General features: G+C 63.1%; 126 protein-coding genes (2 of these 126 only partly in view). 74 read left to right on the top strand and 52 right to left on the bottom strand.

What is annotated here, in order from left to right:
- From WG907_RS05290 to WG907_RS05275, 4 genes are all read left to right on the top strand, one after another.
- Window positions 1–142, top strand: the 3' portion of a protein-coding gene (locus WG907_RS05290; RefSeq protein ID WP_340231603.1) for a phage antirepressor KilAC domain-containing protein. It extends 101 nt beyond the left edge of the window; 142 of the gene's 243 nt are visible here — the last part of the coding sequence; the start codon falls outside the window, past its left edge; it ends in the stop codon at window positions 140–142.
- 181 nt (window positions 143–323) lie between these two features.
- The gene (locus tag WG907_RS05285) at window positions 324–944 is read left to right on the top strand and encodes a hypothetical protein (RefSeq protein ID WP_340231602.1); all 621 of its coding nucleotides are present in this window, start codon (window positions 324–326) and stop codon (window positions 942–944) included.
- A 173-nt stretch (window positions 945–1,117) separates the two neighbouring features.
- Window positions 1,118–4,234, top strand: coding sequence for a hypothetical protein (locus WG907_RS05280; RefSeq protein WP_340231601.1), 3,117 nt, complete (start codon window positions 1,118–1,120; stop codon window positions 4,232–4,234).
- A 12-nt stretch (window positions 4,235–4,246) separates the two neighbouring features.
- Entirely contained in the window at window positions 4,247–4,423 is a 177-nt protein-coding gene (locus tag WG907_RS05275) for a hypothetical protein (RefSeq protein WP_340231600.1), read from the top strand.
- Between the two features lie 76 nt (window positions 4,424–4,499).
- Here WG907_RS05275 and WG907_RS05270 read toward each other — a convergent pair whose 3' ends face one another.
- Window positions 4,500–5,312 (bottom strand): DNA adenine methylase, encoded by an 813-nt coding sequence (locus tag WG907_RS05270; protein WP_340231599.1) that lies wholly within the window; start codon window positions 5,310–5,312, stop codon window positions 4,500–4,502.
- Between the two features lie 176 nt (window positions 5,313–5,488).
- Window positions 5,489–6,346 (bottom strand): phage portal protein, encoded by an 858-nt coding sequence (locus WG907_RS05265; RefSeq protein WP_340231842.1) that lies wholly within the window; start codon window positions 6,344–6,346, stop codon window positions 5,489–5,491.
- Between the two features lie 170 nt (window positions 6,347–6,516).
- Here WG907_RS05265 and WG907_RS05260 point away from each other — a divergent pair, with 170 nt between their 5' ends.
- From WG907_RS05260 to WG907_RS05220, 9 genes are all read left to right on the top strand, one after another.
- Complete coding sequence (locus WG907_RS05260) at window positions 6,517–7,182, top strand: phage terminase small subunit (protein ID WP_340231598.1); 666 nt, start codon at window positions 6,517–6,519, stop codon at window positions 7,180–7,182.
- 121 nt (window positions 7,183–7,303) lie between these two features.
- A complete protein-coding gene (locus WG907_RS05255) occupies window positions 7,304–7,537 on the top strand; it encodes a hypothetical protein (RefSeq protein ID WP_340231597.1) in 234 nt (77 codons plus the stop codon).
- Window positions 7,534–8,016 carry a head completion/stabilization protein gene (locus WG907_RS05250; RefSeq protein ID WP_340231596.1) on the top strand — a complete coding sequence of 161 codons (483 nt, stop codon included), beginning with the start codon at window positions 7,534–7,536 and terminating at the stop codon, window positions 8,014–8,016. The genes WG907_RS05255 and WG907_RS05250 overlap by 4 nt, the downstream gene beginning before the upstream one ends.
- Window positions 8,016–8,243 carry a tail protein X gene (locus tag WG907_RS05245; RefSeq protein WP_340231595.1) on the top strand — a complete coding sequence of 76 codons (228 nt, stop codon included), beginning with the start codon at window positions 8,016–8,018 and terminating at the stop codon, window positions 8,241–8,243. The genes WG907_RS05250 and WG907_RS05245 overlap by 1 nt, the downstream gene beginning before the upstream one ends.
- A gap of 4 nt (window positions 8,244–8,247) precedes the next feature.
- Entirely contained in the window at window positions 8,248–8,580 is a 333-nt protein-coding gene (locus WG907_RS05240) for a hypothetical protein (RefSeq protein WP_340231594.1), read from the top strand.
- 105 nt (window positions 8,581–8,685) lie between these two features.
- Window positions 8,686–9,036: a D-Ala-D-Ala carboxypeptidase family metallohydrolase gene (locus WG907_RS05235; RefSeq protein ID WP_340231592.1), complete on the top strand. Its 351-nt coding sequence runs from the start codon at window positions 8,686–8,688 to the stop codon at window positions 9,034–9,036.
- 20 nt (window positions 9,037–9,056) lie between these two features.
- Window positions 9,057–9,428 (top strand): hypothetical protein, encoded by a 372-nt coding sequence (locus tag WG907_RS05230; RefSeq protein WP_340231591.1) that lies wholly within the window; start codon window positions 9,057–9,059, stop codon window positions 9,426–9,428.
- Window positions 9,429–9,560: 132 nt separating this feature from the next.
- The gene (locus tag WG907_RS05225) at window positions 9,561–10,034 is read left to right on the top strand and encodes a phage tail protein (protein ID WP_340231589.1); all 474 of its coding nucleotides are present in this window, start codon (window positions 9,561–9,563) and stop codon (window positions 10,032–10,034) included.
- Window positions 10,031–10,702, top strand: a complete 672-nt coding sequence (locus WG907_RS05220; RefSeq protein ID WP_340231588.1) for a phage virion morphogenesis protein — start codon at window positions 10,031–10,033, stop codon at window positions 10,700–10,702. Before WG907_RS05225 ends, WG907_RS05220 begins: the two co-directional genes overlap by 4 nt.
- A 182-nt stretch (window positions 10,703–10,884) precedes the next feature.
- Here the strand turns inward: WG907_RS05220 and WG907_RS05215 are convergent, their stop codons facing one another.
- Both WG907_RS05215 and WG907_RS05210 read right to left on the bottom strand, forming a co-directional pair.
- Complete coding sequence (locus WG907_RS05215; RefSeq protein WP_340231586.1) at window positions 10,885–11,697, bottom strand: hypothetical protein; 813 nt, start codon at window positions 11,695–11,697, stop codon at window positions 10,885–10,887.
- A 330-nt stretch (window positions 11,698–12,027) separates the two neighbouring features.
- Window positions 12,028–12,672, bottom strand: coding sequence for a hypothetical protein (locus tag WG907_RS05210; protein WP_340231585.1), 645 nt, complete (start codon window positions 12,670–12,672; stop codon window positions 12,028–12,030).
- A 312-nt stretch (window positions 12,673–12,984) separates the two neighbouring features.
- On the opposite strand from WG907_RS05210, the gene WG907_RS18195 reads away from it, so the two are divergent.
- From WG907_RS18195 to WG907_RS05170, 9 genes are all read left to right on the top strand, one after another.
- Complete coding sequence (locus WG907_RS18195; protein WP_445326764.1) at window positions 12,985–13,380, top strand: lysozyme inhibitor LprI family protein; 396 nt, start codon at window positions 12,985–12,987, stop codon at window positions 13,378–13,380.
- Between the two features lie 168 nt (window positions 13,381–13,548).
- Window positions 13,549–14,442 (top strand): baseplate assembly protein, encoded by an 894-nt coding sequence (locus WG907_RS05205; protein ID WP_340231584.1) that lies wholly within the window; start codon window positions 13,549–13,551, stop codon window positions 14,440–14,442.
- A complete protein-coding gene (locus WG907_RS05200; protein ID WP_340231583.1) occupies window positions 14,439–15,080 on the top strand; it encodes a phage tail protein I in 642 nt (213 codons plus the stop codon). The genes WG907_RS05205 and WG907_RS05200 overlap by 4 nt, the downstream gene beginning before the upstream one ends.
- Complete coding sequence (locus WG907_RS05195) at window positions 15,080–16,132, top strand: gp53-like domain-containing protein (protein WP_340231582.1); 1,053 nt, start codon at window positions 15,080–15,082, stop codon at window positions 16,130–16,132. Before WG907_RS05200 ends, WG907_RS05195 begins: the two co-directional genes overlap by 1 nt.
- Before the next feature lie 8 nt (window positions 16,133–16,140).
- Window positions 16,141–16,569: a hypothetical protein gene (locus WG907_RS05190; RefSeq protein ID WP_340231581.1), complete on the top strand. Its 429-nt coding sequence runs from the start codon at window positions 16,141–16,143 to the stop codon at window positions 16,567–16,569.
- 3 nt (window positions 16,570–16,572) lie between these two features.
- Window positions 16,573–18,591, top strand: a complete 2,019-nt coding sequence (locus WG907_RS05185) for a hypothetical protein (protein ID WP_340231579.1) — start codon at window positions 16,573–16,575, stop codon at window positions 18,589–18,591.
- Window positions 18,592–18,600: 9 nt separating this feature from the next.
- Window positions 18,601–19,350 (top strand): LamG-like jellyroll fold domain-containing protein, encoded by a 750-nt coding sequence (locus WG907_RS05180; RefSeq protein ID WP_340231578.1) that lies wholly within the window; start codon window positions 18,601–18,603, stop codon window positions 19,348–19,350.
- A 43-nt stretch (window positions 19,351–19,393) separates the two neighbouring features.
- A complete protein-coding gene (locus WG907_RS05175) occupies window positions 19,394–21,019 on the top strand; it encodes a hypothetical protein (protein WP_340231577.1) in 1,626 nt (541 codons plus the stop codon).
- Entirely contained in the window at window positions 21,019–21,303 is a 285-nt protein-coding gene (locus WG907_RS05170) for a hypothetical protein (protein WP_340231576.1), read from the top strand. The genes WG907_RS05175 and WG907_RS05170 overlap by 1 nt, the downstream gene beginning before the upstream one ends.
- A gap of 93 nt (window positions 21,304–21,396) precedes the next feature.
- Here WG907_RS05170 and WG907_RS05165 read toward each other — a convergent pair whose 3' ends face one another.
- Window positions 21,397–22,038: a hypothetical protein gene (locus WG907_RS05165; protein WP_340231574.1), complete on the bottom strand. Its 642-nt coding sequence runs from the start codon at window positions 22,036–22,038 to the stop codon at window positions 21,397–21,399.
- Window positions 22,039–22,159: 121 nt separating this feature from the next.
- Here WG907_RS05165 and WG907_RS05160 point away from each other — a divergent pair, with 121 nt between their 5' ends.
- The 10 genes from WG907_RS05160 to WG907_RS05115 all read left to right on the top strand — a co-directional run bounded on the left by WG907_RS05160 (window position 22,160) and on the right by WG907_RS05115 (window position 29,973).
- Window positions 22,160–22,696: a phage baseplate assembly protein V gene (locus WG907_RS05160; protein ID WP_340231573.1), complete on the top strand. Its 537-nt coding sequence runs from the start codon at window positions 22,160–22,162 to the stop codon at window positions 22,694–22,696.
- Entirely contained in the window at window positions 22,693–23,043 is a 351-nt protein-coding gene (locus WG907_RS05155; protein ID WP_340231572.1) for a GPW/gp25 family protein, read from the top strand. The genes WG907_RS05160 and WG907_RS05155 overlap by 4 nt, the downstream gene beginning before the upstream one ends.
- Before the next feature lie 28 nt (window positions 23,044–23,071).
- Window positions 23,072–24,097 carry a phage tail sheath subtilisin-like domain-containing protein gene (locus WG907_RS05150; protein WP_340231571.1) on the top strand — a complete coding sequence of 342 codons (1,026 nt, stop codon included), beginning with the start codon at window positions 23,072–23,074 and terminating at the stop codon, window positions 24,095–24,097.
- Between the two features lie 192 nt (window positions 24,098–24,289).
- The gene (locus WG907_RS05145; RefSeq protein ID WP_340231570.1) at window positions 24,290–24,802 is read left to right on the top strand and encodes a phage major tail tube protein; all 513 of its coding nucleotides are present in this window, start codon (window positions 24,290–24,292) and stop codon (window positions 24,800–24,802) included.
- A gap of 58 nt (window positions 24,803–24,860) precedes the next feature.
- On the top strand, window positions 24,861–25,175 hold the full coding sequence (locus WG907_RS05140; RefSeq protein ID WP_340231568.1) for a phage tail assembly protein: 315 nt from the start codon (window positions 24,861–24,863) through the stop codon (window positions 25,173–25,175).
- Window positions 25,176–25,183: 8 nt separating this feature from the next.
- A complete protein-coding gene (locus WG907_RS05135; RefSeq protein WP_340231567.1) occupies window positions 25,184–25,300 on the top strand; it encodes a GpE family phage tail protein in 117 nt (38 codons plus the stop codon).
- A 9-nt stretch (window positions 25,301–25,309) separates the two neighbouring features.
- A complete protein-coding gene (locus WG907_RS05130; RefSeq protein ID WP_340231566.1) occupies window positions 25,310–27,694 on the top strand; it encodes a phage tail tape measure protein in 2,385 nt (794 codons plus the stop codon).
- A 12-nt stretch (window positions 27,695–27,706) separates the two neighbouring features.
- A complete protein-coding gene (locus tag WG907_RS05125; RefSeq protein WP_340231565.1) occupies window positions 27,707–28,114 on the top strand; it encodes a phage tail protein in 408 nt (135 codons plus the stop codon).
- Window positions 28,111–29,121 carry a contractile injection system protein, VgrG/Pvc8 family gene (locus WG907_RS05120; RefSeq protein ID WP_340231563.1) on the top strand — a complete coding sequence of 337 codons (1,011 nt, stop codon included), beginning with the start codon at window positions 28,111–28,113 and terminating at the stop codon, window positions 29,119–29,121. Before WG907_RS05125 ends, WG907_RS05120 begins: the two co-directional genes overlap by 4 nt.
- Before the next feature lie 96 nt (window positions 29,122–29,217).
- Window positions 29,218–29,973 carry a DUF5131 family protein gene (locus WG907_RS05115; protein WP_340231562.1) on the top strand — a complete coding sequence of 252 codons (756 nt, stop codon included), beginning with the start codon at window positions 29,218–29,220 and terminating at the stop codon, window positions 29,971–29,973.
- On the opposite strand, the gene tcmP is transcribed toward WG907_RS05115, so the two are convergent.
- From tcmP to WG907_RS05100, 3 genes are all read right to left on the bottom strand, one after another.
- Complete coding sequence (gene tcmP / locus WG907_RS05110) at window positions 29,930–30,877, bottom strand: three-Cys-motif partner protein TcmP (RefSeq protein WP_340231561.1); 948 nt, start codon at window positions 30,875–30,877, stop codon at window positions 29,930–29,932. The two genes, WG907_RS05115 and tcmP, sit on opposite strands and share 44 nt — an antisense overlap.
- A 201-nt stretch (window positions 30,878–31,078) precedes the next feature.
- Window positions 31,079–31,339, bottom strand: coding sequence for a BrnA antitoxin family protein (locus WG907_RS05105; protein ID WP_340231560.1), 261 nt, complete (start codon window positions 31,337–31,339; stop codon window positions 31,079–31,081).
- Window positions 31,332–31,580: a BrnT family toxin gene (locus tag WG907_RS05100; protein WP_340231559.1), complete on the bottom strand. Its 249-nt coding sequence runs from the start codon at window positions 31,578–31,580 to the stop codon at window positions 31,332–31,334. The genes WG907_RS05105 and WG907_RS05100 overlap by 8 nt, the downstream gene beginning before the upstream one ends.
- A gap of 339 nt (window positions 31,581–31,919) precedes the next feature.
- Between WG907_RS05100 and WG907_RS05095 the strand changes: the two genes are divergently transcribed.
- On the top strand, window positions 31,920–32,315 hold the full coding sequence (locus WG907_RS05095) for a hypothetical protein (protein WP_340231558.1): 396 nt from the start codon (window positions 31,920–31,922) through the stop codon (window positions 32,313–32,315).
- A 512-nt stretch (window positions 32,316–32,827) separates the two neighbouring features.
- Here the strand turns inward: WG907_RS05095 and WG907_RS05090 are convergent.
- Window positions 32,828–33,496, bottom strand: coding sequence for a helix-turn-helix transcriptional regulator (locus WG907_RS05090; RefSeq protein ID WP_340231556.1), 669 nt, complete (start codon window positions 33,494–33,496; stop codon window positions 32,828–32,830).
- Between WG907_RS05090 and WG907_RS18190 the strand changes: the two genes are divergently transcribed.
- The 7 genes from WG907_RS18190 to WG907_RS05060 all read left to right on the top strand — a co-directional run bounded on the left by WG907_RS18190 (window position 33,431) and on the right by WG907_RS05060 (window position 36,129).
- Complete coding sequence (locus WG907_RS18190) at window positions 33,431–33,727, top strand: carph-isopro domain-containing protein (RefSeq protein WP_445326763.1); 297 nt, start codon at window positions 33,431–33,433, stop codon at window positions 33,725–33,727. The two genes, WG907_RS05090 and WG907_RS18190, sit on opposite strands and share 66 nt — an antisense overlap.
- Window positions 33,728–33,741: 14 nt before the next feature.
- Window positions 33,742–33,963 (top strand): hypothetical protein, encoded by a 222-nt coding sequence (locus tag WG907_RS05085; RefSeq protein ID WP_340231555.1) that lies wholly within the window; start codon window positions 33,742–33,744, stop codon window positions 33,961–33,963.
- Window positions 33,964–34,072: 109 nt separating this feature from the next.
- Window positions 34,073–34,243: a hypothetical protein gene (locus WG907_RS05080; RefSeq protein ID WP_340231554.1), complete on the top strand. Its 171-nt coding sequence runs from the start codon at window positions 34,073–34,075 to the stop codon at window positions 34,241–34,243.
- Between the two features lie 255 nt (window positions 34,244–34,498).
- Window positions 34,499–34,993 carry a hypothetical protein gene (locus WG907_RS05075; protein ID WP_340231553.1) on the top strand — a complete coding sequence of 165 codons (495 nt, stop codon included), beginning with the start codon at window positions 34,499–34,501 and terminating at the stop codon, window positions 34,991–34,993.
- Window positions 34,990–35,325 carry an ogr/Delta-like zinc finger family protein gene (locus tag WG907_RS05070; protein ID WP_340231552.1) on the top strand — a complete coding sequence of 112 codons (336 nt, stop codon included), beginning with the start codon at window positions 34,990–34,992 and terminating at the stop codon, window positions 35,323–35,325. Before WG907_RS05075 ends, WG907_RS05070 begins: the two co-directional genes overlap by 4 nt.
- Before the next feature lie 124 nt (window positions 35,326–35,449).
- Window positions 35,450–35,890, top strand: a complete 441-nt coding sequence (locus WG907_RS05065) for an acyl carrier protein (protein WP_340231550.1) — start codon at window positions 35,450–35,452, stop codon at window positions 35,888–35,890.
- Window positions 35,887–36,129, top strand: a complete 243-nt coding sequence (locus WG907_RS05060; protein ID WP_340231549.1) for a DUF2312 domain-containing protein — start codon at window positions 35,887–35,889, stop codon at window positions 36,127–36,129. The genes WG907_RS05065 and WG907_RS05060 overlap by 4 nt, the downstream gene beginning before the upstream one ends.
- Here the strand turns inward: WG907_RS05060 and WG907_RS05055 are convergent.
- Window positions 36,102–36,311 (bottom strand): hypothetical protein, encoded by a 210-nt coding sequence (locus WG907_RS05055; protein ID WP_340231548.1) that lies wholly within the window; start codon window positions 36,309–36,311, stop codon window positions 36,102–36,104. The genes WG907_RS05060 and WG907_RS05055 overlap by 28 nt on opposite strands.
- A 109-nt stretch (window positions 36,312–36,420) precedes the next feature.
- On the opposite strand from WG907_RS05055, the gene WG907_RS05050 reads away from it, so the two are divergent.
- The 4 genes from WG907_RS05050 to WG907_RS05035 all read left to right on the top strand — a co-directional run bounded on the left by WG907_RS05050 (window position 36,421) and on the right by WG907_RS05035 (window position 39,688).
- Window positions 36,421–37,113: a hypothetical protein gene (locus WG907_RS05050; protein WP_340231546.1), complete on the top strand. Its 693-nt coding sequence runs from the start codon at window positions 36,421–36,423 to the stop codon at window positions 37,111–37,113.
- A 12-nt stretch (window positions 37,114–37,125) separates the two neighbouring features.
- On the top strand, window positions 37,126–37,293 hold the full coding sequence (locus WG907_RS05045) for a hypothetical protein (RefSeq protein ID WP_340231545.1): 168 nt from the start codon (window positions 37,126–37,128) through the stop codon (window positions 37,291–37,293).
- Window positions 37,232–38,806 (top strand): recombinase family protein, encoded by a 1,575-nt coding sequence (locus WG907_RS05040; RefSeq protein ID WP_340231544.1) that lies wholly within the window; start codon window positions 37,232–37,234, stop codon window positions 38,804–38,806. Before WG907_RS05045 ends, WG907_RS05040 begins: the two co-directional genes overlap by 62 nt.
- 222 nt (window positions 38,807–39,028) lie before the next feature.
- Window positions 39,029–39,688 (top strand): L,D-transpeptidase family protein, encoded by a 660-nt coding sequence (locus tag WG907_RS05035; protein ID WP_445326762.1) that lies wholly within the window; start codon window positions 39,029–39,031, stop codon window positions 39,686–39,688.
- A 25-nt stretch (window positions 39,689–39,713) separates the two neighbouring features.
- On the opposite strand, the gene fabG is transcribed toward WG907_RS05035, so the two are convergent.
- Both fabG and fabD read right to left on the bottom strand, forming a co-directional pair.
- Window positions 39,714–40,454 carry a 3-oxoacyl-[acyl-carrier-protein] reductase gene (gene fabG, locus WG907_RS05030; RefSeq protein WP_340231543.1) on the bottom strand — a complete coding sequence of 247 codons (741 nt, stop codon included), beginning with the start codon at window positions 40,452–40,454 and terminating at the stop codon, window positions 39,714–39,716.
- Between the two features lie 17 nt (window positions 40,455–40,471).
- The gene (gene fabD, locus WG907_RS05025; RefSeq protein ID WP_340231541.1) at window positions 40,472–41,407 is read right to left on the bottom strand and encodes an ACP S-malonyltransferase; all 936 of its coding nucleotides are present in this window, start codon (window positions 41,405–41,407) and stop codon (window positions 40,472–40,474) included.
- A gap of 174 nt (window positions 41,408–41,581) precedes the next feature.
- Between fabD and WG907_RS05020 the strand changes: the two genes are divergently transcribed.
- The 7 genes from WG907_RS05020 (at window position 41,582) to WG907_RS04990 (ending at window position 47,850) form a co-directional block, all read left to right on the top strand.
- Window positions 41,582–43,033 (top strand): efflux transporter outer membrane subunit, encoded by a 1,452-nt coding sequence (locus WG907_RS05020; RefSeq protein ID WP_340231539.1) that lies wholly within the window; start codon window positions 41,582–41,584, stop codon window positions 43,031–43,033.
- Entirely contained in the window at window positions 43,023–44,504 is a 1,482-nt protein-coding gene (locus WG907_RS05015; RefSeq protein ID WP_340231537.1) for an efflux RND transporter periplasmic adaptor subunit, read from the top strand. Before WG907_RS05020 ends, WG907_RS05015 begins: the two co-directional genes overlap by 11 nt.
- A gap of 4 nt (window positions 44,505–44,508) precedes the next feature.
- Entirely contained in the window at window positions 44,509–45,210 is a 702-nt protein-coding gene (locus WG907_RS05010) for an ABC transporter ATP-binding protein (RefSeq protein ID WP_340231536.1), read from the top strand.
- Entirely contained in the window at window positions 45,210–46,415 is a 1,206-nt protein-coding gene (locus WG907_RS05005; protein ID WP_340231535.1) for an ABC transporter permease, read from the top strand. Before WG907_RS05010 ends, WG907_RS05005 begins: the two co-directional genes overlap by 1 nt.
- 107 nt (window positions 46,416–46,522) lie before the next feature.
- Entirely contained in the window at window positions 46,523–46,699 is a 177-nt protein-coding gene (locus WG907_RS05000; RefSeq protein ID WP_340231534.1) for a hypothetical protein, read from the top strand.
- 246 nt (window positions 46,700–46,945) lie between these two features.
- Complete coding sequence (locus tag WG907_RS04995) at window positions 46,946–47,353, top strand: RcnB family protein (RefSeq protein WP_340231533.1); 408 nt, start codon at window positions 46,946–46,948, stop codon at window positions 47,351–47,353.
- 92 nt (window positions 47,354–47,445) lie between these two features.
- Complete coding sequence (locus tag WG907_RS04990; protein WP_340231531.1) at window positions 47,446–47,850, top strand: BLUF domain-containing protein; 405 nt, start codon at window positions 47,446–47,448, stop codon at window positions 47,848–47,850.
- 10 nt (window positions 47,851–47,860) lie between these two features.
- On the opposite strand, the gene WG907_RS04985 is transcribed toward WG907_RS04990, so the two are convergent.
- Window positions 47,861–49,264, bottom strand: a complete 1,404-nt coding sequence (locus WG907_RS04985; protein WP_340231529.1) for a GntP family permease — start codon at window positions 49,262–49,264, stop codon at window positions 47,861–47,863.
- A 304-nt stretch (window positions 49,265–49,568) separates the two neighbouring features.
- Here WG907_RS04985 and rpsF point away from each other — a divergent pair, with 304 nt between their 5' ends.
- From rpsF to rplI, 3 genes are read left to right on the top strand one after another with little or no spacing between them, the layout of a single operon-like run.
- A complete protein-coding gene (gene rpsF, locus WG907_RS04980) occupies window positions 49,569–50,021 on the top strand; it encodes a 30S ribosomal protein S6 (protein ID WP_340231528.1) in 453 nt (150 codons plus the stop codon).
- 12 nt (window positions 50,022–50,033) lie between these two features.
- The gene (gene rpsR / locus WG907_RS04975; RefSeq protein WP_004212076.1) at window positions 50,034–50,258 is read left to right on the top strand and encodes a 30S ribosomal protein S18; all 225 of its coding nucleotides are present in this window, start codon (window positions 50,034–50,036) and stop codon (window positions 50,256–50,258) included.
- A gap of 13 nt (window positions 50,259–50,271) precedes the next feature.
- Window positions 50,272–50,868, top strand: a complete 597-nt coding sequence (rplI, locus tag WG907_RS04970) for a 50S ribosomal protein L9 (protein ID WP_340231527.1) — start codon at window positions 50,272–50,274, stop codon at window positions 50,866–50,868.
- Window positions 50,869–50,945: 77 nt separating this feature from the next.
- Here the strand turns inward: rplI and WG907_RS04965 are convergent, their stop codons facing one another.
- Window positions 50,946–51,236, bottom strand: a complete 291-nt coding sequence (locus WG907_RS04965; protein ID WP_340231526.1) for a plasmid stabilization protein — start codon at window positions 51,234–51,236, stop codon at window positions 50,946–50,948.
- Between the two features lie 120 nt (window positions 51,237–51,356).
- Here WG907_RS04965 and WG907_RS04960 point away from each other — a divergent pair, with 120 nt between their 5' ends.
- The 5 genes from WG907_RS04960 (at window position 51,357) to WG907_RS04940 (ending at window position 54,820) form a co-directional block, all read left to right on the top strand.
- A complete protein-coding gene (locus tag WG907_RS04960; protein WP_340231525.1) occupies window positions 51,357–51,674 on the top strand; it encodes a hypothetical protein in 318 nt (105 codons plus the stop codon).
- A gap of 12 nt (window positions 51,675–51,686) precedes the next feature.
- Complete coding sequence (locus tag WG907_RS04955; protein ID WP_340231524.1) at window positions 51,687–51,935, top strand: hypothetical protein; 249 nt, start codon at window positions 51,687–51,689, stop codon at window positions 51,933–51,935.
- Between the two features lie 97 nt (window positions 51,936–52,032).
- Window positions 52,033–52,983, top strand: a complete 951-nt coding sequence (locus WG907_RS04950; RefSeq protein WP_340231523.1) for a DUF808 domain-containing protein — start codon at window positions 52,033–52,035, stop codon at window positions 52,981–52,983.
- A 40-nt stretch (window positions 52,984–53,023) separates the two neighbouring features.
- Window positions 53,024–54,415 carry an MATE family efflux transporter gene (locus WG907_RS04945; RefSeq protein WP_340231522.1) on the top strand — a complete coding sequence of 464 codons (1,392 nt, stop codon included), beginning with the start codon at window positions 53,024–53,026 and terminating at the stop codon, window positions 54,413–54,415.
- A gap of 84 nt (window positions 54,416–54,499) precedes the next feature.
- The gene (locus WG907_RS04940; protein ID WP_340231520.1) at window positions 54,500–54,820 is read left to right on the top strand and encodes a hypothetical protein; all 321 of its coding nucleotides are present in this window, start codon (window positions 54,500–54,502) and stop codon (window positions 54,818–54,820) included.
- Between the two features lie 9 nt (window positions 54,821–54,829).
- Here WG907_RS04940 and WG907_RS04935 read toward each other — a convergent pair whose 3' ends face one another.
- The 5 genes from WG907_RS04935 to folE form a co-directional block, all read right to left on the bottom strand.
- Window positions 54,830–55,600, bottom strand: a complete 771-nt coding sequence (locus WG907_RS04935) for an ABC transporter permease (protein WP_340231518.1) — start codon at window positions 55,598–55,600, stop codon at window positions 54,830–54,832.
- Complete coding sequence (locus tag WG907_RS04930) at window positions 55,597–56,529, bottom strand: ABC transporter ATP-binding protein (RefSeq protein ID WP_340231517.1); 933 nt, start codon at window positions 56,527–56,529, stop codon at window positions 55,597–55,599. Before WG907_RS04930 ends, WG907_RS04935 begins: the two co-directional genes overlap by 4 nt.
- A 62-nt stretch (window positions 56,530–56,591) precedes the next feature.
- Window positions 56,592–57,221: a class I SAM-dependent methyltransferase gene (locus tag WG907_RS04925; RefSeq protein ID WP_340231515.1), complete on the bottom strand. Its 630-nt coding sequence runs from the start codon at window positions 57,219–57,221 to the stop codon at window positions 56,592–56,594.
- 121 nt (window positions 57,222–57,342) lie between these two features.
- Window positions 57,343–58,182 (bottom strand): SDR family oxidoreductase, encoded by an 840-nt coding sequence (locus WG907_RS04920; protein ID WP_340231513.1) that lies wholly within the window; start codon window positions 58,180–58,182, stop codon window positions 57,343–57,345.
- Window positions 58,179–58,787: a GTP cyclohydrolase I FolE gene (gene folE / locus WG907_RS04915; protein ID WP_340231512.1), complete on the bottom strand. Its 609-nt coding sequence runs from the start codon at window positions 58,785–58,787 to the stop codon at window positions 58,179–58,181. The genes WG907_RS04920 and folE overlap by 4 nt, the downstream gene beginning before the upstream one ends.
- A 149-nt stretch (window positions 58,788–58,936) precedes the next feature.
- On the opposite strand from folE, the gene WG907_RS04910 reads away from it, so the two are divergent.
- On the top strand, window positions 58,937–59,539 hold the full coding sequence (locus tag WG907_RS04910) for a nucleotidyltransferase family protein (RefSeq protein WP_340231511.1): 603 nt from the start codon (window positions 58,937–58,939) through the stop codon (window positions 59,537–59,539).
- Between the two features lie 3 nt (window positions 59,540–59,542).
- On the opposite strand, the gene WG907_RS04905 is transcribed toward WG907_RS04910, so the two are convergent.
- Window positions 59,543–61,213 carry an MFS transporter gene (locus WG907_RS04905; RefSeq protein ID WP_340231509.1) on the bottom strand — a complete coding sequence of 557 codons (1,671 nt, stop codon included), beginning with the start codon at window positions 61,211–61,213 and terminating at the stop codon, window positions 59,543–59,545.
- A gap of 171 nt (window positions 61,214–61,384) precedes the next feature.
- Between WG907_RS04905 and WG907_RS04900 the strand changes: the two genes are divergently transcribed.
- The 6 genes from WG907_RS04900 (at window position 61,385) to pgl (ending at window position 67,719) form a co-directional block, all read left to right on the top strand.
- Entirely contained in the window at window positions 61,385–61,798 is a 414-nt protein-coding gene (locus WG907_RS04900) for an EthD domain-containing protein (protein ID WP_340231507.1), read from the top strand.
- Between the two features lie 284 nt (window positions 61,799–62,082).
- Window positions 62,083–63,291 (top strand): acetyl-CoA C-acetyltransferase, encoded by a 1,209-nt coding sequence (locus tag WG907_RS04895; RefSeq protein ID WP_340231506.1) that lies wholly within the window; start codon window positions 62,083–62,085, stop codon window positions 63,289–63,291.
- A 21-nt stretch (window positions 63,292–63,312) separates the two neighbouring features.
- Window positions 63,313–65,487: a 3-hydroxyacyl-CoA dehydrogenase NAD-binding domain-containing protein gene (locus tag WG907_RS04890; protein ID WP_340231505.1), complete on the top strand. Its 2,175-nt coding sequence runs from the start codon at window positions 63,313–63,315 to the stop codon at window positions 65,485–65,487.
- 63 nt (window positions 65,488–65,550) lie between these two features.
- Window positions 65,551–66,555: a UDP-glucose 4-epimerase GalE gene (gene galE, locus WG907_RS04885; RefSeq protein ID WP_340231503.1), complete on the top strand. Its 1,005-nt coding sequence runs from the start codon at window positions 65,551–65,553 to the stop codon at window positions 66,553–66,555.
- Window positions 66,552–67,028: a YbaK/EbsC family protein gene (locus tag WG907_RS04880; protein ID WP_340231501.1), complete on the top strand. Its 477-nt coding sequence runs from the start codon at window positions 66,552–66,554 to the stop codon at window positions 67,026–67,028. The genes galE and WG907_RS04880 overlap by 4 nt, the downstream gene beginning before the upstream one ends.
- Window position 67,029: 1 nt before the next feature.
- Window positions 67,030–67,719 (top strand): 6-phosphogluconolactonase, encoded by a 690-nt coding sequence (pgl, locus tag WG907_RS04875; RefSeq protein WP_340231500.1) that lies wholly within the window; start codon window positions 67,030–67,032, stop codon window positions 67,717–67,719.
- Window positions 67,720–67,731: 12 nt separating this feature from the next.
- Here pgl and WG907_RS04870 read toward each other — a convergent pair whose 3' ends face one another.
- On the bottom strand, window positions 67,732–67,995 hold the full coding sequence (locus tag WG907_RS04870) for a hypothetical protein (RefSeq protein WP_340231840.1): 264 nt from the start codon (window positions 67,993–67,995) through the stop codon (window positions 67,732–67,734).
- Window positions 67,996–68,059: 64 nt separating this feature from the next.
- On the opposite strand from WG907_RS04870, the gene WG907_RS04865 reads away from it, so the two are divergent.
- Window positions 68,060–69,208, top strand: coding sequence for an aminotransferase class I/II-fold pyridoxal phosphate-dependent enzyme (locus WG907_RS04865; RefSeq protein ID WP_340231499.1), 1,149 nt, complete (start codon window positions 68,060–68,062; stop codon window positions 69,206–69,208).
- Here WG907_RS04865 and WG907_RS04860 read toward each other — a convergent pair.
- Window positions 69,203–70,702 (bottom strand): peptide MFS transporter, encoded by a 1,500-nt coding sequence (locus WG907_RS04860; RefSeq protein ID WP_340231498.1) that lies wholly within the window; start codon window positions 70,700–70,702, stop codon window positions 69,203–69,205. The genes WG907_RS04865 and WG907_RS04860 overlap by 6 nt on opposite strands.
- Window positions 70,703–70,828: 126 nt before the next feature.
- Here WG907_RS04860 and WG907_RS04855 point away from each other — a divergent pair, with 126 nt between their 5' ends.
- Window positions 70,829–71,407: a nitroreductase family protein gene (locus WG907_RS04855; protein ID WP_340231839.1), complete on the top strand. Its 579-nt coding sequence runs from the start codon at window positions 70,829–70,831 to the stop codon at window positions 71,405–71,407.
- Between the two features lie 59 nt (window positions 71,408–71,466).
- Complete coding sequence (locus tag WG907_RS04850; RefSeq protein ID WP_340231497.1) at window positions 71,467–71,811, top strand: GntR family transcriptional regulator; 345 nt, start codon at window positions 71,467–71,469, stop codon at window positions 71,809–71,811.
- Window positions 71,812–71,820: 9 nt separating this feature from the next.
- Here the strand turns inward: WG907_RS04850 and WG907_RS04845 are convergent, their stop codons facing one another.
- The 10 genes from WG907_RS04845 to WG907_RS04800 form a co-directional block, all read right to left on the bottom strand.
- Window positions 71,821–73,860, bottom strand: coding sequence for a tetratricopeptide repeat protein (locus WG907_RS04845; RefSeq protein ID WP_340231496.1), 2,040 nt, complete (start codon window positions 73,858–73,860; stop codon window positions 71,821–71,823).
- A gap of 3 nt (window positions 73,861–73,863) precedes the next feature.
- Entirely contained in the window at window positions 73,864–75,228 is a 1,365-nt protein-coding gene (gene prsR, locus WG907_RS04840) for a PEP-CTERM-box response regulator transcription factor (protein WP_340231494.1), read from the bottom strand.
- Window positions 75,228–77,321, bottom strand: a complete 2,094-nt coding sequence (gene prsK / locus WG907_RS04835; RefSeq protein ID WP_340231493.1) for an XrtA/PEP-CTERM system histidine kinase PrsK — start codon at window positions 77,319–77,321, stop codon at window positions 75,228–75,230. The genes prsR and prsK overlap by 1 nt, the downstream gene beginning before the upstream one ends.
- A 7-nt stretch (window positions 77,322–77,328) precedes the next feature.
- Window positions 77,329–78,717 carry a TIGR03013 family XrtA/PEP-CTERM system glycosyltransferase gene (locus tag WG907_RS04830; protein ID WP_340231492.1) on the bottom strand — a complete coding sequence of 463 codons (1,389 nt, stop codon included), beginning with the start codon at window positions 78,715–78,717 and terminating at the stop codon, window positions 77,329–77,331.
- 190 nt (window positions 78,718–78,907) lie between these two features.
- Window positions 78,908–79,459, bottom strand: a complete 552-nt coding sequence (locus WG907_RS04825) for a pseudouridine synthase (RefSeq protein WP_340231490.1) — start codon at window positions 79,457–79,459, stop codon at window positions 78,908–78,910.
- Between the two features lie 28 nt (window positions 79,460–79,487).
- The gene (locus WG907_RS04820; protein ID WP_340231488.1) at window positions 79,488–80,639 is read right to left on the bottom strand and encodes a ribosomal protein uL16 3-hydroxylase; all 1,152 of its coding nucleotides are present in this window, start codon (window positions 80,637–80,639) and stop codon (window positions 79,488–79,490) included.
- Between the two features lie 121 nt (window positions 80,640–80,760).
- Window positions 80,761–81,021, bottom strand: coding sequence for a hypothetical protein (locus tag WG907_RS04815; RefSeq protein WP_340231486.1), 261 nt, complete (start codon window positions 81,019–81,021; stop codon window positions 80,761–80,763).
- A 55-nt stretch (window positions 81,022–81,076) separates the two neighbouring features.
- Entirely contained in the window at window positions 81,077–81,724 is a 648-nt protein-coding gene (locus WG907_RS04810) for a sigma-70 family RNA polymerase sigma factor (protein WP_340231484.1), read from the bottom strand.
- A 98-nt stretch (window positions 81,725–81,822) separates the two neighbouring features.
- Window positions 81,823–81,954: a hypothetical protein gene (locus tag WG907_RS04805; protein ID WP_340231483.1), complete on the bottom strand. Its 132-nt coding sequence runs from the start codon at window positions 81,952–81,954 to the stop codon at window positions 81,823–81,825.
- A gap of 80 nt (window positions 81,955–82,034) precedes the next feature.
- Window positions 82,035–82,829: a response regulator gene (locus tag WG907_RS04800; protein WP_340231838.1), complete on the bottom strand. Its 795-nt coding sequence runs from the start codon at window positions 82,827–82,829 to the stop codon at window positions 82,035–82,037.
- Between the two features lie 330 nt (window positions 82,830–83,159).
- Between WG907_RS04800 and WG907_RS04795 the strand changes: the two genes are divergently transcribed.
- Entirely contained in the window at window positions 83,160–83,363 is a 204-nt protein-coding gene (locus tag WG907_RS04795; RefSeq protein WP_340231482.1) for a NepR family anti-sigma factor, read from the top strand.
- A gap of 103 nt (window positions 83,364–83,466) precedes the next feature.
- Window positions 83,467–84,975, top strand: coding sequence for a sensor histidine kinase (locus WG907_RS04790; protein WP_340231837.1), 1,509 nt, complete (start codon window positions 83,467–83,469; stop codon window positions 84,973–84,975).
- Between the two features lie 5 nt (window positions 84,976–84,980).
- Here the strand turns inward: WG907_RS04790 and tgt are convergent, their stop codons facing one another.
- Both tgt and WG907_RS04780 read right to left on the bottom strand, forming a co-directional pair.
- Window positions 84,981–86,111: a tRNA guanosine(34) transglycosylase Tgt gene (gene tgt, locus WG907_RS04785; protein WP_340231481.1), complete on the bottom strand. Its 1,131-nt coding sequence runs from the start codon at window positions 86,109–86,111 to the stop codon at window positions 84,981–84,983.
- Window positions 86,112–86,172: 61 nt separating this feature from the next.
- Window positions 86,173–86,313, bottom strand: coding sequence for a hypothetical protein (locus tag WG907_RS04780; protein WP_340231479.1), 141 nt, complete (start codon window positions 86,311–86,313; stop codon window positions 86,173–86,175).
- A 273-nt stretch (window positions 86,314–86,586) separates the two neighbouring features.
- Here WG907_RS04780 and WG907_RS04775 point away from each other — a divergent pair, with 273 nt between their 5' ends.
- The gene (locus WG907_RS04775) at window positions 86,587–87,543 is read left to right on the top strand and encodes a crotonase/enoyl-CoA hydratase family protein (protein WP_340231478.1); all 957 of its coding nucleotides are present in this window, start codon (window positions 86,587–86,589) and stop codon (window positions 87,541–87,543) included.
- A 39-nt stretch (window positions 87,544–87,582) separates the two neighbouring features.
- Here the strand turns inward: WG907_RS04775 and WG907_RS04770 are convergent, their stop codons facing one another.
- Both WG907_RS04770 and WG907_RS04765 read right to left on the bottom strand, forming a co-directional pair.
- Window positions 87,583–89,547, bottom strand: coding sequence for a putative bifunctional diguanylate cyclase/phosphodiesterase (locus WG907_RS04770; RefSeq protein WP_340231477.1), 1,965 nt, complete (start codon window positions 89,545–89,547; stop codon window positions 87,583–87,585).
- Between the two features lie 115 nt (window positions 89,548–89,662).
- Window positions 89,663–90,100 (bottom strand): MarR family winged helix-turn-helix transcriptional regulator, encoded by a 438-nt coding sequence (locus tag WG907_RS04765; protein ID WP_340231476.1) that lies wholly within the window; start codon window positions 90,098–90,100, stop codon window positions 89,663–89,665.
- Between the two features lie 60 nt (window positions 90,101–90,160).
- On the opposite strand from WG907_RS04765, the gene WG907_RS04760 reads away from it, so the two are divergent.
- Window positions 90,161–90,850 (top strand): GNAT family N-acetyltransferase, encoded by a 690-nt coding sequence (locus tag WG907_RS04760; protein ID WP_340231475.1) that lies wholly within the window; start codon window positions 90,161–90,163, stop codon window positions 90,848–90,850.
- A 216-nt stretch (window positions 90,851–91,066) separates the two neighbouring features.
- Here WG907_RS04760 and groL read toward each other — a convergent pair whose 3' ends face one another.
- Both groL and groES read right to left on the bottom strand, forming a co-directional pair.
- On the bottom strand, window positions 91,067–92,713 hold the full coding sequence (gene groL / locus WG907_RS04755) for a chaperonin GroEL (RefSeq protein ID WP_340231474.1): 1,647 nt from the start codon (window positions 92,711–92,713) through the stop codon (window positions 91,067–91,069).
- A gap of 46 nt (window positions 92,714–92,759) precedes the next feature.
- Window positions 92,760–93,047 carry a co-chaperone GroES gene (groES, locus tag WG907_RS04750; protein ID WP_340231473.1) on the bottom strand — a complete coding sequence of 96 codons (288 nt, stop codon included), beginning with the start codon at window positions 93,045–93,047 and terminating at the stop codon, window positions 92,760–92,762.
- 308 nt (window positions 93,048–93,355) lie between these two features.
- Here groES and yghU point away from each other — a divergent pair, with 308 nt between their 5' ends.
- Window positions 93,356–94,231, top strand: a complete 876-nt coding sequence (gene yghU / locus WG907_RS04745) for a glutathione-dependent disulfide-bond oxidoreductase (protein WP_340231472.1) — start codon at window positions 93,356–93,358, stop codon at window positions 94,229–94,231.
- Window positions 94,232–94,246: 15 nt separating this feature from the next.
- On the opposite strand, the gene ligA is transcribed toward yghU, so the two are convergent.
- The 14 genes from ligA to rimP form a co-directional block, all read right to left on the bottom strand.
- Window positions 94,247–96,382: an NAD-dependent DNA ligase LigA gene (gene ligA / locus WG907_RS04740; protein ID WP_340231471.1), complete on the bottom strand. Its 2,136-nt coding sequence runs from the start codon at window positions 96,380–96,382 to the stop codon at window positions 94,247–94,249.
- 86 nt (window positions 96,383–96,468) lie between these two features.
- On the bottom strand, window positions 96,469–96,843 hold the full coding sequence (locus tag WG907_RS04735; protein WP_340231835.1) for a putative quinol monooxygenase: 375 nt from the start codon (window positions 96,841–96,843) through the stop codon (window positions 96,469–96,471).
- A 15-nt stretch (window positions 96,844–96,858) separates the two neighbouring features.
- Window positions 96,859–98,520, bottom strand: coding sequence for a DNA repair protein RecN (gene recN, locus WG907_RS04730; RefSeq protein WP_340231470.1), 1,662 nt, complete (start codon window positions 98,518–98,520; stop codon window positions 96,859–96,861).
- 195 nt (window positions 98,521–98,715) lie between these two features.
- The gene (locus WG907_RS04725; protein ID WP_340231469.1) at window positions 98,716–99,507 is read right to left on the bottom strand and encodes an outer membrane protein assembly factor BamD; all 792 of its coding nucleotides are present in this window, start codon (window positions 99,505–99,507) and stop codon (window positions 98,716–98,718) included.
- 255 nt (window positions 99,508–99,762) lie between these two features.
- The gene (gene pnp / locus WG907_RS04720; protein WP_340231468.1) at window positions 99,763–102,066 is read right to left on the bottom strand and encodes a polyribonucleotide nucleotidyltransferase; all 2,304 of its coding nucleotides are present in this window, start codon (window positions 102,064–102,066) and stop codon (window positions 99,763–99,765) included.
- 267 nt (window positions 102,067–102,333) lie between these two features.
- Window positions 102,334–102,603: a 30S ribosomal protein S15 gene (gene rpsO, locus WG907_RS04715; RefSeq protein WP_043154400.1), complete on the bottom strand. Its 270-nt coding sequence runs from the start codon at window positions 102,601–102,603 to the stop codon at window positions 102,334–102,336.
- Window positions 102,604–103,524: a tRNA pseudouridine(55) synthase TruB gene (truB, locus tag WG907_RS04710; protein WP_340231467.1), complete on the bottom strand. Its 921-nt coding sequence runs from the start codon at window positions 103,522–103,524 to the stop codon at window positions 102,604–102,606.
- Between the two features lie 46 nt (window positions 103,525–103,570).
- A complete protein-coding gene (locus WG907_RS04705) occupies window positions 103,571–104,467 on the bottom strand; it encodes an alpha/beta hydrolase (protein ID WP_340231466.1) in 897 nt (298 codons plus the stop codon).
- A 69-nt stretch (window positions 104,468–104,536) separates the two neighbouring features.
- A complete protein-coding gene (gene rbfA / locus WG907_RS04700; RefSeq protein ID WP_340231465.1) occupies window positions 104,537–104,932 on the bottom strand; it encodes a 30S ribosome-binding factor RbfA in 396 nt (131 codons plus the stop codon).
- A gap of 47 nt (window positions 104,933–104,979) precedes the next feature.
- Entirely contained in the window at window positions 104,980–107,541 is a 2,562-nt protein-coding gene (gene infB / locus WG907_RS04695) for a translation initiation factor IF-2 (RefSeq protein ID WP_340231464.1), read from the bottom strand.
- A 60-nt stretch (window positions 107,542–107,601) separates the two neighbouring features.
- Window positions 107,602–108,267, bottom strand: a complete 666-nt coding sequence (locus WG907_RS04690; protein ID WP_340231462.1) for a DUF448 domain-containing protein — start codon at window positions 108,265–108,267, stop codon at window positions 107,602–107,604.
- Window positions 108,268–108,330: 63 nt separating this feature from the next.
- Complete coding sequence (locus tag WG907_RS04685) at window positions 108,331–108,567, bottom strand: tautomerase family protein (protein ID WP_340231461.1); 237 nt, start codon at window positions 108,565–108,567, stop codon at window positions 108,331–108,333.
- Between the two features lie 5 nt (window positions 108,568–108,572).
- A complete protein-coding gene (gene nusA / locus WG907_RS04680) occupies window positions 108,573–110,144 on the bottom strand; it encodes a transcription termination factor NusA (protein ID WP_340231460.1) in 1,572 nt (523 codons plus the stop codon).
- Window positions 110,145–110,157: 13 nt separating this feature from the next.
- A protein-coding gene (gene rimP / locus WG907_RS04675) for a ribosome maturation protein RimP (protein WP_340231459.1) crosses the window boundary here: on the bottom strand, window positions 110,158–110,167 show its final stretch. 515 nt of this gene lie beyond the right edge of the window; only the last 10 of its 525 coding nucleotides appear in the window; its start codon lies off the right edge, out of view — the gene reads right to left on this strand; the stop codon is at window positions 110,158–110,160.

Raw genomic sequence — 110,167 nt, 5'->3', positions numbered from 1 at the left:
GCAACAGGGCTTGCTGGAGCACAAGACGACGGTCGTCACGAAGTCGGACGGATCAGAGAAGACCACAACTCAGGTTCGCGTGACGGCAAAGGGCCTGACCCGACTGGCGCGGGAATTTGAACCGGCAGTTCGCGCCGCATAAACCTACAGGGCGGCTCTCGGGTCGCCCCATTTCCCCCTTCCCTCTGCCACCGATTGTGCTACATTGGCCTCATCAGTCGGGAACTGAGCCCCTGCCATAGGCAGCGCGCCAACCATCCCTAATCCCACATCGCGAGACAGCAGCGGACCTTCCGCTTCTCGCCTGGATTAGGAATTAGAGGTTGGCTTTCACGGATTGGTCCACGAACCCCAACGACAACACGTCGATTGCCGGGATAAATATCGGCGAAAACTGTCCAGCGGGGAACATCAATAACGCCTTGCGCGAGATGATGGCGCAGTTGGCGCAGTGGCGGCCGGTGGCTGGTTATCAGCCGGCTAGCGAGACATTGAGCAGCCTGACGGCGATGACCGGTACAGCGAACGCCTTCCCGGCGTTTAACGCGTCCGGTGATATCGAGCTAGCCGGGATTACCTCATATATGAGGGGGGTCCTTAACAGTGTCGATCCCACCGAAGCAGCGGCTGCTATCGGCGCTATCGTGCTTGCCGGGGCAACGCTGGGGAACCCTGGCCATGTTCGATTCAAGATCGGCCCGTCAACCTTTTTCCAAGTGGCATGGGGCACGTTTTCAATAGGCCCCAATTCGGGCGGAAACACGCTCTACAGTACGCCATTCCAGAATGTTTCGTTCCCCGTTATGAGTGGCACCGGACTGGTATCGGCGGCCCAAAGAAATACGCCGGCCGTGGTGAGCGGGTCCGCCGCGACGAACGGCTTCTCCTTCTTCAACGCTGAGAGCTACACCATCTCCGGCTATTATATCGCGGTCGGCTTCTAATGGCGCTGCTGCACGCCTACGATACGGTAGTAAACCGCTCGACAGGTCAACCTTTAACCGGTGTAGTCGTCAACGCGCTGTATCAAGTCTCAGGACTGCCTGCGCCAATCTATGCAGACGAGAACGCCACCCCGTTCGACCCGCCCAATCAAGCGGTAACGGACGCGGACGGGATGTACAGCTTCTATATGGAGGCCCGCGATCTCTACCGGCTTCGCCTTTACCACGGCGGGACGCTCTATAAGGAAATAGAAAATTTCGGGCCGAGTGTAATCGAGGGGCCGACCGGGCCAGCGAATAGCAGCTATGCCACAACATCCGACCTGGCGTCCGCTTTAACATCAAATTTGAGCGCGATCCTGGCCGAACCGGGGAAGGCTGGCACTTTCACGGTAAGAGAATATGCTGACTTTGCTGAGGCTGTCGCGGCAGACACCGAGCAGGTTAACTTCATCCGGTCGGCCGGGACTCCGTCTCAGGTGTGGGTTCGGACATCAATTCTATCGTTCGGCGCGGGGCAGACTGGCTTCGACGCGCAGTCGCCCTATATCTCCGGCACCGTTGGCGATCGGCTGACCAAAGAAGTCTGGCTAACCGATCTGCCTTATGATGCTTCAATCGACGGCAGCGATATCACTACGGAGTTGCAGCAAGCGATCAACAAAGGGGCGACCCGCGTTGTCATCCCTTCGAAAAGCGCGGGCACGCTTTATACCGTGTCCGACACGATCGAAGGCAGCAATTACGTCGAGGTGGCGGCTCACGGGAAATATCCCACGGCCATTCGCGGACTCGTCAACAACATCCCGATACTCTACGGCGACGGGCTGGAATATTTCAAAACGAGCGGCCTTCATCTTCAATATGACGGCACACCAGTAGAAGGCGCGGACGCGGTCTGGCTCAACAACTGCTTTCAGTGCGATGTCGACATTGTAAATCTGGGCGCATGGAATGCCGTACTTTTAACAGGCGGCAAGGAATGTCGGGTCGGGCTTGACGCCTTTGGCTGGGAAAGCTCGGCTATTCGCCTCGATGCAGCAATCGACACAGTTATTTATCGTGCCACAGGATCGGCGCTTGATCGTCCCGGTGCGGGCGGTTCGCTTCGTCTGCATGGCGGCGTCGAGGGTCTTGAAGCAAACGATCTGAAACTCACGCTTGGCAAGCATGGGCTGGTCCTGACCGGTATCGGCGGCAGCTCCGCGCGCGGCCTGTCGCCTTGGTTCAATACGATCATCGGCGGGTTTTTCGACAGCACGGCCGAGCAGGTTGCCCTGTTGCAACAGGGTTTCCAGCTCGAAATGATAGCGACATGGCTCGCATCGGCCGGGCACGACCCTGCCGATGTCGGTTTCACCAGCATGGCCAATTTCGCAGGCCTGGAGGTGATGCCGGGCTTCTCGCAACTCGATTATCAAGGCGGCAAGATCTACGGCAATGGCGGTGCTGGAGTCATCATCCACAATGACGCGGGCCGTCGCGGGATCAATCTCGATGGGACGCTTGTGGAGCGCAACCAGCGCAGCCGCAGTGTCGATGGGCCGGGTATTCTGGTCAAGGCCGGGACGCAGGGCTTCAGCCTGCTCAACATCAAGGGCGAGCGCGACGCGGACACAGCCACCTATCGCCAGACCGAGGCGGTGCGGATCGAAGCGGGGGCAAGCGACCATTACAATGCCAGCGTCCTCACCAATTCGCTGACGGTATTCGATGGCGGCACTGGCACCGATAAAGAAGTCAGCATCAACTACGCGGGCCCCAACGCGCGCAAGACCGATCTGGCAGCAACCACCGCCACCAAAGGCGTCGGCATGATCGGCATGGACCCGGCATCCAGCTATGCCCCTGCCTCTGCCGGTTTCTACATCAAGCGCATCCTCAATCGCGAAGTCCGCATGTCGGAACAGTCCGGTGCCGATCCTACGGGCAGCGCGGACAGCACAGCGGCGATTGTCGCGGCGCTGGGCATCGCTGGCATGGGTGCGCGGTTGATCTGGGGCGTCGGCAACTATAAATGGTCCTCGGTCACCCTCCCCGATGGCGGGCGCATCATTGCCGATGGCGAAGTCAATTCGATCGCCACATGCTCATCCACGACTGGTAAGATCACGGTTGGCGCAGACGGGCTGATCGAAGGGCTCAAACTCGTCGGCAATGGCGGTCGCACGGCTGGCAACCCGCTGGTGCATCTTCTGGGCAATGGTGCCCGTGTCGCGCATAGTGCGTTCGCAACCTATAGCCTGGCGGTGCAGGCCGGGATTCTTGGGGGTACTCTCACCGTCGACCCCTGCGTCGAAGATTGCGCGTTCCGCAGCCCGCTCATCGGGACGGACTTCGGGTCGGTCTATTTCTCCAACTTCGCCAACGGCACCGTCAAGGATGTGGTGGCGACTGGCCCCGCCTCGGGCACACAGCCGGATTGGGGGTTCCGCGCGCACAACGGCGATACGCTGCATAGCCGGGGCAACAACTGGACGAGGCTCGGCAACGCCCTGCTGTTAGACGTGCCTGCGGGCTATAATCTCTTCGCGCCGACGTTCGTGGGCGACAAGTTCGATAGTGCCGGAACGATCACAGGCGGCGCGTCCGTCAACAGTGCCCGGATAACGCCTGCTGGTGCTATTTACTCCATGCAGTTCTCAGCCCCGTGGTTCGGCCTGAGCGCCGGTGCCAGCGGCTGCTTCGTCTCAACCAGCGGTGCTGGTGTTGTCGACGGCCTCTATTTCTCCATTCCGGTATTCCCAGGCAATGCGGATTGCGGACTGATCGTGGACGGCGTTGGCGTCAAGAATTGGGGCGTATTCGGCGGGTCATCTAGCGGCAATGTCAATCACGGCATCCGCGCTGCCGGGGCCACATCGCACTTCAATATCACTGGCCATATTGCCGGGGCCGAAGGCGGTCGCGGGCCGAACGGACGGGGTATCACGGTCGATACAGGAGCGTCGGACTGGTACAACATCACCGGCGGCAGTGTCGATGGGAACACCGTCTACGGCCTGTTCGACGGCGGCACCGGCACGAATGCGCGGGTCACCGATGTCGCCGGCTATAATCCGGGTACGATCGCCGCGCTGACGCCAGGTGCCTCGCCATGGACCTATACCAACAGCCACTCCCCGCGCACGGTTTACATCTTCGGCAGCGGCATCACCGACATCAAGCATAACGGGTCGACGGTATTCCCGAGCGGAACCGCGCAGGCCTCACTTGAGCTGGGGCCAAACGAAGATTTCACCATTGCCTATAGCGGCGCGGCTCCGACCGTCACCGCCAAGCGCCACTGATCGGAGCCAACCATGAACCTCCGCGACCGCATCACCCTGAAACCCGGCACCTCCGGCTATCCCCCGACCAGCGGCGGCGGGGCGTATCTCGTCACCGCCATCGACCATCGCGGACGCTTCTGCGTCGACGGCATGGAGACGTGGCTTGAGGCGGATCGGGTGGCCTCGATCAATGGTGAGGCACGATGATGCCCCCATTGGACACCGGGCATGAAGAAGCCGCCAGCAACATAGGTCGCCGGCGGCTTCAGTATTCGCGGCAGTGTCAGTCGGGCAGGTCGAAGTTGCTGATGATCAGTTCGCGCGCCGTGCCCGCCTCCCCATTGACGCTGCCGATCGTGTAGGTCGTGCGAACGTCGGCGATGCGAAAACGCCCGAAGGTCTCGCGCGCACCTGGCGTATCGTTGATGGACAGGATGAACCTGCCCCGCATCGCCGCAAGCTGCCCAGCCAGCTGATCGAAGTCCGCGCGGCTGAATACGTCCTGGCCGTAATCTTTCTCACACCCCCAATAAGGGGGATCGAGATAGAACAGCGCCCCCTCGCCATCATAGCGGCGGATGAAATCGCCATAGCTCAGCTGCTCAACCACGACGCCGGCCAAACGCTCGTGAATGTCCGCCAGCATCGGCTCCAGCTTCGTGACATTGAACCGCGCGCCGTTCCGCCGGTCGACGCCAAACGCCCGCCCCTGCACCTTGCCACCAAAGGCGAGGCGCTGCAGATAGAGGAACCGCGCGGCCCGCTGGAGATCCGTTAACCGATCCGCCGGCAACGCACGCAGCCGCTCGAACTCGGCCCGACTCGCCACCCGCCACCGCAGCATGTCGAGAAAATAGGGATAATGCTCCTGCAGGATCCTGAAGAAGTTGGCGACGTCGCCCGACACGTCGTTGATCGCCTCGGCGCGCGGCTTGCGCGTGCGGCGCAGGAAGATGCCGCCCATCCCGACAAAGGGCTCAGCATAGCTGTCATGTGGCACCTGATCGATGATCGACACGAGCCGCTTGGCCAGATTGCGCTTGCCGCCAATATAGCCGGTGGCAGGCGACACAGGACGCACGATAGTGGAAGACATATAGGATTCTCGCTCTCATATGGACACCCGCCCTGATGGGGGGCGGGGCGGCACAGGGTGGCCGATTTGTCGTGGCGAGAAGGATCCTCGTCGGTGATCCGCGTTGCAGCGCGGTTCCCCCCGCTTCCCGAAAGGGGCAGCATGCCCGCTCCGGTAAAGCGCTGAAAAAGTGTGGGTCAGGCCGCCGCCTTGATCCGTTCATGAAACTGGACGGCCTCGACCCCCAGTTCGTCGTTCACCTCCAGAAACTTGGCCTGGATCGGCTCGATCTCCAGTTCGTGGAAACTGTCGCGCGCGTCCGCCAGGCTGCCAAAGCCGCCCGCGTTCTGCGGCACGATGCCAAGCAGTTGCGGCGGCACGCGGTGCGCCGCCAGCACGTCGTCCCGAGTCGTATTCTTGATTCCTAAAAACTCGTCTTTCGCCCCCACCTCGGCGATCGGCAGCAGCTTGATGCCGCCCTCCTTGCCGCTGGGCGCGTGGACGAACAGGTTGCGGAAATTGCCCGGCCCTTTCGATTTCCTGAGCGCATCGCGCATCGCATCGACGTCGCCCTCGGCAAAGTCGCCCGTCGCATAAAGGATATAGCCGGCATGACTGCCGTTGAGGAAATATCGCCGGCGGAACAGTGTGGCGCTCTCATTGAGCAACGCCGATTGCAGGGCCGAGAGATATTCGGGCAGGCCGTAAATCTCCTGATTAATGTCGGGCGCCATGATCTGCAGGACACTGCCCGGCGCAAATTCACTCTCGTGGCGAAAGCCCGGCACCCACCAGAAGCTGCCCGCCTCCACGCCGCGCCGCGTATATTTGGTCATGCTATGCTCGAGCCGCAAAACCCCGCCCAGGCGATTATATTTCGCTTCGAAATAGGCCGTCCCGAACACCAGATAGTCCTGCGCCGCAGCCGTAAACGCCTTGCGCGACAACAGCGGCGTCGGTTTGAAGCTGGCGGCCAGGATGTTGCGCTTGAGCAGGATCGCGCTGCTGTGATGCGGACTGGCGCGAAAGGCGCGCGCGAGGCCGTCGAGCGGGATCGGCGGTTCATAGGAAATGCAGTTCGGCCGCCGCTTCCTCGGGCGGGCGCAGATCCGACGTGATCAGCATCGGGTCGCCGGTCAGCGCAACGCCGACCAGCTTGGCGAAGCTCACAATATAGGAGCGGAACTGGTGGGCCTGCGCCTTCGATGCCGACAGGAAGATCTGATTGCGGCCCGTCGCATTGCGCCTGTCGCATGATTTGCGGCGTCTCAAGGAAATCAAGGCGATCAGCCTCAAAATCGACGCCAAGCGGCAGATGCTGCCCGAATATAGGGACTGGATCGACGGTCTGGTAGCGGCTGATGCCGGCGTCGGCACCGGCATCGCCGCCGAAGTCGCGCCTACCATCATGGTGTGGATGATCGACATCGGTCTCTATGCCGAGGCGCTCGATCTCGCGGCCTTTCTGCTGCGCCATCATGTTTCGATGCCCGCGCGCTACAACCGCGACGTCGCCACCGTGATCGTGGAGGAAATCGCCGATGCGGCGCTGAAGGATCAGGCCGCCGGCAATCGCTTCCCGCTCGACATCCTCGAACGCGTCGAAGAGCTGGTCGACGGCCTCGACATGCACGACGAGGCGCCGGCCAAACTGTTCAAGGCGATCGGCATCGAAAGCCTGATGGCAGTGGAAGCGGCCGAAGCCACGCCCGAACTCGGCCGAGCGATCGAGCATGTGCTGGGCGATCTTCGCCGCGCGCAGACCCTGCAGCCGCGCATCGGCGTCAAGCATAAGATCAAGCGCGCGGAGAAGCTGCTGGCGGCCCATGCCACCGCCTTCCCGCCCGCACCCGAACAAGACGGCGACCAGCAAGGCTCGGACGCCGCCTGACAGGCTCGCCCCCGGCGCTCGGGGGCGGATCGCGCGAGACGGGAGGCCTCAGGGCCGCAGGGCCGTCCTCTGCCCCGATCCTCACCCCCGTAAGTCGGCGGGCCGACACAGGAGAATTGCCATGGTCGTCACCGCCCTGCTCTGGGCCATCTTCAAAGCTTTCGCCTTCCTGCTGATCATGGCGATGGGGTCGATCTTCGCACTTTATGGCGTCGTGATCCGCTTCGTCATGGGCCTGGAGGCGTACCCGTCCACCGTGCGACGCTTCGCCTGGATGGCTTGGGGCGTCGCCCTCATCGGGATCGTCTGCTTCGTCTTCGCGGCCGCCGGTCTCGCCCGGTTGATCCTGCCATGACCTTCGTCGCTAACCCGCCATCGTCGCAGATCGAGCAGCTTCCCGAAACCGAAGCGATGGTAATCAACGACGGCTTTTTCCCCGACATCGACCCCGCTGCCGTTCGCGCGGCGGCGAGGGTCCCTAACAGCATTACGCCGCCTCGCCTGCGCGGCGCGATCGTCGGTGCGATCATGACGGCCCTGGCCGATCTGCGCGGCTTTGCCGCCGCATCGATCGCGGCGGGCCATCCGACGCTTGCCGCCGTGCCGGCACCGCAGATCGACGGTGCAAGCACCCACGTCCACGCCTATCGCCGCGCCATCGCCCTGTTCTGCAAGGCGGAACTGATCGAGCGCCATCGTGACTTCGATTCGACCGCTGCCGGTGCCAACCAGGCCTCCGAACTTGAAGGGTCGATCGGCGATCTTCGCCGGGATGCGCAGCATGCGATCCGCGACATTCTCGGCCGCACGCGCACCACCGTGGATCTGATCTGATGGCGCTGGCCCAGCGCCTTACGGCCAAGGCCGGCGACAAGCTGGATTTGCTGCTGATGCGCGAGGCGGGCCTTGGCCCTGACCATCTGACCCGCGTGATGGATGCCAATCCCGGCCTGGTCGATCTTGGCCCCATCTTGCCGCTCGGCACCGTCGTCATCGTACCCGCCACTTCGGCCATCGCCGGTGCGCCCGCCACCCGCGCCGTCATCCAGCTCTGGGACTGAAAATATGGACATGCGAACCCTCATGCAAAGCGGGGCTGAACTGGTCGCCTCGCTCACGCCGTCGCTGATCGGATCGGCCGTGGCCCAGGCATGGAAACCGGCGCTGCCGTTTCGCCAGCGATTCCTGCAATGGATCGTGGGATCCTCGGTCAGCTATTATGCGACGCTTGCCATTCTCGCGGTCACGGGCTGGACCGACTTTGTCGCGCAATCGATCGCCTTTGCCATCGCTCTTATCGCCTTCGACGCCACCCCGCGCGTGATGCGGGCCGCCAGCGACATCGTCGCCGGATTGCCCGCCCGCTTGGCCGACCGCTTTCTACCACCCAAGGACTGACCGATGCAGCTGTCCCCTAATTTCAGCCTGAGCGAATTCACCGCGTCCGCGACCGCGATGTCGCAGGGCATTGCTAACATCCCCGGCGCTCGCTAGATCTCCGCGATGCGGACGCTTTGCGCCAAGGTGCTGGAGCCAGTGCGCGCCCATTTCGGAAAGCCCGTCCGCATCACGTCGGGTTTTCGCTCGGTCCAGCTGTGCCTGGCGGTAGGGTCATCCTCCAGCAGCCAGCATGCGCAGGGCGAGGCTGTCGATTTCGAAATCGATGGGATCGACAATGTGACGGTTGCCACCTTCATCCGCGACCGCATGGCATTCGACCAGCTTATCCTCGAAAATTACACGCGCGGCCAGGCCAATAGCGGCTGGATCCACGTCAGCTACCGCGACGGGCGGCTGCGCAAGGACGTGCTGACCTATGCGCGCCGAACCTACTTCAAGGGGCTGCTGCCATGATCGGGGGTTCACAGCTTGCCTTGGCCGCTGCGCTCGCCGCCTGCACCGCGGGGGTCGGAGGCTATTTTTACGGCGCCAGCGTCGGCCGTTCGCAGGAGCAAGCCGCGCAAAAACGTGCCGACGACGCGCGGGATGGCGAGATCAATAAGCTGCAGGCGCAGATCGACGCGTCAACAGAGCGCGCCCAGGCGGCGGAATATGCCCGGCAGGGCCAAGTCAGGGAAATCTACGATGCAACACGCAAAGTCGTTGAAAAACCGGTCTATCGCAATCTGTGCGTCGATGCTGATGGCGTCGGGCTGCTCGACAGCGCCGCCGACACGGCCAATGGTGAGGATCTCTGGGGCATTACTGGCGACACCCGTCCCCTTACCGAAAGTGCAGCGGACTGACGCAGGCGGGATGACCGGGGCACAATGCCTCGGCAGCTTGACCAGCATCTACGACATTGCCGGCCAGATCCGGGCCACCCTCATAGACCTGCAGGCGCAGGCCCGCTTGACCAACGCACAGGCTGATTGACGATGCGCAAGGCCGATAGCATCCGTCGGTGGCTGGCTGCCTATATTCCCGAACTGAAAGACCATCCCGACCGCTTGCAGATCTATGTTGAGGGTGGCCATGTCGGTGCGCGCAAATCCCGCACCCTGTCTTTCGCCTATCGTTACACATTGAAGGTCGGGATCTGGGAATTTGCCGGCGACGCCGACAGGGTCATGGTGCCAATCCTAGCCTGGCTGGAAAAGGAACAACCCCAGCTGCTGCGCCGCGACGATGGCGAGCCCTTTTCGTTCGAAGCGGAATTGCTCGACGGCGATGTGTCCGACATCATGATTTCGATCGACCTGACCGAGACGGTTCTCGTGCTCCCTCGCGGCGACGGCAGCGGCTATGATGTTCAACACCCGAACGAACCGGATTTCGGCGACGCCTTCGCCGGTGTGTCGGCCAGCTTCACAGACGCGTTTGGCAACGACGAGCCGCTATCTCAATCATGACCGACGATCTCGCCGAACTTGAGCGCATCGCCGGTGCTCTGTTGCGCAGCCTGTCGTCGTCACAGCGTCGATCACTTATGCGCGCCATGGCGAAGGAACTCGCCGCAGGCCAGCGCGCGCGCATTGCCGCGCAACAACAGCCCGACGGGGCCGCATTCACGCCGCGCAAGAGCAAGGCTCCACCGATCAGCGGACGCGGCACGGCCTGCTTCCTTTACCCCGCGAGCGGTGGCGGCGAACCCCGTCGCGTCATCATGAAAAGTTTCACCTGGTCGACCGGACGGATGATGACCGGCTTCGACATCGAGGCCGGCGCGATCCGTTCCTTCGACTTCGACAAGGTGGTCAAATGGCTACCCGTGCCGGAACAATATCGCAATGCTGGCGGCGGCACGCTTCGCCGTCGCGGCGGCTTGCGGCGCAAGGCCATGTTCCGCCACCTGGCAACCGCCCGCTTTCTGCGCGCGCAGGCCGACGATCAGGGCTTCTGGGTCGGCTTCACGGGAAAGGCGGCTCAGGTCGCCAGCATCCACCAATATGGCTTGCGCGATCGCCCCTCACTACGCGCCAAGGCCATGTCTTACGCTAAGCGCGCACTGTTAGGCGCCACCTCGGCGGAGAGCGAACGCATGCTCGACATGCTGTATAAGCATCTAGCTGAAATATGATCGCTGTTGAGCGGGAGAATCATTAACCCGTCGGTCTGCTTAACGACCCGCCAATCATTTATTGGCCTAAACGGCGCACCTCAATTCGACTGATCGCTAACTACCCTATCGTCGCTGACGAACCTGAAAAATGGGACTCTCCGTGCAATCCATCTGACTAAATGTTGGTGTTCCAAGCAGCCTTAATAAACTACCCGACCACGAATGAATGCAGCGCGTGTAACAGTGATGGTCGCGCCTACGCGCATGCACATATCAACTTGGTCAGATGAGCCAAAAGACTGATTAAGTCGCACAGAATAGCAAATATCATCTGCGGAAGCTTCAATCTTTAGAAGGCTATCACGCGCACTTATCTGGTTGATGTCAGTAACCTTGTCAACGGCCACGTCCTCTGCGAGCCTTTTTAGGTCGGCTCGAGTACCGCAAGTCTGAGGAAAAAACATATCGATCGTGCAAGTGACACGGATGGACCCTGAAGTGAGCATGCTATCGTGGACCATGGCTACGCCGATCAGCGCGCGTTCACCATCACGAGGGGCGAAATATGATGCGAACCTGCGGGTGGTGGGCAAAGCTTGGCAACGAGCGTTGAATTCCGAATACTGCTTAGATAGTGCTGCTTCGTCGATTGCGCCGCTGGCCGATGGTTGGTGTGTAAGTGCACCGATCCAGCCGATCGTTGGGCGTTGGCGCATATCTGTCACAGTCCCGTCTTTTCCAAAACTAATGTCGATTGCAGCTGCTTGGCAAAGGCCGAGCCATCCAGCTTCGCTAGTGGCCGACGCGTGGGTGTAAAAGGTTAAGTAAGTCAGCGCTGGCAGCCCTACCGGCAAATTCTGCGCTGGCAAAACTGGCCAAGTCGGCCTTTCGACATCAACTACTACTGCGCCTGCCGCACCTAGCACGCGTTGTGCCAGTTCAGAGACTGGTAGCGTTTGGGCTTCATATGGGGTCAAAGCCGTGACAGTGGCTAGGAGCATCATGGCAATCATAGAGACGGATTATTAGCTTTGTCGTTAAATGACAATGACTGCTCGTCGTGACCGCCCAACAGGTCGCGTAAGTCGCGTGGTTATCGACATGCTTTTTATTCTTCCTGCTATAATCGAAACCGGCCAGTCTGCTTTCCACCCTCCGCCGCCGCACCCGGCGCACATAGGAATCGGAACTCCCAACAAGCCGCCAGCCCGGTTCGCGGCGGGGAAGCTGTGGGTCGCGCGTCGGCCTTTTTTAGAATATCCAAAAAATATATCAGCTTACCAAGCAAGACATAGATCGAGAATTTGGCCACCGACATAGCCCGGCTATCTAACGAGATATGTTTATCCGCAGATCTGTATGAACTGATTATTTCCTGAAACCACAAATGTCCGTTCATTCATCTCCGCTATGCGAACAGGCGCTGTAGACGCTGGCATCATAGAACGAACAAACGATTCCGCTTCCTGTAATCCATCAGCATCCCGACGAGAAATCAGCGGTCGAGGTATGTCAGACCAATACGTGTGAAGTCCGCCTAATGACGTCACTCGATCACCATTGGCGATTGCGCTACTATAGAGTTGGTTAAGAGCCGAGCGCGGATCGACGTCACCCACATAGGCAATCTCACCGGCACGAATTTCTACAGAAAAGGTTCCGTCTTTCAGGCAAACGCTCCAAAACTTTTGTTGGGATATGGAATCCAGACGGTAGCTGCCCGGCTTGAGAGTCCGGACGACATATTTGTACGATTGATTGATGGCAGGTTTCGCCTCGATCAAATATGCGCGAGATCCAAAACCCGAACTCCCATTTTTTGAGAACAGAAAGCTGTATGCAACCCCCAAGCTTGGAACACGCATTAGAATTGCGCCTTCCTCAGAAGCGGGGGTAACAACAATTTTAGCTACGTTCTTCGCAGGTGATGGCGTTGTTATCGCGAGCGAGCCGGCAAAAGCTAATGTCAATATCGACAATCGATTCATGACTTCCTCTTTTTAACGGGAGCCACATAGCGCCAGTAAACTGCATCTAGCAATATGCATCCTGTTTGATACGGATAGTATGCATAGAGCGGAGCGCGTTCTGAACCGATCGTTCCGTGACCCATCCCGATCGCCATGGGGCGCTCTGATAAAGGAGATGCCTACCGACAGCCATCCCTCCAGTTTCCAATAGCATATCCGACAGGCTTCCAAGCAACCAATTGCGGAGGCTCAGAGGACTTTTCGCACCTATGAAAAGGGGGCATAACCGGAAGTCATCCGTAGTCGAGCAACCACCAGGAGATCAATAAGATGCTTTGGCCGATTCTCCTCGTTGCCTCTGGCCTGTGCGACGAGGCAGTGCGATCCTCAGGATTAACAGGACGAGCGTGCTTTGCTGAATTGGCGCGGCGTACAGACGATGAGATGGTCGCCCAGTGGAATGAAACATTGAAAAATATTCGTGAGGAGGACCTGCGAAACCGAATGGAGAAGGCCAACCTTCCGAGCAAGGAGCCCGGCCTCCTAGAGTCACAACGAACTTGGCTGAGATATCGTGATGCGGAGTGCGTCATGGTGAGCGACCAGTGGGCTGGAGGTACGGGTTTCAGCGAACTGGGCAGTTTATGCCGCATAGAACTCAATCAGCGACGGACGATTGAATTAAAGCTGCGCGGTGAGGGGCGTTTAGTTCCGAACCCCATCTGAGGAAAACAGGCCCACTTTCAGCGGCGGCCCGCTAACACGACAGTCCGCAGTCCTTGTCGACTAATCGTCTGCGGCTCCGCGATCTAACGCTGCTCTGCATGTGTAGAGGCCGCCTCTACACATATAGGGGCATGGCGCCCTGCCCCCGCTACCGCCGACATGGCGGCCATGGCCGATACCACCTTCACTGCTGTCGATCTGTCGCGCCTTCCCGCTCCCGACATCGTCGAGACGCTCGATTTTGAAGCGATCCTCGCCGATGCGATAGCGCGGATGAAGGCGCAGATGCCCGACTTCGAAAGTCGGGACAGCGATCCTGCGACCAAGCTGCTCCAGGCCTTTGCCTATTTTGCCCACATCCTGCGCCAGCGGATCAACGAGGCGGCCCGCGCCGTCATGCCTGCCTTCGCGACCGGGGCCGATCTTGACAATATCGCGGCGCTCTTTGGTATCACCCGCTTCGTCGTGACGCCTGCGGACGATGCCGTTGGCATCTCGGCCATCGTGGAAAGCGACACGGATTTCCGCCGCCGCATGGTGCTCGCGCCCGAAGGCTATTCGGTTGCCGGCCCAGAGGGCGCCTACATCTTTCACGCGCTCTCGGCCGACGCGGACATTCTCGATGCCAGCGCGATCAGTCCGCTGCCCGGCGAAGTCCTCGTCACCATCATGTCGCGCACCGGCAATGGATCGGCCCCCGCACCGCTGGTCGCAAAAGTTTCCGACTATCTGACGGCGCAGACGCGCCGACCGCTGACCGACGCCGTCTCCGTGCAGTCTGCGGCGATCGTCGATTATGCGGTAATTGCAACCCTTACCACTTTCAGCGGTCCCGACGGGGAACTTGTCCTGGCGACGGCGCGCGCCCGACTCGATGCCTATGTCGCGTCATGCCATCGCCTCGGCCGCGACGTGACGCGTTCAGGAATTTTCGCGGCGCTACATGCCGAGGGCGTTCAGAACGTCCAGTTGGCGTCCCCGGCGGCGGACGTCGGGATCAGCCGCCAGCAGGCGCCCTGGTGCGGCGGCATCACCCTTACCAGGGCGGGCGTCGGCGAATGACCTATCCGACCGTCCTCCCACCTGGCTCGACCAGCCTTGAAAAGGCACTGGAACAGGTCGCCTCCGGCCTGCTCGATATCGACGTGCTGATCCGCTCCTTATGGTCGCCGCTCGACTGTCCCTATGACCTCCTCCCGTGGCTCGCCTGGGGCGTATCGATCGACTTGTGGGACGCGGACTGGAGCGAGGCCACCAAGCGCGCTGCCATTGCCGACGCCATCGCCTTTCAGCGCCGCAAGGGCACCAAGGCGTCGCTTCGCACCGTGCTCGATCGCTTCGATCCGCTGATCGAGATCGTGGAATGGTTCGCCGATCGCGAGACGCTGCTGCCCCATACATTCCGGCTGGAACTGCCCCTGCTCGCGCAAAGCGACGTCATCTATGATGAAGCGCTGGTCGCTCAGATCCTGCGCGACATTGCGCAGGTCAAACCCGTGCGCGCCCACATGGTGGCCGTCTTCCGCGTGCGCGCCGAGGCCCATGCCTGGTTGCTATCCGATGCCCATGTCGGCGGCATCACCCGGCTCGACATGGGCGCGGACCAGCTGTCGGCAACCGATCCGATCTGGGCCACCTATCTGCAGACCGCCGACGGCGAACCCATCGTCACGGCGCTCGGCGCCTTCATGGAGGTTTGATGACGCCGATCCAGTTCATGTTGACGGTCACCGGCCTCAACGCCCTGATCGAAGCGCAGGGTGGCGGGAGCAACCCGGCCCAGATCACGCAAGTGGGCTTGACGCAGTCGGCCTTCATCATGGCGCCGACGGTGTCGGCGCTGCCCGGCGAATTCAAGCGCCTGACGTCGGTCTCTGGTCTGGCGGTGGACGACACTACCATTCACATGACCGCGCAGGACCATAGCGACGATATCTACGCGTTGCGGGGCCTGGGCCTCTATCTCGCCGATGGAACGCTGTTCGCTGTCTACAGTCAGCCGACGCCGCTCTTTAACAAAGCGTCGGTCGCCTTCTTCCTGCTGGCACTCGACGTCGCCTTCTCCAATGGAGTGTCGACGGACATTGTGTTCGGCAACTCCACCTTCCTGATGCCGCCTGCCAGCGAGACCGTGAAGGGTGTTGGGGAAATCGCCACCGCAGATGAAGCTGCCGCCGGGACGGATCACGGGCGCATCATCACGCCGCACACCCTCAAGCAGCTGCTGGACGCGCTGCGCGACGCGACCGATGCCGATCTGCTCGCTTTGGCCAATGGCTTCGATACGATGTTCGCCGGGCTGCTGGCCCGCACGATCACCGGCGCAGGGCTCGCAACCGGCGGCGGCAACCTGACAGCGAGCCGGGTTCTGACGGTCAACGCCGCCAGCGCCGGTGATGTCGCAGCCGGCACCGCGACCGATCGCGCGGTCACCCCGGCGGCGCTGTCAGGGCTTGCCCGTTCGCTTGGACCCAATGGCTATGCCATCCTGCCTGGCACCGGCGGCCTGATGCTCCAATGGGGCATGGTGTCCCTGCCCGCCGGCGCATTCGCCCCGCTCGCCTGCAGCTTCGTCACCAGCTTTCCCAACGCGGCCTATCGCGTCTTCGTCAGTTGCGAGCAGAGCCTGGACGATGGCGACGAGTCTGACGAACCGCTGGCCGCCTATCCCGTCGATCAATCCACCTTCAACCTCGCCTTTAGCGGCGACTGGCTGACCGCGAACATCGCCTGGTGGGCAATCGGCCGATGAGCAGCGCCATGATCTATTTTTCGCCGTCGACGCGCGGCTTCTACGACGCCCGCCTGCACTCGGCCCGCCCGTCCGACGCGGTCGCGATTTCCCCCGCGCGTCACAAGGCGATGCTCGACGGACAGGCCAAGGGTTTGCAGATCATTGCCAGCGCAAACGGACGCCCCACGCTGAAGGCGCGCGCGGCGGTAGATCCGCGCGCCGTCTTGCTGCGTCGCGTGAAGCGCGAGGCGGCCCGTCGCATCGGCGCTGTCGCCCCCGTCTGGCGGCAACTGAACGACCAGCGCGAACCCAGCGCCGCCGGCGCGGCGCGCTTCGCTGCGATCGACGCCATCCGCGCCGCGTCCGACGCGATCGAGGCGACGATCGCCGCCGCGCCCACGCAAGCGCTCGCCGCGATCGACGTCGCCAATCACCTGCTCTGGCCGGCGGAGTAGATCATGCCCAAGATCATAGACCTTCCCGAACTCACTGGCCTCCACGGCGACGAAACCGTCGTCATCGAAAAGGGCGCGCAGACTGGCCGCGCATCCTTCAACGATTATCTCGATGCCTCGCCGGCGGTGCCATCGAAGCGCCGTCCCGCCGGTGGACCGCGCCACGTCTTCGCCGACAAATTCGGCTTCTTCCGCGCCTATGTCGATGCCGCTGGCGGGTTCGGCTCGCCGGGGGCCGCGTTCGGCCCTGGCTTCGGCGGCGCGGGCATAGCCGGCGGCTTCGCCCTGCGCGCCTCGCGCCGCACCGATTTTGCGCAGGGCGCGGCCGATCGCTTCGGCTTCCTCGCCGAAGTGCGCCGGATCGATGGCGCACGGCAGTCGGGCGGGATCAGCGCGCGCACCTCGCGCCGGGCCGACTTCGTCAAGGCGTCGGTCGACCGAGCGGGCTTCCTTGCCGACGTCGTGCGCGCCAGCGGCGAGCGGGCAACGGCTCCCGGCGGCGTGTCGTCGCGCCGCATCGCCCGCCGCGATTTCCTCAATGCCTGGGTCGATCGCATCGGCTTCCTGCGCGACATCAAGCTGAAGGATGGCGGCACGGCAGGCGGGACCATCCCCTATGCCGCGATGAACGCGCGGGCGCTGGGCACTGCCGCCCTGCGCCGGAACATCGATACGCTGGAACTGGCTCAGCCGACGGCCGACTGGAACATCGTCCTGTCCTACGGGCAATCGATCAGCACCGGGTGGGAAGGCTGGCCCGCGCTTACCACGACCGCCGCGACGTCGCCGATCGGCCTCTATATGCTGGGCGACAGCGACCATCCCCAGGGCGAAGACGCAACCTCATGGGTGCCATTCGGCACGGCGCAGCTCAACCCGCTCAAGGCGACCGTGTGGAAGGCCGGCGCGCTGCTGAATGCTGCCGCTCAGGCCGCACTGGCCCCCGGCGATACCGCGCTCGGCGAAACCCCAGGCATCGCCGCCACCATCGTCGCCCGCCAGATGTGGCTGCAACAAATGTCCGGGATCGAGGGCGGCGGCCGCAGATGGATTCATGCCGCCTGCGGCGTCGGCGGGCGCACGATCGAGCAGCTGAGCTATGGCGCGGCACCGCATTATTTCAACCGGCTCATCGACTATGTGACGCGGATCAAGGCGCTCGCCGATGCGCAGGGCAAGACCGTGCGCATCGTCGGCTTTCTGTTCCTCCAGGGCGAATATAACGCCGTGCCGGGCTTTGGCGGCGCGACCGACCGCGCGGCCAATCTGGCCAAGCGCCAGCAGCTGCGCGCCGACGTCCAGCAATATGTCTGCTCGATCATCGGCCAGACCGCGCGTCCCGCCTGGATCGAATATCAGGTGGCGGGCAGCTATGTGTCGGATGCCCATGGCTTCGGCGTCCAGATGGCCGAACTCGACTTTCTCGAGCAGAACCGCACGTCGGTATTCGGATCGCAGCCGCATTTCGCCGTGACCGACAAGGGCGGGCATCTCGATCCCAACGGCTATCGCTGGCTCGGCTGCATGATGGGCCGCGCGCTGGGCACCGCCCTGACGCGGGGCAAGGCCTATTGGCCGCTTACGCCCTTCGAAGCCGTTCGGCACGGCCGCGAAGTCGTGATCAGCCATCTCGTGCCAGCGCCGCCGCTCCAGTGGAAGGGCGTCTGGCGATGGACCGGCGCGGCGCAGGACAAGGTGGTCTTCGCGAACAAGGGCTTTGCCCTGCTCGACGCCGCCGGTGCGGTTCCGATCGCGTCCGTCAGGCTGCTCCAGGACTCGCTCGTGCAGATCGTGGCGGCGCGCAGCCTGGTCGGCGCGGTGCAGGCCCGGCTTGGCGGCGCGGCGACCTATGACGGCAATCACAATCTGTTCGACAGCGACCCCGCCGTCATGCCGCTCAACTACGAATATGCGGCAGGGACAGGCCAATATCCGTCCGCCGACATCGCCGAACTGGTGGGCAAACCCTACCCCGCGCAGTCCGCCTCGTACCTCTACCAGATCCCCGTCACCCCGATTTAGGAGGCATCCTTGGCCCAGATCAATTATAGCGACGACGCCGATTACTCGGACGCGCGCGAAGGCTTCATCCTCAACTCGCCGGTCCTACCCTCGCTCATCCATTTTTTCGATCAGGGCGCGGTCGAGGGCGCGCGCAATCTCGCCAGCATCGACGCGGCCGGTTCCGCGATCGTCGGCGCGCCCATCGATCAAGTGGGCTTCGTCCGCTTTGGCAGTCAGAATCAGGCCAGCCCCAGCAAATTTGTGCAGACCGAGATCGCGGACGCGGCGTCGGTCACCTTCCTCGTCATAGCCAAAAGCCCCGACAGCTTCGCCGATGGCGATCACAAGCCCTCGCTGATCGGCAATTTCGCGACCGGCGATGCGCATCAGGGGATCAGCCTGGTCATGGATAATGACGGCGGCTCCTTTGCCTATGCCGAATTTCAAAATGGCGGCGCGGCGCAGCTGCTGACCATCACCGCCGGTTCGCAGGACAACAGCGAATGGACCGCCTTCGCGCTGGTAGTCGATGCCGGGATCGGCATGCGGCTCTACAATTATACCGAAGCCAATGCCGACAGCGGCGTGAACACGGCCCTGCCACGCCGCCTCGCCTCTCGCCCCTTGTGGATCGGCGCGGTGCCGGCGGGTTTCGCCGGCCTCGCCGACATCGCCTTCGTCGCGATCATTCCGGCGGCGCTGACGCGGGTGCAGGGCGAAACGGCGTTCGCCCCGGTCCGCGCCTATCTCGCCGAAAAGTTCGGCATCACGGCCTGATGCAGCTGCCGGCTCCGTCCCGGCAATCCCACGAGGTGCCATTGTGTCCCTAGCCACCCTCAATATCGGCGCGACGCTCGATGACGGCAAAACCGACGCGCTGATCCAGCGGCTTTTGAAGGTCAACGCCGCGATCGAGGCCTTCAATGCCCTGGCGCTCGATGGAACGGGCCAGGGTGCGGGCATGCTCGCCCGCGTCCTGTCGACGCTCGATCAGGTCCCCGGCACCATCCAGCGGGAACTCGACAACTGGACCTTCGCGGGCAGCATGTTCGGGGCCGACCCCACGGGCGTGCTGCCTTCCGCTACGCCGATCCAGAATGCGATCAATCGCAGGCTGACGCTGGGCGGCGATCTTGAACTGAACCGGGGCGTCTACATCATCGACCATGATGTGAACTTTACAGACTTCGTGCGGTTCAACTGCCGGGGCCGCTACGCCACTGTACTGCTGTTCACGACGCCGACCGCCGTGATCAATGCGATGGCAGGCGCGGAATTTCATAACGTGCGCATGCACACGCTTGCGGGCGTGACCCGCACGATGCCCTTCGTCATGGCGCTGAAGAACGCGGCACGATTTAAGGGCTGCGCCTTTTCCAACTATTACCGGATCGCGCAGATCGGGCTGGAAACCAGCACCGCCGCCGTCAATGTGCGGGTATCCGATATCCTGTGTTTCAATCCGCAGGTCGGCGCAGGCTCGGGCGGGTTCCATCTGCGCAACATCGCCAGCTTCCAGTCCGACCATGTGATCGCCACCGGCTATTATGGTCAGCAGCAGCCTGATTATTTCTGGCGCATCTGGCAGGGCGATACGTTCACCGACACGTCGAGCAACATCACCGGCCATGGCAATGCGGTGCTGATCGACACGCCGGCGGGCTATAACATCTACGCGGCAAAGTCCGTTAACTGCCTCTATGACAGCGCCGGGCTGATCAGTGGCGGCGCGGCAGCGTCCAACGTCGCCCTGCTCCCGCGCGGCGGGATACACAGTTTCTCGATGACGGGCGGCTGGGCCGGCCTCGCGGCGGCAGGCTCGGGCATCTTGGCGCAGCCGGTCGCCGGCGGCCTTATCAACGCCATGCAGATCACGGGCACCGAGCTTCTGGGCAATGCGGTCGACGGCATCCTGATGAACGCGCTCGACGGGTCCATCAACGAGTCGTTGCTGAACGGGCTGATGATCGGCGGCAACGGCTATGGCTGGCGCATTCTTGGGAGCCCGCGCAACATCACCGCTGGGGGCAGCCGCATCGGCTCGGTCTCGGGGCGTGGCCCCAATCTCTACGGCATTTATGCGGCCGACGGATGCGATCCTTCCGGCCTCGTCGCCACGAACAATGTCAACGGCAACACCTATGAGAATGTCCACGACGGAGCGCTTGCGACGTCGGCGTTCAGCCTCATCGCGAACGCAGGCTATAACGACAAACTGCCGATCCAGAACGTGCCCGCAGGCGCCGGTCCGACCCTCGTCTACACCGCCGGACATACGCGGGAGATACTCGGCATCGAAGGCGGCAGCGTCTCCGATGTCAAGGTGCGCAGCTACACGATCGCAGCCCGAACCGGCGTCAGCGTGCCGCTCGATCCGCTTGAGCCGGCGACCATCACCTTCAATCCGGCGTCGCCCCCAACCATCACCCGCATGAGGAAAATGTAATGGTCGACCTGAACACGACGCGCGAACTCACGTCCGAGGACGTTACCGCCACGATCAACCAGGCGCTGCTCTGGGCCTCTGGCCGCTACCAGTTCCCGATGGTGTCGGAGGCCGATAACGATGGCGTCGACCTGACCATCACCTTCGGATCGGGCCAGCGGTTCCGCGTGCTGATCGAGGAAATGGAGCGGGTCGAGCCTGCCACGCCCGAAAGCGCGCTGGCCAAGGTCGAGGCGATGGCGGCGGCATTGGATGCGCAGCCGAGCGGCGAAGCGCCATCATGACGCGACACATATTTGAGCAGAGGACAACGGGGATGACGCCAGGGGCGAGGCGCTGATCCCATATGGCGCGCTCAAAGTTGGCTTTTGGCTCCTTTACGGGAACTTGCCGTTAATTACGGGAACATATTGCTTCATTTCTGGATGGAGCACGTCGTAGGTCGCTCGATTCATCATCATAGTCAAATTAACAATATCGCAATTAAGAAATTTTGGACTTTCAAATATTGTCATTCCCCACATAGTTTTAGTTTCGTTGATTATCGCGATCTGCACCTGCTTAAATTCGCAATGGTCAAACGTTACGTTGCTAAAATAGACCAATCCGGGACCAATGACTTCGCAATCTCGAAAGTCTTTATTTTTATGACTGACGTATTGCGGTCTATAAAAATCTATAAGCCGGATAGTTTTCCTATCAAAACGGTCGTCCAAGGGATTCACCCCCGAACGTTCCATGATGATGGCAGTCAGCCGAGCAAGATTAAATCTCGAATATGTCCATGACCCTGCACACATAATGACTGTGACAATGATCAATCCAGCGAGCCCGGCAACCACCCAAGAGAGGGGTGCGTATGCAGCTATAAAAGGGCTGAAATAAGCCGCCCATGCAGGTCCGGCAAACGCCACCACCGCGACCCCAACAGCTGAAAGCTTATCCCAATTATCCCAGCACCATAGTGCTGCTTTTCTCATGCCCCCCATACATTCCCCCCTCTTGCCGAGCCAGTCCAAGCGTGGTGCTTGGCTACCAGATTTAGCTCAACACGTCCCACGCGGATACGCGCATGTGTAGAGGCCCCCTCTCCACATGCGCGCCAGCGCCTTCTGCCGCCCTGCGCGCCATGGTTCGCCCATGGCGAATGCTCAAGATTCTGAACAGCTGACCGGCGACGTCCTGCGTCTTGGCACCATCGCGTCCGTCGATCATGCCAACGCGACATGCACCGTCGAGAGCGGCGACATCGTGACCGGGGACCTGCCCTGGATCGCCCAGCGCGCCGGCAACGCGCGCATCTGGTCCCCGCCTTCCGTCGGTGAACAATGCCTGCTGGCCTCGCCTGAAGGAGATATACAGGCAGGCATCGTGATCGTCGGCCTTTATTCCGACGCCTGCCCGCCCCCGTCGAACGATCCCGACAAAATCGTCGTCGAATATCCCGATGGCGCGACGATTGCCTACGACCATGTCACCCATCAGCTTACAGCGACGCTGCCCGCCGGCGGCAAGGCGACGATCGAAGCGCCCGACGGCGTCTCCATTATCGGGCCGCTCGACGTAACCGGCCCCATCACCGCGACGCAGGACGTCGTCGGCGGCGGCATCAGTCTGATGAATCATCTTCACGGCAAGGTGCAGGCCGGCTCCGCCAAGACGGACAAGCCCGAATGACCGGCATGGCGCGACGCACGGGCGCGGCGCTCGATGGCGTAGACCATATCCGCCAGTCGGTCGCCGATATCCTTTCAACGCCGATCGGCACACGCGTCGGGCGGCGTGATTATGGATCGGAGATCCCCAATCTGGTCGATCAGCCGCGCACCCCGGTCAACATCCTGCGCCTGTTCGCGGCGACGGCTATGGCGCTGGCCCGCTGGGAAAACCGCCTCGCCGTTCGCCGCGTCGCAATCGCGGCAGGGGAAACGCCCAGCAGCGCGAGCATCCTGATCGAGGCGGACCGGACCGATCGCGCGGCACCGCCCGCCGGCACGCTCACCCGCATCGTCCTGCCACTTTAGCCCCATTTCGCCAGCCAAAGGAACCGCCATGGCCACCGCCACCTTCAAACATGGTATCACCGTCACCGAGGTTTCCAGCGGCGTCCGCCCGCTGGTGGCCCTGTCCACCGCCGTCATCGGCCTGATCGCCACTGCGGCCGACGCCGATGAGGACGTCTTTCCCCTCGACCGTCCAACCCTGATCACCAATATCGAAACCGCGATCGGTGCGGCGGGCGTCAACGACACGCTTGCCAAAAGCCTGCGCGCCATCGCCGATCAGACCCGCCCGATCCTCGTCGTGGTGCGGGTCGAGGAAGGCGACGACGCGGCCGAGACCGCCGCCAATGTCATCGGCACCACCAACGGCACCGGACAGCGCACCGGCATGCAGGCCTTGCTGGCGGCGCAGGCGCAGCTGGGCGTCCGCCCGCGCATCATCGGCGCGCCGGGCCTCGAAACTCAGGCCGTCACCGCTGCGCTGGCGATCGTCGCCAAGAAGTTGCGCGGCTTCGCTTACGCCCGCGCGCTCGGCGAAACGGTCGCGGCCGCCATCACCTATCGCGCCAATTTCTCAGCGCGCGAGCTCATGTTGCTCATGCCCGACTTCGTCGCGTTCGATTCGACCGCTGCCGCCAATGTCACCAGCTATGCCGCTGCCCGCGCGCTCGGCCTGCGCGCCCTGGTCGATGAAGAGACGGGCCCGCAAAAGACCCTGTCGAACGTCGCCGTCGCCGGCGTCGTCGGCCTCACCAAGGATATGTATTGGGACATTGAGGATCAGGATACCGACGCCGGGCTGTTGAACGCGGCCGAGATCACGGCCCTGATCCGCACCGATGACGGTTTCCGCTTCTGGGGCAATCGCACCTGCGCCGACGATCCGCTCTTCGCCTTTGAGAGCACGGTGCGGGTCGCCCAGGTCATCGCCGACACGGTCGCGCGCGGCATGGTGTGGGCGTCTGACAAGCCGCTGACACCCAGCCTGGCGAAGGACATCATCGAAACGATCAACGGCTTTTTTCGCGACGCTCAAGAGCGGCGGCGTCATCCTCGGCGCGCGCGCCTGGTATGATGAGGCGAACAACAGCATCGTCGATCTGAAGGCCGGCAAGCTGCGCATCGACTATGATTATACCGTGCCGCCGCCGCTCGAGGATCTGGGCTTCATCCAGCGCATCACTGACGTCTATTTCGCCGATTTCGCCAGCCAGCTGACCGAATCGGTCTGATCGCCTTTCCCACCCCCGAATATTAGGAGCCTGCGATGGGACTGCCCCGCACCCTCAAGGACATGATGCTGTTCAACGAAGGCCTCGCCTATATGGGCGAAGCTGGCTCGGTCACCCTTCCCACCCTCACCCGCAAGATGGAGGAATGGCGCGGCGCTGGCATGAGCGCGCCCGTCAAGATGGATATGGGCATGGAGGCGCTGGAACTGGAGGCGACCTTCGGCGGCCCGATGCGCGATATCCTGCGCCAGTGGGGCGTCACCACCGTCGCCGGCGTATATCTGCGCTTTGCCGGGGCCTATCAGCAGGATGATACGGGCGACGTCGATAGCGTCGAGGTGATCGTGCGCGGTCGCCACGAAGAGATCGAGATGGGCGAACAGAAGGTCGGTGAACCCGGCGAATTCAAGATTAAGTCTGCCCTCGCTTATTACAAGCTGGTCTGGAACGGCCGCACCATGATCGAAGTCGATCCGCTCGCCGGCATCGAGATCGTCGACGGCATCGACCGCTCGGCCGAGCGCCGCGCCGCCATCGGTATCTTCTGACCCGTTGCCCGGCCTTCGCGCCGGGCAGCGTCCTTCCCCTTCATGACAGGCGACTTCCATGACCGACCAGCCCACCGGCCCCACCATGACCAGCATCACGCTCGATAGCCCGATCGTCGTTGGCGACACGACGATCGCGCAGGTGCAGATCCGCAAACCCCAGGCGGGCGAACTGCGGGGCCTCAGCCTCTCGGCGCTGCTCAACCTCGATTATGCCGCGCTCGAAAACCTGCTGCCCCGCATCACCATCCCGACGATCAGCAAGGCGCAGATCAGCGCCATGGATCCTTCCGACTTTACCCAGCTGGGCAGCGAGGTCATGGATTTTTTGCTGCCGAAGGGCGCGAAGGCGGCGCTCTCCCCGAACGGGTAGACGATGCGATGGCCGATATCGCGGTCATCTTCCATTGGGGTCCACCGGTGATGGACCCCATGAGCCTTGCCGAACTGATGCAGTGGCGCGGGCGCGCAGCCCGACGGTCCGGCGCTGACAAATAGGACATCGCCATGGACCGCAATCTCCGCATCCGACTCCTGCTCGATGCCGGCGATCGGCTCACCCGCCCGCTGCGCGAGGCCGCCGGCGGTTCTAACCGCCTTGCCCAAGCGCTGCGCGTCACCCGTGACCGGCTCAAGGAAGTCGAACGGGCGCAGGCGGACATCGGCGAATTCCGTCAGCTCAAGACGGGCCTCGCCGACGCCACGCGCCGCATGGAACAGGCACAGGCGAAAACCGCCGCCTTGGGGCGTGCTCTGGCCCAGAGCGAAAACCCGACCAAGAAACTGCGCGCGGAATTCGAACGCGCGCGCCGGGAATCGGCGCGCCTGTCAGACGAACATGCGCAGCATAGCGGTCGCCTTCAGGCCCTTCGATCACGCATGGCCGCCGCCGGCGTTTCGACGCGGGAGCTCGCTTCGCACGAACGCCGGTTGCGGACCGAGGCGGCATCGACCAACGACACGCTGCAGGAACAGACTCGCCGGCTGACCCAGCTGGCGGATCGACAAAAGCGCGTGGCCGCCGCCCGCGACAAATTCTCCAAAATCCAGGGCACGGCCACCGGCCTTGCCGCCGGCGGCGCGGCGGCGGTCGGCACTGGCATGGTCATCGCGTCGCCGCTTCAGGACGCCGTCAACGGCTCGCTCGAATTCGAATCGTCCATGACGGACATCAATCAGAAGGTGAACCAGACCCGCGCCGCCGGCCAGCTGCTGGCGGGGGATTTGCGCAAGGCGGCGCTCGCCGTCAATCAAATGCCCACGGATCTGCAAAAGGGCGTCGACACCCTGACCGGCTTTGGCCTCAACGCGCGGCAGGCGACCGACATGATGACGCCGATCGGCCGCGCCGCCACCGCCTACAAGGCGGATATCGACGATCTCAGCCGGGCAAACTTTGCTGCCCATGATAATCTCAAAGTGCCGATCGAACAGACCGGCAAGGCGATCGACGTCATGGCGCAGGCCGGAAAGCGGGGCGCTTTCGAGGTCAAGGACATGGCCCAGCATTTTCCCGAGCTCAGCGCCTCGATGCAGAGCCTTGGGTCCAAGGGCGTGCCCGCCGTCGCGGATCTGGCGGCAGCGCTCCAGATCACGCGCAAGGGCGCTGGCGACAGCGCAACGGCCGCGAACAATCTGCAAAACCTGATATCCAAGATCAACGCCGGCGACACGATCAAGAATTTCGCGAAGTTCGGCATCGATATCCCGGCGGCGATGAAAAAGGCGGCCAGGGATGGTCGCAGCCCGATCGAGGAAATTGTGCGCCTGACGCAGCAAGCGACCGGCGGCGACCAGGCCAAGCTGTCGAGCCTGTTCGGAGACATGCAAGTACAACAGGCTTTGCGCCCGCTCATGTCCAACATGAAAGAATATCAGTCGATCCGCGCCGAGGCATTGGCGGCCAACGGTACGGTCAACACCGACTTCGCTGACCGCATGCAGGACAGTGCGGAAAAGGTGAAGCGACTCCAGATCCAGACCAAATTGCTCAAGGACACGGTGGGCGACCAGCTGCGCCCCGTGGTCGGGGATATTTCGGAACGCTTGTCGGGATGGGCATCGCGTCTTTCGGAATTGGCGCAACGCCATCCGGGCCTGACCAAAGACATGGCTATCGCTGCCGGGGTGATCGCCGCCCTGTTCATCGTTCTGGGCGGCGGCGCTATCATCATCGCCGGCCTGGTCGCGCCCTTTGCTGCGCTTGCAGGTGCCGCCACACTGCTCGGCATCGGGATGCTGCCACTGATCGGTATCGTCGCCGGCGTCGTGCTGGGGATCGCCCTGCTCGCCGGGGCGGCCTACCTCATTTACTCGAGCTGGGATGGCATCGCCGCATGGTGGGCTGCCAAATGGAAGATCGTGAGCGATACGGTCACGGGTGCCGTCGCCTTCCTCCGCTCGATCAGCCTGGTTGATATCGGCCGCAATCTGATCCTCGGCCTTATCAATGGCATCACCGGAATGCTGGGCGCGCTCAAATCGACCATCGTCAATGCGGCAAGCTCGGCCGCCAACTGGTTCAAGCAAAAGCTCGGCATCCACAGCCCCTCGCGCGTATTCGCGCAGTTCGGCGGCTATATGATGCAGGGCCTCGACGGCGGCATTCAGGCCGAACAGGCCGGCCCCATCGGTCGCATCAAGGGACTGGCGGCCGACATCACCCGCGCCATGGCCATCGGCGCGGCAACGCCTGCCATCGCCGCCGCGCCCGCCGGGGCGCAAGCCTCCGGCGCGGGGCCGGCAGGATCGGGCGGCGCGCAGACCGTCAATCATTATTCCATCACAATTCATGCCGATGGTGGACCGGCGCACGACATGGGCGAGCAGGTCCGCAAGGCGATCGAGCAGATCGAGCGCGAGCGTCGTGGCCGGGGCTTTAGCGATGACTAGGGAGGGCCGCCCATGTTGATGGCGCTGGGCATGTTCATTTTCGACGTTTCTACGCTGGCGCATGATGAAATGCAGCGCAAGGCGCAGTGGACACATGCCCGCTCGGCGCGGGTCGGCGCACGCGACGCCACGCAATTTGTCGGGCCGGGGGAGGAAACGGTCGGTCTGTCCGGCACGGTCTATTCCGAAATCACCGATGGCGCGGTATCCATCGACGTGCTGCGCGCCATGGCCAGCACGGGCGAGGCCTTTCCCCTGCTCGACGGCACCGGCATCGTCTTTGGCAATTTCGTGATCGAGGCCATCGACGAACGTCACGCCTATGTGATGGCGGACGGCCGCGCCCGCCGGATCGACTTTGGCATCGATCTATTGCGCGTCGACGATCCCTCGCCCGATCAGGCGGAGCCGGCCAGTTGAGCGACCGCATCAACAATATCGCTGACTGGCGCGTGACGCTGGACGGCAAGGATCTGACCGACCGCATACGCCCGCGCCTGATCGGCCTGTCCCTGTCGGAAAAGCGCGGGGATGAGGCTGACCAGCTGGACATCACCCTGGACGATGGCGATGGCCTGTTGGCGATCCCGAAAGAAGGCGCCGTGCTGCGTCTCGCGCTGGGCTGGAAACAGGGGCGCGACGTGACGGTCGGCCTGGTCGACAAGGGCAGCTTCAAGGTGGACGACGTATCGCATACCGGCCCGCCCGATCAGATCAGGATCCGCGCCCGCGCCGCCGACTTCACCAGCGCGATCCGCAACCGACGCGAACATAGCTGGAAGAACACGACGCTGGGCAAGGTTCTGACCGACATTGCCGGGCGCAACGGCCTCGCCCCGCGCATCGCCCCTGCCCTCGCGGTGGTCGCGCTGCCATCCATCAGCCAGAGCCGGGAAAGCGATATCGCCTTCATTCGCCGCCTCGGCCGCGAACATGGCGCGGTGGCGACGATCAAGGATAAACGCCTGATCTTCACGCCGATCGGCGCGGGGACAACCGCGACCGGCAAGGCCCTCCCCGTTCTCACGATCCGCCGCCGCGACGGCGATCAGCATAGCTGGGAAAGGCAGGCCCGCGACAAGCAGGAAGGCGTGACCGCCAGCTGGCACGATCGCAAGGGCGCCAAGCGTAAGACCGTGACCGTCGGCAAAGAGGATGGCGCGAAACGCCTGCGCAAAACCTATCCCGACGAAGCATCGGCCAAGCGTGCGGCGACAGCCGAAACGGCCCGCCTCAAGCGCGCGCCCGCAACGATGGATTATAAATTCGCGCTCGGCCGTGCCGACATATTCCCCGACCTTCGCGTCATGGTCACCGGCTTTAAGCTTGAAATTGACGCAACGAAATGGCTGGTCAGCGAGGCCACCCACCGCCTTGATAAGTCCGGCGGGTTTGGCACTGATATCAAGCTGGAGATCGCGCCCTGACCGGGAGCACGACTTGCCATACTCTAAAATAGCTGCGATTCGCGGGCGATGTTTTATCGCGCTCGGCCAAGCGTGGAACTTCGATTGGAGAATTTTATGGCGCAGCTTTCACCTATTGAATGGACTGACGTCACTTGGAACCCTGTGGCGGGATGTTCAGTTGCGTCAGCGGGGTGCACCAACTGTTATGCCATGCGAATGGCAGCCCGCTTAGAAGCGATGGGAACAGAAAAATATGCCGGATTGACCCGTAAATCCGGCGGCCGTGCTAAGTGGACTGGCAAGATCAATTGCGACGAACGATCACTAGCGGCACCGCTGTCTTGGAGAACTCCCCGTAAAATATTTGTGAATTCGATGTCAGATTTGTTTCACGACGATGTGCCTGAGGATTTCATCCGGAGGGTCTGGTCCGTGATGGAAGCTACGCCCCGTCACGACTATCAGCTGCTAACGAAGCGCCCAGAACGCATGGGCAAGCTGTTGCAAAAGTCCGCCTTCAGGGTCTTACCAAATCTCTGGCTTGGAACCAGTGTCGAAGACGCGGCTGTTCTACATCGTATTGATTTTCTGCGACAGACGCCCGCAGCAATCCGGTTTGTCTCCTTTGAACCGCTGATCGGTTCTGTAAAGGATGCCGATCTGACCGACATCGCATGGGCCATTGTCGGCGGCGAATCAGGGCCGGGCGCACGGCCTATTAGTGAAGTATGGGTGCACGAAATTGAACGGCTGTGCAGATCAGCGGGAACTGCATTTTTCTTCAAACAATGGGGCGGCCGCAATAAAAAAGCTGCGGGGCGATTGCTCAATGGTCGTACCTACGATGAGATGCCAGCTTATACTTTTTAATGACCGCTTCGGCGCCGCGTGCGATTAGTGACCGTGCGCTGTGCGATGGATTATTACTCATGCAGTAGAGCTGAAAGTAGCTCTCTTGAGAATTCACTTTCAGTGGCAACGGTTCAGAAACATATTTGAAGCGGGTGTTGAGTCTGAGGCGGTAAAATCGAGCCACGTCAGTTCGGGACACCGACCGATGACCGGATTGCCGAGGTTGAATACTGAATAAGTCTCTTTGGTTGTCACTGAACTTATAAAACTGATCCTCCCATTCATTGGTACCGAAAAACTTGGACAAAGCGTTACGTTTGGATTGATCTAGCCGATCATGATCGTGAGCAAGTTGCTGGCACACAGCCTTCAAATTAACGAGCATCCAAACGTCTGCCCGCTGGCTCTTTGCCAACAGTTCTAGTGTTTCCCACTGCACATTCATTCCATAAGGATCGAGGAAAACGAGTGCGCGCTGCGCACTGGACTTCGGGCTGTCCATCCATGGAGGCGATGTGAAAAGTCGCTTGATCTGATCATTCGCGTCGGTATTGAACGGCCTTATGTCGCGATCAGGGTGTTCTTCTGCGAGCGCGCACAGCGCCTTAAAATGTTTAGGGCGCCGATCGCTAAGTACTAAATGATGAAAATGAGGTGTGACGGATAATGCACGTCGGGCGCTACCGGCGAGAATTTCCTCTTCGATAGCAACAGGTACGCCCTCCAAAAGCCCCCCTGTTTGCTTTTTGGCAACCCTTGTGCCCGTGCCGGCAAAGGGATCAATATACCATAATTCAAACTTTTGGTTCTTGAGGGCGACCGTAAAGAACTGGGAATATTCATCCAACGCATTCAGTTTTAACTCGGTCCATGGTCCCCCAAAGTCATGACGATCGTCTTCTGATGCCCTGTCATCCGCCAACTTTTAGAACCCCACCTACACCGCCCTCGGCAGCTATCGAGATATTATAGCGGCGATAGCTTAGCGGGTCCAAGGCATACGCGATGAAGCGTTCTGATCAATTCAGAGACCCGCCCCACAGCACGAGGCCAAACAGCCATAGCGGGATCCACACCCACAGGCTTTCCGTCTGCCAGTTCCAGAGCCGTTTGAGCATGTCGCCTAACCCACCGCTCGACGCAAAGCCTCGTTGATGCGTGTCTGCCAGCCCGGCCCGGCGGCGCGAAACTTCTCCAACACATCCTTGTCGATCCGCAGCGCGACCTGTTCCTTGTTCGACCCCTTCGGGCGTCCGCCCTTGGACTTTGCAAAAGCGGCTTGGATATGCGCAGGGGCTTGCTCGAACGGCACGGCGCGCGCGAAATCCTCCTTCGTCCATTCTGGATTGTTGTCATCGAAAACGACGGGTGACTGCTTAGCCATGACGCTTCATCTCCTTTGCATGCGCGCGGCGCAGGCTGATCACCCGCACGACGCCATCCCGATCGGTCCCGGCCACGCAGTAGGGTTGGCCGTCGATCAGCCCATAGAGGCGAAAGCGCGGTTCAGCGAACCGGCTGTCGTCGACATAGGCGAGGATTTCGAGATCGGCGGCGCGGGCCAGTGACACGCCATGCTTCGCGATATTGGCGGCATCTTTCGCAGGGTCGAACTCGATCTCCATGCATGTTTATGTAGATGCAAATACCGCATGACTCAAGCGGTTTTGCATATTCAGTATAGGGCGATTACCTTTTTTGGAATTTAACGGCAAATCTGGTACTCGCCGTGAATGCGGCAAATCATCCACTCAATCCTATCGCGTACCCCAGCGAAGATATTTAACGGTATCACTTTGGCAATCGCAAGCTGGTCTGCTGGTGATCCTGACAGTTTTAAGCGTTGGTGGGGATGGGCTATGACCCCAGATCATATCCGTATCGGGGGTGTAATTGGACTTGTAGCGTGCCTATTATATTGGCCGCTTCTATACTTAACACGTCCTACTAAGGTAACCGTCGCCATGGACAATACGCCCAAACTACCGACTGGCCCGATCGCCATATGGGTGGCGAACGCCGAAGGGACTATGATCGAAAGTAACACGTTCAGCGGGCAGCAGACCGCTATTTTCGATAATGGCAAAAACACTACAATAAGGGGGAACACATTTGACATCGCTAAGACGCCTTTAGAGGAGGTTTTTGAGGTGGTTGCGGGGATGACGGTGCAAGAACTGCCCGTAAAAATGCGTTGGGTCGGTGCTCCATCTCTTTCACTGGCAAAAAAGCTCGCCGCTTATTTCACGATGCATGGTTTTAACGTGACGGAATTTGAGAAGGCGGGGAAAATATGGCCCCCGCTTCATTCCACTATACAATGCCAAGGTGGCATTCTCTACGTGGATGTCTCAAAGTAAACAGCAACCCGAACGATCCCGGTTGACCGCATGCTATTCGCAGGCAACACAGTCGCCATCGCGGTCCAGCGGCAAAAAGAGAACCGTGCAGACCCCCGAATCGGCGTCATAAGCATTCTTGACCAATTCTGTGACCACGCCTTGCGGCGTCCCGACATTTTCGCGCCCAATCAGACGCGCGGCGCGTGCCGATGCGCTGAAGGGGACTTTTGCCATCTCGCGATTGTCTTGCTGATTGACCGGCCGGATTATGAGGGCACCCTAAACCCTGCTGCACTTCTCGCAAGAGGGGCGATTTGGCACGGCAGATCGACGCGAAGCAGATGCTCTACACGACGATGTTCGTGCGAGTTGTCCACAGAGAAATTTCCTGCCTGCCCTTTCCTATTTCCTTCTCAACACTCAGATGGGAACGTAACAGGAACAAGCAAGGGAATACAGGTTGAGCAACGGTGCCGTCCGACTGATACCAGGATGCGAATTCGCGTGCGAGCCGTGCAACGTGCGCTGCGCTACGGCTGTGCGGATTCGCGATCATCTGTGGCGGGATGTGGAGGCGTTGCTTCGGCTGCAGGCGGAGCGTCCCTGCCCTGCACGAGCGCAGCTGGTCCAATCCCGGCAAAGCCAGATGGCAGCAGTCGAGCAAGAATTCGAGCGGCTTCGGCCCGGCTCGCTTCCGCCGGAACGGCGACGAGCATGGTTTGGAACATATCAGCCAGCGCGTCTTCATTAGGCAGGGCAACGGACAGGGTGACTAATTGAAAGGCTGGCCGGGAGGCTTCGATTTCTCGCGCTTCTGGTTCCGCTTCGCCAGCACTCAGCCCGGCAAGCTTCATTACTTCCGCAGGATCGACGCCGTATCGTGCCAGAACGCCTGCGACTTTTCGGGTAAAGTCGATTGGAAGATACCGCTTCTTGTAATCGTGGATGCTTTCATATCGGGCATAAGAGCCGAGAGGCATATCTAGAGCCTCAGCGAGAGCCCGCACCGTCAGTCGAGGCGTAGCGGCTTTCCGAAGGTTTTTAAGCTGAGTTGTGACCTTTTCCATCGCACTAGGGATCACCTGAAAATCTGAACATGTCTCAACCCAATCCGGGTTGACATCGCGTTCGGGATGGCCGAACACATCACCATGAATAAGGGTGATTCTCTGTTCGCCATCTGGGGCGGAATTAGACAAATGGCGAGAGATCTATCTCGTCCCGCGTCGACTGTTCACGGGTGGAAGAAAGAGGGGCGTGTTCCGGCAACGGAACAACATCACGTGCTGGCAGTCGGCGTCGCCTTGGGCCTGCCCATCACCGCTGAACATGTCGTCTTTCCTCTCGGACGGCCCGATGTCGCCGACCTTGCCTCCTTACCCGTCAACCCGCCGCCCGTCGTTTGCGATCGGCCTGGCAAAGCGCAATGAAAGGACGCCGCCCAATGGCTCGCACGCATCCTTTGAACATCATCGAACGTCGCGAGGCCGAACTGAACGCGCTGTCGCGCCAACGCGGCCTGTCGCCCAGCGACGTCGACGAGCTGGAACGGCTGCTGGCGCGCAAGCAACGCTATCTGCGCCGCCTGCCCCAACAGATTTCCGCCGCGCAGGACAAGCTGGCGCGGCTCCAGTCCCTCCAGCAGATCGCACAGGTGCCCGCATGATGTCCGACGATCCTTCTTGCCAGCCCTATCGCTGGTATCATCACGCGCTGTTTTCTGGCTGCGGCTTCGCCCTGATTGGTATCATGTGCATGTTCGGGAGGTCGGGCGCGTGACCCATTTGACCACCGACGAATTCATGCGGCTCGAAGCGCTGCGTCTTGCAATTCAAGCGGGCGACCCTTGGTTGAGCCAGAATTTTTACGATTTTCTTTCTGGGAAGGAAGCCCGGTCCCCGCGCCCGATCACGGGCGCGGTGGGGGAGACGTTCAATGTCAGCTAGAAGGTCCACCGACGACGCTGAGACATTCCGCGTAAAGCTGGAGCCAATCGTTCCGTCTCATTTGCTTAAATTGGTTTTCCACATGCGCAATCCTATCGGCAAGATCCAGCGCTACACGCTCTTTCGACCCGTTATCGGTGCGTTCTCCGACAGCCATAATCATTCCTTTCGTGGTTGTTTCGCATCCGCCACGATAGCCGAAGCCGGAGGGGCGGCAAGCCCCTCCGGTGGGTGCGCCATATTGGAATGGCGCCTGTGACGAAAATCCGTGCCCCGCTTTCCTTCGCGCTCGCCGTGCATGAAATTACGACCCTCATCGGCGTGACGACCGCGCGGCGCGTCACGGGCCGTGCCAAACGCACGCTGCAACTGTGGCGCGAGGGCGGACAGGAGGCGACACCCAGCCTTGCGCAGGCGTTCGCCCTCGACCGCGCCTATGTCGAGGCAGGCGGTGAAGGGCTTCCCCCGATCATTGCGAGCTATCTGCGCCAGATCGAGGCCTTCATGGCCGCCACCGAGGCATGTCGTCTCGCCCTGATCGAAGACATTGCCAATGTCGCGCGCGAATCGGCGGACGCCGTTGCCGCCAGCATGGCGCTGACTCAACCCGGTGTCCGTCCCACCGCCATCCATCATGCCATTGCCGAAGCTGAACAGAATGACGCCGCGATCGGCCGTCTGCTCGCTCGGCTGAAATCATTCCTGCCCGGCAATGGGGTCGGCCAGGGACAGCCGGGGGACCGAAAATGAATACTGAGGTTGAGCGAGGGGAACAGGCAGATACGGGCAAGCCACGCATGCCCCACTTCACCTGTCCGGCATGCAGCGAACGCGCCTTTGCCCGTAATTCCGGCAAGGCATCGTCCCTGTACCGGGAAATCTACTATCACTGCCGCAACGTGGTCGATTGCGGCCATCAGTTCGTCGTCGGCATGGAGGCCCTGCGCACCACGCGGCCCAGCCGAGTGACCAAGCCTTTGGCGGTCCTGCCGTTCACCACATGGCGTCCCGCCGCCAATGACGACGCCGCCAATGATGATGGGCCACCCGGCGCGGCCGCCGCGCATATCATGACCAGCTAAGCCCGGCGGGCGTCCGCCCGCATTCCGCACGGCACCCATTCCACCCGGCGAAACCCCGCCGCCGGGAACGCCCTCTCCTTGCCAATCACAACCGCCTGAAATTTCCACTGAAAGGACTGCCACGATGATGCATTCTCCTGTTCGGCTCCCCGACAGCGTCGACCATGATTGCCACCTATGCTTGCGCGTGGCCCGCGCGCCGGCAAAGCAGCTGCCCGCCGACTGGCTCCTGTTGGCCAGCGAAGGCGCGATTGCGATCGTCTGCGATGACTGCGCGCCTGCCGCCAAAACGGCAGCACTCGCCCCCATCTTATATGCGCTCGTCCCCATCATCAGCGCTTACGTCTCTCCTGCAGAAGACGGCCTCAACATGGATCCGCAATCGCGGCTTTGGGACCATCTTGGCGTCGATGCGATCGACCGGGTGGCCATCGCGCTGGAATGTGAAGATCGTTTCGGCATCGCGATCAGCGACGCGGAAGCTGGGCAGGCCGAAACGGTCGGTGATCTGGCCGAACTGATTTTCGCCAAGCGCAATCTCGCCGCCGTGAGTGCCGAAATATGAGCGAGGGCAATGTCGCCGCAGATCAGCTGCGCCTTCTGATCGAGGGAGTCGAGCGGCTGGAGGAAGAGAAAAAGGGGCTGAACGACGACATTAGGGACAAATATCTGGAGGCTAAAGCCACCGGCTACGACCCTAAGATCATGCGGCAGATCATCCGCCTCCGCAAAATGCCGCCTCATGACCGGCAGGAGATGGAGGCCATCCTCGAAACCTATCTGGCCGCGCTGGGCATGGAATGATGGAACAGCTCCCGCTCGACCTGCGCCCCCGCCGGTCCGAGCGGGAGCGATCCATGCACCCTGCCGCCATCGCCCGCCGGGACCGCCAGCGCGCGGCCGAGGAAGGGCACGCGAAAGCCGAACGCAAGCTGGCCGAATGGCGGCGCGCCCACCGCGCCGCATTTCAGGCCGCGATCGATCAAGGGACCAACCTATGAAAATGCTGGCTCGCACCATGCTCATCATCGCTGCCTTGCTCGCGATGCCGTTCGTCATCGCCTGGGCGCTTGCCAACGCCAGGGGAAGTGGCCGGTGATCGCCAGAACAGATCTTGAACTCGCTTCCAGCCCCGCAGGCAACGCGCGCCATCCGTGGGATTGGTACGTGGAGGAACAATGGGTTACCCATGCCCTCTGCGATGTCCTCCCCATGGAACCGGACGTCACCTATCTCGATCCGTTCGCGGGCCGCTGCCACATTCCCGATGCGCTCGCCGATCGTGGATTGACCGCATTCGGCACCGACCTGTTCGAACGGGGCGATAGCCCGCGCTTCCTGGGCACCCACGATTTTCTCGGGGATCAGATCCACATGCTCGAAGCGATGCCGGGCCTGTCGATCGTGATGAACCCGCCCTTCTCTTATCAGAACGGCTGCCTCGTCCGTGGCCTTGCCGAAAAATGCATTCGCCGCGCGCTGTCCATCGCCACGCATAGGGTCTGTGCCCTTCTACCGATCAAGTGGCTGGCGAGCGCAGGCAGGTTCCGTCTCTTTACCGAACATATGCCATCTGGAATCTACGTCCTGAGCGAACGCCCCTCCATGCCCCCCGGTGATCAGATCGCCGCCCTGGGCGAGGCCGCCTATGCGCACGGGAAAGTCGATTACGTCTGGATCGTCTGGGACCGCCGCAGCGCCCCGCGCGACTTCGCCCCGACATACTGGATCGCGCCACGCGAAAAACCCGCACGCAACGCCCGCCGGGGGATGCCCGGCCGTGATTGAGAAGGATGCTCCATGGGTAAACATAAAAAGCTCGATCCGGCGCTCGCCCAGATCGTCGAGGCACTCGCGGACATCATGGTCGATCGCGATTTCGCCAGCGCGCACGCGGGGCTGAGCGATGCGAACAATCCTTTACGCCCGCTACTCCAGCGATCTGCAGAACGCCCAGTCCACAACTGACCAGATTGCCACCCTGCGCGAACGCGCGGAAAAGGAAGGCTGGCATGTCGTCGACATTTTCTCCGATGACGAAATCAGCGGCCGGGCTGGCATCGGCGAACTGCAACGCCCCGGCCTGAACGGCATGCTGGCGCGGGTCGAGCGCGGCGACATTGACCAGGTGCTTGCCGAAGCGACCGATCGCATCGCCCGCCACAGCGGCGACGCCCACGCCGTCCGTGAACATATCGAGTTTTTCGGCGCACGGCTGTTCACCCTGGCCGACGGCGTGGTCGACGAAATCACCGGCGCCATCAAGGGCCTGATGGATGCCCGCTTCCTCAAGGACCTGGCCGATCGGGTTCGGCGGGGGCAACGTGGTCAGCACGGTCGCGGCTTCAACGCGGGGGGCAAGGCCTATGGCTACAGGGTCGTCAAACCGATCGGTCCCGACGGCGAAATCATTCGCGGCATTCTTGAGATTGACGAAGAACAGGCCGAGATCGTCCGCCGGATCTATGCGGAGGCGCTGGCCGGCGTATCCGCCTATGCCATCGTAAAGCGTCTCAATGCCGAAGGCGTGCCTTCGCCACGCGGTGGGCCATGGCGGGTCAGCACCCTGCACGGCGACCGCGTGCGTGCCAACGGCATCCTGCGCAATCACCTCTATCGCGGCGTCATGATCTACAACCGGACGCACCGGGTCTATCATCACAAAACCCGTCGGCGCGTCGTCAGGTCCAATCCTCTCGCCGAATGGCGCTATGTCGACGTCCCCCATCTGCGGATCGTCGACGATGCATCGTGGCACGCGATCGAGCGCAAATATGCGACCTTCGACGGCGTCGCCGCCAACCGTCAACGGCACCCCAAGCGGCTCCTCTCGGGCCTCGGAAAATGTGGCGTTTGCGACGCCAACTGGATCGTCCTGGGCGTCGATCGCTGGGGCTGCTCCAACGTCAAATCGCGCGGCAGCTGCACCAACACGCGGACCATATCCAGTCGCGAATATGAACGCCGTGTGCTCGGTGAGCTCCAGGCGATCATGCTCGACACCGACGCGGTCGAACATTTCATAGACCGGTATAACGCGGGCATGGCGCGAAAACTCGCCGAGGCGGAATCGTCGCGCGCGCCTCTATTGCGTAAGATCGAGGAAGGCCGAGCCAGGGTAACGCGCCTGGTCGACGCCATCGCCGACGGTGCCGGCGAATTCCAAGAGTTCAAGGATCGCTTGAGGACGGCTCGCGAAGAGCTCGCGGCGCATCAGGCAAAGCTGGACAGCTATGCGTCCGGCTCTCTCATTTCGACACCCCCGGATCTCGGAGAACGATACCGAGCATATGTGACCAGCCTCGATGCGGCCCTCGCATCCGACGGCCCGGCCCGCATGCAGGCCATCACTGCGATCCGCTCCCTGATCGACGTCCTGGTCATGATCCCAAAGGATCAAGGCCGTGGCGTAGATATCCGCCTGGAAGGCCGCATGGCCGAAATCATCAACCTAGCAAACCGCGTCCCAGACACATGCTAAAGTCCACGCCACTCATCCGGCACCATATTTGCTGGCCTCAAGCGCCGGCGCGGGCATCCGCCCGCTTCGCTTTCCTCGCATAAGCTCGGGCGGCCGTTCGGCCTTGCGAACCCCTTGGGTTCGACTGTCCGCTCTCGACGCACGCTGTCTCAAAACGGGAAGATGAGCGTTTTAGGGCAGCGAGCACTGGCGCGGGCGGATATCGTGGTTAAGGAAGGGTTTATGCGCCCCTTCCGGCTTATCCTGCTCATGCTCGCCGCCGCCCTTGGCATCGCCCCGCCAGCGGCGTCGGCGCAGGACAGCCTTGCCCCCGGCGCCTATCGCTGGCTGAACGAAGGCCCATGGGCGGGGCCGCTGTACATGGTGATCAGCATCGAGCAGCAGCGCGTCCATGTTTATGATGGCGACAGGCTGATCGCGATGGCTCGCGTGTCTACGGGCATGAAGGGTCATGGCACGCCGAAGGGCGAGTTTCCCATTCTGCAAAAGCGGCGATATCACCGCTCCAACATCTATTCGAATGCGCCCATGCCGTTCATGCAGCGTCTGACGTGGGACGGAATCGCGCTGCATGCCGGACATGATCCGGGCTATCCGGCAAGCCATGGGTGTATCCGCCTGCCCTATGCCTTCGCGCAAAAGCTGTTCGGCCTGACGCAGATCGGCACGCTGGTCAGCGTGACCGCCAACCGCCTGGCGCCCGCACTGATGCTCGATTCGCTGGTGCTGACCGATCCTGGCACCACGATCGTCACCTTTACGCGCCCGACCGGCCAGGGATTCCGCCAGCCCTCCCCTCCGCTGGCGCCGCATCAGGATGATGACGTACCGCTGCTGGAAATAGACCCGGCCATTTTCATCATGCGGCTGTCGCGGCCATAAGCGCTGACCATAGGCGCTCTCGCGCTCAGATCATCGCCATGCCGCCATTGACGTGCAGCGTCTGGCCGGTGACATAGCCAGCTTCCTTGCTGGCGAGATAGACCACGGCCGCGCCGATATCCGCGCCCTCGCCAAGGTCGCCGGCGGGGATTTTCGTGAGGATCGCGCCTTTTTGCGCGTCGTTCAGGCCATCGGTCATCGCCGAGCGGATGAAGCCCGGCGCGACGCAGTTCACGGTGATGCCCCGGCTCGCCAGTTCCTGCCCCAGCGACTTCGACATGCCGATGATCCCGGCCTTGGAGGCCGCATAATTGGCCTGCCCCGGATTGCCGGTGACGCCGACCACCGAAGTGATCGAGATGATGCGGCCAAAGCGCGCCTTCATCATCGGTTTCGCCGCCGCGCGGATCAGGCGGAACGCCGCCTCCAGATTGACCGAGATGACGTCGCGCCACTCGTCATCCTTCATCCGCAGGACCAGATTGTCGCGGGTGATGCCGGCATTGTTGACGAGAATGTCGATCCGGCCGCCCAGCGCTTCGACCGCCTGCGGGACCAGCGCGTCGACCGAGGCGGGATCGGACAAGTTGCAGACCAGCGTCCTGTGATCGCCGCCAAGGTCAGCGGCGAAGCCCTTGAGCTTGTCTTCATTGCTGCCCGACAGCGCGAGCGTCGCGCCCTGCGCGGCCAGAGCCCTTGCGATGGCGGAACCAATGCCACCCGATGCGCCGGTCACCAGCGCGGTCATGCCTGTAAGGTCGAACATAGTTTATCCCTATCTCTTCAAAAAGCGGCCAGCGCCGCTTCGATATCGTCCATCGTCACGACGCTCGTCACCCGGGCGTCGGGGGCGATGCGCTTGACCATGGGGCCGAGCACCTTGCCGCCCAGTTCGACGAAATCGGTGACGCCTGCGTCCCACATCGCGGCGACGGACTCGCGCCAGCGGACGCGGCCGGTCACCTGCTCCACCAGCCGCACGCGGATGTCGGCGGGGTCGGCGATCGGCGCGGCCAGGACATTGGCGAAGACGGGCAGCAGTGGCGCGTTGATCGTGGCCTTCGCCAGCGCCTCTTCCATTGCTTCGGCGGCCGGCTGCATCAACGGGCAGTGGAAGGGGGCGGAGACGGGCAAAAGGACGCCGCGCTTGATGCCATGCTCCTTGACCAGCGCGATCGCCCGCTCGATCGCGCCACGATGACCCGAAATCACGACCTGGCTCGGATCATTATCATTGGCGATCGTGCAGACTTCGCCTTCCGCCGCCGCATCGGCCAGCGCCTGCGCCTTTTCGATATCCGCGCCAAGCAGCGCCGCCATCGCGCCATCGCCCACCGGCACCGCCGCCTGCATCGCCCGGCCGCGCAGCTTCAGCAGCCGCGCCGTGGTGGCCAGGTCGAATGCTTCGGCCGCGCACAGCGCGCTATATTCGCCAAGGCTGTGCCCGGCGACATAATCACCCTTGTCGCTCAGCGAAAAGCCGCCCTCACGCTGCATGACGCGAAGGGTGGCCAGCGCATTGGCCATGATCGCCGGCTGCGCATTTTCCGTCAGGGTGAGGTCGCTGTCCGGCCCTTCGATCATGATGCGGAACAAATTTTGCGACAGGGCGTCGTCGACTTCCTGGAACAATTCACGCGCTGCCGGGCTTGCTTCGGCCAGCGCCTTGCCCATGCCTACGGCCTGGCTGCCCTGCCCCGGAAAAAGAAAAGCCCTCATCATTCACCCTCTGACCCGCCGCCGCGAAAGCGCCGATTTTTCAATAGCGTTACATTTTACGACACGAATGCCGTTGAGGCCGACCAAAGATGTGGGCAGGGTGAAATACTATGCTTCACCCTGAAGCCCGGACCGCCTGCGGCCCCTTTAACGACGACGGAGTGCAAGGAAAAGGTGCGATATCGCATTGCCTCGATCGCGGGAGCCGCTCTGTCGCTGTCCGCCTGTGCGGCGGGGCCCGACTATCGCGCGCCGCAAGCAGCGTCGCTCGGCTTGCCCGCCAGCTACCGTGCGGGCGTGGGGACGCCGGTCGACGAAGCCGCGCTGTCGACCTGGTGGACGCGGCTCGGCGATCCCGCGCTGAATGCGCTGGTGACGCAGGCAATCGCGAACAATCTCGACATCGTACAGGCGCAGGCCCGCCTTCGTCAGGCGCGCGAGTCGCTGCGACAGGCCAATGCGAGTTTCCTGCCCCAGATCAACGCCTCGGGCTCGGGCGGGCGCAACTATAACAGCGCGGGCGGCGGCACGCGGGTCGACAGCAACGGCAATGTCATCAGCGGCGGCGCCGGCAAATGGAGCGCCAACTATTCCGCCGGCGCGAGCGCGAGCTGGCAGATCGACCTGTTCGGCGCATTGTCCCGCTCGTCCGAAGCCGCCCGCGCCGATCTCGCGGCATCCGGCTATGATCTCGCCAATGTGCGGATGACGATCATCTCCGAACTGGTCACCAACTATGTGCAAGCACGGCTGGCGCAGAGCCAGCTTGGCATCGCGCGGGACTCGCAGCGGGTGCAGCAGGATAATTATGACATTGCCCGCTGGCGATTGCAGGCGGGGCTGGTGTCCTCCTTCGATGTCGAACAGGCGCGCGCGCAACTCGCGCAGACCAGCGCCGGCATTCCCCAGATCGAGGCGTCGCTGCGCGGCAGCCTCAATCGGATCGCGGTGCTGACGGGTCAGGCGCCGGGCGAAGCGACCCGCGCGCTCGAAACGCCAGCGCCCATTCCTGTGGCAGTGAACGGCATAGCGGTGGGTATTCCCGCCGATACGCTGCGCCAGCGGCCCGATGTGCGCGCGGCCGAGCGCGCGCTTGCCGCCGCCACCGCGCGGATCGGGGTCGCGCAGGCACAGCTTTATCCCTCGCTCGGGATCAGCGGCAATATCGGCACCAGCGCCACCAGCCTCAAGAATCTGTTCGATATCATCACGGGCGGGGTCTTCGCCAATGTCGCGCAGGTGATCTTCGATGGGGGCCGCCTCGCCTCGCAGGTCCGATCGCAAAGGGCGGCGACCGACGCAGCCTTCGCCGCTTACAAGCAGACGGTGCTGACCGCGCTTGAGGATGTCGAAAACGGCATGGCGTCGCTCGCCAGCGCACAGCAGCGTGCGCAGCAGTTCGCGATCGCCTTCGATGCATCGAACAATGCCGCAATCCTCGCGCGCAGCCAGTATCGGGCGGGTCTCATCGATTTTCAGACGCTGTTGACCAGCGAAAACACCCTGTTGAACGCGCGCAACAGCCTGGCTGCCGCGCAGTCCGACCAGGTCCTTGGCCTCGCCCAACTTTACAATGCGCTGGGCGGCGGCTGGCAGAATATGGAAAGCCGCCCCGATGAGCAATGATGTGACGCCCGACGCGGATCTCGACGATTTCCTGGGCGCAAAGCCGCAGAAGCCTTGGCGCAAAAGGGCGATTCGGGGCGGGATCGGCCTGGTGCTGCTCATCGCGGTTCTGCTGCTCGCCCGCTGTTTTTCGGGCGACGACAAGGCGAATTATGCGACGCGCGAGGTGCGCAAAGGCGACCTGACCGTGGCCGTATCGGCGACCGGCAATCTCAAACCCATCAATCAGGTGGATGTCGGGTCCGAACAGTCGGGCAAGATCATCGCCGTCTATGTCGATGTGAACGACCGCGTGACCAAGGGGCAGAAGCTGGCAGAGCTCGACACCCGCCGGCTGGTGGATTCGGTGAACCAGAACAGGGCGCAGGTTTCGGCATCGCAGGCCAGCGTCGCCCAGGCGCAGGCGCAGGTCGCTCTGGCCAAGGCCACGCTCGACCGGCAACTCAACGTGTTCCAGCTTTCCGGCGGCCGCGTGCCGGCAAAAACCGAACTGGACACCGCGCGCGCCAATTACAGCAACGCCATCGGCGCGTTACGGGCGCAGCAGGCGCAGGTGGACGTCGCCCGCGCCCAGCTTTCCTCGGCGCAGACCAACCTGTCGATTGCGCAGATCGTGTCGCCGGTGAATGGCGTCGTTCTCTCTCGCGATATCGAGCCGGGCCAGACCGTCGCCGCATCGCTCAACGCGCCGGTTCTCTTCACCCTTGCCGAAGACCTGACCCAGATGGAGGTCGAGGTGTCGGTGGACGAGGCCGATGTGGGACAGGTGAAGGACGGCCAGACCGCTAACTTCGCCGTCGACGCCTTTCCCGGTCGGACGTTCCCGGCAAAGGTCACGCGGGTCAATGTCGGATCGAACAGTTCCAGCGCGTCGAGCACATCATCCACGACGACCAGCAGCACGGCAGGCACGGTGGTCGCCTACACCGCCGTCCTGTCCGTCAATAATCAGGACGAGACGCTTCGTCCCGGCATGACGGCGACCGCGGACATCGTGACGCAGGAATTGCGCGACGTGCTGCTCGTGCCGAATGCCGCGATGCGGTTCAAGCCGAGCGCCGGCAAGGGGCGCGGCGGCATCACCAGCGTCCTGCCCGGCCCCGGTCGCATGCGTCGCGGCAGCGCCCGGCAGGTAAGCTTTGGCGCAGGCAGCAGCCAGACGGTCTATGTGATCGGCGAGGATGGCGAACCCAAGCCCATACAGATCGTCATCGGTGCGAGCGACGGCGCGCGGACGGTCGTCACCGGCGGCGCCCTCAAGCCCGGCATGCGGGTGATTACCGGACAACTTGCCGCAGGACAGCAGGCGCCCGCTGACGACCAGACGCCGGGCGAGCAGCGCAGCCGCGATCGCGCCGCCGACAACCGCCGCAATCCATCGACCGATGGCAGCCCCGCCAGCATGGGCAAGCTCGGCAATTCGGGCGACGTCAAACCGCAGACGGCGCCCGTCGCCCCGGCGGGCCGCTAAGGCGATGATCGCCGATCCGATCATTTCACTGCGCGGCGTGACCAAGGTCTATGGCGAGGGCGCGACCGCTTTTCAGGCCTTGAAGGGCATCGACCTCGACATCGAACAGGGCGATTTCGTCGCGGTCATGGGGCCTTCGGGGTCGGGCAAGTCGACGACGATGAACATCCTTGGCTGCCTCGACGTGCCCTCGGCGGGGACATTTCTGTTCAAGGGCCGCCATGTAGAAACGCTGGACCGCGACCAGCGCGCCCTGCTGCGCCGCCGCTATCTCGGCTTCGTCTTTCAGGGCTTCAACCTGCTCGCTCGCACTACGGCGCTGGAAAATGTGGAGCTTCCCCTGCTCTACCGGGGCGAAGACAAAAAGACGCGCTACGATATGGGCATGGCGGCGCTCGACAAGGTGGGCCTCAAGGACTGGTGGGACCATACGCCGGCCGAGCTTTCGGGCGGTCAGCAACAGCGCGTCGCGATCGCCCGCGCCATCGTCACCCATCCCGACGTGCTGCTCGCCGACGAACCGACGGGCAATCTCGATTCGGAACGCTCGATCGAGATCATGGAATTGCTGACCGACCTTAACCGCAACAGCGGCATTACCGTGCTGATGGTGACGCATGAGCCGGACATGGCGGCCTTCGCGCGGACGATCGTGCATTTCAAGGACGGGCTGGTGGAGCGGGTCGAAGCGAAGGTGGCTGTCTGATGCTAGGCACCACCGTCATCCTCGCGCTGCGGGCGATCAACCGGCACAAGCTGCGCAGTTTTCTAACGACACTGGGCATCATCATCGGCGTGGCGTCGGTCGTCGCGATGGTGACGCTGGGCAATGGCGCGACCGCCGCCGTGCGCCAGCAGATCAGCTCGCTGGGCGCCAATGTGCTCCAGCTGCGTCCCGGCCAGGGCTTCGGACGCGGCGGCGGCGGGCCTCGGCCGCCCGATTTCAAGCCGGCCGACGTGACCGCCATCGAAAATCAGCTCACCGGCGTACGCTCCGTCGCGCCTGTGGTCCAGTCGACCGGCACCGCCATCTACGAAGGCAATAATTGGTCGACCACCGTTTATGGCACCACGTCCGCCTATTCCGACGTTCAGCAGTGGAAGGCACAAAGCGGCCGTCTGTTCATGCCCGAAGAGGAAGAAGCGGGCCGGCCGGTCTGTATCATCGGCAATACGGTTCGCACCAACCTGTTCCAGAGCGCCGACCCCGTCGGCAAGCGGATGCGGATCAAAGGCGTGTCCTGCCAGGTAATCGGCGTGCTCGCCACGCGCGGCCAGGGCGGCTTTGGCGATCAGGACGATGTCGTCGTGCTGCCGATCAAATTCGTCCAGCGCCGCTTCACCGGCGATCGCGACATCAGCCAGATCATGGTCGCGGTCGACGACGCCTATGACAACAGCATGGTGCAGGCGAGCCTGGAGCAGCTGATGCGCGAGCGCCGCAAGATCAAGCCGGGCGCGGACGATAATTTCAACGTGTTCGATACCAAGCAGATTTCCGATACGCTGACCGGCACGACCACGATCCTGACCCAGATCGTCGGCGCGGTCGCGGCCATATCGCTGCTGGTGGGCGGCATCGGCATCATGAACATCATGCTGGTGTCGGTGACAGAGCGCACGCGCGAGATCGGCATCCGCCTCGCCATCGGCGCGGTCGCCCGAGAGGTGCTGCTGCAATTTCTGGTCGAGGCGATCGTCCTATCGTGCCTTGGCGGGCTCATCGGGCTTCTTCTCGCTCTGGTGGCGTCGGTGGCGATTGCGCCGCTGATGCAGGTGCCCTTCATCTTCGACGTGAAGGTCAATGTGATCGCCTTCCTGTTTTCGGCGGTGATCGGGGTGGTGTTCGGCTATTTTCCGGCCCGCCGCGCCGCCGCGCTCAACCCGATCGACGCGCTGCGGCATGAGTAGCCGATACATTTTCCGACACTCTTGCGCCGAACCGGCACAGTTCTGCGACAGGCCTCGTCCACATCCTTTCACGACGCCGCTTTGGCCTCGTGAAAGGGATATTGGCGATGAAGACCATGATGATCAGCCTTGTTGCAGGCACGCTCGTTCTGGGCGTAGGCCCTGTACACTATGCGGGCGGACGGAATGCTGTCGCGCCGATGCCGATCGAGGGCAAGGATCGCCCGATCCTGCTCGCGCGTATGGTCGTGGAGGCGACGCCGCTTACCCCCGCCACCGACTGATTTGCCCTGGCCTCTCGCTGCTACGGCCCTGAGATCCGATCTCCGGGCCGTATTGCTGTCGCCGGCATGATTTGGCGATAAACTACTGAAAATAGGCATAATATGAATATCCGTTCAGCTTAAATCGCCGCCGGTTACAGTTTCAGACAATCTTTGTCCCTGCCCGGCACATCCCTGCGACAAGCGCATCCTATTTCAGTCTTCGACGCCGGGTGCGGCGCCCGAATTGAAACGAGGAGATAAGAGATGAAAAGGTTCTTGATGGCGCTGGCAGCGACGACGATGGTGACCAGCCCGATGATCGCGGCCCAGGCGCAGGCCGCCCAGCATCGTGAAGTCACCCGCGTGGTGGAGCGCGACAATCATGGGCGCACCATAATCGAAAAGCGCACCGTCGTTCGTAACGACCGGAATATCCGCAACGACCGGAATGTCCGCAATGATCGGGGGATCCGGAACGGCCACCGCTGGGCCAAGGGCCAGCGTTTCGATCGTCGCTATGCGAACAATTATCGGGTCGTGAACAATTATCGCGACTATCGCCTGTCGGCACCGCCCCGCGGTTATCACTGGGTCCGTTCGGGCAATGATGCGGTGATGGTCGCAATCACCAGCGGCATCATCGGCGCGATCATCGGCGGTGCGATCCGGTAACAGGGTACACTGAGCGATCGCAACATAGATTAAGCACCAGAAATTAAGGGATTTTCGTCAGACTGCCTGATTGCCAAGCAGCAGGAAATCCGATGTCCCTTCACCAGATCATGTATATCAGCACGGCTACGGCAGCAGTGGACGCCGATCAGTGCCGCGCGATCGCTTACGCCGCCGCGATCAACAATCGGCGGCAGGACGTCACCGGGCTGTTGCTGTTCAATTCCAAACGCTTCCTGCAAGTGCTCGAAGGCCCGCGCGATGCGGTCGAGCGCATTTACGCCCATATCGGCGGCGATGCGCGCCATCGCGCCCTGGTGACGCTGCGCGAAGGATCGATCGCGGCGCGCGAATTTGGCGACTGGGGCATGGCCTTCGACGATCCGTTCCGGCCGACCGCCATCTTGCGAGACAAGGTCGAGGCGCTGCTGACGACCGCCGGCCCTTCGACCCGCGCCCAGTTTCTGGGGTCGGCCGACCTGCACCGCGTGGCCTGAACGCGGCGCGCTACACCAGCCCGGTCAGATAATAGACCGCGATCACCAGGAATACGGTGAAGGTCTTGATCAGGGTCAGCGCGAAAATATCCTTATAGGCCTGGCGATGGGTGAGGCCGGTCACCGCCAGCAGGGTGATGACCGCGCCATTATGCGGCAGGCTGTCCATGCCTCCGCTCGCCATCGACGCGACGCGATGCAGAACTTCGGGCGGAATGCCGGCCACCGCGCCGGCTGCGGAGAACTGCTCGGCCATGGCGGCGAGCGCGATCGACAGGCCGCCCGAGGCCGATCCGGTGATGCCGGCGAGCGAGGTGACCGTGATCGCCTCGTTCACCAGCGGATCGGGCACGGACTTCAGCGCTTCCTTCACCACCAGAAAGCCGGGCAGCGCCGCGATCACCGCGCCGAAGCCATATTCGACCGCCGTGTTCATGCCCGCGAGCAGCGCGCCGCCGACCGCCGCGCGCGATCCTTCGGCAAAGCGTCGCGCCACGGGGCCCCAAGCGAACGACAATATGGTCGCGATCCCAAGCAGCAGCGCGCCTTCCACCGCCCACAGCGCCGACATCTGGGCGACCTTGAGCGTCACCGGCTCGGCCATGCCGACCAGTGAGAGGATGACGTCATCGCCCGTCACCCATCGGGGGATCAGCAGGGTGAGGCACAGATTGGCGACCCCCACCACGATCAGTGGCAGCAGCGCCACCAGCGGATGCGCGCGCTTAGCCCCTTCCTCCCCCGGCTCCGGTTCGTTGACCAGCGTCTCAGGCGCGCCATAGCCCTCTCCCGTCGCGCGCATCACGCGCCGTCGCCAGTTGAGATAGGCGAGCCCCGCCGTCGCGATGAAGATCGATCCGATCGTCCCCAATATCGGCGCGGCCCAGGTTGTCGTGCCGAAGAAGCTCGTCGGAATGATGTTCTGGATCTGCGGCGTGCCGGGCAGCGCGTCCATGGTGAAGGTGATCGCGCCAAGGCCGATGGTCGCGGGCACGAGCCGCTTGGGGATATCGGCCCGGCGGAACATCTCGGCGGCGAACGGATAGACGGCGAACACCGCGACGAACACCGACACGCCGCCATAGGTGAGCAAAGCCGTCACGAACATGATCGCCGGGATCGCCCGTTTCGGGCCGACGAAGCCGATCACCGCCGTCACGATCGCGCGGGAAAAGCCGGAAATTTCCACCAGCTTGCCGAATAGCGCCCCGAGCAGAAAGACGGGGAAATAAAGCTTCAGGAAACTCGCGGCCTTGTCCATGAACAGGCCGGAAAAGGCGGCGGGCACAGCCGAAGGGTCGGTCAACAGGACGGCGAGCATCGCCAGCAGCGGCGCCATCAGGATCACGCTCATCCCGCGATAGGCCGCGATCATAAGGAGGATCAACGAAAGTGCGGCAATCGCGACGGCCATTCCAATCCCCCCATCCTAATATCCGTTCGCCCTGAGTAGGGGCTGAGCGAAGTCGAAGACCCGTATCGAAGGGTCGGCGCGAATCCTATCCTTCGATACGCCACTTCGACAAGCTCTGTGGCTACTCAGGACGAACGGGCGATTGAAGACACGCTTGCCTTCCCCCCTCTTTTCGGTCATAGGCGCCGCTTCGTTCGGGACCGGGTTCGCTCAGGTCTCGCGTGATTGACTGCATAAACGACAGCCGGAGGGACGCAGCGCATGGGGCGCTCGTCAGCGATCGGCCAACAGAGAAGGCATAAACATGGCTCTTTACGAGCATGTGTTCCTTGCGCGCCAGGATCTGGCACAGGCGCAGGTGGACGCTCTGGCGGAAACCGCCACCAAGATCGTCGAAGACAATAAGGGCAAGGTTACCAAGGTCGAGACCTGGGGCCTGCGCAGCCTCGCTTACAAGATCGCCAAGAACCGCAAGGCGCATTATGTGATGCTCAACATCGACGCGCCCGGTGGCGTGATCGCCGAGCTGGAGCGCCAGACCCAGATCAACGAAGACGTCATCCGCTATATGACCGTCAAGGTCGATGAGCTGGAAGCCGGCCAGTCGGTCATGATGCGCAAGCAGGAGCGTTCGGAACGTGGCGATCGCGGCGACCGAGGCCCCCGTGGCCCGCGCGAAGATCGTGGCGACCGTGGTGACCGCGGCGGCGATCGTGGCGATCGCGGCCCGCGCCGTGACGAAACCGCTGGCGAGTAAGGAGATACAATCATGGCACGCCCATTTTTCCGCCGCCGCAAAAGCTGCCCCTTCGCCGCCAAGGATGCGCCGAAGATCGACTATAAGGACGTTCGTCTGCTCCAGGGCTTCGTGTCCGAGCGCGGCAAGATCGTCCCCAGCCGAATCACGGCCGTTTCCGCCAAGAAGCAGCGCGAACTGGCCCAGGCCATCAAGCGCGCCCGTCATCTGGGCCTGCTGCCCTACATCGTGAAGTAAGGGAGTAGCGCACATGGAAATCATTCTGCTCGAACGCATCGAGAAGCTGGGCGCCATCGGCGACATCGTCACCGTGAAGGACGGCTATGCCCGTAACTTCCTGTTGCCCAACCGCAAGGCGCTTCGGTCCAACAACGCCAATAAAAAGGTGTTCGAGGCCAACCGCGCCAAGATCGAGTCGGACAATGCTGCTCGCCGCTCGGACGCGCAAAAGGCTGCCGATGGCGTCAACGGCACGCAGGTCGTGCTGATCCGTCAGTCGTCCAACGCCGGCGCACTCTATGGCTCGGTCGCGGTCCGCGACATTATCGAAGCGCTGCACGCCGACGGCAAGACCAACGTCAACAAGGCGATGGTCGTGCTGGAACGGCCGATCAAGACGCTCGGCCTGTTCGACGTCAAGGTCGCGCTGCACCCTGAAGTCACCGTGACGATCCAGGTGAACGTCGCGCGTTCGCCGGAAGAAGCCGATCTTCAGGCGCAGGGCGTCGACGTGATGGCCGATCTGTTCGAAAAGGACGAGAGCGGCTTCACCGAGGATTATGATCCCAATGCCGAACCGGGCGAAATCGCCACGGACGCGCAGGAAGAATCGACCGAGGAAGCCTGAGGCTTTCGACCGGGACAAAAGAAAAGCCGCCCCTTGCCGGGCGGCTTTTTTGTATGCGGGTGTGTTCTCCCGTCGGGTCAGCCGGAGCGTTTGCGCCGGGTTTCCCACCCCTTTTTTGCCGCAGCGGAACGATCCGTCGCCGATCGCGTAGCGCTTTTGCCTCTGCCTTTGCTCGCAGATACATGGGTATCAGGCTTGCCCCGGCCAGACCCGGATTTGTTGCCGCCGCCCGATTCCTTGTTGACCGTCGCCCAGGCGCGGCGCTCGGCCTCTTTTTCCGGCACGCCACGGTCTTCATAGCCTTGCTCGATATGGTCGGCCTTGCGCTTTTGCTTGCCGGTATAGCTGCTCTTGTCGCCCTGGGGCATCGCCTGTCTCCCGATCGTCCGCCGCATGGGCGACAATGCGCGAGCGGGACCGGGGTTCACATCGCTGCGATGGCGTTACGATCCCGAGGAACAGAGCCGCGCGCAGGACGTTCCAGACCTATGGAACAACGCTCCCTGATCGAACGCCTCGCGCGCCATCTTGCCGCGGGCGAGCCCGATCACTGGCAGGCCAAGGTCGAAGACGCGGCCAATATCATCGCCATCATGAAGGAGCCGGATGCCGCCATGCGCGAGGCCGGGGACGATGGGAACTGGCGTGCGATGATCGACGCGGCGTTGCGCGAACGATGGGAGATAGCTCCGACATCCTCCGGCGATGCGCAAGGCGTGCGCGGCTTCGACGAAGAGGGCGAGATGCAATTGCCGGACAACGCCGACACCGGCAGCCGCGCCGGCTGGATTCACGTCAAGGATTGAAGGAGAATGTTCGTGAAAGGGTTGCTGAAGCTCGCCTTCCTGACCGGCCTCGGCGCGGTGGTCTGGAAGAACTGGCAGGGTTGGACCGCGCGTCCTGCGACCGACGATCGCGGGCCGGCCGGGTCGTCGGGCATCGTGCGCGACGCGGGACCCGCCGAACAGCAGGGCATCGAGCCCGGGGATTGGGATCTGGTCGACGAGCAGGCCGACGAATCCTTTCCCGCCAGCGATCCGCCGGGCAATTTTCGCGGCGTTTCCTGATCGTCGCCCACTCCATTGCCCCTCCCCGGCCGCACCACTATGAAGCGGCGGGAGGGAGGCCGATCATCGGCCGCTTCACAGGGGAACAGGGAAACTCATGCCGTCAGGACTGATTGCGCTGCTGGACGATGTCGCCGGCATCGCCAAGATGGCGGCCGCGTCGCTCGATGATGTCGCCGCGGCGGCGGGCAAGGCGGGGTCGAAGGCGGCTGGGGTCGTCATCGACGACACGGCCGTCACGCCCAATTATGTGATGGGCCTGTCGCCCGAACGCGAACTGCCGATCATCTGGAAAATCGCCAAGGGCTCGCTTCGAAACAAATTGCTGTTCCTGCTGCCTGCCGCATTGGCGCTGAGCGCGCTGGCACCATGGCTGCTGCCGCCCCTGCTGATGCTCGGCGGCGCTTTTCTGTGTTTCGAGGCCACGGAAAAGCTGGTCGAGGCGATCCATGGCGGCCATGATGAGGCCGACGATGCGGCGGCGACGCTCAGTGTACAGGAACTGGAAGACCAGAAGGTCGGCGGCGCGATCCGCACGGACTTCATCCTGTCCGGCGAGATCATGGCGATCGCGCTCGGCACGGTCGCTACCGAGCCATTGTGGGAACAGGCGATCATCCTTGTGGTGGTTGCGATACTGATCACGGCGGGCGTCTATGGCGTCGTGGGCTTCATCGTGAAGATGGACGATATCGGCCTGCATCTCGCCAAAAGATCTTCGGCCATCGAGCGGATGATCGGTCGCGGACTCGTCAAGGCGATGCCGCTACTCATGAAGATATTGAGCGTGGTCGGCACGGCCGCGATGCTGTGGGTCGGTGGCGGGCTGATCGTCCATGGCCTGCATGAATTTCATTGGGATGCGATACCCGGAACGATTCATCATTTCGCCGAAGGTGCAGCGCAGGCCCTGCCCGCCGCCGGACCGGTCGTGGAGTGGCTGGTTGGCGCCATCGGTTCGGGGATAATCGGGTTGGTGATCGGCGCGGTCATCGTGGCCGCTGTACATGTCCTGCCGAAAAAGAATCGGGCGGCTCATCCCGCTTAAGCATGATCCGTTAGACAAGCGCGCGAGATCATCAGTCGGCATGCATCGCCCCCCTTCCCTCTGGCGCGTCGAGGCGCGGTCGTTGCTCGCGCTCGCCTTGCCGATCATCGCCGGCAATATTGCCTGGGCCGGGATCGCCGCGACCGACCTGCTGCTGATCGGGCGGCTTGGAGCTGAAAGCGTGGCGGCGGGCGCGCTCGCGATCAATCTGTTCAATGCGCTGCTGATCTTCGGGATGGGCCTCGTCACCGCCGCGTCGCCCCTCATCGCGCAAGAACGCGGACGGCGGCGTCATTCGGTGCGCGATGTGCGGCGTACCGTTCATCAGACCTTGCGCGCAGCCACGATCTTCGCGGTGCCCGCCTGGATCATCCTGTGGCATAGTGAGCAGATACTGATCGTCTTCGGGCAGGATCACGAACTGGCCCGGGAAGCCGGCGGGCTGATGCGCGGCCTGCAATGGGCGCTGCTTCCCTTCCTCGGTTTCACCACCTTGCGCAATTTCACGTCCGCCCTGGAGCGGCCGCTCTGGGGCCTCATCGTCATGCTGTGCGCCATTCCGCTCAACCTGCTGGCGGGATGGGCGCTCATCTTCGGTCGGCTCGGCATGCCTGCGCTTGGCCTGCGCGGTGCCGGAATCGCCAGCAGCTTTTCCTCCACCTTCCTATTTCTCGCCCTGCTCGCGGTCGTTCTGATCGACCGGCGCTTTCGCCGTTACCGGCTGATGGGCCGCTTCTGGGCCTCCGACCGTCAGCGGCAGCGCGCCGTCTGGGCGCTCGGGCTGCCGATCGCGATCATGCTGGGGTTCGAAACCAGCGTTTTCAACGCCTCGGCTTTCCTGATGGGACTCATCGATCGCGACTCGCTGGCGGCGCACGCCGTCGCTATCCAGATCGCCGCGCTCGTCTTCATGGTCCCGATGGGCATCGGGCAGGCCGCGACGGTTCGGGTCGGCCTCGCCCATGGCCGGGGCGATCGGCAGGGCGTAGGTCGCGCCGGATGGATGGCGCTGGCGGTCGGCACGGGCTTTGCGTGCGTGACGGCAAGCGTCCTGATCGCCGCACCCCGTGCTCTGGTCTCGGTGTTTCTAGACCTGTCCGACCCCGCGAACCACAATACTGTCAGGCTTGCCGTCAGCTTCCTTGGCATCGCCGCGCTTTTCCAACTGGTCGACGCTGCGCAGGCCGTTGGTGCGGGGGCTTTACGTGGCGTTCAAGATATACGGATGCCGATGATATTCGCGCTTTTCGGCTATTGGGTGATCGGCATCGGCGTCGGGGCGATCCTTGCCTTTCCGCTGGGGCTTGGGGGACTGGGCATCTGGGTCGGTCTCGCCAGTGGCCTTGGCGTCGTGGCGGTACTGCTGGTCGCGCGCTGGTCCATTCGCGACAGGCTTGGCTTGATCTCAGGCTCCGCCAGGGCGCGATTTTAACACGACGATCGCCCTGGTAAAACCATGGTGCGATGCACAAAATTATTGAATTTATCGCTCGGATCGTTATGAACTGGGAGCGTCATGCAAGCCCCGACGAATATTTTCGAAGCGATAGCGCTCCAGAAATGCCTGATCGCGACCTATAATAAGCTGGTCGTGAAACTGGCGCCGCACATCCTCTATACGCGCCATGATGAAATGTTCATCGACGCCGTTACGATGGAGCGGGAGGGGCGACCGCCGCGCGAACTCAAGCTCGGCGTTTTCAAACTGGCGGGTCTCAGCGATATCAGCGTGATCGACGAGCATTTCGACTATATGGGCGGACTGTTCGATGCCGACGACGCGAAATATAAGGGCGTGACGCTGTTCGCGGTCGATCCGCAGAGCGCCGCCGCCTGACGCTGGCGGTTATTTCTTCAATCGATACCCTGTCCTGAACATCCACGTGATGATGGTTATACAAACCGCCAGCATCCCTAGCATGAACAGCAGGCTGAAACCGATACCGACATCGCTGCGGCCAAAAAAGGTCCAGCGAAAGCCCGAGATCAGATAGACGATCGGATTGAACAGGGTGATCGTCCGCCATGGTTCGGGCAGCATGTGGATCGAATAGAAAGCGCCGCCCAGAAAGGTCATCGGCATGATGATCAGCATCGGGATGACTTGCAACTGTTCGAAACTTTCCGCCCAGATGCCCAGAATGAAGCCGAACAGGCAGAAGCTGATTGCAATGAGAATCATGAAGCCCGCCATCGCGAACGGATGCGCGATGGGCAGATCCACGAACAGATGCGCCGTCGCGAAGATGATCGATCCGATGATCAGCGCCTTGGTCGCCGCTGCCCCGACATAGGCGATGATCGTCTCGGTCGCGGAGACCGGCGCGGACAGGAGTTCGTAGATCGTGCCGGTGAATTTGGGCATGAAAATGCCGAAACTGGCGTTGAAGATGCTTTCGGTGAACATCGACAGCATGATGAGGCCGGGTACGATGAAGGCGGCGTAGGGAATGCCGTCGACCTGCGTCATCCGCGATCCGATCGCCCCGCCGAACACCACGAAATAGAGCGAGGTGGTGATGACCGGCACCAGCAGCCCGGTCAGCCATGTGCGGCGGAACCGGTGCAGTTCGAACCCGTAGATCGATGCGATCGCGCGAATGTTGAAGCCGCTCATGCGCCCTTTTCCCGATGAACCAGGCTCACGAAAATATCCTCCAGGCTGCTTTGCCGCGTGTTGAGATCCTTGTAGCCGATCCCAAGCTCACCCAGACGACGCAGCAACGACGCCACGCCTGTATGCGCGGCGCGAGTGTCGAAACTATAGTCGATCTCGCGGCCGTCCTCCCCGAGCGTCACCGCCCATTCGGTCAGTCCGACCGGAAGCGCGGCCAGCGGTTCGGCCAGGACGACCGAAAGCGTTTTCTTGCCCAGCTTCTGCATCAGCGCGGCTTTTTCCTCGACCAGAATCAATTCGCCGCCGGTGATCACGCCCACGCGATCGGCCATTTCCTCGGCTTCTTCGATATAATGGGTCGTCAGGATGATGGTGACGCCGGTTCTGCGCAAATCGCCGATCAGGGTCCACATGTCGCGCCGCAGTTCGACGTCGACGCCGGCCGTCGGCTCGTCCAGAAACAGCACGCGCGGCTCGTGGCTCAGCGCCTTGGCGATCATCACCCGCCGCTTCATACCGCCCGACAGCTCCAGGATGCGGCTGTTGCGCTTGTCCCATAGCGACAGGTCGCGCAGCACCCGTTCGATATGCGCGTCGTTGCGGGGCTTGCCGAACAGGCCACGGCTAAACCGCACAGTATCGATGACCCGCTCGAACTGGTCGGTGGACAATTCCTGGGGCACCAGGCCGATGGTCGAGCGCGCCTTGCGATAATCGCGGACGATATCATGGCCCGCGACCGTCACCGTCCCGCCCCCCGGGCGCACATTGCCGCAGATGATCGAGATCATCGTCGTTTTGCCCGCCCCATTGGGTCCGAGCAGCGCAAAAATCTCGCCCTCCTCGATCTGGAGGTCGATGCCCTTGATCGCCTTGAAGCCCGATGCATATGTCTTGGTAAGTCCGGAAATCGTGATGATCGGCGCCATGCCCGATTTGCCCCCTTTGTATGGGGCAGAGATAGGGCGGCGATGCCCGGACACAACCGGCGTCAGTGAACCCGGCGGAAAAAACGAAAGACCGTGGCGGGCGGAAAATTGCGCACCGTCTGGCCGCAGCGTTCAACCGACAGGTCGAGCGCGTCCAGCACTTCGCGGCTGACGGGAGGCCGCATCGAGTAGGTGAACTGGATGAAGCTGCCCCCCGGCGCCAGTATGCGAAACGCTTCCGACAATATGTCCATATGCACATGCCGGTCCATCGCGAGCAGGGGCAGGCCGCTCACGACCGTCTGATAATCGCCCGGCGCGCCCGCCGTCGCCGTCGAAACGATCTGCGCAGGCGTTTCGAGGATGGAGATGGCGGGAAAATGGCGACGCAGGCCGCGCGCGAAGGCCGGATTGATCTCGACCACTTCCAGCTTTTCGGGCGGCAGGCCGGTTTGCAGGATGGCACGGGTAAACACGCCCGTGCCCCCGCCCAGTTCCAGCACCCGGCCATCGGCGGGGTCGATATGCGCGACCATCAGTCGAGCCAGATGGCGGCTGCTGGGGACGACGGACGCGGTCTGGCGCGGCTTCTTCAGCCAGGCGGCCAGGAAGTCGAGATATTCGGTCGCGCGGATTCGAAACTGGTTGTTCGGCAGGGCCACCGCCCGGCTCCGCTTGGGTTTATGCTGCATGGGCGAAATGCGACCGCTCCTGTGACGTCCCAACTCCCTTAACGAGCCGGAACCCCCGCGTCGATCAGCTTTCGCAACGGCGGGCTTTCAGAGCTGACACCAGGACGTCGATAATCGCTCGTCAACGGCCTATGTGCATGAAATCGCGTCGATAGGCGCGCATATGGGCGCCACCGTCGACATAGATCGTCTGGCCGGTCGTGGCGGTCGCGTTGGCAAGATAAAGGACGGCCTCGGCGATCTGGTCGGATTGGGGCAAGCGAGCCAGCGGCATCATCTGCGTCAGCCGCTCCATCTGCGCTTCGTCATAATCAGGCGTTGCAATGGTCAGTCCGGGGGCGACGGCGTTGACCCGTACCCTGGGGGCGAGCGTGCTGGCGGTGAGCCGGGTCAGGCCCGCGAGCGCCAGCTTGGACAGCGTATAGGCAAGTTGATCCTCATGCGGATGATCGATCCGCTGGTCGAGGATGTTGACGATGCAGCGATCCCCCGTCCCCGCCGGCGCGGCGGCAAATACCTTGCTCAGGAGCGTCGGCGCGGCGCAGTTGACGGCATAATGGCGCATCAGGTCGTCCGCCGTCACATCGTCCAGCCGATCCTGCCCGAACAGGGCGGCGCTGTTCACCAGCAGGTCCGGCGGGCGGCCGAAATGCGCGGCGACTTTCGCGATCAGTTCCTCGGCCGCTTCGGGGTCGGTGAAATCGACGACGAACCCTTCCCATTCCGTCGCCATGTCTTCCAGCGTCAGGGCGAGATGGCTGTCGAGACGGGTATCGTGGCTGCCATGCAGCGCCAGCGAAAAGCCGGCGCGGGCAAGCGCGCCCGCGATCACCCCGCCCAGTCGCCGATGGCCGCCAGTGACGAGCGCGAGCCGCTTATGCAGCAGCGGCAGGGCGGCTGTGTACCGTGGCTGGGCCTGAGGGTGGCCAAGCGGCCGATAGGGCGTTTCGCCTTCTGTCATGCCTGGATGAGCTGCAACACTTCTTCGCGGCTTTTCTGATCGTCCCGGAACACGCCCAGCATCCGGCTGGTCTTCATGATGACATTGGGGGTGCGCACCCCCCGCCCGGTCATGCAGCCATGGGTCGCCTCGATCACCACTGCCACGCCCTGGGGCTTCAAATTCTCCCAGATGCAGTTGGCGACTTCCGATGTCAGTCGCTCCTGCACCTGGAGCCGATGGGCGAAGGCGTGCAGGACGCGGGCGAGCTTGGAGATGCCGACGACATATTTGCCGGGCAGATAGGCGATATGCGCCCTGCCCACGATGGGGGCCATATGATGTTCGCAATGCGACTGAAACGGAATATCCTTCAGCAGCACGATATCGTCATAGCCGCCGACTTCATGGAAAATCCGCGACAGATGATAGGCGGGATCGTCGGCATAGCCCTGACAATATTCTTTCCACGCGCGCGCGACCCGCTCGGGCGTTTCGAACAGGCCCTCCCGCGCCGGATCGTCGCCCGACCAGCGGATCAGGGTGCGGATCGCGTCCGCCACCTCGGTCGGGACCGGCAATTTCGATCCGTTGCTCGACGATTCCGCATCGGGGTCAAAAGCCATGGACAGGGACGCTCCTAGTTGTGGGGCAAGCATATGGCGATTAGGGTAAGCGATGGCCAGAGTTTTCCCGCACGCTGGACAGAAGATCGCCGGGGTGGCAAATCCGGGGTTTGCCGGGTCCGCTCATCCAATGATTTTACTGAACTTTCATGCGCACTGACCGGATCGCCGCCGTGCTGCTCGCCGCCGGCTTGTCCACCCGCTTTGGCGAAGCTGACAAGCTGATGGCGGAGTGGCGCGGGAAATCCATCGTCGCCCATGCGCTGGAAACGGTGGCGTCCCTGCGCTTTGCCGAACTGGTGGCAGTGGTGCGCCCGATTGCGGATGCGCCGGTCATCCACCGCAAGCTGGAACGGCGCGGCTATACGATCCTGGTCAACGATCAGCCGGAACAGGGCATTTCGGGCAGCATCGTGCACGCGGTTGAACATGTGATGCCGCTGCGCAAATGCCGGGGCATCCTCATCTGCCTCGCCGACATGCCCGATGTGCCGCAGACCCATTATACGCGCATCTGCCTCGCCGCCGAGGATATCCGGTCGGTGGTGGCGAGCACGGACGGTTTTTCCGCCTCCCCGCCCGCATTCATCGGACGCAAGCATTTTCCCGAGCTGCTGGCGTTGCGCGGCGATCAGGGCGCGCGCGCCCTGCTAAGCCATGGCATCCAGATCGAGACCAGTGGCGCGGTGCTGCACGATATCGATTCGCCGGACGACCTGCCCGGCTGGCGTCCCCCGACCCCGGACGGGTAGAGCTCAGCTCGACCGGGTCGGGTCCGTCATCGGGTCGCCCATTTCACGGACATCGGGCGCTCTGGTCGCGGGCAAAGACCCGGTCTGACGTTCGATCATCCGGTGTACGACCGGCGCATCGGGGCCTAGGTGCAGGGCGCGGATCGCCTCGCTATTGGCGATGTCGGCCACGGTGCGCCGCTGGTTGTGCCGCACATAATCCAGCCAGGTCGAGACATGATAGCGTTCCAGCCACAGCTCAGGATCTCCCAGATCGCGAAGCAACGACCAGCCATGCGCGCCATCCCGCCGCCGGATGCGACGCCGTTCGCTCATCGCCGTCAGAAAGGGAACGATCGACCCGGCAGGGATGCGATATTCGATCGTCACCACCACCGGCCCGCTGCGAGCCTCTACCGCGACCGCCGTTTCCGGTTCGGTCCAGCGATCGTTCGGATCGAGATTATCCTGCCCCAGTTGGGGCAAGGCCCGAAAAAAGCCGATCAGCCCGGCCGCCAGTTGCGCGCCGGCCGCAAGGTAGAGCGCGGCAACGACGCCATGATTTTCGGCCAGCGCGCCGAACAGCCAGGCGCCCACCGCCATGCCCCCGAAAGCCGTCATCTGGTACAGCGCGACGGCACGGGCCAGCACCCATCGCGGCGCGGACATCTGGACCGAGACATTGAAGGTCGAAAGCGCCACCACCCATCCGCCGCCGGCCAGCAGCAGGCCCAGCATCGCCAGCGCTGTCCAGTGGCTTGCCGCGGTCATCGCCGTTCCGACCGCCAGCGCGACGACGGCCCCCCGCACCATCGTCTCGATCGAGAAGCGCGCTCGCAGCCACCCCGTCGACAGCGCGCCCATGACGGCGCCGATGCCGAACGCCCCGCTCAGCAAGCCGAAAGTCAGCGCGCCACCGCCCAGAACGTCGCGCGCGACCAGGGGCATCAGCGCCGAAACAGCGCTTGCCCCCAAGCCGAAGGCCGCACCGCGAATCAGGACGAGCCGGATATTGGGCGACATCGCGACGTAGCGGACGCCAGCGCTCATCGCGACGCCCAGCCGCTCGCGGGGCAGGAGTTGCGGCGGTCGACCGGGTCGCCAGCGCGCGAGAACGAGGACGAGGCCCAGATAGCTGACCGCGTTGACCAGAAACGCCGATGCCACCCCCGCCGCGGCGATGATCACGCCGCCCAAGGCCGGGCCGACGCTGCGCGCGAGGTTGAAACCCATGCTGTTGATGGCGACGGCGCTCGGTAAGGCAGCCCGCGGCACCATATCACCCACCGATGCCTGCCAGGCGGGGCCGTTAATCGCGGTCGCGCAACCGATCAGGAAGGTGAAACCAAGCAGCGTCCATGGGGTCAGCAGCTGTTCCCATGCGCAGAACGCCAATAATGTCGACACCACCAGCATGAACATCTGGCAGGCGAGCATCACCTTGCGCCGGTCCGCATTGTCGGCGACCGCGCCCGCCCAAAGCGACAGCAGCATGATCGGCAGCGTCGTCGACGCCGGCACCAGCGCCACCAGTTGCGGCGAACTGGACAGGAATGTCATCATCCACGCCGCCCCGACCGACTGGATAAGGCCGCCGAAATTCGACGCCAGACTGGCAAACCAGATCGCGCGAAAGATCGGGATGGAGAGCGGCGACCGCGCTTCTTGGGACTCGGCCTCGGACACTCGATGCATGAAGCGGAATTGGGCTGATCCGTCAAACGAGGCTTGCGGTCATGCAGCACATGCCGGCAGCAAACGGGCCGGCCGGAGCGAGGATGCCAGGATACGCAGGCGCACCGGCGTTGAACACATAATCGGGTAACGCTACGATCAAAATGCCGGGCTACCATCACAGCGCATAGCGTGGCGGTCGGTGCCAGGCGTGAGGAGATCAAGATGCTGAAAGTGATGTGGCTTTTGAAGCGCAAGACCGGCACGACAATGCGCGAATTTATCGACTATTACGAAAACAGACATTCTGTCCTCGGCGCGGAGCTATTTGCCAAGGGCGATTTCGCGCCACTTAAATATGTGAGAAAATATCTTCAGCCCATGACCGATCCTATTGGAGCTTCCGAAGAAGGTGCTGAGCAGGAATATGACGTTGCTATGGAATTATGGTTTCATGACCAGGCTCATTTCGACAGGATGATCGAGGTGATGACGCCTGCTTATGACATCATCATTGAGGATGAAGCGCAGTTTCTGGAACGTGACAAACGCGCAGTCTTCATATTGGAAGAACATGAAACCTTATTCGACGCCACCCAGCCTTGAGTCGATCGCAGCGTTCGTGCCCTGTAGGGAATCTCGCCTCAGCACGCGGTGCAAAAGGGTGGATATTGCGGTCGAGAGCAAAGTTGTGAGCCGTCCCTTCCGTCATGTTTCATCCTCTTGCCGCCAAGACGTAGGGTACGCCGGCACCAATTTCTAAAAACCCGCCCATCGGCCATCATCGAGTGCATTGGCGCTGGCGTTTTGCCTTGCACTTTACGTAAACGTAAATACATCTGTCCGTGCCCGGAGCGCGCATCGTCGCGACTGACGGAGAGGGATGATCGATGGAAGCCTATATATATGACGCCGTCAGAACGCCGCGAGGCCGGGGCAAGGCCGACGGCGCGCTGCATGAAATCACGCCGATCCAGTTGGCGACTCAGGTACTGGAAGCGGTGCGCGACCGCACGGGGATCGACACGACCGATGTGGATGACGTGATCCTGGGCTGCGTCAGCCCCGTCGGCGAGCAGGGCGCGGACATTGCGCGGGTGGCGGCGCTGAACGCCGATTATGCGGTGACGACGCCGGGGGTGCAGGTCAATCGCTTCTGCGCGTCGGGCCTTGAAGCCGTGAACATCGCCGCCGCCAAAGTGATATCGGGCGAGGCGCTTTTTGCGATCGGCGGCGGCGTCGAATCGATGAGCCGCGTGCCGATGGCGTCCGATGGCGGGGCATGGGCGATGGACCCGGCGGTCGCTTACAAAACCTATTTCGCCCCGCAGGGGATCGGTGCCGACGTGATCGCCACAAAATTCGGCATCAGTCGCGACGATGTCGATGCCTATGCCATCGAAAGCCAGCGGCGCGCCAAGGCGGCGTGGGACGAGGGGCGCTTTGCCCGCTCCATCGTCCCGGTTCGCGATGTGATCGGGCAGGTCGTGCTAGACCATGACGAACATATGCGCCCGGACGCGACGATGCAGTCGTTGGGCGCGCTGAAACCGAGCTTCGCGGCGCTGGGCGAGGAGATGCCGGGTTTCGATACCGTCGCCCTGCTCCGCTATCCTGAACTGGAGCGGGTCAACCATGTCCATCATGCCGGCAACAGTTCAGGCATCGTCGATGGCGCGGCGGCGGTGCTGGTCGGAAGCAAGGCGATCGGCGAGAAATACGGCCTCAAGCCGCGCGCGCGGATCAGGGCTATGGCCTCGATCGGGTCGGAGCCGATGATCATGCTGACGGGTCCGGAATTCGTCGCGGGCAAATTGCTCAGTCGGGCCGGCATGAACGTGGCCGACATCGACCTGTGGGAACTCAACGAAGCCTTTGCCAGCGTCGTGCTGCGCTATATGCAGGCGATGAAGCTCGATCACGACCGGATCAACGTCAATGGCGGCGCGATCGCCATGGGCCATCCCTTGGGCGCGACCGGCGCGATGGTTCTGGGCACCGCGCTCGACGAGCTCGAACGATCGGGCAAGGGCACGGCGCTCATCAATCTATGCGTCGGCGCGGGCATGGGCACGGGCACGATCATCGAACGTATCTGAGCGGATCAGGGAGAAAATAGCATGGACACGATCCGCTTCGATATCGACGCAGACGGCATCGCGACGCTCGTCATCGACGTTCCCGGCCAGTCGATGAACGTCATCGGCCCGGAACTTCTGGCAGATCTGGACGCGGCGATCACGCGCATCGCGTCGGAAGAGGCCATCAAGGGCGCAGTGATCGCGTCGGGCAAGGACGGCGGCTTCATGGCCGGCATGGACCTTAAATATTTCAGCGCGATGCTGGCGAAGGCCGGGCCGCACCCCTCGCCCGCTGCGCTGTTCGACGATCTGTTCGTGCTGAACCGGCTGTTCCGGCGACTGGAGACTTGCGGCAAGCCGGTCGCCTGCGCGATCGAGGGCACCTGTGTCGGCGGTGGGTTCGAACTGGCGCTCGCCTGCCATCGGCGGATCGTAGGCGACAGCAGCCGGACCCAACTTGGCCTGCCCGAAATCCTGATCGGCCTGTTCCCTGGCGGCGGCGGGTCGCAGCGTCTGCCGCGCCTCATCGGGGTGCAGGCGGCGCTCATGTATATGTTGCAGGGCAAGCTGTTCCGCCCGGCCGAAGCCGCCATGCTCAAGGTGGTGGACGAGGTGGTGCCGCAGGGTATGGCGCTGGACGCCGCGAGGGCATGGGTCAAGGCCAATCCGACCGCCGCCGTGCAGCCATGGGATCAAAAGGGCTTCAAATTCCCCGGCGGCGCGGGCGGTTTCAACCCCGGTTTCGTGCAGACGATGGCGGCGGCGGTGCCGATGACGCTCAAGACCACCCAGCGCAATATGAACGCCCCCCAGGCGCTGCTCTCGGCCGTCTATGAGGGAGCACTGTTGCCGATCGACCGGGCGATCCGGGTCGAGAGCAAATATTTCGCGAAGGTCGCAGCCGATCCCCAGTCCGGCAACATGATCCGCACCCTGTTCGTCAGCAAGAACGCCGCCGAACGCGGCGCGCGCCGGCCCAAGGACCAGCCCAAGGCGCCGACGAAGAAGCTCGCCATGCTGGGCGCGGGCATGATGGGCGCCGGCATTGCTACGGTCGCGGCGCAGGCGGGGATCGAGGTCGTGCTGTTCGATCGCGACATCGCTTTTGCGCAAAAGGGCAAGGCGCATGTCGAGGCGCAGCTCAACAAGCGCCTCGGCAAGGGGATGACAGCGGAGAAGATCGCGCAAACCCTGGCCCGCGTGACGCCGACAGCGGACTATGCCGATCTCGTCGGCGCGGATTTCGTGATCGAGGCGGTGTTCGAGGATGTCGCGATCAAGGCGGAGGTCACGAAACGGGTTGAGGCCGTGCTGGGGCCGGACGTCATCTTCGGCTCCAACACCTCGACCCTGCCGATCACCAGTCTGGCGAAGGCGTGGAGCAAGCCGGACAATTTCATCGGCATCCATTTCTTTTCGCCGGTCGAAAAAATGCCGCTGGTCGAGATCATTCTGGGCGAGCGGACCGGGCCTGCCGCCATTGCCAAGGCACTCGACTTCGTAGCGCAGATCAAGAAGACGCCGATCGTCGTGCATGACAGCCGCGGCTTCTACACTTCGCGCAGCTTCGGCACCTATGTGCAGGAAGGCGCGGAAATGGTCGGCGAAGGCATCAATCCTGCGCTGATCGAAAATGCGGGCAGGCAGCTTGGCATGCCGACCGGGCCGCTCGCCGTCAGCGATGAAGTGTCGATCGAACTTGGCCACAAGATCATGCTGGCGGCCCGCAAGGAACTTGGCGACGCCTTCGTAGCGCAGGCGTCTGACGCCATCATGGAAAAGATGGTCGATCTTGGCCGTCTTGGCCGCAAAAACGGCAAGGGCTGGTACGACTATCCCGAGACCGGCAAAAAGCATTTGTGGGAGGGGTTGGGCGAGTTGTTCCCCCGTGCCGACCACCAGCCCGATGTCGAGGCGGTGAAGGAACGGCTGCTCTATCGGCAACTGATCGAATGCGCGCGCTGCTTCGAGGAAGGCGTACTCGACACGCCCGAGGATGGCGATATCGGGGCGATCTTCGGCTGGGGCTTTGCGCCTTACACTGGCGGGCCGTTCAGCCATATGGATACGGTCGGGATCGCGCAGGTCGTCGCCGTGCTGGACCGGCTGGCGGCAACATATGGTGCGCGGTTCGCACCGACCGATCAGTTGCGCGACATGGCAGTGAGCGCAGCGACTTTCTATCCTGCGGCTTCTGCTCGAAAGGCGGCTTGAAGAGGCTGTGAATCGAAGCGCTCATCGTCTAGGCCTCCTCACCATATCCAGGAGACCAATTTCATGAGCGACAAGCCTTCGGTTCTGGTCACGGGCGGCGCTGGCTATATCGGCAGCCATGCGGTGCTGGCGCTGCGCGACGCCGGCTATGGCGTGGTCGTGATCGACAATCTCGTCACCGGCTTTCGCTGGGCGGTGCCCGACGATGTACCGTTCGTCGAGGGCGATATCGCCGACCAGCCACTGGTCCAGGCGGTGCTGCGCGATCACGGCATTAAGGCGATAATGCATTTCGCGGGATCGGTGGTCGTGCCGGAATCGGTCGAAAATCCGCTCAAATATTATCATAATAACAGCGCCAAGACCCGTGACCTGATCGACAGCGCCATCGCGGTTGGCGTGCCGCATTTCATCTTTTCCTCGACGGCCGCCACCTATGGCACGCCCGACGTGGAAGCCGTGCGCGAGGATACGCCGCAGCGGCCGATCAACCCCTATGGCATGTCCAAGCTGATGACCGAATATATGCTGCGGGATGTGGCGGCCGCGCACCCGATGAACTATTGCGCGCTGCGTTATTTCAACGTCGCGGGCGCGGACCCCGAGGGCCGCACCGGCCAGTCGACGGCGGGCGCTACCCACCTCATCAAGGTCGCGGTCGAGGCGGCGCTGGGCAAGCGCGAGGGCGTCGCGGTGTTCGGCACCGATTTCGACACGTCCGACGGCACCGGCGTGCGCGACTATATCCATGTCAGCGACCTTGCCGCCGCGCATGTGCTGGCGCTGGAGGCGCTGATCGCGGAGCCCGAGCGCAACCATCTGCTCAATTGCGGCTATGGGCGGGGCTTTTCCGTGCTGGAAGTGCTCGATGCGGTGGATCGGGTGACGAATAATCCGGTCAGGCGCACCCTGTCATCGCGCCGGCCCGGCGACCCGGCGGCGCTGATTTCCGACAATCGCGCGATCCTGGCAACCTTTCCCTGGCAGCCGCGCTTCGCCGATCTCGATGTCATCGTCCGGCATGCTTTGGCATGGGAGCGCCAGCTCGGCGAACGCGCCGACGCATGAGTGAAGCGAGCGTCCGTGCTTTTTTCGCCGACCATGCGCCCGATATCGCGATCATCGATCAGGGGTTGAGCACCGCAACCGTGCAGGAGGCGGCGCAGGCGCTGGGCGTCGAACCGGCGCGGATCGCCAAGACGCTGTCGCTGCGGGTCGGCGATCGGGTCGTCCTCATAGTTGCGCGCGGCGATGCGCGCCTGCATAATGGCAAGGCCAAGGCGGCGCTGGGGGCCAAGCCGCGGATGCTGGGTGCGGAGGAGGTGGAGGCGATCACCGGCCATCCGGTCGGAGGCGTCTGTCCATTCGGACTGGCCAGCCCCCTGCCCGTCTATTGCGACATCTCGCTCAAGGCGTTCGACACCATGTTCCCCGCCGCCGGATCGCGCACGGCGTCGGTCGAACTGACGCCCGACCGGCTTGCAGCGCTGACCGGCGCGCAATGGGTCGACATTTGTACCCTGCCCGACGAAAGCGCCTGATATGTTGGTCGAATATCGCTTCACCGATAGCGAGGCTGCTGCCAGCGATCTTGCGACGCGGATCGCAGCCATGCTTGACGAGGCTATCGCAGCGCGCGGCGTTGCGAGCATCGCGCTTTCGGGCGGACGATCGCCACGGCCGGTGCTGGAGGCGCTGTCGCGCGCCCCGCTCGACTGGAGCGAGCTGATCGTCACGCTCGTGGACGAACGCTGGGTCGCGCCCGACCATGAGGACAGCAATGAGAGGCTGATCCGCGACACGCTCCTGCAAGGCGCAGGCTCATCGGCCCGCTTCGTGCCGATGAAGAATGACGCGGCCGATCCCTATGCGGGGCAGCCGTCCTGCGAGGCCGCATTGGCCGCATTGCCGTGGCCGCTCGATATCATCCTGCTCGGCATGGGCGAGGACGGGCATACGGCCTCGCTTTTTCCGCAAGCGGCGGAATTGGAAGAGGGCCTTTCAAGCGACGCCCTGACGATCGCCGTCACCCCGCCGGCCGCGCCCCATGGCCGAATGTCGCTGACCCGCCATGCCATCTTGCAGAGTCGCCATATCTTCCTCCAGATCGCGGGCGACACGAAAAAAGCGGTCTATGACCGCGCCCGCGAAGACGGCCCAATCGAACGATGGCCGATCCGCCTTGCGCTCTGCCAGCATGTCGTGCCCGTCGAAGTCTGGATCAGCGCGTGACCCCGGACCGGCTCAGTCGCGCGGTTTGTGCTTCGAAAACAGATAGCGCCACACCCCGACCGCGTTGATGACCAGCAGAGCGACATTCTGCCAGCCGATCCCCTCGCTATCTTCCGCCATGAACCCCCATCCGATCAACGCGATCGAGGAGGTGACGAACATGACGAAGGCCCAACCGGTGATGCGACGGCCAAGGTTCAGCGAGACGACAAGCGCGGCGATGGTCGCCGCAGCGGCCCCATAATATTGCAGGGTTTGGAGGATGGTCTGGTTCATCCATCCCCAACGCAACCTTTCCTCCATGGTTGCAGCCATGCCGCGCAAATCCTAGGCACATGGGATGATCGCCGATATCGAACCCTTTCACGCCATCGCCATCAGCCGGGAAGCGCATCGCCTCGCCAGCGAGGGCCGGTCCATCCTGCATATGGAGTTCGGCCAGCCATCGACCGGCGCGCCCGCCGCCGCGATCGCCGCCGCGCATCATGTGCTGGACCATGACCCGATGGGCTATTGGGAAAGCCCTCTGCTCAAGGAACGGATCGCGGTCCATTATGCAGAGCAACATGGCGTTACCGTCGATCCCGAACGTATATTCCTGACCTGCGGCGCCTCCCCCGCGCTGGTCCTCGGCCTTTCCAGCCTGTTCGAGCCGGGCGCGCGCGTGGCGACGGCGCGGCCGGGCTATGTCGCCTATCGCAATGTGTTGAAGGCGCTGTATCTGGAGCCAATGGAGATCCCCTGCGGTGCGGCGGAGCGCTACCAGATCGGCGCCGCCGCGCTCGAAGGGCTGGAGGTCGCGCCCGATGGCCTGATCCTCGCCAGCCCCGCCAATCCGACCGGCACGATCATTCCGCCTGACGAACTGGCCGCCATTGCGGGGGTTTGCGCGGACCGGGGCATCCGCATCGTGTCGGACGAAATCTATCACGGCCTGTCCTATGGCGAGCCGGCCCGATCGATGCTGGAGTTCGCGTCCGACGCGATCATCGTCAACAGCTTCTCGAAATATTTCAGCATGGCGGGATGGCGGCTCGGATGGCTGGTCGTGCCAACGGAGCTGATCGGCGCGGCGCGCGCGCGGATGGGCAATCTGTTCCTGACGCCCCCTTCCCTCGCCCAGCATGCGGGTCTCGCCGCCTTCGATTGCGGGGAAGAGCTTGAAGGTCATGTCGCGACCTATAGGCGGAACCGGGCGCTGCTGCTCGCCGCGCTGCCAGCGCTAGGGCTGGCCAGCATCGCCCCGCCCGATGGCGCGTTCTATATCTATGCTGATGTCGGCCACCTGACCGACGACAGCCTTGGCTTCTGCCAGCGGCTGTTGCGCGACACCGGGGTCGCGACCGCGCCGGGGATCGATTTCGATCCGGTCGAGGGAGGGCATTTCATCCGCTTCAGCTTTGCCGTGTCGACCGACAGGGTGGAGGACGCGATCGCGCGCATGACGCCCTGGTTTCAGGCGCAGACAAGCGGAGCCACCCGCTTATGATATGTCATCGCCCGTCTGATCGACATGCATCAGCCGTTTGATCCAGGGCGCGGCGGCCATGATCGCCACGCCGATCCCGACCGACCACCAGCCGATATTGTCATAGACCGCCAGCATACCGTCGCGCGAGGCGACGCCCTTGTCGCCCCCGGTCGCGGCCGAGATAAGCCCGGCGGCATATTCGCCGAGCGCCATCGCCAGGAACCAGGTGCCCATCATCAGCCCGATCATCCGGGCAGGCGCCAGCTTGCTGGTTGCCGAGAGGCCGACCGGCGACAGGCATAGCTCGCCGATCGTATGAAACAGATAGAGCAGGAAGATCACGAACACCGGCGTTAGCCCGGCCGATGCGCCCGCACCCGCTACCAGCACGAGAAAGCCCGCGCCCACAAGCGCGATGGCGATCCCGAATTTCGCGGGCGTCGACGGTTCCCGACCCCGCCGGGCGAGCCATATCCACAATCCCGCCATCACCGGCCCGAATAGCAGGATGTAGAAGGCGTTGATCGACTGAAAGACCGAAGCGGGTACATTCAGGCCGAAGATATGCCGGTCGGTATAGCGGTCGGTGAACAGGCTCAGCGACGATCCGGTCTGTTCGTACAGGCCCCAGAAGATCGGGTTGACGACCAGCAGGAACAACAGCGCCAGCATCCGGTCGCGCCCGACCCGCTCCATGCGGCTGGCTTCCCACAGGATGTAGACGATCATCAGGCCGCTTGCCGCCGCCAGCATCCAGCCGACGATGGCGTGATGCTGGATCAGCAGCCAGCACAGCGCGATCGTTGCGAGGCTGGAGAGGTAGACGAGCCATTCCCGGCTGACGAGACCGCCAAGGCGATGAGCCAGCGCTACCGGATCGCGCGGCTCGCCCGCGCCCTTCAACAATGGGCGGCAGACAGCGAAGCCGATGACGCCAGCGATCATGCCCACCGACGCCGCGCCGAAGCCCCAGTGCCAGCCCCAGGTCTGGCCGAGATAACCGCAGACGATCGGGCCGATCGTGCCCCCCACATTAATGCCCATGTAAAAGATCGTGTAGGCCGGATCGCGGCGCATATCGTCACGCGGATAGAGTTGGCCCACGAGCGCGGACACGCTGGATTTGAGGAAGCCCGTACCGATGATCACCGTCGACAGGCCGAGCCAGAAGAGGCCGAGGCCCGCCGGATCGGCGGCGCTGTCGCCCTCTATCCCCAGGATGAGGTGGCCGATGGCGATCACGATGCCACCGAAAAGCACCGCCTTGCGTTGCCCGAGATAGCGGTCCGCCAGATAGCCGCCCATCAGCGGCGAGATATAGATGAGCGACATGTACGCGCCGTAGGAATAGCTCGCCTCGCGATCCGAAAAGAGGAAATGCTGGGTCAGATAGAAGATCAGCAGCGCGCGCATGCCATAAAAGGAAAAGCGCTCCCACATCTCGACGAAGAACAGCAAAAACAGCCCGCGCGGATGGCCGATCCAGGTCGGGCCGTCCTGCGGGTCAGTCATGTCGGTGGTCACCATCTGGTTGATGCCTTTCGGGGCGCGGCCGGCCAGAGTAGAGCCGATCCGCTGTCGCTGTCAAAAGCCGGCCATGCCCTTGCGTCGCGCCGTCCTTCGCGGCATCTGGGCGCGATGTTCAACGACCGCTCCACCCCGCTCTCGCTTTTGTCCACCCGCCGGTCGGGCAAGCCGCGCGACCTGATCGCGCCCGGCCCCGACGAAGCGCAATTGCGGCAGATGCTGGCGATCGCCGGCCGCACGCCCGATCATGGCAAGCTCGCGCCCTGGCGCTTCGTGATCGTGCCGCCGGACAAGCGCGATGCTCTCGCCGCGCTGATCGAAACCGCCTATCGCGTTGAAAAACCCGATGCCGGCCGGGCCGAGATCGAGGGTCTGCGCCAGTTTGCGCATCAGGCCCCGGCCCTGGTCGTCGCCCTGTCCGCACCCGTCGCCGGCCGCAATATCCCGTTATGGGAACAGGAACTATCGGCCGGCGCGGCGATCATGAACCTGCTGCACGCCGCGCATGCATCGGAATTCGCCGGAGGATGGCTGACCGGCTGGCCAAGCTATAATGACAGCGTGCGTGCTGCCTTCGGCCCATCGGGCACGCGGATCGCGGGGTTTATCTTTATCGGCACGCCCGGCCGCGAGCTGGTGGAACGGCCCCGGCCAGATCCCGAAAGCTTCATTTCCGTATGGGAAGGCTGAGGCCTGCGCCGCGTTCCCGCGCTTGACCTGCATGGCTGTATTATGGCAGTCATGCACCTATGACCGATGAGTCCAAACCCGTCTATCTTCGCCTGCGGGATATTATCGCTGCTTCCATATTGGATGGCGATTATCATGATGGCGACCTTCTCCCATCGGTCCGCGCCTTTGCCGCGCAGCAGGGTGCGAACCCGCTGACCGTGGCCAAGGCTTATCAGAGTTTTCAGGACGACGGACTGGTGGTGGTGCGGCGCGGGGTCGGCATGTTCGTTGCCGATGGCGCGACCCGGCGGTTGAGAGAGGCCGAACGCGACCGGTTTTTCGGGAGCGTGTGGCCCCCCGTCGCGGCGCAGATGCGGCGACTGGGCATCCGCATCGAAGATGTCGATCGTCAGAACGGCTGAAAGCTGACGCTATAACGCGGCGAGTGCGTCGACCGCCTGCTGCCGCTCGGCGAAGCCCCTGACCGCCACTGCCCGACCCAATGCCAGCTTCGCTTCGCCCTTGCGCCCGGCGGCGGCATAGGCCTGGCCCAGATGCATTTGCAGCACGGGATGGCCCGGCGCCAGAATCGTAGCCTTTTCGAGCAGGTCGATAGCGGCTTGTCCGCTGACGCCGGATTTGAGCAGGGCCCAGCCATAAATGTCGGCGGTCATGGGGCTGCCGGGCATCAGGCGATAGGCGAAGGCAGCGTAGGCCCGCGCCTGCCTGTCATCGCCGCTCTCCAGCGCCGCTCGCGCCAGGTCCGTCATCAGCATCGCATCATTGTCGCCTGTCTGCGCCCGGACCGCTTCCAGCATACGCCTCGCATTGCGCCAGTCCCCGGCCGCCAGATAGGCCGTGCCGGCCAGCCGCTGCGCATCCACATCGCCGGGGTTCTGCGATAGGAACAGGCGCACCACCTGCCCCGCGCGCGCCGGGTCGCCGGCCCGCTGCCATGCCGATATCAGGCGCAACGCCACCTCGCGCGAGAAACGGATATTGGCTGCGGTCTCATAGGCACGCACGGACTCCACTGCCGCATTGTCGGCACCCAGGGCATCGCCCAATATGATCCACGCCTCCGGCACGCCCGGATTGGCCCGGCTCAACATCCGCGCCCGCTCGACAGCCTCGCCGGAGCGACCGACGCTCAGCAGAGCGCGAATATAGGGGACATTGTCGCGCGCCGTACCCGCATTCGCGGGCGGACCCCGCTCCGCGAGAGCCGCGTCATTGGGCGACGCGAAAGGGTCCGCGGCCGCGCGTACCGGCCAGGCGGCACGCGCCAGCATATCGTCCGCCATCGTCCGGTCGCCCAGCGCTTCCTGCGTCCGCGCGGCGAGGGTCAGCACATAGGGATCGGCGTCGCGCTGCGCGACCAGCGGCGCAAGCGTCGTCGCGGCGGAGGCGAAGTCCCCGGTCTGGTAATAGGCACGCGCCAGCAGCGTCCGCGCCGTGCGGTTGTCGGGCTGCACCGCCAGCAGCGTCGCAAAATTGTCGGTGGCGAGCACGGCATTGCCGCCGGCAAGATGCAATATGCCGCGAAGGAGCATCGTGGCGGGCTCGCCATCCAGCCGGCCGTTCGTCCTGGCCAGCAGCGACCGCGCAAGATCGCTTTTCCCGGCCCGCGCCGCCATAACCGCCTGCATGAACCAGGCACGGGCATTGCCGGGATCGAGCGCCAGCACGCGGCGTGTGACGCTCAGCATCCGGGCCGCTTCACCCGCGTCGGCAAGCGTCGCGGCATATTCGGTCAGGGTGGCAACGGACTCCCGGTTGGCGGCGGCAGCCTTTTCGAACCAAGGCAAGGCGGCGTTCAACCCATATTGGCTGCGCGTCAGTTCGGCGCGCAAGGTCAGCGCCTTGTCGTTGCCGGGAGCAAGGGTGACCGCACGGTCGGCGGCCACGATCGCGCCCGACTGATCGCCGATGGCGATGCGATAGCGACCGATATCGACCCAGTTTTCGGGATCGGCCGGCGCAAGCTTGAGCGCCCGTTCGAAGGCGACTGCGGCGGCCGCCGTCTCGCCCCGCGCCAGCCGGGCGCGGCCGGTTACGCGCGCGACCAGCGCGGCCTGACCGGGCGGAACGTCCTTCGCACCCGCTTCACGAAGCGCACCGTCATTATCGCCCTGTAAAAGCAGCGCCTGCGCCATCAGGTGACGGGTCGCGGCTGCGCTGCCACCAAGCTGGCGCGCCCGATCGATCGCTGCCTGAGCGCCGGCCCCGTCGCCTAGATCGATGAGTGCCTCCGCCTGTGTGGTGCGCGCGCGGACCGATTTGGGATCGGCCTTGATCGCGTTCATCAGTTCGACCCGCGCCGTGCGCGCGTCACCCTTGCGAAGCGCCCCCACCCCCCGCGCCAGCGCCGCGCTGCCACTGGTTTCGCCAAGATGGCGCTGCCATAGCAGGGCGCAGGCGAGCGCCATTATGGCGAGCCCGGCCAGCAGGAAAAGGCGGCTGCGTTTCATGGCTCAGGCCTGCATTTCATATTGTTTGAGGAGGTCGTAGAGCGTCGGGCGGCTGATCCCCAGCATTTTGGCTGCGCCCGAGATATTGCCGCTGGTCCGCGCGATGGCCCGGCGGATCGCCCGACGATCGGCGATTTCGCGCGCGGCCTTGAGGTTGATGATGTCGGTCCCCTGCCCGCGCTCGTCATCGAGGTCGAGATCCGCCGCCGTGACATTCTTGCCATCGGCCATGATGACGGCGCGCTTGATCCTGTTTTCCAGCTCGCGGACATTGCCGGGCCAGCTCCAGCCGTCGAGCGCCGCCAGCGCATCGGGCGCCAGCCCCTTGACCTGCGGGTTCATATCGCGCGCGAAGCGGGTGAGGAAATGCCGGGCGAGCAAGGCGGGGTCGCCCGGACGGTCCTTGAGGGGGGGAATGCGTACGGTGATTTCGGCGAGACGGTAATAGAGATCCTCCCGGAAAGTCCCGGCTCCGATCATCTCCTCCAGATTTTGATGCGTCGCGCACACGATCCGCGTGTCAACCGGAATGGGCTGGCGACCGCCGATCCGTTCGATCAGCCGCTCCTGAAGGAAACGCAGCAATTTCACCTGCAAGGCCAGCGGGATATCGCCGACCTCGTCCAGAAACAGCGTGCCGCCCTGGGCCTGCTCGATCTTGCCCGGCGTGGTCCTGATCGCGCCGGTGAACGCGCCCTTTTCATGTCCGAACAGTTCTGATTCGAGCAGGGTTTCCGGGATAGCGGCGCAGTTGATCGCGACGAATGCACCATCGCGGCGGGGGCTGGCGTCGTGCACACCGCATGCCAGCAATTCCTTGCCGGTGCCGCTTGCCCCGAGCAACAGGACCGAGACATTCGCACTGGCGACTCGCTCGATCGTGCGGGCGACCTTCATCATCTCGGGCGCGCCGGTGATGATACGGCCCAGCACCCGGCCGTCCGGCGGCGCGGCTTCTGCGAGCCGCCTATTTTCCCGCTCCAGCGCATGGACATGAAAAGCGCGGCGGACGATGAGGCCCAGTTCGTCGATATCGACAGGCTTCTGGTAGAAGTCATAAGCGCCGCCGGCGATCGCATCGAGCGCGCTTTCCCGTGCCCCATGGCCTGACGCCACGATCACCTTCGTATCTGGCTTGATGCGCAAGATTTCGGCCAGCGTCGCGAAACCCTCGCCTGTGCCGTCCGGGTCCGGCGGCAGGCCCAGGTCCAGCGTGACGACATCGGGCGTCTCGACGCGCACCATGTCGATCGCCTCTTCGCGATCGCCCGCGATGAACAGTTGATAATCCTCATAGGCCCAGCGCAATTGCCGCTGAAGTCCCGGATCATCCTCGACGATCAGCAATTTGGGGCGCAAATCGCTCATCAGGCGGCCTTTCCCTGTCTGTCCGGCACAGTGGTGTGCGGCGCGAGCGGCAGGCGCAATGTGAAGCGGCTGCCCACGCCCGGCATACTTTCCACGTCGATCCGTCCCGCCATCGCGACGGCCAGCGACCGCGCCTCGAACGCGCCCACGCCAAAGCCGCCAGCCTTGCTCGACGAGAAGGGCTTGAACAGGTCGCGGCGAATGAACTCGGCGGTCATCCCGCGCCCCCGGTCGATGATTTCAACCAGCGCGCATTCGCCTTCCAGTGCCAGCCGAATCTCGACGGGCTGGTCCGGCGCGCTTGCGTCGATCGCATTCTGGACGAGGTGGGTGAGAATCTGTTCCACCCGCGAGGGATCGCCCATGGCGAGGGGGGCATGGCCGGTCACGTTCACCGGATGCTGCCGCGCCCGGCTGCGCGCGACGATCTGCGCCACCGCCTGCAGCGACATCGGACGCGGCTCTTCGGCCCGGCCCTTATTATGTTGCGACAGCCGCGCGAGCATGTCGTTCATCTTGCCGACCGACTCCTTGAGCGTCAGCACCATATCCGCCCGGAAATCGGGATTGTCGGCATGCCGCTCGGCATTGCGGGTGAGCAGCGATAGCTGGCTGACCAGATTCTTGACGTCATGGATGATGAAGGCGAAGCGGCGGTTGAACTCGTCGAAGCGCTGCGCGTCATCCAGCGCCTGCTGCCCCTGCGCCTCGCTGATATAGCTTGCGGCCTGCCGGCCGGCAGCGCGGAGCATGTCGAAATCCTCCCAGTCGAGGCGGCGGTCCACCAGCGGGCGAGCGAGCAATATCGCGCCGATCAGCTTGCCGAAATGGACAAGCGGCACCAGCGCCCAGGCGCGCGGCTCGGCGGCGATCCATTCCGGCAGGCGCATGGCGGTGGATCCTCGCGCACCGTCCGCTCTCGCCCCGTCGACATCGACGATCCACCCGCTCTGCTCCAGCGAAGCGACATCGGCAGCGGGGAGCAGTGCGGCATCGGGCAAATCGCCAGCCCAATTCCAAGGGGTTTCGAAGGCCAGATTATCCGCCTCATCACGCAGAAGCAGGATCGCGGCGGGCGAGTCGGTGATGTCGGCCACCGCCTTGGCAACGCGCTCGCCCAAGGGGGACGCGGCGTCGCGCGGACGGCCGATCGTTTCGCCAAAGCGCATCCATTCCAACCGGTAATCATAGCGATGCTGGAAGAAATGCTTGGCGACCTGTACCTTCCACAGCGCCCGCATCCTGGCCGAGGGCAGGAATACGAGCGCCACAACCGCCATGAGGAACACCGCGCCGATTTCGACGACGCGGGCATAAGGGCCGGCGATCATCTCGATGATCAGCGCGGCGGCCAGCAGCACAATGACGTACAGCGCGACAGCGACGATAGAGAGGGACTGAAACGTCAGCTTGCGCGACAGTTGCAACCGACCGGCGATATCCTTGCGCAGGCCAATCGCGATCACGGGCGCGACCAGCGCCATCAGCAGGCCGCGCAAAGCGTATAGCTCGCTGGCGCGACCGGGCGCGATATAGCCGATGGCGTAGAGGCAAAGATCGTATGTCCACATCGCCGCCAGCGCACCCAGCAGCAGCGCCACCCGAACCCGGTCGCGCGAGGGCCAGACGGTGTAGATATGATGGACGAGAACGAGGCTGCCGATCGCAGTCATCATCCGCAGCACCAGCGACACGGCGACCAGTGCATGATGAAGTTCGCTGGCAGGCGAAAGCTGACGCCAGACGAGGTCGGTGAAGGTCTGGAGCAGCAGCAGGCCGGCGACCGCGGCATAGACCGCGCCGATCGCCACGATGCGCCCGCTCCGCCCGGCAGGGCCACGCCGCAGCATGACGAAGATCAACAGCAGCCAGCCCGCGTTGCGGATACTCTCGCCAAGGCCGGACAAAGGCTTGGCGACCCCCCCAAAAGACACATAGAGCGCCCAGCAGGATGTCAGCAGCAGCGCGGCGGCAAGCAGGCGCGATTCGGCCGCTTCGTCGCGCCGGCGCAGCATGAATATGCCGAGCGCGGCGAACAGCACCGCCGCCAGCGCATGGCCCCAATCTCCTGTAAATTGCAGCAGCGCGCCCATCGGTGCCTCACCGCGCCCCGTCGGGCCACAGAATGACGCGCACCGTCTGGATCAGGATCAAAAGATCGAGGAACGGCGTATAATTTTTGGCGTAATAAAGATCATATTCCAGCTTGTTGCGGCTATCCTCGATCGACGCGCCGTACGGATAGTTGATCTGCGCCCAGCCGGTGATGCCGGGCTTTACCATATGCCGTTCGGCATAATAGCGCAGATGCTGTTCCAGATCCTCGACGAACTGGCGGCGCTCCGGGCGTGGCCCGACGAAGCTCATCTCGCCCTTCAGGACGGTCCAGGTCTGCGGCAGCTCGTCGATGCGCAGCTTGCGCAGCCACCAGCCGAGCCGCGTGACGCGCGGATCTTCCTTTTCCGCCCAGACCGCCTTGCCCGCCACTTCGGCGTCCTGCCGCATGGTGCGCAGCTTCACGATCCAGAACTCCTGGCCGAACAGGCCGACGCGCTGCTGGCGATAGAAAGCCGGCCCCTTGCTGTCGAGCTTGACCAGAAGCGCCGCGAGCAGGATGACCGGCCCCGTCAGCGCCAGCAGGATCGAACTGGCGGCGATGTCGAACAGCCGCTTGGCGATGCTCGACAGGCGGCGACCAGCGGAAAAACCGTCGGAAAAGATCAGCCAGCTCGGATTTACGCTGTCAAGGTCGACCCGGCCGGTCTCTCTTTCAAGGAAGGTCGACAGGTCGTTGACATGCACGCCCGTGGTCTTGATCCGCAGCAGATCGGACATGGGGATGGCGTTGCGCCGCTCCTCCAGCGCCAGCACGACCTCGCTCGCGTTCAGTCGCACCACGAAATCCGACATATTGTAGATCGCGCTGCGATTAATCGATTCCGCCACCACCTGCGGACCGTCGTTCATGGCGATATAGCCGACGACGAGGAAACCCGCGCCGCGTCTCTGTTCGAGATCGCGAATCCGGTTGGCCCGGTTTCCCGCGCCCAGTACCACCAGTCGGCGTTTGAAAGCCTCGCCCCCCAGCATCGAACCGAGCACGAGGCGAACAGCGAGCAACAGGACGATCGCCAGCCCCATCGCGTAGAGCGAATTGGAGCGCCATAAGGTGATGCCGGGCGCGAGGAAATACATGAGCGACAGGAAGATCACGCCCAGCGAAATCGCGACGAGCAGACGCGCCAGCGCGAAGCGGATCGATTGCAACGATTCCGGGCCATAGACGCCGACCGCGATCATGGCCGTCTGGATCGCGAAGGCGAAGCTCAAAAGCGGGCCGAACCGCGTCGACACATGATCGACATCCATGCCGATCTGGTGGGCGCGCACTATCCAGCCGCCTTCTGCGGCACACAGCAACAGCGCCAGATCCAGCAGCCCGAGCAGGAGCACGGCATGCGGCACATAATGTTTGAACAGCCTAATCATCGTCTAGCGCTCGTCCCGGTGGCCGCGCGTTCGCGCAGGGGCCTTGGCCGGACGAGTCTTACACTTGGGTGTAAGCAAATCCGACAGTGGCAAGACCCTGCCTGAAAATGGCAAAGAAAGTCTGAACAAGGCTGCAAGCTGCGCCTTCCTCCGGCGGAAAGGGCAGAGGCAGGCCGCCGGCGCGATGACCTCAATCGATCGTCGCATCCAGCCAGTGGCCGGGCGCGATATCGTCGATCGTCCAGTCGCCGATACGCCATCGCACCAGCCGCAACGTCGGGAAACCGGCCGCCGCCGTCATCCGCCGCACCTGCCGATTGCGCCCTTCACGGATGGTTATCCGGAGCCAGCAATCGGGGACGCTTTGGCGAAACCGCACGGGCGGATCGCGTGGCCACAGGTCGGGCGCCGCGATCCGTTTGACCTCGGCTGGCAAGGTCATGCCATCCTTTAGCCGCAGGCCCCGGCGCAATGGGTCGAGATCGGTTTCCTGTGGGTCGCCCTCCACTTGCACCAGATAGGTTTTGGGCGTCTTGAACCGAGGATCGGCGATCCGCGCCTGAAGCCGGCCATCGTCGGTGAGAAGCAGCAACCCCTCGCTGTCGGTGTCGAGGCGACCGGCAGGATAGACGCGCGGCACCGCGATGAAATCCGCCAGGGTAGGCCGCGGCGGTCCCGTGCGTTCATCGGTGAACTGGCACAATGTCCCATAGGGCTTGTTAAACAGGATCAGCCGCGACATCGCATCGTGCCTTTCTGCCCGCTGCCGGTCACGCCTCTTCCTCGAGCGCGAGACTGCCCTGATTGATCAACGCGACGATCAGCGTCATCGCCGCGTGCGAGGCAAGATCGTCGGGGTGAGCGCAGCACTGCGCCTGCGCGCACAGCCTTTCCGCCAAGGCCGCTATTTCGCCCGAGCAATCGAAACATTCGCCATCGACGAACAGCGCCACGCTTTTTTCATCCTGCCGGTAAAAGGAGAAGCGGCTGGCAGGGTTGCGGCATAATATCGCGCCCGCGTCCAACGCATCCCGCACGTCCTCAAGATCCACCGGCTCCTCGGGCGTCCAGTCCATGTCGGGATATTTGGGCGCGCTGTTATAGGCGCCGAACCATCGGGCAAAGCCTTCGCGATCCTGCAACGCCTCCGTCACCATGGCGTGAAGCCGATCGAGCGCCGCCCTGGATATTTCGCCGGCATTGTCCTGCCGCTGCAAATCCGGGTCGACATAGCGATCGTCAGCCGACGCCTGTTCGACCAGCGAGGCGCTCCACCCTTCGATCAGGTCGCCGCGCGATGGCGCGCGAAAGCCGATCGAATAGGTCATGCAGCCATCGCCGATCGCAATGCCGTCATGGGCCACGCGCGGCGGCACATAGAGAATATCGCCGGGTTCCAGCACCCAGTCCTGTGTCGCCTCGAAATGCGTGAGCAGACGGACATCCTCATTGGACGCCAGTGGCGTGGAAGCGTCGCACGCGCCGCCCAGTCGCCAGCGACGACGGCCTGCGCCCTGAAGCAGAAACACATCATATTGATCGAAATGCGGCCCGACGCCACCACCATCGACCGCGAAGCTGACCATCACATCATCGATCCGCCAATCGGGAATGAAGCGGAAGGGCGCAATCAAGGCGGCCACTTCGGGCACATGCTGATCGACGGCCTGCACCAGCAGCGTCCACGGATTCTTGCCAGTCCTTTGCAGTCGCGCCTCCGCCAGCGGTCCATGTTCGACCGCCCAGCGATCCCGCTTGCGGGTGATGAGCCGGGCCTCGACCTCCTCCTCGCACGCCAGCCACGCCAGTTCGTCGCCCTCGATCGGGTTGACCCACTCGACCCATGGATTTCGGATGAGCAGGGGCTTTTTCTGCCAATAGTCACGCAGAAAGCCGTCGATATCGAAATTCTGAAACTGCATGGCTACTCGCGAATGAAGATATCGGTTCGGGGCAATTCAGCATCCGGACCCATATGCTGCGCCGGGGACCCCGATCATCACCGCCATGATCATTTCAGCGGTGGCTGTCAAAGCAACCAGCCTATTTGTCCTTGCGCAGGGAATTGGCAGCATCCTTGGCGGCGTCGCCCACCTTCTTCGCTGCGTCGTCAAGCGAGCCTGCCGCCTTCGTCACGGCATCCGCCCGCCGGTCATCGCGCCGGTCGTTGGTCAGGTAGAAAAACCCGATCGCGAGCAAAAGCGCCAGCGCGACGATCACGAAGATCACCCCGCTCCCCTTGTGGGCATCATATACGGGCTCGGGACTGGGCGGCGGCTCGCTCCGGATCGGGTCCTCGCGCATGATCAAACTCCTTTGATCATCCAACGGCCAGCGAGGATCGACGTTCCGCCGCCGGTCAGGCGGTGCCAGGCCCGCGTCCCCGGCTTAGGCGGTCGACATCGTCCATGATCTCATCCAGCACGGCCGTATCGGTCGTTACCTGACTGCGCCGTGACGGCAGTTCGCCATTTTCCAATATATGTTCCAGCGCCGCGCGACCGCGCGCGACCCGGCTCTTGATCGTGCCGACCGCGACGCCGCAAATTTCAGCGGCCTCTTCATAGGCGAACCCGCCCGCGCCCACCAGGATGAGCGCTTCCCGCTGTGGCTGGGGCAGTTGAAGCAGCGCGCGTTGCATGTCGGACAGTTCGACATGCTTGTCCTGCCCGGCCGGCGCCGCCAGCAGGCGATCGGCCGTCAGATCGTCCCATTCGCCACGGAAGCGCGACCGCCGCATCTGCGAGAGATAATGGTTGCGCAGGATGATGAAGGTCCAGGCACGCATGTTGGTGCCCGCCTGGAATCGGGCTCTCGCCGCCCATGCCTTGAGCAGCGTTTCCTGCACCAGATCGTCGGCAAGGTCCCGGCTGCCCGAAAGCGAACGGCCAAAGGCGCGCAGATGCGGAATGACCGCAGCCAGTTCGCGCTTGAAATCGGAATCGGACAGCGCTTCGCGCTGCTCCGCAGGCTCGACCTGATTATCCATCGGAATTGCCCCCGTCATGTCCTTCGCCGGCGCCGTATGGACCGCAGTCGTCAAAACCATAAGCGCGCTCGAACCCTATATCGTTTGTTGCCAGGGACACATTCCAATGAAACCAGTCACCGCCATATCACGAGCATCATGGCGATGATCGCGAGCGTCAGCGAAATGCCGAGCACATAGCGTACTATATGCGGGGTCGACCCGGCGCGAGCGTCATTCGTCGGAATATGCAATTCATGGTCGGCCATGGCGAATCTCCCGATCGTTACGGTTGACAAACGCAAGGCCGACCCAGGGGTTCCGCTTTATTATCGCGACATAGCGAGTGTCACGCCGGAGCGGTCGCCTCATCGAAGAACAGCGCCTGCGATATCGCGGCCTTGACCGTCGAGCGCTGGAACGGCTTCGTGATGAGGAATGTGGGCTCGGGCCGTTCGCCGGTCAGCAACCGCTCGGGGAAAGCCGTGATGAAGATGACCGGCACGGAATATTCGGCAAGGATATCCTTCACAGCGTCGATACCGCTCGAATCATCGGCCAGTTGGATGTCGGCGAGCACTAGGCCGGGACGTTCGGCCATCGCCTCGCGTACGGCATCTTCCCGCGTCACGGCGATCGCCGTGACTTCATGGCCAAGGTCGCGGACGATCGTTTCGATATCCATCGCAATGATCGGCTCATCCTCGATGATCAGTACCTTGGCGCGGGTCTGCGCTTCGATCTCGCTCAGCGCTTCTGCGACCAGCGAGTCCACATCGGCGGGCTCCAGCCCGATCAGATAGCCCACATCTTCGATCGTGAACCCTTCAAGCGCGGTCAGAAGCAGCGCTTGACGCGGCAGCGGCGTCAGGCGAGCCAGACGCGCCTGCGCGATCGCCTCCTGCCCGCCGGCATCGTCGAACAGCGGTACGTCATCGACATGCGAAGACGACCAGATGGCGTGGAATATCTTATACAGCCCCAAGCGCGGGTCGACATCGGCGGGAAATTCCTCCGGCGCGGCGACGATCGCTTCCAGCGTGGCGCGGACATAAGCATCACCATGCGTCTGGCTTCCCGTCAAAGCGCGGGCATAGCGGCGCAGGAAAGGAAGATGGGGGTGTAATTGTTGTCCAAGCGACATCGTCAAGTCTTCTCCCTGGCCCGTACATAGAGCCTTAAAATCCCGAAACACCGGCATGGCGGCGAAGATGGATCGACGATGCCCCCATGGCAAGCCCCATCACCAATTCCCCCAAACCATATGCGGCATAAAAAATGCTCGGATGGGGGAACCATCCACACGACAATTTGTTTCACAGCGGTTCCGTTTTTTGGAATTTCACGGCCCATCAAGTATCGCGCAACTGCGGCGAGATTGACGTCACGCCGCCAAAAGGCGAGAGATACGTAGTGTACGACTATTGGGCTAAATGAGGGGCTGGTTTTGGTTTCTTCGAAAACGCGACCGGAAGTGACGGAAGGGGGCAATAACGCCGATGCAAACGCCTCTGACAAGGGTTTGAAAGCCGCCGCGCCTGTTCGCAGAAAACGCGCTGCGGCGGGTGCGTCGCAGGATGACGGACACGTCGCGCAGGTGTTGCGCACGGTGTATCAACGCGCCGTGGCCGAAGATATTCCTTCTGAAATGCTCGATCTTCTCAGCAAGCTCGACTGACCCCGTCATGCTCGGGGGCAGCCATATCAAGGCAGCCCAGGAGGGGCCGTCCCAGTCCATCGTCGAGACGTTGAATCTGCTGTTCCGTTCGACCGGCGTCAAGATGTTCCTGATTTTGACGCTCGCGCTGCTGCCGCTCGGGCTGATCGCGCTGGTCGCCTCGCTTCAGGCGATCCAGAGCGCCGACCTGGAAAAAGAAGCGCTTTTGCGCGTAGCCGTTACTCAAAGCGCACGCAAACTGACAGCCGATATCGCGTCGGATCGAAGCGCCATGGGAATCGCGGTCGACGAAATAGCCGCTGGTGCGCCCGCAGCGGTAACATGCGCGCGGCTCAGTCAATTCCTGTCCTCGCGCGATCGCGAGGGCGGCCGCTTCTATATTTATGATAGCGCCGGCGCGCGGCTGTGCGGTTCCCCTGCGCCGGAACCGGCAGGAGTCCGCCCCGCCGCGCGCTTGTCAGGCTCTTCTGCCGAACTGCTTCCCGCCTCGGGCTTTCTCCTCACGCGCATTGTCAGCCATGACAAGCGGATTGTGGCGCTCAACTATTATTCGCGCAGACATCTGGAAAGCGTCGCCGATCCGGCCACCGCGCTCCAAAATCGTCAGCTTTCGCTGCGCCAGAGGGGCACGCATTTGATGGTCAGCCGGCCGTCCGTCCTGATCGATGGCGATAGCAACAGTCTGTCCGCCCGGCTCGACCCGCCCGACATTCTGCTGACGATGACGATCCGCGATCCGCCGGCGACCCTCGCTCGCCTGCTTTCGTTGTTCCTGCCCCTCGTGATGTGGTTCGCCGCCGCGGCGATCGGCTGGTTCGTGGTCAACCGCCTGCTCATCCAGCCGCTGGTAGCCCTTCGCCGCACCGTCGCCGCCTATCATCCCGGCGAAGTGCTGGAACCGTTGCGACGGATGCGAACCCCGGCGCTGGAAATTGCCGCGCTCGGCGAAACATTCCGCGAGATCAGCGAGGATGTCGCTACCCATGAGGCGGAGATGGCGGCGGCGCTCGATACCCAGCGCAAGCTCACCCGCGAGGTGCATCATCGCGTCAAGAACAACCTTCAGATCATCGCCAGCCTCATCAACCTCCATTCGCGGTCCGCCCATGATTCAGAGGCGGTCGAGGCCTATGGGTCGATCCAGCGCCGGGTCGACGCGCTGTCCGTGGTCCATCGTAATCATTTCGCCGAGCTGGAGGAAAATCGCGGCGTCGGCGTTCGCCCGCTGATCAGCGAATTGTCGGCAAGCCTGCGCAGCACCGCGCCTGCCGAAGCGCGCCGGTTCGGCATTCAGCTCGACAGCGACAATCTGCATATCAGTCAGGATGTCGCCGTGCCGGTCGCTTTCCTGCTGACCGAACTGGTGGAACTCGCCATGCTGTCCGATCCACATGCGTCAATGCGCATCTCCGTCCATCAGACGCCGGATATGGCAAATCGGGCGATCTTGCGCGTCGTTTCGTCGGCACTTGCCGCATCCGACGACATGACAGGTCGGCTTGAGGATCGATACGGCCGGGTGCTGACCGGCCTTTCGCGCCAGTTGCGCGCGCCGCTCGATCATGAGCCGGAGACCGGTAGCTACAGCATCGCGATTACGGTCGTGCCCTGACCCGCTCAGGCGCGCTGATAGTCACGCCGAAAATCGGCGGCGAAGGCAGCGAACCGTTGCTCGACGATACTCGTGCGAATGGCCAGCATCAGGTCCTGATAGAAATGGATATTATGCTGGGTCATCAGCATCGCGCCCAGCATTTCCCCCGCCCGCACTAGGTGATGGAGATAGGCGCGGCTCCAGGTCGCACATACCGGACAACCGCAACGCGGGTCGAGCGGGGCCTGATCCTCCGCAAATCGGGCGTTGCGAATATTGAGCGGCCCGGCCGAGGTGAACGCCTGCCCATTGCGGCCCGAACGCGTCGGCAGCACGCAATCGAACATGTCGATGCCGCGTTCGACCGCACCGACGATATCGTCGGGCTTGCCCACGCCCATCAGATAGCGGGGGCGATCGACCGGCAGCATGTCTGGTGCGAAATCGAGCGTGGCGAACATCGCCGCCTGCCCCTCGCCCACGGCCAGTCCACCCACGGCATAACCATCGAAGCCGATCTCGATCAGCCTTTCCGCCGATTCCCGCCGCAACCCTTCGTCCAGCGACCCCTGCTGAATGCCGAACAGCGCCGCCCGGTGAGCATGATCGCCACCCGCATCGAACGCCTCCCGCGAGCGCCGGGCCCAGCGCATCGATCGCTCCATCGAACGCCCGGCCTCGTCATGCGTGCAGCCATTTTTGGTGCATTCGTCGAACGCCATGACGATATCGCTGTCAAGCAGCCGCTGGATTTCCATCGACCGCTCGGGGCTCAGCATATGCTTGGACCCGTCGATATGGCTGGAAAAGGCGACGCCCTGTTCGCTGATCCTGGTTAGCGCGGACAGGCTCATCACCTGATAGCCGCCGCTGTCGGTCAGGATCGGCCGGTCCCAGGCCATGAAGCCATGCAAACCGCCAAGGCGCGCCATCCGCTCAGCGCCCGGCCGCAACATCAGATGATAGGTGTTGCCAAGAATGATATCCGCACCCGACGCGCGGACTTCGGCCGGGCGCATCGCCTTGACGGTGGCCGCAGTGCCGACCGGCATGAAGGCAGGGGTACGGATGTCCCCCCGGCGCATCGCGATCGTGCCGGTGCGAGCCTTGCCGTCCGTGGCGGCGATGGAAAAGGAGAAACGGGGTGCGGTCACGCTGCGCGCTCTAAAAGCGATTAGCCTGCCGCACAAGCGTTCAGGGGGCGCGCGGGTCGGGTCAGCCCAGCCGGCGCACATCCTCGAACAACGCCATCGCGTCGATGCGAAACCCGTTTATCCGACGATAGCGACCGACAAAGCGGAGGCAGTCCGCAGACATCGCCAGTGGCCACGCGCCGCCGTCTGCCGCCTGCAACATCAGAGTGACTCGTTTAGAAACAGGGCGATAGGGCTGCATGGGCGGATACATAATTAATAAAGATTAACAAAGCCCTGAGGCGGTAGTTTAATATCGAGCAAAAGGACGGGTTGTTGCATAATCGTCACGATGCAGCGATTTCCATGCGGTTTTCGAGCATCATAATCGCCACAGTCTTACGAAAAATAGTTAACAATGCCCTTCTTTCCGGGACGAAGATTGCATCGGCATCGCAAGACTGTTTTCCTGCATACGATAAAGCGGGGATATGCAATGATCGATTCAGGCCGGTTTCACGGCACAAGGGACGAAGCGGAAGCCGTGTCGTCACCGCCGCTGTCGGACGCCGATGGAGGGTTCTCCATCGCCGCGACGCAAGCTGCACTGGCAAGCGAGCTTGGCCATTCGACCCTGTTCGACCTTGGCCAGATCGACGTCAGCTGGGACGCTGCGGCGAGCACGCTCTGGGCGTTCATGACGCCCGAAGATCGCCCGAATTATAATCTGCGCATGCTACGCGACATTCGCAGCTGGCAAACCGAAGCCAAACGCATGTTCGATCGCGGTGACCTGCCGCTCAAATATATGGTGCTGGGATCGCGCTTTCCCGGGGTGTTCAACCTCGGCGGCGATCTGGAGCTGTTCGCGGCCTGCATCGAACGGGGGGACCTGCCGGGCCTCGTGCGCTATGGTCATTCGTGCATCGACGTCGTGCACCGGGCGTGGCGCAATGCCGAAATGCCGGTCGTGTCCATTGCCCTGGCGCAGGGAGACGCGCTGGGCGGCGGGTTCGAGGCATTGCTGTGCTTCGATATCGTGATCGCTGAAAAGGGCGCGCGCTTCGGCCTGCCCGAAATGCTGTTCGGCCTGTTTCCGGGCATGGGCGCCTATTCGATCCTGTCCCGTAAACTTGGGCGTCAGATGGCCGAACGCATGATCCTGTCCGGCAAAGTCTATAACGCCGAGGAAATGTTCGACATGGGGGTCGTCACCATATTGGCGGAACAGGGCGAAGGCGAGCAGGCGGTGCGCAACTATATCGCCGCCAACAGCGCGCGTCATGCCGGCCATGTCGGCGTGTTCCAGGCGGGCCGGCGGGTCGATCCGCTCGACTATCAGGAACTGGTCGACATCGTCGAAAATTGGGCCGAAACCGCGTTGAAGCTCAACCCCAAGGATTTGCGGATGATGCGGCGGTTGGCGTCGGCGCAAACGCGGCTGCATCTCTAGGATCGGCTGCCCGACGGACCGCGCGCCGGCGCTTCGGGCTCAGGCGATGTCCCGCTGGGGCTCGCGCATGGCCGCCATCATTTCCAGCAGGGCATCGGCCGGGATCGGTCGGCTCAGCACGAAGCCCTGCACATTGGTGAAGCCGGTCTCGCGCGCATAATTAAGCTGTTCCTGGGTCTCGATTCCTTCCGCCACGGTTTCAACATCGAGCGCGCGGGCCAGATAGGCGACCGACTGGGCGATCGCCCGGTCGCGAGGATTCTGCCCGACCCCGCGAATGAAACTCTGGTCGACCTTGATCGTATCGAAGCTGTAGTCCCGCAGATAGGAAAGACTGGAATAACCGGTGCCGAAGTCGTCGAGCGCCAGCCGGAGGCCGATGCGTTGCAGTTCGGACAGGATGATGCTCGTTCGGCCGCTATCTTCCAGGAAGATCGATTCGGTGACTTCCAGCTCCAGCCGACGCGCCTTGAGCCCGGAATCCAGGAGAGCGCCGATGACTGCGCGCGGCAAGCCATCGGTCTTGATCAGCGCGGGCGAAATATTGACGGCGACGCGAATATCGTCGTCCCATTCCATGGCGTCGCGGCAGGCACGGCCCAGTGCCCACGCGGTCATCGGCTCGATCAGCACGCTGCTTTCGGCGATCGGGATGAATTCGGCCGGCGATATGCGGCCAAGCGTGGGATGTTCCCACCGCATCAATGCCTCGCACAGCGCGATCTTGCCAGTGACAGTGTCGAAAATGGGCTGATAATGCAGCACCAGTTCGTCATTCGCCAACGCATTGCGCAGGCCCATTTCCAGCTCATATGTGCGGTTTTGCCGCTCTTTCATCGACCAGCTGAAGCGAGCATGGCGATTGCGGCCCGCATGTTTGGCCTTGTAGAGCGCCATGTCGGCATGCTGGAGCAACTCGTCGCTATCGCGGCCGTCTTCGGGCGCCACGGCGATACCCATCGAGGCGGTCACGGTCAGATGATAGCCGCTGACTTCGAAATCATGGGCGAACTCGCCCATGACGTCGATCGCGATCTGCTCGGCGACCACCGGGCCCGCATCCGGGCAGATCAGGATGAATTCATCGCCGCCAAAGCGCGCAACATGGCCACGGCCGTCCAGCGCGCGTGAAAGCCGTTCGGCGACCGTGCACAAAAGCTGGTCGCCGATGATATGGCCGAGCGAATCGTTGATCTCCTTGAAGCGGTCGAGGTCCATCCAGAACACTGCCATCGGATCGTCCTCGGTCCATCGCTGTTCCGACAATTCGCGCAGCCGCATTTGCATCGCCATGCGGTTTTCGACCCCGGTCAGGCTGTCAAAGCGGGCCAGCCGCTCGAACTTGGTGGCGAGCTGCGATTTTTCATATTTACCCTGCAACGCTTCGACGACGATACGGTGGGTGGTGCGCGTGATTTCCGCCATGGCGAAGATCATCAGGAACAGCATCGCGGCCAGCACCTGATAGCCGAGCCCCCCGGCGACAACGAGGCCAAGGACGGTGGGCAGCAGAGCAAGGCAGGTCTGGCCGATAGCTATTTGCACACGACCGGCGTTGCGGCCGGAAATGCCGCCGGTATAGGCGGCGACCAGACAAACGCTCAATATGTGCAGCGACGCGTCGCGGGTGAGCAACAGCGTGGTAAAGGCCAGCAGCCCGAGCAGCGCGGAATAGCCCCAGGCTCCCAGTTCATAGGCGAGACCCCATAGTTGCTGGCCTGTGGCTTCCTGATGCGCATATTGGCGCTGGAAGTAGCCGGCGGCAATCGATCGGCTGACCGCGACGACGCATATCAGGATCGCGATCGTCGTGATCGCCGGCTGCGCCGCATTATAGGCGACGACCATGCTGAGCGCACCGCCCGCAACCGCGCCGATCATCAGCGAAGCGGGCGATGCGTAAAGGGATTTGACGAGACTTCCCCGCACCTCCGCGCTCTGCTGAGCATCAGGCGCAAGGCGCGCGCGCAAAATTGCGCTCCAGTGGCGAAGGAAGCGTGACACGTTACGCAATCTTGGCCGAACATGATTTCTATTTGGTAAATTGCGGGTTTTACAAGATGCGCGCGGACGGCCAGCACACAGGCTCAGCCCGTGGAACGCATGAGACGTCGCCGCCTCAGCCGCGATCGACCGGATCGCCCAGCAAGGTGCGGACGCGGGCGAGCGCCGCCACGAGATCGGCCCGCTCATCCTGGTCGAGCCCGGCGATGCGCGCCTCCATGTCCGCCCGCGTTCGCCGGTCGAGCGCGTCGAAAAAGCGGCGTCCCTCCCGCGTCAGGCAGATAGGCCGCTGCCGCGCGTCCATGCCTCGCCCCCGGATGATCCACCCTCTTTTCTCGAATGAGGCCAGCATCCGGCTGGTATGGCCCGCGTCCAGATCGAGCCGCGCGCGCAGTGCGCTGGCCAGCACGCCATCGGGCGCCTGCGCAATCTCATACAACAGCCGGGCGGCGGTGACGCCCACGCCGCTCTGCATATAGCTGGGCTGAAGCACGCCCGCAAAACCGGTGTGGAAGCGATTGAATGCGCGCAGGGCGGCGACAGCGTCGGTCATGTTGCAACAGGCCCTAACCGATGATAGTTGCTGTCGTCAACTAATCAGGACGCTGGGATTATGCATGCTCTCGATCGCCCCGTCTGGAATGCCTTGTCGACGGGTTGGGCGTCTCTGGCGGAGGGAGGCCAGGATGCTCTGCGCCTCGATCCCCGCTATGGGCCGTTCGCCGCGACGGTCGATGACAGCGTGAGGAGCGCCACGGCGCTCGCTGGCCTTTTGCCAGAACAGGGCGAGCTTTGGCTCGTGACCGATAGCCCCCTGCCAGCGCCGCCCAACGCGGCACTCGTACGAACCGCGGCGCTGGCGCAGATGGTCGCAGACCGTCTTACACCCTCGGCCGCCGGAGCGGTGGATCATATCGTCCTGACCGAGGCGGATGCGCCCGAGATGCACGCGCTGGCGACGCTCACCAGACCGGGGCCCTTTTACGCCCTGACGCATCGCCTCGGCCGCTTCATCGGGGTGCGGCGGGAAGGGCGGCTGGTCGCCATGGCGGGCGAGCGGATGCGCTTGCCCGGCTTCGCCGAGGTCAGCGGGGTCTGCACACATCCCGACCATCGCGGCCGGGGCTATGCCGGCCGGCTGATGCGCATCGTCGCGGGCGCAATGCTCGATCGCGGCGAAACACCATTCCTGCACGCCTATGCCAGTAACCACGCCGCCATAGCCCTATATGAGACGCTGGGGTTCATGGTCAGGCGGGAGATGACGATGGCGGTGCTGAAGCGGCCTGATAAGGGAGGCTAAGCCCTAACGGCACGACATAATGAGGAAGTGGCTCCTGCCATATGTTCCCCCGGAAAGCCGGCGAATATCAGCGGGTTGCGTATAAATCTAAAACAAGCCCGACGACAAAAAGGGCCGGGGGATCGCTCCACCAGCCCTTCTGTTTCGTCAGGAAAGCAGGACTGTTCCTCACGATCGAACCGCAGGCGAGGCTGACCCCGCCTGCGAACGATCGCTTTAGAAGTCCATGCCGCCCATGCCGCCCATGCCGCCACCGGGCATGCCCATTGGCGCCTTGTCGTCGGCGGGCAGTTCGGCGATCGCCGATTCCGTCGTAATCAGCAGGCCAGCCACCGAGGCGGCGTCCTGAAGCGCGGCGCGAACCACCTTGGTCGGGTCGATGACGCCAGCTTCCACGAGGTTCTCGTAGACGTCGGTCGCGGCGTTGAAGCCCTTGGTCTCGTCATTTTCGCGCAGCAAATTGCCGGCAACCACGGCGCCGTCGACACCAGCATTCTGGGCGATCTGACGCAGCGGCGCTTCGATCGCCTTGCGGATGATGTCGATACCACGGGTCTGGTCGTCGTTCGCACCCTTGAGGCCTTCGAGAGCCTTGGTTGCGTACAGCAAAGCCGTACCACCACCGGGAACGATGCCTTCTTCAACCGCAGCGCGGGTCGCGTGGAGAGCGTCGTCGACGCGGTCCTTGCGCTCCTTGACTTCGACTTCCGAAGCGCCGCCGACCTTGATGACGGCAACGCCGCCAGCAAGCTTGGCCAGACGTTCTTGGAGCTTTTCCTTGTCATAGTCCGAGGTGGTGTTCTCGATCTGCTGACGGATCTGCTCGGTACGGCCCTTGATCGAGTCATGGTCGCCAGCGCCATCGACGATGACGGTGTTGTCCTTGTCGATGGTAACGCGCTTGGCGGTGCCGAGCATCGCGAGCGTGACATTCTCGAGCTTGATGCCGAGGTCTTCCGAGATCACTTCGCCCTTGGTGAGGACAGCGATATCTTCCAGCATCGCCTTGCGACGATCGCCGAAACCGGGTGCCTTGACCGCAGCGACCTTAAGGCCGCCACGCAGCTTGTTGACGACCAGGGTCGCCAGCGCTTCGCCTTCGATATCTTCGGCGATGATCAGCAGGGGACGACCCGACTGAACGACCGCTTCGAGGATCGGCAGGATCGACTGAAGGTTGCTGAGCTTCTTTTCGTGGATCAGAATATACGGATCAGCCAGCTCTACAGCCATCTTTTCCGGATTCGTCACGAAGTAAGGCGACAGATAGCCACGGTCGAACTGCATGCCTTCGACGACGTCGAGTTCGAACTCGAGACCCTTGGCTTCCTCGACGGTGATCACGCCTTCCTTGCCGACGCGCTCCATCGCTTCTGCGATCTTCTCACCGACGACGGTGTCGCCATTGGCCGAAATGATACCGACCTGAGCGATTTCCTTCGTGCCCGAAACGGGTTTCGAACGCGCCTTGAGGTCCTCGACGACCTTGACGACGGCGAGGTCGATGCCGCGCTTCAGATCCATCGGGTTCATGCCGGCAGCGACCGACTTCATGCCTTCGCGAACGATGGCTTGCGCCAGTACGGTCGCGGTGGTGGTGCCGTCACCGGCGATGTCGTTGGTCTTGGAAGCGACTTCGCGGACCATCTGCGCGCCCATATTCTCGAACTTGTCCTTAAGTTCGATTTCCTTGGCGACGCTGACGCCGTCCTTGGTGATGCGGGGGGCGCCGAAGCTCTTGTCGATGACGACGTTGCGGCCCTTGGGACCCAACGTCACCTTGACCGCGTCGGCCAGGATGTCGACGCCGCGCAGGATGCGCTCACGGGCGTCGCGGGAGAATTTTACGTCTTTTGCAGCCATGGGTAAAAACCTCTTTTTTGCAAATTAAGGGAAAAGAAATCGGGTCTCAGGCAACGATGCCGAGAATGTCCGATTCCTTCATGATGAGTAGGTCCTGGCCATCGACCTTGACCTCGGTGCCCGACCATTTGCCGAACAGGATGCGGTCGCCGGCCTTGACGTCGAGCGGCGTAACCTTGCCGTCTTCGGCCTTCGAGCCGGAACCGACGGAGACGATTTCGCCTTCCTGCGGCTTTTCCTGGGCGGTGTCGGGGATGATGATTCCACCGGCTGTCTTCGCTTCCGCTTCGATACGGCGGACGAGAACACGGTCGTGCAACGGACGAAATGCCATGTTGATGCCTTTCCCTTCAGATTGGGGAGCAGGAAAGCCGATGGCGGCAGGATGCCCTGCGAATCGCCCTCGGCCCGGTCCGTCTCCCGATGAACTTGCGTCTGTTAGCACTCCTCTAACAGGAGTGCCAGCGCCGCCTCATATGGCTAGGCCGATCGGCGGGTCAAGAGCCTGGCAGCGCCTTTTTGTCGCAGGGGCGCCGGCGCGTCGAATGATTTGGGGCAGACGACCTTCGGAACGCGGCCAACGCCTTGCCGCCATCGGTGGCGCATCCTATTTCTCTCGCGTAACGTCCCGAAAGGCCAAGCATGACCGATAGCGCTTATACCCCACCCCGCGTCTGGACCTGGGACAAGGATGGCGGCGGGCCTTTCGCCAACATCAACCGTCCGATCGCCGGGCCGACGCACGACAAGGACCTGCCCGTCGGCAAGCATCCGATCCAGCTCTACTCGCTCGCCTCGCCCAACGGCCAGAAGGTCAGCATCATGCTGGAGGAATTGCTGGCGGCAGGGCATGCGGGTGCGGAATATGACGCCTGGCTGATCCGCATCAACGAGGGCGACCAGTTCGGCAGCGGCTTCGTTTCGGCCAACCCCAACAGCAAGATACCGGCGCTGGTGGATCATAGCGTCTCGCCGCCTCAGCGCGTGTTCGAGTCCGGTTCGATCCTCGTTTATCTTGCGGAAAAATTCGGCGCGTTTCTGCCGACCGAACCCGGCGCGAGGGCAGAAACCCTGTCCTGGCTGTTCTGGCAGATGGCGGCGACACCGCTGCTTGGCGGTGGCTTTGGCCATTTCTATGCTTATGCGCCGGAAAAATGGCAGTATCCGATCGACCGATATGCCATGGAAGCGAAGCGTCAGCTCGACGTGCTCGACCGTCAGCTTGCGAACAGCGACTATATCGCCGGCAGCGATTATTCGATCGCTGATATCGCGATCTGGACCTGGTATGGTGGTGGGCTCATCCTGAACAATGTCTATGAAGCGGCCGAGTTTCTCGACGTGAAGAGCTACAAGAACGTCGTGCGCTGGGCCGAGCAGATCGCCACCCGCCCCGCCGTCAAGCGCGGCCGCATCGTCAACAAGGCGTTCGGCCCGCTGGAAGAGCAATTGCACGAGCGCCACGACGCGGGCGACTTCGACACGCGCACACAGGACAAGCTGGAAAGCGCGGCCTGAACCGGAAGGCGGCGGCTACCCTGCCGCCTTCACAATCTCCGCCCAGGCGGCCTCGTCGATCACCGCAATGCCAAGCGCGGCCGCCTGTTTCAGTTTGGAGCCCGCGCCCGGCCCTGCCACGACCAGGTCGGTCTTCGCGCTGACCGATCCCGCCGCCTTCGCGCCCAGTCGTTCGGCCTGCGCCTTGGCCTCGTCACGGCTCATGGTTTCCAGCTTGCCGGTGAACACCACGGTCTTGCCCGTCACTTCGCTGGCCTGCGTTTCGACCATATAGTCCGGCGGCGACGCTTCGCGCAGCAGATCTTCCCACGCCTCGACATTATGCGGTTCATGGAAGAAGTCGGCCAGCGCATGGCCGACCGCCGCGCCGACATTTTCGACCCCGATCCTTTCGGCGATCGCTTTGTCCAGACGATTGCGGAAACGCTGCGGTTCCTCACCTTCGAGCGGCACCGCTGCATCACGCAGGGCGATGATATCTTGTGCGAGTGCCCTGATACCGCCGAAATTCACATAGCGTTTGAGCAGGTCACGCGCCGTCACCGCGCCGACATGGCGAATGCCAAGGCCAAACAGCAGCCGCCCGCCATCGGGCGCGCGCTTTGCCTCGATCGCGGCGAGCAGATTGTCGACCGACTTTTCCTTCCACCCCTCGCGCGTCAGCAAGGCGGCGCGGTGGCTGGCGAGCCGGAAGATATCCGCCGGCTCCCTGATCCAGCCGAGGTCGAGAAATTCCTGGATCGTCTTTTCGCCCAGCCCCTCGATATCTAGCGCGCCCCGGCTGACGAAATGACGCAGCCGCTCGAACCTCTGCGCGGCGCAGATCAGGCCACCGGTGCAGCGGATATCGACCTCCCCCTCCTCGCGCACCGCTTCCGATCCGCAGACCGGGCAATGATCGGGATAGGCGAAGGGCGCACGCGGTTTGTCGCGGGTCAGATTATCCACCACCTGCGGGATGACATCGCCCGCGCGCTGGACGACGACGCGGTCGCCAAGGCGCACGCCGAGCCGCGCAATCTCGTCGGCATTGTGCAACGTCACGTTCGACACGACGACGCCGCCCACGGTCACGGGGGTCAACCGCCCCACCGGCGTCAGCTTGCCGGTGCGGCCGACCTGAATGTCGATCGCTTCCAGCGTCGTCTGTGCGCGTTCGGCCGGAAATTTATGCGCAATGGCCCAGCGCGGCGCCTTGGCCACGAAACCCAGCCGCTGCTGCCAGTCGAGCCGGTCGACCTTGTAGACGACGCCGTCGATATCGAAAGGCAGCTCGGCGCGCACAGCCTCGATCTCCCGATAATGCGCGATCAGCGCATCCAGCGTTTCAACGCGGGTCAGCAATTTTGACACGGGCAGGCCCCAATCCGCGATCGCCTGCATCACGCAAAGCTGGGTATCGGCAGGCACGTCCGAATGCGCGCCCCAGCCATGGGCCAGAAAACGCAAGGGCCGGCTGGCGGTGACGGCTGGGTCCTTCTGCCGCAAGGAACCGGCGGCTGCGTTGCGCGGATTGGCGAACTGGCGCGCCTTTTCCGGCTCATCGGCTTCGGCCAGCAGACGTGCATTGAGCGCCGCAAACGCGTCCTTGGCCATATAGACCTCGCCGCGTACCTCGAACAGGTCGGGCACGTCGTCGCCCGCCAGCCGTTGCGGAATGTCGCTAATGGTCCGCACATTGGCGGTCACATCCTCTCCGGTCGCGCCGTCGCCGCGCGTCGCCGCAAGCACCAGTTCGCCCTTCTCGTAGCGGAGCGAACAGGAGAGGCCGTCGATCTTCGGCTCTGCGGTCAACGCAACCGGGGCATCCTCAGCCAGCGCGAGAAACCGGCGCACCCGCGCGAGAAACTCGGCGATGTCCTCATCGGCAAAGCCATTGTCGAGGCTCATCATCCGCTGAGCATGGGCGACCTTTTTGAGCGCGGATGTGGACGCCGCGCCGACCAGCGCATTGGGTGAGTCAGCGCGGACGAGGTGAGGAAACACCGCCTCCAGCGCGCCATTTTCGCGGATCAGCGCGTCATAGTCCGCGTCACTGATCTCCGGCGCATCCTGATCATGATAGAGCCGGTTGTGGCGGGCAATTTCTTTTGCCAGCCGCATGAGGCGGTTGGCGGCTTCGGCTTCCGTCAGTTTGGTAGGGTCGGTCATGGGATTGCTGTAGCGAAGCCCAGGCCGACCAGAAAGGCCGCTATTGACCGCCCGGCTGGGGAGGGTCGATTTTCACGACGTGGGTTTCAAACCCCGGCCACCGGCACCGTCTCGAAATGCTGCGGGAAGCCGGCGATGATCGGACGCGCCTTGGCGATGGCGGCGCGCACGGCGGGCAGTTTGAGCGAGGCGGCGTGGCTTTCCTTGCTGTCCCAGATTTCGGTGATCCAGATCGCGTCCGCATTGGCAGTGTCCAGCGCCACGATATAGGACAGGCAACCGGGCATCGCGCCGGTGGCATCCGTCAGAATGGCAACCAGTTCGTCGCGCTTGCCGGGCGCGCTCAGCATCTGGCCGATCAAACCGTACCGGGGCCTCCCCTCCTGCGCAGCGGCGGAAATGCTGCTGGCGGCGAGCGCAGCGGCGGTGAGCCCGAGCATGTCTCTCCGGTTATGAGTCATCATTGACCTTCCCTCTCACGCCTCGAGCAACCGTTCCGCCTGCGCCCGTGCCTCGGCGGTGATCTCCGCGCCCGACAGCATGCGAGCGATTTCCTCGCGCCGTTCGCTCTCGCTCAACGCATGCACGCCGGTGCGCGCCACGGTCCCGTCGCTCGCCTTGGCGATCAGCATATGCCCCGCGCCGCGCGCCGCGACCTGGGGGCTGTGCGTGACGACGAGGATCTGGTTGGTCCGCGCCAGCCGCGCGAGCCGCTCGCCGATGGCGGACGCGACAGCGCCGCCCACGCCCCGGTCGATTTCGTCGAAGATCAGCGAATCGGCCCCGCCCTGCTCCGCCAGCGCCACCTTGAGCGCCAGGATGAAGCGCGACAATTCGCCGCCGCTCGCGATCTTGACGAGCGGCGCGAAGGGCGCGCCGGGGTTGGTCGAAATCTCGAACTCCACCCGGTCCATGCCCTGCGGTCCCCACTGCGCCTCGTCCAGCGGCACGACCGCGGTGCGAAACCGGGCCGCGTCCAGCTTGAGCGGCGCAAGTTCGCCAGCCACAGCCGCGTCCAGCTTGCCCGCCGCCGACTGCCGTTCGGCCGACAACGCCTGTGCCGCCCTGCGATAGGTGGCCGCTTTCACCGCCACCTCTGCGTCCAGCGCGGCGATATGCTCTTCCCCGCCCTCGATCGCCGCCAGCCTTGCCGCCATGTCGTCCCGCAGCGTGGCCAGATCGTCGGCCTGCACCTGATGCTTGCGCGCAAGGCCGCGCAGGTCGAACAGCCGGGTCTCGATCCGGTCGAGCCGCGCGGGATCGAAACTGAGCGCATCGGCCGCCTCGGCCAGCCGGTCCTCCGCCTCGCCCGCCTCCACCACGGCGCGATCCAGCGCCTCCAGCGCCTGCGCCAGCGGCTCATATTCGGATGCGATGCGGTCCAGCCGCCGCGCCGCCTGACGCAGTTGCGCCAGGCCGCCGTCCGATCCGGTCAGACATTGGGTCACGGCGGTCAGATCATCGGTCAGGCGCGCGCCCTTCTGCATCGTCGCCCGCTCCTCCGCCAGCACCGCCTCTTCGCCCGGCTCCGGTCCGAACTGGGCCAGTTCCTCCACGACATGCGCGAGGTAATCGCGATCCCGCGCCGCCGTCTCCACCGTCGCGCGCGCCTCGGCCAGCGCGGCCGCCGCCGCCCGCCACGCGGCATGGGCCGCCCCGACTCCACTCGCGTGGCATCGCCCATAGGCGTCGAGCAAGGCTCGGTGGCCGCGCGGATTGAGCAGGCCCCTGTCGTCATGCTGTCCGTGGATCTCGACCAGCGAACCGCCCAGTTCGCGCAGCAACGCGGCCGAGCAGGGCTGATCATTGATGAAGGCGCGGCTTCCTCCATCGGCCTTGAGCGACCGGCGGATGATGAGCGGCTCGCCCGGCTCGATATCGATCGCATTGGCGGCGAGTACGGCGATGGCGCGATGCCCCGCTGCCGGCGCATCGAACGTCGCGGTGACGCTTGCCTGTGCTTCCCCGCTACGCACGAGGCCATTGTCGGCGCGGGCACCAAGCGCCAGTCCCAGAGAGTCGAGCAGGATGGACTTACCGGCCCCGGTCTCGCCCGTCAGCACGCTAAGGCCCGGCCCGAATTCCAGATCCAGCGCCTCGATCAGGACGATATTGCGGATCGAGAGGGCGGTCAGCATGACGCGCTTCTACCCCCAAATAGACAAAAGGGGAACATATAGTGGCTCATGGCCGCACGCCGCTCTCCGGCCGTTCGACTGGCTGCGGCAGTGGCTCGGGATAAAGGACAGCAAAGGCTGAAGGCCGGGGTCCGGCCCCGGTCGCGCCTGGGCCCCGGCCTTCGCCGGGGAACAGGTCATCGGACATGATAGGCGTTACGCCGGGCTGCCGCCATGTTGGCGGATCAGCTTGAACGAGCGCTCATACCATTCCGAACCCGGATAGTTAGCGCCGAGCACGGCCGCTGCTTTCCTGGCCTCTTCGGGGATGCCAAGAGAGAGATAGCTTTCGACCAGCCGCTCCAGCGCTTCGGGCGTGTGCGTGGTGGTCTGATATTTGTCGATCACGATACGGAAGCGCAGCGTGGCAGCAAGCCATTGCCCGCGACGCTGGTAAAATCGGCCTACTTCCATCTCCTTGCCGGCGAGATGGTCGTTGACCAGATCCACTTTCAAACGGGCATCGGCGGCATAGCGCGTCTCGGGATAGCGGCGAATCAGCTCGCCCAGCGCATCCAGCGATTGCTGCGTGATCTTCTGATCGCGCGTGACGTCCGCAATCTGCTCATAATAGCACAATGCAACGAGATAATAGGCGTAGGGCGCGTCCTTGTTACCGGTATGGATCGACAGGAAGCGCTGCGCCGCCGCGATCGATTCATTATAATCGCGGTTCATATAATAGCTGAACGCCGACATCAGCTGAGCGCGACGCGCCCATGGCGAATAGGGATGCTGGCGTTCCACCTCGTCGAACAGGGCAGCCGCCAGCTTATACTGGCCACGGTCGAGCCGGGATTTTCCACTATTATACAGAGTGGAAACATCACGTGCGACATATTGCGTGTCGGACTTGTTCTTCGAAGTCGCGCAACCCGTCAGCACAGGGGCGGCAAGCAGGACCAGGGCGGTGGCCGCGCCGACGCGCGTGATGGTTTTCGTGAGCATGGGCCGGGTCATAGCCGAGCGGATCGCCCTCGCCAAGCGTCAGAATGCGAGGTCGGGAAAGAGCGTCCTTATGAACGTCTCGATTAGGGCATTGCGCATTAAGTAAGCCGTTCGCCCCGAGCGAAGTCCGAAGCGCTCGGTCGGAATGGATGAGAGCTGATCCCGATCCAACCCGCGATGCTCTCAACGTCGTTCCATTAAAAAAAAGGCGCCCGGTCGAACCGGACGCCCTTCCTTTTCAGATGGCCAAGCCGATCAATCCTGGGTCAGGAAATCCGGCAGGCCGGCGTTCGAGCCGTCGTCGTCGCTCTTGCCGCCGGCGTCCGAACGCTCGCGGCGCGGACCCCGATCGCCGCCACGGCCGCCGCCATCGCGACGCGGGCCACGACCACGATCGCCCCGGTCGCCGCGATCACCACGGGGCTCGCGCGGTTCGCGGGCAGGACGGGTATCCTCCAGCTCTTCGCCGGTCTCCTGATCCACGACGCGCATCGACAGGCGCACCTTGCCGCGCGGGTCGATCTCGAGAACCTTGACCTTCACCTCCTGGCCTTCCGACACGACATCGGTCGGCTTTTCGACGCGCTCGTTGCGCATTTCGGACACGTGGACGAGACCGTCCTTGCCGCCCATGAAGTTCACGAAGGCGCCGAAATCGACGATGTTGACGACCTTGCCGTCATAGACCTTGCCGACTTCCGCTTCCTGCGTGATGCCGAGAATCCACTTGCGCGCGGCCTCGATCTGCGCCGGATCGGACGAGCTGATCTTGATCAAGCCCTCATCGTCGATATCGACCTTCGCGCCGGTTTCGGCGACGATCTCGCGGATCACCTTGCCCCCGGTGCCGATCACTTCGCGGATCTTCGACTTGTCGATCTGCAACGTCTCGATGCGCGGCGCGTGCGCCGACAATTCGGTGCGGGTCGAGGACAGCGCCTTGCTCATTTCGCCAAGGATGTGCGCGCGGCCTTCCTTCGCCTGATTGAGCGCGACTTCAAAGATTTCCCGCGTGATGCCGGCGATCTTGATGTCCATCTGCATCGTCGTGATGCCGACTTCGGTGCCCGCGACCTTGAAGTCCATGTCGCCCAGATGATCTTCGTCACCCAGGATGTCGGACAGGACGGCGAAATCCTTGCCTTCCAGGATCAGGCCCATGGCGATGCCGGAGACAGGGCGCTTCAAAGGCACGCCCGCATCCATCATCGAGAGCGAACCGCCGCAGACAGTCGCCATCGAGGACGAGCCATTCGACTCGGTGATGTCCGACAGAACGCGGATCGTGTAGGGGAACTCGTCTTTGGTCGGCAGCACGGGGTGCAGCGCGCGCCAGGCGAGCTTGCCGTGACCGACTTCGCGGCGACCCGGCGCGCCGAACCGGCCGACTTCACCGACCGAATAGGGCGGGAAGTTGTAGTGCAGCATGAAGTTTTCATAATGCAGGCCGGTCAGGCCGTCGATCATCTGCTCGCTTTCCTTGGTGCCCAAGGTGGTGGTGCAGATCGACTGGGTCTCGCCACGCGTAAACAGCGCAGACCCATGCGTGCGTGGCAGGAAGCCGACCATCGCCTCGATTGGGCGAATCTGCGTGGTCGAGCGGCCGTCAATGCGGCTGCCGTCCTTGAGGATCGCGCCACGCACGATTTCGGCTTCCAGCTTCTTGGTCAGCTTGATGCCGGCCATCACCGTCTGGGCATCCAGGCCCTCGGCGGTGAAGCTGGCCTTCGCCTTCGCGCGGGCTTCGTTCAGCAGGTTAGACCGCTGCGACTTGTCGGTGATCTTGTAGGCAGCGGCAATGTCCGCGCCGATCAGCTTCTTGAGCTTGCCCTTCAGTTCGCCCAGATCATCGCCCTTGGCCATGTCCCAAGGCTCCTTGGCGGCCTTTTCGGCAAGCTTGATGATCGCTTCGACGATCTTCTTGCTGGCGTCATGCGCGAACAGGACGGCGCCCAGCATGACCTCTTCCGAAAGCTCCTTGGCTTCGGATTCGACCATCATCACGGCGTCATGCGTCGCGGCGACGACCAGGTCGAGTTCGCCGGCCTTGGCTTCGTCCAGCGAGGGGTTGAGGATATATTCGCCATTCTGATAGCCGACGCGGGCCGCGCCGATCGGACCCATGAAGGGGACGCCCGACAGGGTGAGCGCGGCCGAAGCGGCGATCATCGCGACGATATCGGGCTCGCTGTCGCCATCGAACGACAGCACCTGGGCGATGACGTTGATTTCGTTATAGAAGCCTTCGGGGAACAGCGGACGGAGCGGACGGTCGATCAGGCGGGAAACCAGCGTTTCCTTTTCCGTCGCGCCACGCTCGCGCTTGAAGAAGCCACCCGGAATGCGACCGGCGGCCGAATATTTTTCCTGATAATGGACGGTAAGCGGGAAGAAGTCCTGCCCATCCTTCACCGACTTGGCGGCGGTCACGGCGCACAGCACCACCGTCTCGCCATAGGTCGCCAGCACAGCGGCGTCGGCCTGACGCGCGATGCGGCCGGTTTCGAGGGTCAGCGTCTTGCCGGCCAGCTCGATCGAAACTTTCTTGACATCAAACATAGATTTTTCCTTTGCCCGCATCGGCCCTATTGCCGGGCGGGGCCTTTGGTCGCGGGCTAAACCGGCCCGCGGCGGTATGAGGCGTTTTCCCTTGCCCCGACGGCGGCCCCGCCGAATTGCGAGACTGCCAGATTGCTGTTCCCCGGCGAAGGCCGGGGTCCAGCTACATTGAAATCGAACCTGTCCGCCCTGGCTGCCCTGGATCCCGACCTTCATCGGGATGACCAAAACGTAAACGGCCCGCCGAAGCGGGCCGAACTTATTGGGTCACTTCCGCAGCCCCAGCTTGGCGATCAGGTCGGTGTAGCGCGCCTGATCCTTCTTCTTGAGATAGTCCAGAAGCGAACGACGCTTGTTGACCATCATCAACAAGCCGCGACGGCTGTGATTATCCTTATGATGACCCTTGAAATGCTCGGTCAGGTTCGTGATCCGCTCGGTCAGGATCGAAACCTGAACCTCGGGGGAACCCGTATCGCCTTCGGCGCGGGCATGTTCCTTGATTAGCGCTTCCTTGCGCTCAGCCGTGATCGTCATCTATTCTTCTTCCTTCGACATCAGGTTGAAACCGCGCACCACCCGGATTTCTCCGCCTTCCGCATTCACCAGGGCAACGGGGATAATCCCGTCGATGGCGAGGTGAAGACCTGTGGCAACGCCTGCCCCGTCCAGTATGCGCCCCTGACGGAGCGCCAACGCCTGATCGGGGTCGACTGGCAGAGCCGGGATGTCGTCCAGCCCTGTCGTCAACGGCAGCATAAGCTGGCCGATTTCGCGCTCGTTAGCAGCCTGCCGCAATTTGTCCAGCGAAATTGCCTGGTCCAGGCCGAACGGCCCTGCCTTCACTCGCCGCAACATGGTGACATGACCCACCGTGCCAAGCGCCCGCGCGATGTCGCGCGCGAGGGAGCGGATATAGGTGCCCTTGGAGACATGGGCCGTGAGGGTGAGCGTGGCGAGCAGACCCTCCCCCTCCGCCAGCTCGAACCGAACGGGCGTAAGCGCATGGATCGTCACCGACCGCAGCTTCATCTCCACATCCTGCCCCGCTCGCGCCAGATCATAGGCCCGCTGACCGTCGATCAGGATGGCGCTATAGGCGGGCGGCGCCTGTTCGATCGAGCCGGTAAAGCGGGGCAGGATCGCCTCCACCTCCGCCAGCGTCGGGCGGTGATCGCTGGTCGCAATGATCGCGCCTTCCAGATCGAGCGTGTCGGTCTGCGTCCCGAAAGCCACCGTGAAATCATAGATTTTATCGCTGTCGAGCATCCGCCCGGCGAGCTTGGTCGCCTCGCCCACCGCCACGGGCAGGACGCCGGTCGCCAGCGGATCGAGCGTACCGCCATGGCCGACCTTGCACTTACCCGCGCCACTGTCGCGAAGGGCGCGCTTGACGGCTGCCACCGCCTGCGTCGAGCCCAGGCCATGCGGTTTGTCGAGGATGATCCAGCCGTGCATCGCCCGCCCCTATAGTGCGGCGACGCGGCTGTCAGCCCTTAGCTTCTCAGCGCGCGGTCGGCGCGACGCTCTTGAGAAAGCGGACCAGCGCGTCGGCGAGCGCGATGCGCTTGTCTGAAAAACTATGGTCAGTCGGCCAGACCATCAATTGCGCATCCGGGTTGCCGCCCTGCGCCTGTGCCCCCAGCTTCCGCGCGGTTGCGCCTATTCCCCGCTCGGCGCCGACGATCGTCAGCGGCCGGCGGGCATAGGCGATCAGGCGATGACCCAGATCGAACCGGTCTGCATGCGTCCTGATCTCGGCCGTCAAACTGTCGTAGGTCGCCCCGGCAAGCGGCGGCAGGTCGCCCGCGACCTCCGCTTTCCAGGCCGCCTCGCCCTGTGGCGTGGCGAGCGACTCCGCCGTTTCCGAAGGGTCCCACGGGTCGATCAGGAACAGGCCCGCGACGCGCGGTTCGGCGGCGGCGGCGTCAGCGGCCATGAAACCGCCCATGCTGTGCCCGGCTACGACGATCGCGCTCGTGTCGACGCGATATCGGGCGACCGTCGCGGACTGTTCCAGAAAGAGCAGCGCCGTCCATGCATCCTGTGCCGCGTTGGCGAAGGAAAAAACGCCCGGACTGCCCCAGGACCCACGATAATGGAGCGTCAGCACATTCCATCCCGCGCGCCGCGCCGCCTGGGCTAGGTCGAGATTCTGCTCGTTGCCGGGAAAACCATGCAGCAGCAGCAGCGTGGGATGCGTGCCCGCACCGGCGGCGGTGTACATCACCCCGTTCATCGCACCGTCACCGGCGGGGATGACCAATGCGTCCATGCCCGCGGGATAGGCGGCGTCCGGCGCCGGGTCGGAAACGACGGCGGGATGCACCGGCGGTTCCTTCGCCCCCGCCGGCCCGGCCAGCAGTGCCAGCGCCATCACCAGTGCCTGAACGCGTCTCATCGCTCTATCCCCTTGCTTGCCTGCTGCGACAAAGACGATGGTTGCGGCAGCGGACCGTCGCCGCAGCCGTCACTCCTCGTCGGGCGTCATCAGGTCCTGCGCCACCTTGGGATCGCGCAGCAGCCTGTCGATATGGCTGCCCTCATCGAAACTGTCGTCGGCGAGAAATTTGAGCTTCGCCGCATATTTGAGCGTCATGCGGTGCGCGACCTCGCGCTGGAGATAAGCGGTGTTGGTGCGCAGCGCCTTCAACACCGCTTCCTCGTCCCGGCCGAGCAGCGGTTTGATAAAGACGGTGGCGTGCCGCAGATCGGGCGACATGCGCACTTCCGTCACGCTGACGACATGCTTCGCCAGCACATCGTCATGCACGTCGCCGCGCGCAAGGATTTCGGACAGGATGTGCCGCACCTGCTCGCCAACGCGAAGCAGACGCACGGCGCCACTCTCACTTTTCTGGGCCATAGACTATCGCTCCCCCCTCCCCTGAAAGGGAGGGGTTCCAAACCGGATCACAGCGTCCGGATGCGCTCTTCGACCTCGAACAGTTCCAGCGTATCGCCGGCCTTGATGTCATTGGTATCCTGAAGAACCGCACCGCACTCCATACCGGCACGGACTTCGGAGACATCGTCCTTGAAGCGCCGCAGCGAATGGATGACCGTCTTCGACACGATGACATCGTCGCGTGTGAGGCGCGCATTGAGCCCCTTGCGAATAACGCCTTCCTTGACGAGCAGGCCGGCCGCCTTGTCCTTCTTGCCCGCAGGAAAGACCTGCAACACTTCGGCGCGACCGACGATCGTTTCGATCCGTTCCGGCGCGAGCTGGCCCGCCATTTCGTTGCGGACTTCTTCGAGCAGATCGTAGATGACGTCATAATAGCGCAACGATATCTTTTCGCGCACCGCCAGCGGACGCGCCTTGGCATTGGGGCGGACGTTGAAGCCGATCAGCGGCGCACGGCTGGCCGATGCCAGCGTGACATCACTTTCAGTGATCGCGCCAACGCCGGAACTGAGGATCCGCACCTTGATCTCGTCGGTCGAAATACGGTTCAATGCGCTGACGATCGCTTCGACCGATCCCTGCACATCGCCGCGGATGACGACCGGATATTCGATCATGGTGGTGTTCAGCGCCGAGAACATGTTCTCGAAGTTCGTGGGAACAGACGCGGTCCGCTTGCGGGTGATCTGTTCCTGACGATAGGCGGCGACCTCGCGGGCGCGCGCCTCATTCTCCACGACCGACATCTGGTCGCCGGCCATCGGTACGCCCGACAATCCAAGAACTTCGACCGGGGTCGAAGGCCCGGCGGACTTCACCTGCTCGCCCTTGTCGTTGACCAGCGCGCGCACCTTGCCGCTTTCAGCGCCGATGACGAAAGTGTCACCAACCTTGAGCGTGCCCTTGCGCACCAGCACGGTTGCGACCGCGCCACGGCCCTTGTCCAGTTGCGCCTCGATCACATTGCCTTCGGCCGCCCGATCCGGGTTGGCCGACAATTCCATGACTTCGGCCTGAAGCAGGATCTTCTCGATCAGTTCGTCGAGACCCGTCTTCTTGGTGGCCGACACGAGCACGTCCTGGACCTCGCCGCCCATATCCTCGACGACGATCTCCTCGCTCAGCAGACGCTCGCGCACCTTCTGCGGATTGGCTTCGGGCTTGTCGATCTTGTTGATCGCCACAATCATCGGCACACCGGCTGCCTTGGTGTGGCGGATCGCCTCGATCGTCTGCGGCATCAGGCCGTCATCGGCCGCCACCACCAGAATGACGATATCGGTGACGTTCGCGCCACGCGCGCGCATCTCCGAAAACGCCTCATGGCCCGGCGTATCGAGGAAGGTGATGACATCGCCATTCTTGGTCGTCACCTGATAGGCGCCGATATGCTGGGTAATGCCGCCGCTTTCGCCCGACACGACGCTGGTGCCACGCAGCGCGTCCAGCAGGCTCGTCTTGCCGTGATCGACATGGCCCATGATCGTGACCACGGGCGCGCGATGCTTGAGCGTTTCGGGCGAATCCACATCGCCTTCGATCCCGGCCTCGACATCGGCTTCGGACACGCGCTGGATGCGATGGCCGAATTCCTCGACCAGCAGTTCGGCGGTATCCTGATCGATCGGCTGGTTCAGCGTAACAGCCGTCCCCATCTTGAACAGCGACTTGACCAGATCCGCACCCTTTTCGGCCATGCGGTTGGCGAGTTCCTGCACCGTGATGCTTTCGGGCACGACGACGTCGCGCACCTGTTTTTCACGCTGCTGCGCGCCACCGGCGAAATGGGCGCGACGTTCCTTTTCACGCGCGCGCTTGAGCGCGGCGAGACTGCGGGCGCGGGCGCTGTCGTCATCGGCCAGCGCCTTGGTCACGGTCAGCTTGCCTGCCTGGCGGCGATTATCCTCGCCGCGCTTGGTGCGGTCGGCCTTTGGCGGTTCGGGCCGCTTGACCGGGGCAACCGGCGTAAAGCGGCGCGGCGGCGGCGTGGTCGTTCCGGTGCTGGCGGCTGGAGCCTCCTCAGCCACAGGCACCGCTGCCTCGACGGCTTCAGCTACGGGCGCAGCAGGCGAAGCGGCTGGCACTTCGACAGCAGGGGCGGCCGTTTCGACCGGCAGCGCTGGTGCTTCGGCAGCGTTACGGCTTTCCTCGACCCGGCGCTTTTCATCCTCGATCGCCGCAAGCCGCGCAGCATCCTCGCGACGACGCGCGTCTTCCTGCGCGTTCATGCGCGCTTCTTCGGCTTCGCGCAGCAGCTTGGCCTGCAATTCCTGACGCGACATCAGGCTCGACTGGGGGGCAGGGCGCGGGGCCGGCTGCTGCGAACGCGGCGGCGGCGCGGCAGGCGTGGGTGCAGCGACGGGCGCGGGCGTCGGATCGGGCTGGGGCGCGAGCGCGGAAGCTTCGCCCGGCTTGCCCAGGATGCGGCGCCGCTTCACCTCGACCACGACCGTATTCTTACGGCCATGGCTGAACTGCTGCTGCACCTGGCCGGATTCCACGGTCCGCTTGATGCCCAACGGCTTGCGACCCAGAACCGGCTTGTCTTCCTTGCTGTCACTCATACGACTGAACTTAACCCTTCACTTACATCACCGGCCGGCCTTCAGCGCCGACGCATCATTTCATGCAACCTGGGCGCCCGGCGCATCGGCGGAGTCCTGCTCCCCCTGCACGGGCGCCTCGGTAGCGCAACCCAGATAGCTTTCCAAGCGGCCCAGGGCCGCGCGCAAGCGTATCGCCGCGCGCGAGTCGGTTACCGCGATATGGACGACATTATCGCGCCCCATTGCCATAGATAGGGCGTCCCGGTCCACAGGCAAGACGAGGCCGGCAAGATCCGCGCCTTCCGCTTCCTGCCCGACACGCAGCGCCTGATCGAGTTTGCGATTGCCGTCCGACGCCGCATCGCCGGCATGGAGCAGCAGATGGACGATGCCCTTGCGGCACGCCACCTCGATCTTTTCCGATCCCGTGAGCAGCATCGACGCCTTTGCTTCCAGACCCAGCCGATCGAGCAGCGCCTTGCGCAGTCCCGTTTCGATCAGGTCGGCAAGGCCGTCGGCAATGTGCAGATCACCGGTCTTGAACGCGCGGGCAAGCGCGCCCTTCAGCTTGCCCTTGGCCAGCGCCGTTTCGAGTTCAGCCCGTGTAACGCCTATCCATGCGCCCCGTCCCGGCGCCTTGGCACGGATATCAGGCAGGACCTGTCCTTCCGGTCCAACCGCAAGCCGGACCAGCATGTCGGGATCGGCGCGGTCGCCCGTTAAAATGCATTTGCGTTCGGTCATGCCTGCCCCTCCGCCCAAACGGATGAACCTGCAACCCCGAAGCTGTCGAGAGCGCCTAAACTCTCATTGGGGAGAGACCGCAGCACTGGCGTCCTCCCTTGGTTGAGAGCTGGACGCCCGGTCTGCGATCAACTGACCGCCCGCGCCATAATTTTCTGTCGACAGTTCCGTGATATTGATCTGTACCGCAGCCGCCGGCTTCCCCAGCCGCTCAACGAGCGACCGGGTGATGTCGGTTACCAACGCGGCTTTCTGCTCGCGGGTGGCGCTGCCGGCCAGACGGATGTCGACAAATGGCATGGGTGTCAGGCTTCCTCGTCTTCGAACCAGTGCGCGCGGGCGGCCATGATGATCTCATTGCCCTGCTCTTCGGACAGGCCGAACGCCGCCAGAACGCCGCCCTTGTCCTCGGACACTTCGGTCTTGCGGCGGCGCTGATCGACCCGCTTCTTCTGCACCAGCTCGTCGGTGGCGAGATCGGCGAGATCGTCGAGCGTCTTGATGCCCGCCTTGCCGAGCGTCACCAGCATCGCCTCGGTCAGATGCGGGATTTCGGCCAGCGCATCCTCGACGCCCATCGCCTGACGCTCTTCACGCGCAGCCGCTTCGCGCCGATCGAGCGCTTCCTGCGCCCGGTTCTGCAACTCGGCGGCCAGATCGTCGTCAAAGCCTTCGATGGAGGCCAACTCGTCGATGCTGACATAAGCAACCTCTTCCAGCTCGCCGAAACCTTCGGCGACCAGGAGCTGCGACAGCGTCTCGTCCACATCCAGTTCGTTCTGGAACAGTTCGGACCGGGTCACGAACTCCTTCTGGCGTTTTTCGCTGGCGTCGGCTTCGGTCATGATGTCGATCGCCTTGCCGGTCAGCTGGCTGGCGAGACGAACATTCTGGCCGCGACGGCCGATGGCGAGGCTCAGCTGATCGTCAGGCACCACGACCTCAATCCGCTCTTCTTCCTCGTCGATGACGACGCGGCTGACCTGGGCTGGCTGAAGCGCATTGACGACGAAGGTCGCCGTATCTTCCGACCAGGGAATGATGTCGATCTTTTCGCCCTGCATTTCCTGCACGACGGCCTGCACCCGGCTGCCCTTCATGCCGACGCAGGCGCCGACCGGATCGATGCTGCCGTCACGGCTGATGACGCCGATCTTGGCGCGGCTGCCCGGATCGCGGGCGGCGGCCATGATGGTGATTACGCCATCGTAAATTTCGGGGACTTCCTGCGCGAACAGCTTCTTCATGAAGTCGGGATGCGCGCGGCTGAGGAAAATCTGCGGCCCGCGATTTTCGCGGCGCACGTTAAGGATCACCGAACGGATGCGGTCGCCGACGCGAACGACTTCGCGCGGGATCTGCTGATCGCGGCGGATGACGCCCTCGGCGCGGCCCAGATTGACGACGACATGACCGAATTCGACCGATTTCACCACGCCGGTGATAATCTCGCCGACGCGATCCTTGAATTCTTCATGCTGGCGCTCGCGCTCGGCATCGCGGACCTTCTGGAAGATCACCTGCTTGGCGGACTGGGCATCGATGCGGCCAAGGTCGATAGCGGGCAGCGGATCGACGATGAAGTCGCCGACGACGGCGCCCTTTTGCAGCTTTTCAGCCGCCTTGATATCGACCTGCTTGAAATAATCCTCGACTGTGTCGACGACTTCCACGACGCGCCACAGGCGAAGATCGCCGGTATCGGGATCGAGCTTGGCGCGAATATCATTTTCGGCGCCATAGCGGGCACGAGCGGCGCGCTGGATCGCGTCCTCCATCGCTTCGATGACGATCGCCTTGTCGATCATCTTTTCGGATGCGACGCTGTTGGCGATCGCGATCAGTTCGGCCCTATTGGCGGAAATGGCGTTGGCCATGGCTAGTGAACCCTTATCCTTCG

The sequence above is a fragment of the Sphingobium fluminis genome, from assembly GCF_037723805.1.
Taxonomy (GTDB): domain Bacteria; phylum Pseudomonadota; class Alphaproteobacteria; order Sphingomonadales; family Sphingomonadaceae; genus Sphingobium.
Note: the sequence above shows the minus strand (reverse complement) of the source record. Positions and strands in the feature narration are given on the sequence as shown.

Bases quoted from the DNA above. Each gene is read 5' to 3' on its own strand.
- rbfA (WP_340231465.1), bottom strand. From the start codon at position 104,932: ATGGCCCAGAAAAGTGAGAGTGGCGCCGTGCGTCTGCTTCGCGTTGGC.
- WG907_RS05210 (WP_340231585.1), bottom strand. From the start codon at position 12,672: ATGAATCGATTGTCGATATTGACATTAGCTTTTGCCGGCTCGCTCGCG.
- WG907_RS05160 (WP_340231573.1), top strand. From the start codon at position 22,160: ATGGCGAATGCTCAAGATTCTGAACAGCTGACCGGCGACGTCCTGCGT.
- WG907_RS04735 (WP_340231835.1), bottom strand. From the start codon at position 96,843: ATGACTCATAACCGGAGAGACATGCTCGGGCTCACCGCCGCTGCGCTC.
- recN (WP_340231470.1), bottom strand. From the start codon at position 98,520: ATGCTGACCGCCCTCTCGATCCGCAATATCGTCCTGATCGAGGCGCTG.
- WG907_RS04765 (WP_340231476.1), bottom strand. From the start codon at position 90,100: ATGACCGACGCTGTCGCCGCCCTGCGCGCATTCAATCGCTTCCACACC.
- WG907_RS04760 (WP_340231475.1), top strand. From the start codon at position 90,161: ATGCATGCTCTCGATCGCCCCGTCTGGAATGCCTTGTCGACGGGTTGG.
- WG907_RS04850 (WP_340231497.1), top strand. From the start codon at position 71,467: ATGACCGATGAGTCCAAACCCGTCTATCTTCGCCTGCGGGATATTATC.
- WG907_RS05245 (WP_340231595.1), top strand. From the start codon at position 8,016: ATGGCGCTGGCCCAGCGCCTTACGGCCAAGGCCGGCGACAAGCTGGAT.
- WG907_RS04990 (WP_340231531.1), top strand. From the start codon at position 47,446: ATGTCCCTTCACCAGATCATGTATATCAGCACGGCTACGGCAGCAGTG.
- WG907_RS05135 (WP_340231567.1), top strand. From the start codon at position 25,184: ATGGCCGATATCGCGGTCATCTTCCATTGGGGTCCACCGGTGATGGAC.
- WG907_RS04925 (WP_340231515.1), bottom strand. From the start codon at position 57,221: ATGCAGCATAAACCCAAGCGGAGCCGGGCGGTGGCCCTGCCGAACAAC.
- WG907_RS04775 (WP_340231478.1), top strand. From the start codon at position 86,587: ATGATCGATTCAGGCCGGTTTCACGGCACAAGGGACGAAGCGGAAGCC.
- WG907_RS04825 (WP_340231490.1), bottom strand. From the start codon at position 79,459: ATGTCGCGGCTGATCCTGTTTAACAAGCCCTATGGGACATTGTGCCAG.
- WG907_RS05005 (WP_340231535.1), top strand. From the start codon at position 45,210: ATGCTAGGCACCACCGTCATCCTCGCGCTGCGGGCGATCAACCGGCAC.
- WG907_RS04935 (WP_340231518.1), bottom strand. From the start codon at position 55,600: ATGAGCGGCTTCAACATTCGCGCGATCGCATCGATCTACGGGTTCGAA.
- WG907_RS04890 (WP_340231505.1), top strand. From the start codon at position 63,313: ATGGACACGATCCGCTTCGATATCGACGCAGACGGCATCGCGACGCTC.
- WG907_RS05155 (WP_340231572.1), top strand. From the start codon at position 22,693: ATGACCGGCATGGCGCGACGCACGGGCGCGGCGCTCGATGGCGTAGAC.
- rplI (WP_340231527.1), top strand. From the start codon at position 50,272: ATGGAAATCATTCTGCTCGAACGCATCGAGAAGCTGGGCGCCATCGGC.
- WG907_RS04985 (WP_340231529.1), bottom strand. From the start codon at position 49,264: ATGGCCGTCGCGATTGCCGCACTTTCGTTGATCCTCCTTATGATCGCG.
- infB (WP_340231464.1), bottom strand. From the start codon at position 107,541: ATGAGTGACAGCAAGGAAGACAAGCCGGTTCTGGGTCGCAAGCCGTTG.
- WG907_RS04895 (WP_340231506.1), top strand. From the start codon at position 62,083: ATGGAAGCCTATATATATGACGCCGTCAGAACGCCGCGAGGCCGGGGC.
- rpsF (WP_340231528.1), top strand. From the start codon at position 49,569: ATGGCTCTTTACGAGCATGTGTTCCTTGCGCGCCAGGATCTGGCACAG.
- folE (WP_340231512.1), bottom strand. From the start codon at position 58,787: ATGGCTTTTGACCCCGATGCGGAATCGTCGAGCAACGGATCGAAATTG.
- WG907_RS05270 (WP_340231599.1), bottom strand. From the start codon at position 5,312: ATGTCTTCCACTATCGTGCGTCCTGTGTCGCCTGCCACCGGCTATATT.
- WG907_RS05215 (WP_340231586.1), bottom strand. From the start codon at position 11,697: ATGATTGCCATGATGCTCCTAGCCACTGTCACGGCTTTGACCCCATAT.
- WG907_RS05235 (WP_340231592.1), top strand. From the start codon at position 8,686: ATGCGGACGCTTTGCGCCAAGGTGCTGGAGCCAGTGCGCGCCCATTTC.
- WG907_RS05070 (WP_340231552.1), top strand. From the start codon at position 34,990: ATGAATACTGAGGTTGAGCGAGGGGAACAGGCAGATACGGGCAAGCCA.
- WG907_RS04685 (WP_340231461.1), bottom strand. From the start codon at position 108,567: ATGCCATTTGTCGACATCCGTCTGGCCGGCAGCGCCACCCGCGAGCAG.
- WG907_RS05150 (WP_340231571.1), top strand. From the start codon at position 23,072: ATGGCCACCGCCACCTTCAAACATGGTATCACCGTCACCGAGGTTTCC.
- WG907_RS05100 (WP_340231559.1), bottom strand. From the start codon at position 31,580: ATGGAGATCGAGTTCGACCCTGCGAAAGATGCCGCCAATATCGCGAAG.
- WG907_RS04870 (WP_340231840.1), bottom strand. From the start codon at position 67,995: ATGAACCAGACCATCCTCCAAACCCTGCAATATTATGGGGCCGCTGCG.
- WG907_RS04690 (WP_340231462.1), bottom strand. From the start codon at position 108,267: ATGACCGAACGCAAATGCATTTTAACGGGCGACCGCGCCGATCCCGAC.
- groL (WP_340231474.1), bottom strand. From the start codon at position 92,713: ATGGCTGCAAAAGACGTAAAATTCTCCCGCGACGCCCGTGAGCGCATC.
- WG907_RS04830 (WP_340231492.1), bottom strand. From the start codon at position 78,717: ATGATTAGGCTGTTCAAACATTATGTGCCGCATGCCGTGCTCCTGCTC.
- WG907_RS04905 (WP_340231509.1), bottom strand. From the start codon at position 61,213: ATGCATCGAGTGTCCGAGGCCGAGTCCCAAGAAGCGCGGTCGCCGCTC.
- nusA (WP_340231460.1), bottom strand. From the start codon at position 110,144: ATGGCCAACGCCATTTCCGCCAATAGGGCCGAACTGATCGCGATCGCC.
- fabG (WP_340231543.1), bottom strand. From the start codon at position 40,454: ATGTTCGACCTTACAGGCATGACCGCGCTGGTGACCGGCGCATCGGGT.
- WG907_RS05095 (WP_340231558.1), top strand. From the start codon at position 31,920: ATGGACAATACGCCCAAACTACCGACTGGCCCGATCGCCATATGGGTG.
- WG907_RS04820 (WP_340231488.1), bottom strand. From the start codon at position 80,639: ATGCAGTTTCAGAATTTCGATATCGACGGCTTTCTGCGTGACTATTGG.
- WG907_RS05140 (WP_340231568.1), top strand. From the start codon at position 24,861: ATGACCGACCAGCCCACCGGCCCCACCATGACCAGCATCACGCTCGAT.
- WG907_RS04860 (WP_340231498.1), bottom strand. From the start codon at position 70,702: ATGACTGACCCGCAGGACGGCCCGACCTGGATCGGCCATCCGCGCGGG.
- prsK (WP_340231493.1), bottom strand. From the start codon at position 77,321: ATGGGCGCGCTGCTGCAATTTACAGGAGATTGGGGCCATGCGCTGGCG.
- WG907_RS05280 (WP_340231601.1), top strand. From the start codon at position 1,118: ATGTACAGCTTCTATATGGAGGCCCGCGATCTCTACCGGCTTCGCCTT.
- WG907_RS05145 (WP_340231570.1), top strand. From the start codon at position 24,290: ATGGGACTGCCCCGCACCCTCAAGGACATGATGCTGTTCAACGAAGGC.
- ligA (WP_340231471.1), bottom strand. From the start codon at position 96,382: ATGACCGACCCTACCAAACTGACGGAAGCCGAAGCCGCCAACCGCCTC.
- truB (WP_340231467.1), bottom strand. From the start codon at position 103,524: ATGCACGGCTGGATCATCCTCGACAAACCGCATGGCCTGGGCTCGACG.
- WG907_RS04705 (WP_340231466.1), bottom strand. From the start codon at position 104,467: ATGAGACGCGTTCAGGCACTGGTGATGGCGCTGGCACTGCTGGCCGGG.
- WG907_RS04845 (WP_340231496.1), bottom strand. From the start codon at position 73,860: ATGAAACGCAGCCGCCTTTTCCTGCTGGCCGGGCTCGCCATAATGGCG.
- WG907_RS04790 (WP_340231837.1), top strand. From the start codon at position 83,467: ATGTTCCTGATTTTGACGCTCGCGCTGCTGCCGCTCGGGCTGATCGCG.
- WG907_RS04780 (WP_340231479.1), bottom strand. From the start codon at position 86,313: ATGTTGCAGGCGGCAGACGGCGGCGCGTGGCCACTGGCGATGTCTGCG.
- WG907_RS04725 (WP_340231469.1), bottom strand. From the start codon at position 99,507: ATGCTCACGAAAACCATCACGCGCGTCGGCGCGGCCACCGCCCTGGTC.
- WG907_RS18195 (WP_445326764.1), top strand. From the start codon at position 12,985: ATGCTTTGGCCGATTCTCCTCGTTGCCTCTGGCCTGTGCGACGAGGCA.
- WG907_RS04930 (WP_340231517.1), bottom strand. From the start codon at position 56,529: ATGGCGCCGATCATCACGATTTCCGGACTTACCAAGACATATGCATCG.
- WG907_RS04995 (WP_340231533.1), top strand. From the start codon at position 46,946: ATGAAAAGGTTCTTGATGGCGCTGGCAGCGACGACGATGGTGACCAGC.
- groES (WP_340231473.1), bottom strand. From the start codon at position 93,047: ATGGCATTTCGTCCGTTGCACGACCGTGTTCTCGTCCGCCGTATCGAA.
- WG907_RS05125 (WP_340231565.1), top strand. From the start codon at position 27,707: ATGTTGATGGCGCTGGGCATGTTCATTTTCGACGTTTCTACGCTGGCG.
- WG907_RS05205 (WP_340231584.1), top strand. From the start codon at position 13,549: ATGGCCGATACCACCTTCACTGCTGTCGATCTGTCGCGCCTTCCCGCT.
- WG907_RS05190 (WP_340231581.1), top strand. From the start codon at position 16,141: ATGATCTATTTTTCGCCGTCGACGCGCGGCTTCTACGACGCCCGCCTG.
- pgl (WP_340231500.1), top strand. From the start codon at position 67,030: ATGTTGGTCGAATATCGCTTCACCGATAGCGAGGCTGCTGCCAGCGAT.
- WG907_RS05105 (WP_340231560.1), bottom strand. From the start codon at position 31,339: ATGGCTAAGCAGTCACCCGTCGTTTTCGATGACAACAATCCAGAATGG.
- WG907_RS04815 (WP_340231486.1), bottom strand. From the start codon at position 81,021: ATGCGCGAGGACCCGATCCGGAGCGAGCCGCCGCCCAGTCCCGAGCCC.
- WG907_RS05250 (WP_340231596.1), top strand. From the start codon at position 7,534: ATGACCTTCGTCGCTAACCCGCCATCGTCGCAGATCGAGCAGCTTCCC.
- WG907_RS05010 (WP_340231536.1), top strand. From the start codon at position 44,509: ATGATCGCCGATCCGATCATTTCACTGCGCGGCGTGACCAAGGTCTAT.
- WG907_RS05060 (WP_340231549.1), top strand. From the start codon at position 35,887: ATGAGCGAGGGCAATGTCGCCGCAGATCAGCTGCGCCTTCTGATCGAG.
- WG907_RS05185 (WP_340231579.1), top strand. From the start codon at position 16,573: ATGCCCAAGATCATAGACCTTCCCGAACTCACTGGCCTCCACGGCGAC.
- galE (WP_340231503.1), top strand. From the start codon at position 65,551: ATGAGCGACAAGCCTTCGGTTCTGGTCACGGGCGGCGCTGGCTATATC.
- WG907_RS18190 (WP_445326763.1), top strand. From the start codon at position 33,431: ATGGCCGAACACATCACCATGAATAAGGGTGATTCTCTGTTCGCCATC.
- WG907_RS05045 (WP_340231545.1), top strand. From the start codon at position 37,126: ATGGGTAAACATAAAAAGCTCGATCCGGCGCTCGCCCAGATCGTCGAG.
- WG907_RS05255 (WP_340231597.1), top strand. From the start codon at position 7,304: ATGGTCGTCACCGCCCTGCTCTGGGCCATCTTCAAAGCTTTCGCCTTC.
- WG907_RS05240 (WP_340231594.1), top strand. From the start codon at position 8,248: ATGGACATGCGAACCCTCATGCAAAGCGGGGCTGAACTGGTCGCCTCG.
- WG907_RS04810 (WP_340231484.1), bottom strand. From the start codon at position 81,724: ATGACGGGGGCAATTCCGATGGATAATCAGGTCGAGCCTGCGGAGCAG.
- WG907_RS05040 (WP_340231544.1), top strand. From the start codon at position 37,232: ATGCGAACAATCCTTTACGCCCGCTACTCCAGCGATCTGCAGAACGCC.
- WG907_RS05275 (WP_340231600.1), top strand. From the start codon at position 4,247: ATGAACCTCCGCGACCGCATCACCCTGAAACCCGGCACCTCCGGCTAT.
- WG907_RS04960 (WP_340231525.1), top strand. From the start codon at position 51,357: ATGGAACAACGCTCCCTGATCGAACGCCTCGCGCGCCATCTTGCCGCG.
- WG907_RS05130 (WP_340231566.1), top strand. From the start codon at position 25,310: ATGGACCGCAATCTCCGCATCCGACTCCTGCTCGATGCCGGCGATCGG.
- WG907_RS05225 (WP_340231589.1), top strand. From the start codon at position 9,561: ATGCGCAAGGCCGATAGCATCCGTCGGTGGCTGGCTGCCTATATTCCC.
- WG907_RS05195 (WP_340231582.1), top strand. From the start codon at position 15,080: ATGACGCCGATCCAGTTCATGTTGACGGTCACCGGCCTCAACGCCCTG.
- WG907_RS05035 (WP_445326762.1), top strand. From the start codon at position 39,029: ATGCGCCCCTTCCGGCTTATCCTGCTCATGCTCGCCGCCGCCCTTGGC.
- WG907_RS04945 (WP_340231522.1), top strand. From the start codon at position 53,024: ATGCATCGCCCCCCTTCCCTCTGGCGCGTCGAGGCGCGGTCGTTGCTC.
- WG907_RS05220 (WP_340231588.1), top strand. From the start codon at position 10,031: ATGACCGACGATCTCGCCGAACTTGAGCGCATCGCCGGTGCTCTGTTG.
- WG907_RS05015 (WP_340231537.1), top strand. From the start codon at position 43,023: ATGAGCAATGATGTGACGCCCGACGCGGATCTCGACGATTTCCTGGGC.
- WG907_RS04805 (WP_340231483.1), bottom strand. From the start codon at position 81,954: ATGGCCGACCATGAATTGCATATTCCGACGAATGACGCTCGCGCCGGG.
- WG907_RS04855 (WP_340231839.1), top strand. From the start codon at position 70,829: ATGTTCAACGACCGCTCCACCCCGCTCTCGCTTTTGTCCACCCGCCGG.
- WG907_RS05065 (WP_340231550.1), top strand. From the start codon at position 35,450: ATGATGCATTCTCCTGTTCGGCTCCCCGACAGCGTCGACCATGATTGC.
- WG907_RS04880 (WP_340231501.1), top strand. From the start codon at position 66,552: ATGAGTGAAGCGAGCGTCCGTGCTTTTTTCGCCGACCATGCGCCCGAT.
- prsR (WP_340231494.1), bottom strand. From the start codon at position 75,228: ATGAGCGATTTGCGCCCCAAATTGCTGATCGTCGAGGATGATCCGGGA.
- yghU (WP_340231472.1), top strand. From the start codon at position 93,356: ATGACCGATAGCGCTTATACCCCACCCCGCGTCTGGACCTGGGACAAG.
- WG907_RS04800 (WP_340231838.1), bottom strand. From the start codon at position 82,829: ATGTCGCTTGGACAACAATTACACCCCCATCTTCCTTTCCTGCGCCGC.
- WG907_RS05115 (WP_340231562.1), top strand. From the start codon at position 29,218: ATGGCGCAGCTTTCACCTATTGAATGGACTGACGTCACTTGGAACCCT.
- WG907_RS05085 (WP_340231555.1), top strand. From the start codon at position 33,742: ATGGCTCGCACGCATCCTTTGAACATCATCGAACGTCGCGAGGCCGAA.
- WG907_RS04910 (WP_340231511.1), top strand. From the start codon at position 58,937: ATGCGCACTGACCGGATCGCCGCCGTGCTGCTCGCCGCCGGCTTGTCC.
- WG907_RS04950 (WP_340231523.1), top strand. From the start codon at position 52,033: ATGCCGTCAGGACTGATTGCGCTGCTGGACGATGTCGCCGGCATCGCC.
- rpsR (WP_004212076.1), top strand. From the start codon at position 50,034: ATGGCACGCCCATTTTTCCGCCGCCGCAAAAGCTGCCCCTTCGCCGCC.
- WG907_RS04965 (WP_340231526.1), bottom strand. From the start codon at position 51,236: ATGCCCCAGGGCGACAAGAGCAGCTATACCGGCAAGCAAAAGCGCAAG.
- WG907_RS05200 (WP_340231583.1), top strand. From the start codon at position 14,439: ATGACCTATCCGACCGTCCTCCCACCTGGCTCGACCAGCCTTGAAAAG.
- rpsO (WP_043154400.1), bottom strand. From the start codon at position 102,603: ATGACGATCACGGCTGAGCGCAAGGAAGCGCTAATCAAGGAACATGCC.
- WG907_RS04865 (WP_340231499.1), top strand. From the start codon at position 68,060: ATGATCGCCGATATCGAACCCTTTCACGCCATCGCCATCAGCCGGGAA.
- fabD (WP_340231541.1), bottom strand. From the start codon at position 41,407: ATGAGGGCTTTTCTTTTTCCGGGGCAGGGCAGCCAGGCCGTAGGCATG.
- WG907_RS05000 (WP_340231534.1), top strand. From the start codon at position 46,523: ATGAAGACCATGATGATCAGCCTTGTTGCAGGCACGCTCGTTCTGGGC.
- WG907_RS04940 (WP_340231520.1), top strand. From the start codon at position 54,500: ATGCAAGCCCCGACGAATATTTTCGAAGCGATAGCGCTCCAGAAATGC.
- WG907_RS05170 (WP_340231576.1), top strand. From the start codon at position 21,019: ATGGTCGACCTGAACACGACGCGCGAACTCACGTCCGAGGACGTTACC.
- pnp (WP_340231468.1), bottom strand. From the start codon at position 102,066: ATGTTTGATGTCAAGAAAGTTTCGATCGAGCTGGCCGGCAAGACGCTG.
- WG907_RS04920 (WP_340231513.1), bottom strand. From the start codon at position 58,182: ATGACAGAAGGCGAAACGCCCTATCGGCCGCTTGGCCACCCTCAGGCC.